This is a genomic window from Streptomyces sp. A18, assembly GCF_059026065.1.
In genome coordinates this window covers 1-85947 of sequence record NZ_JBWLKL010000029.1, presented here as the reverse complement: position 1 = coordinate 85947, position 85947 = coordinate 1, and the positions used below count along the sequence as shown (strand labels likewise).

Genomic DNA, 85947 nt, shown 5'->3' with positions numbered 1-85947 from the left:
GCGTTCGGCGTTCGGCGTTCGGCGTTCGGCGTTCGGCGTTCGGCGTTCGGCGTTCGGCGTTCGGCGTTCGGCGTTCGATGTAAGTGTCTCTAGCGACTCGCGCACATTACGATTCCGCGGCCCGAAAGTGCCAGTGAATTAGCAGATTCCGTCAACTGTCCGGGCTGCGGGCGGACGCGCGGCGCACCCGGGGGTTCGATTACGCTCAGGGGCATGGCCGACGCACCGTACAAGCTGATCCTCCTCCGCCACGGCGAGAGCGAGTGGAACGAGAAGAACCTGTTCACCGGCTGGGTGGACGTCAACCTCACCGCGAAGGGCGAGAAGGAGGCGACGCGCGGCGGCGAGCTGCTCAAGGACGCCGGCCTGCTCCCCGACGTGGTCCACACGTCCCTCCAGAAGCGCGCGATCCGCACCGCGCAGCTCTCCCTGGAGTCCGCCGACCGCCTCTGGATCCCGGTCCACCGCAGCTGGCGCCTGAACGAGCGGCACTACGGCGCGCTGCAGGGCAAGGACAAGGCGCAGACGCTCGCCGAGTTCGGCGAGGAGCAGTTCATGCTCTGGCGCCGCTCGTACGACACCCCGCCGCCGCCGCTCGACCGCGAGGCGGAGTACTCGCAGTTCTCCGACCCGCGCTACGCGACGCTCCCGCCGGAGCTGCGCCCGCAGACGGAGTGCCTCAAGGACGTCGTCGTCCGCATGCTCCCGTACTGGTTCGACGGCATCGTCCCCGACCTCCTGACGGGCAGGACGGTCCTGGTCGCGGCCCACGGCAACTCGCTGCGCGCCCTGGTCAAGCACCTGGACGGCGTCTCGGACGAGGACATCGCGGGCCTGAACATCCCGACGGGCATCCCGCTGTCGTACGAACTGGACGCGGAGTTCAAGCCGCTGAAGGCCGGCGGCACGTACCTCGACCCCGACGCGGCGAAGGCCGCGATCGAGGCGGTCAAGAACCAGGGCAAGAAGAAGTAGCTTCCGCGATCATGCCCCTGGCCCGCACATACCGTGCGGGCCAGGGGCATTCGTCTGCCGGCCGCGGCCCCTGGAGCCGGCCGGCCCGGCCCTGGCCTCAGTCCGCACGTCTGCGGGCGACGTACACGGTGTTGGACGCGGTCCCGCCCTGGAGCGGGTTGGCGAAATCGACCACGTGCGCGGCGGTCTCCGTGAAGACCTCCGCGAGTACCGAGCCGAACTCCTCGTCCGGTGGGTCGTTCGACCACAGCGCGAACACGCCCCCGGGGTGGAGCAGTTCGGCCAGGGCGGCCAGACCCGCCGGGCGGTAGAGCGCGGCATGGCCGGAGTGCAGCACGTGGCGGGGTGAGTGGTCGACGTCCAGCAGGATCGCGTGGAGTCGGCGGCCAGGAGTCTCGGGGTCGAGGCCACCGGGGCCCGCGTCGTCCGCCGGCACCGGTCCACCCGCCGCCGCACTCCCCGCGACCATCGCGAAGAAGTCCCCGCGCACCAGCCGGCACCGGGGGTCCGACGCGAGGCCCGCACCCAGCGGTACGAGCCCGCGCCGGTGCCAGTCGATCACCTCTGCCAGAGCGTCGACGACGATCAGCGACCGCACGCGCGGATCGTCGAGCGCGGCCTTGGCCGTGTATCCGAGGCCGAGCCCGCCCACGGCGACATCGAGCGGGCCCTCGGGCAGCTCCGCGAGGCCGAGCCGGGTCAGTTCGATCTCCCCGGCGGTGAAGAGGCTGGACATCAGGTACTCGTCGTCGAGCTTCACCTCGTAGACGTCCTCCCCCGATGCCGGGTCCCGCCGGCGCCGCAGGCTGATCTCGCCCATGGGAGTCGCCCGCCAGTCGATCTCTTCGAAACGTGCGCTCATCCGGTGTTCTTCTCCGCGTTCCTGTCGGCTGCCGCGGGCGGATTGTTGCGCGCCGCGGGGAAGCACCGTACTGGCCGGGGCGGGGCCCGGGGCCCGGGGCTCATAGGCTGCCCGCGTCCGAGATGCCTGCGCGAGTTCACCCACGGTGCCCAGGATCCAGTGGCCGAAGGCGGTCGGAACGATGAAGCACACCGAAGACCAGGACGACGGCCATGGTCATTCCCGTGTCCAGCCGAGTCCGCGGCTTCACCCGTCTGCGCCACAACAAGAAGACGACGACAGCCAGCAGAACCGCGAGATCAAGCGTCAGCACCACGTGGCCGGTCCTCCCGTCAGGCAACACCCCTCTGCGCCTCATACAGATTCCGTGGCCGCACCGCAGCCGTCGTCCCGTAGAGCTCGATCCGTGAGTGGAGGTCTCCGGAGAAGTCCGGTACGTCGATCTGGTCGAACTCGCGTACCTCGTTGATGCCGACCGTCGCGCTGTACGGGGCCAGGCCGTCGATCTTCATCAGGCCCGCCCGCTCGTTGGTGACGCGGATGTTCCAGTGGGTGAAGCGGGCGCCGAAGAGGGGGCCCGCGCTGGCGTCTCCGCCGTGGCGGCCGTTGTTGTTGACCGTGATGTCCGTGCGGACGTTCGCGAAGGGCATGCCCCGGTGGCTGTCGAAGGTGCCCATCTCCATGTCGCCGCGCGACCAGACGTTGTAGGAGGACAGGCCTTCTACGTTGATGCCGTGGAGTTGAGTGCCCGACGGGGCCGGGGTCGTGCGCCGAGCTATGCGGAAGTCCTCGATCAAGTTGTCGTGCGAGCCCTCACGGCAGAAGTACGGATGGTGCGAGCCCCTGCCCGTCACGCGCGTGCGGCGCAGCGTGCAGGCCGAAGCCGCCACCAGGCCGAAGCCGTTGTCCACGTGCCGGACCTCGATGTCGTCCGCCCAGCAGTCGTACGCGCACTGGAACGTCACCCCGTTGTAGCCCTTGTCCAGGAGGTGCGGGGATTGCGGGGTCTCCACCGCCTCCAGGGTCAGGGCCTCGACCCCCGCCCCCGTCAGCGCCTTCGCGTGCGTCGTCAGGCGCGGGTCCCACTCCTCGCGTACGTCCAGGGGGAGCGGGCGTTCCAGGGTGACCGTGTCCTTCCGCACGGACGTGACTCTCACCGGCCACTCGTACGGGACGTACGACGTGAGCTTCGTCTTGTCGCCCCAGGTGTACGCCTGTGGCCCCTCTCCCCCGCCCGCCATGTGCTGCAGGAGCGTGTGGTCCGCGTCGTCCGCAAGGCGGAGCAGCACCAGGTCGCCCTTGTGGATGCCTGAGGCGTCCGTGACCTTCAGGGTGCGGTCGCCCCGCTGTGCGGGGGCCGTCGTCGTGAGCGTCTCCCATTCGTCGCGCTTGTTGCCCGTCCAGCCCTCGAAGGGCCAGGCCTTCGCCTTGACGGCCGCCGTCAGCGACTCCCAACGGGCCTGCGGACAGAGCCAGATGAGACCGCCCGCCCAGGACCAGCTCGACTTGTCCCCGCCGTAGCGGGAGCCGTAGGGGCCGATCAGCTCCGTGAGGTTCTTCGTCGCGTGCAGTGTGGTGCGTCCGCTGCCCGCGCCTCTCAGGACCACGTTGTCGTGGGCTATGCGGATGATGTCGTCGATGCGGTACTTGCCGGGCGGGATGACCACCGTGCCGCCGCCCCGCGCCCCCGCTTCGGCCAGTGCGCGGTTGATCGCGGGGGCCGAGTCCGTCTCGCCGTCCGGGCTCGCTCCGTAGTCCCTCACGTTCGCGACCACCTTGGGGCGCGGGAGACGGCGGGTTCCCGAGCGGGCGCCCGCTCGGGCTATGTAGGGGATTTGGGGGTGCGTGTAGGGGGTCTTCGTGAACTCCCGCCAGAGGGTGGGGGTTTCGCCCGCTCCACCCGTCCCCGTTCCCGCGCTCGCCGTCCCCCTCCCCACGCTCGCGCTCGCCGTCCCGCCCGTCACGGCGACCGCCGCCACGGCGATCGCACCGCCGAGTACGCCCCTTCTCGTGGGGTGCTCCTTGCCCGTACCCATCCCCATGCCCGCCGCCACCTTCCATGGATGTGAACGCCATTCATGTTTGCGATGGGCGCGAGCATGCCACGGGTGCCCTCTACGGGGAAGATGTCCTACGGGGCCTCTTGGCGAGGGGAGTTCAGTCCTGCGGCTGGGTCAAGTGAGTGAACGCGTCCAGGTTCCGCGTGGACTCGCCGCGCGACACCCGCCACGCGTACTCCTTGCGGATCGCCGAGGCGAAACCCAGCTCCAGGAGCGTGTTGAAGGAGCCGTCCGCGTTCTCCAGGACCGAGCCGAGCAGGCGGTCGAGCTCGTCCGGGGTGACCGCCGAGAGCGGGAGCTTGCCGGTGAGGTAGATGTCGCCGAGGGAGTCGATCGCGTAACTCACGCCGTACAGGCGCAGGTTCCGCTCCAGGAGCCAGCGGTGGACCGCTGAGTCGTTCTCGTCGGGGTGCCTGATCACGAACGCCGTCAGAGACAGGGCGTGCTTGCCGATCCTGAGTGAGAGCGTCGTCGACAACTTGCGGGTGCCCGGCAGCTTCACCACGTAGGAGCCGCTCTCCGGGCTCTCCCACTCCAGCTCCGCCTCGTCCAGCGTCCGCTCGATGATCGCGGTCGCCGCTCCGTCAGCCTGATCAGCCATGATGCGAGGGTACGCGACGCCTGTGCTCATGCACGGCTGCCGTGTACACGTCCGCCGTGGCGGACGCGGCCGTGTCCCAGCCGAAGGATTCGGCGTGCTGTGCGGCCGCGTCGCCCATGCGGTCCACCAGGTGGGGGTTCTCGGCGAAATCGCGCAGCACGCGCGCGTAGTGGGCCGGTTCGTGGCCGTCGATCAAGAAGCCCGTCACTCCGTCGCGCACGGCGACCGGCAGGCCGCCCACCGAGGCGGCGAGGACCGGGGTGCCGGCGGCCTGCGCCTCTATGGCGACCAGGCCGAAGGACTCGCTGTACGAAGGCATCACCAGGACCGAGGCCGCCCTGAACCAGTCCGCGAGCTGCTCCTGACCCACCGGCGGCTGGAAGCGGACGACGTCCGCGATGCCCAGCCGCGCGGCCAGCTTCTGCAGTCCCTCCGGCTTCGCCAGGCCGCTGCCGCTGGGGCCGCCCACCACGGGTACGACGATGTTCGAGCGGAGCTCGGGGCGCTGGTCCAGGAGGACGGCGACCGCGCGGAGCAGGACGTCCGGTGCCTTCAGGGGCTGGATGCGGCCCGCGAAGAGCGGGACGAGCGCGTCCTGCGGGAGGCCGAGGCGGTGCCGGGCCGCCGCACGGCCGTCGGCGGGGCGGAAGCGGTCGAGGTTCACGCCGGGGTGGACCACGGCGACCTTGCCCGCCTCGGCTTCGTAGTGGCGTACGAGCTCGTCGGCCTCTTCGTCGGTGTTGGCGATCAGGCGGTCGGCCGCGCGCACGATCTGCGTCTCGCCGATCACGCGTGCCGTCGGCTCCGGGGTGTCGCCCTCCGCGAGGGCGGCGTTCTTGACCTTCGCCATCGTGTGCATGGCGTGCACGAGGGGCACGCCCCAGCGCTCTGCGGCCAGCCAGCCGACGTGGCCGCTGAGCCAGTAGTGGGAGTGGACCAGGTCGTAGTAGCCGGGGCGGTGGCCCGCCCATGCCTGCATCACGCCGTGGGTGAAGGCGCAGAGCTGGGCGGGCAGCTCCTCCTTCGCCAGGCCTTCGTACGGTCCCGCGTCCACGTGGCGCACGAGGACGCCCGGTGCGAGTTCGACGGCGGGCGGCAGTGCGCCCGTCGTCGAGCGCGTGAAGATCTCGACCTCGATGTTGATCGCGGCGAGGCGCTTGGCCAGCTCCACGATGTAGACGTTCATGCCGCCCGCGTCGCCCGTGCCGGGCTGATGCAGCGGGGACGTGTGCACGCTGAGCATGGCCACTCGGCGCGGGCGCCGGTGTGTGCCGGGGAGCCGGAGCCTGCTGGGCGCCGCTGTCGAGCGACGACTGAGCCTGGACACGTACTGGCTCACGTGGCAGTCCTCCTTGTGCGCGCACGGGCATGGCTTAAGGGAGGGCGTGCACGGTCCTCCAGAGGGTGAACACCGGAAGGTCCTACTCCATTTCCTCTTTGCCGAATCATTGCCGTTTACGTCTCAACCAATGGCCTCGCCGGGCGACGCGTACCCCTGCCGCCGCGGCGCATACCCTTTGTCCCATGGCCTCCCGCACCCCTCCCCGCCCCGTGGGAACGGTGACGCGCGGGACCACCAACCCCAACCGCCTGCGCCGCATGGACCGCTGGATCGCCGCTGCTCACGGCGGTGAGCTGCGGCGTTCCGCCGACCCCGTCGCGGTCGACCTCGGGTACGGAGCGGCCCCCTGGACGGCCGTCGAACTGCTCCTGCGGCTGCGGACCGCCGCGCCGCACGCGCGCGTGGTCGGCGTCGAGATCGATCCGGCGCGGGTCGCCGCGGCGAAGCCGTACGAGAGGGAAGGGCTCTCCTTCCGGCACGGCGGCTTCGAGGTCCCGCTGCCGGGCAGGCCCGCCCTGATCCGGGCCGCGAACGTGCTCCGGCAGTACGACGAGGACCAGGTCGCCGCCGTGTGGGAACGGCTCCGCGGGCGGCTCGCGCCCGGCGGTCTGCTCGTCGAGGGGACGTGCGACGAGATCGGGCGCCGGCACGTCTGGGTCGCGCTCGGCCCGGAGGGGCCGCGCACGGTGACCTTCGCGACCCGCCTCGGCTCGCTCGACCGTCCGTCCGACCTCGCCGAGCGCCTGCCCAAGGCGCTGATCCACCGGAACGTGCCGGGCGAGCCGGTGCACGCGTTCCTGCGCGACTTCGACCGGGCCTGGGCGGCGGCGGCGCCCTACGCCTCGTACGGCGCCCGGCAGCGCTGGATCAGAACGGTGCGGGCCCTGGCCGCGGACTGGCCGGTGGCGGACCGCCCCGCGCGGTGGCGGCAGGGGGAAGTGACGGTGCGGTGGGGAGCGTTGGCGCCGCGTCAGGGGTGAGCGCACCGGTCCCCGGGAGTGAACGCGCGGGGTGCCCCAGGGTGAATTCGCCGGGCGACGGCGGGTGAACTCCGCGTGCGGCGCGCCGCGGGGGGAACGATCTCCGGGTGCCGTTCGTCACATGGGACGGCTGGGGTTCGGAAGTGCCGTCGCGCTCTGTCGAATTGCGCGTCGGCATGGCACCATCCCCGGGGCAACCGTAAGTTACTGACGGTAAATCAGCTTTGGGGGAGGCGGACGTGACCGGCAAGCGGAGTTCGACTGTGGCTGGCCTGGCGCTGATCTGCGCGACAGCGGTGCTCGGCGCCCCGGGCGCGGCCCACGCGAGTCCGGCGAAGCCAACGCCCGGCAAGACCAAGTCCCTTGAGGACCTGCGCAAGGAGATCGAGAAGCTCTACCACGACGCGGGCGTCGCCACGGACGCGTACAACGCGGCGGAGGAGAAGAGCGAGAAGCAGTCCAAGCAGATCGTGAAGCTCGCCCGGTCCATCACCAAGGGCCAGCAGAAGCTGGACAAGCTCAAGTCCCGCGCGGGCGCCGCCGCCCGCGCCCAGTACCGCAGCGGCGGGGTGTCGTCCGAGGCCCAGTTGATGCTGAGCGACGACCCCCAGGAGTTCCTGGACGGCGCCGGGCGGATGCGGCAGGGCCAGAAGGCCACCAAGGGCATGCTGACCGAGATGGAGCGGACACAGGAAGACCTGCGGATCTACGCCAAGGACGCCACCGCCCAGTGGAAGAAGCTCGAGACCAACCGCAAGGCGAAGGCCGAGTCGAAGAAGAAGGTCAAGAAGAAGATCGCGGCCGCCGAGGAGATGGAGTCGAAGCTCGAGAAGAAGGAGCTGGAGCGGCTCCGGAAGCTCGAGGAGGAGGCCCAGCTCAAGAAGCAGTCCGCGTGGGTGAGTTCGGGTGTCCTGAAGGACATCAAGGGCAAGGCGACCGGTCCGGGCGAGAAGGCCATCGAGTTCGCCACCGCGCAGATCGGCAAGCCGTACGTGTGGGGCGCGGAAGGCCCCTCCTCGTACGACTGCTCCGGACTGACCTCCAAGGCCTGGGCCGCCGCCGGCAAGGGAATTCCGCGTACGTCACAGGAGCAGTGGAAGCAGCTGCCGCGCATCGACATCAAGAACATGCGCCCCGGTGACCTGATCATTTATCACGCGGACGCCAGCCATGTCGGGATGTATGTGGGCGACGGCGCGATCGTGCACGCGCCGCGGCCGGGGCGCGATGTGACCGTCGCGGGCGCGGGCTCGATGAAGATCCTCGGGGTCGTGCGGCCCGACAAGTAGCCCCTGTGCCGTACGTCATGTGACCCACCGCACCCACGGGTCCGCCGCTCAACCCTCCGGGCGTGATGTTCGTCATCCCGGTGGGGACCTGTCGTGCCCAATTGCGGTCCTTGATGCGGCATATGACGGTGGCTGTTTGCCGTGCGCCATTCCAATCGGGCCTCGGCTAACGCTATGGTCCCCGTCGGTGGAGCGTTCGACCGTCGATCCACCGTGCCCTCGGGGGGAGGGAAGGAAACCCAAGCGATGCCCGTACCCATACCGCGGCAGAGAGCGATCCCGGCCGCGGAAGGCGGTCAGGCTCACGCTCTGCCGACGCCGACGTCCGCACCCGTGCCGGCGCCCGAACCCGTACCCGTGGAGCACCTCCACACGCCCAGGGACATGGACATGGACCGGCAGTCGAGCGGCCCCGGCCTCAGCCTCCTGGTCATCGAGGACGACCCGGTGGGCTCCCTGAGCGTCCCGCAGATGCTCGACTCCGCGGGCAAGCCCATCAGGGTCCGTACCGCCCGCAACCTCACCGAGGCCGAGCGGCTGCTCACCGACGACGTCCACTGCATCCTGCTCGACCTGACCCTGGCGGGCCCCGTCACCGCGCCCGAGGAGGACGAGGACGAGCTCGCCACGCTCAAGCACGTCCTGCGCCTCGCGCCCCGGCACGCCGTCCTCGCGCTCACCGCGAGCGGCGACACCGAGGGCGGCGCGGAGGCCGTGCGGGTCGGCGCCCAGGACTATCTCTTCCGTGACGAGCTGGACGGGCGGCTCCTGAGCCGCGCCATCCGGTACGCCGTGGAGCGCAAGCGCGCGGACGCCGCCCAGCGCCAGCTGACGGAGTCGCGGCTGCGGGCCCAGGAGAACGCACGCCTGGAGCGCGGCCTGCTGCCGACGCCGCTCCTCGACGGCTCCCCGCTGCGGTTCGCCGCGCGCTACCGCCCGGGGCGTTCGCGGGCGCTGCTCGGCGGCGACTTCTACGACACGGTGCGCACGCCCGACGGCTCCGTGCACGTCATGATCGGCGACGTCTGCGGCCACGGCCCGGACGAGGCCGCGCTCGGGGTCGAGCTGCGGATCGCCTGGCGGACGCTGACCTTCGCGGGCCTGTGCGGCGACGAGCTGCTCAGCACGATGCAGAAGGTCCTGGAGCACGAGCGCGCGGACGACGAGATCTTCGCGACGCTCTGCACGGTCGACATCTCCCCTGACGGCCGCCGGGCCGGACTCTGCCTGGCAGGGCACCCGTCTCCGCTGATCGCCCGCGACGGCCGCCTCGCCGAGCTGCTGCCGTACGACAACAACGGCCCCGCGCTCGGACTCCTGCCCCATGCGCGCTGGCCGCGCCGCCAGGTGGAGCTCGGCGGCAAGTGGAGCCTCATGCTCTACACGGACGGCCTGATCGAGGGCCGGATCGGCGAGGGCAACCAGCGTCTGGGGCAGGACGGCATGGTGGAGATGGTGCGCCGCCAGATCGCCGCGGGCCTGCGGGGCGACGAGCTGCTCGAGGCGGCGGTGAATGAGGTGCGGGAGCTGAACGGCGGCGACCTGACCGACGACGTGGCGGTCCTGCTGCTCGACCGTGATCGCTAGCCCGAGCCCGTCAGGGGCGCGGGGAACTGCGCGACCAGCCCTCACCGGCCAGCGGGTTCACCACCCGGCCCGCGGGTTCACCACCGAGCTTGCGACAGCGGCGAGCGGCTAGCGGCCGCCGTTGTACGGCCCGTACGGACCATCACTGCTGGAGCCTCCGCGGCCGCGGCCCCCGCCCCCACCCGTGATCTGCCGCAGCGCGGGCCGTACGTCGACCATGTACACGATGGTCGCGATGAGGCCGATGATCGGCAGGAACGACATGACGTTGAAGATCAGGTTCACGATGAACGCGAGCCCGAGGATGATCAGCCAGAACGGCTTGGTCTTCTTGTCCGCCGCGGGGTAGGCGTCCTGCCGCCGGACGGCCGCGTCGATGAGCGCGAAGCCGCTGAAGGCGATCAGGGCCAACGACAGCAGCCACATGAAGTTTGCGAACCCCTGCATCAGCACAACGTCCACCACCGGTCTCGGCTCTTGAGGCTCTTGAGTACGCGGACACCGTACCCGCTACCCGGAGAACGGGCCGGGCACTCAGGGAGTGCCCGGCCCCTCCCCCTGGGTTACTTCGCGGGCGGCGTGGTCTTCTTCGACGCCGGCTTGCGGGCGGCCGGGGCCTTCTTGGCGGCGGGCTTCTTCGCCGGGGCGGCGGCCTTCGGCTCGGTGGACTGCGACGTCCCCGAGTCGGCGGGCGCCGACTTCTCCACGGCGTCCGGCTCGACGGCCACGGCGAGCTCGTTGATCTCCTCGGCGGCCTCACCGCGCCACGTCTTCACGGCCTGCTCGCCGTGCTCGGCGACCTCTTCGTACTTCTCGCGCGCCTTCACGGCGTACTCGGCGGCGACGCCGACCGAGCTGAGGGCGAAGCCCTGCGCGCTCTCGCCCAGCTTCTTCAGGTCGGTGTCGAGCGTGCCGAGCAGCTCGGTGACCCTGGTCTGGAGGGTCACCTGCGCCTCCTTGGCGCGGGCGACGGCCTTGTCCTGGACGGCCTTGGTGTCGGTGTTGCGCACGGCGTCGATACGGGCCGGCGCCTCGGCGATCAGCTGCTCGATGGCGCCCGGCACCTTCCTGGCCTGCTGGAACGCCAGGTCGGCGGTGCCGACGACGAAGTAGGCGGGGGTGGTGTCGGTGAGGGTGTTGCGCAGGTCGTCCTTGATGGCCATGGTGATGGTCCTCCCGGATTCGCGTCAGCTTGAAGGGTGGTCCTTGGGGCTGGCATCACTGCCGTCGGCCGTGCGGGGGCCGTCAGCGGTGGCGTCCTCATCGGCCGCGTACGTGGCCTCATCGGCGTACGACGCGTCGTCCCCGTACTCCGAGACCTCGAAGCCGTTCTCTTTTCGGAACGACTCGTAGATCTGCAACAGGACCTGCTTCTGCCGCTCGTTGATGGAGGGGTCGGCGAGGATGACGGCGCGCGTCTCCAGCTCGTCCCGCTCCTTCTCGTCGAGGATCCCGGCCCGGACATACAGCGTCTCGGCGGAGATCCGCAGCGCCTTGGCCACCTGTTGCAGCACGTCGGCGCTCGGCTTGCGCAGGCCGCGCTCGATCTGGCTCAGATACGGATTGGACACCCCGGCGGCGTCGGCGAGCTGCCTGAGCGAGAGCTGCGCGTTGCGCCGCTGCTCACGCAGATACTCACCGAGATTGCCGACGTTGAGTGATGCCATGCGTCGATAGTGCCTGCCCCTTGCTAACTATTGCAAGCACCTGCTTGCAAAAGTGCGCTACACCACTGTGCCGGGGTTCTGTGACTCGCAGCGACAACTGTCACTAGTTGCACTGCCCGGGGACGTTGATCAATCGCGTGAAGGGACCGGCGGGCCAGGGATGTGTTCAGGGTTCGAGCAGGAGCCCGAGGACGTGAGCGAACTCCGCCGGCTCGGCGCTTGCGCCGAGGTGGTTGCCGGGCATGTCGATCAGAGGTAGCTCCAGAAGTTCAGCGAGTGCTTGGGTCGCCCGGCGCGCCATCTGGTGATGGCTCAGCGAGCCGGCGCACAGCGTCACCGAAACGCGACGGATGGCCTCGATGTCGGGGACGTAGAAGACTGTGGGGCCAGCCATCCGTCCCAGGAAGTAGCGGTTCTTGTCGAGTTCCTCGACCGGTAGTTCGGATAGCGCCATATGGGCGGGAGGCGTCTGATCTGGTCCTGTGTGGTGGGCAGCGCCGCTGAGGTCAAAGAACTCCTGCACTGCCCGCTGAGGATCAGCCTCTGCCGCTCTGAACGCTGCTGCGGCTCGGCCGGCCAGGTCTTCGTCATCCAAGAGGGACACAAGGGGCGGCTCATGCAGGACGGCCCGGCCGACCACGTCAGGATGCTGCTTGCCCAGCTCCAGCAGCGTCACGGCACCACCACTGGTACCGACGAACAGAGCGGGCCCTCCGGTGAACCTGTCGACAAGTGCAGCAAGGTCCTCGGCAAGGACCTCGGGCGTGGGCGCGGCCATCCCTGGGGCCGCACGGCTGGCACCGACACCACGCGGATCGTGGGTGACGACGGTAAACCGGCCTGCAAGCTCATGCGCCAGCGCCGCGAAACCGGCCCGCCCAGCCGGCGCCCCGACGAGGAACAGCAGTGGCCCCTCACCCTGGACACCGAAGGCAATCGTGCAGTCCGGTCGGTCGAGAAGGTCCACCGAACTCGTGATCCGATCACTGAAGTCCGCGATCTTCCGAGTGATCACGTCGAGCGCACGGTCCAGCTCCACGCGCCTATCGCGGACGCGACGGCGATGAGCCGTCAGCAACTCCACTCGGAGCCTGGCCGGATCAGCCACCTTGTCGTCAGCGCCTGTGAACTGCGCGATATCGGCCAGTGGCATCCCCGTCTCACGGAGATGAACCAGCATGCGGATCAGCTCGACATCGGCCGTCGTGTATTGGCGACGCCCCGCACTGTCGCGCCGCGGAGACGGTACAACCCCCTGACGTTCGAAGTATCGCAACGTGTCGGGCTCCAGACCGATCCACGCCGCGACCTCCGCGATACCAAACAGCTCATCTGCCTCACTCATGCCGCAAGCCTCGCCCCTGAACCTTGGTACAGGTCAAGCGATCGTCAGCCGACCGCGGCTTCGACAAACTCGATCAACCTGCCCGGTCAGCACAACTAGTCGCCAAGCGGCGCAGGTCGCCACTCGCGGCGGTGTGACCACACCGCCCCCGACTCCGGGGCCGCCGTAGGCAACAGTCCGTACTCATCGGCCATGCCTTCAAGCAGACGCCCACCACGGCTCCCGCACCAGCACGCTTCGAAATCGGTGACAACCCGACTGCGAACACGAACCTTGTGACAACCAGCCCGAGCAACCGGTGACAACTACCGCTGCGAACTCGACCGAGAGGACCAGGTCAGCCCCCCCTCGGTGACAGATGTCGCTGCGAGTCACAGTTCCTTCGGGCCGGGGACCGCCGGCGGAGAACCTCACACGCCCCGCCCCGCGTCCCCACCAGGAACAGCCCCGGGGACCCCCGGGACCCCGGGACACCCCCTGAACAACAGAAGGCTCGCCCCATGACGCGCAAGACGCAGCACGACCGCACGCCGCCGGCAGGCGCGGACGCGGACCGGCAACGGGGCGTCGCCGCCACGGCGTTCGCCGTCCTGCGGCGGCATCGGGGGGCTCTGGCGGGTGCGACGGGACGTGTCGTCGGCCTTGCCGGGCTCGTCGGGCTGCTGCTGACGGCCGCGATATTCGCGCTGTCCTGGCCCTTGTTCACCCACATGCGGAACCAGGTTTTCTGGTACCGCCATGCCGAGGACCCCTACCTGCACGACCACACCGACCTCGCGCTGGTCGCCCTGTGGACGCTCCCGCTCTTCCTGCTCCTGCTCGGCATCGGCAGCGCGGCCCTCCAGAGCGTGTTCTCCCGAGCCGTCGCGGCGGGGACTCCGGCGCCCACCGAGGGCGACCGGCTGCGGCCGGTGCTCACCGTGTACGCGCTGCGCGGCCTGATCGTCTGGCCCCTGCCGGTGCTCGTCGCCCTCGTGGCGGACAGCCTCACGGGCCTGCATCTCGACACCGAGGACCAGATCCTGGAACGCGGATCGTGGGCCCACACGCTCGTCGAGGCCTCCCCGCTGGTGGCCGTGCTCGCCGCCGTGCTGCTGCGCCTCGGGCTCGCCCTCGCCCCGGCCGCCGCGGCAGCCGGGGCAGGACCCGGCGAGGCCCTGCGCCGCTCCTGGTCCCTGGTGTGGACGCGCGCCGGAGCGATCCGCGTCCTCGCCCTCGCGCTGCCGCTTGCCGCGCTCAGCGCCGGGGTGCTCCGCCTCGTGGTGCAGGTGGCCCTCCCGCTGCGCCCCGCCGTACGGGACGTGCTCGAACAGGCCACGGGGAACTTCTTCGCCGCGTACTACGCCGGGATCCTCGCCCCCGTCGTCGTCGGCATCCTGGTCACCGCGGCCCTGGCACTCCCCGTCAGCTGCACGGCCTTCGCCGTCCTGCACGAGCGCCTGCCGGGACGTACGGGACAGGGCACTCGGCCCACCTCATCCGCGATCGGTCGGTAACGTTCCTCGTGTGTCTGTGTCTCTCGACGACCTCGTCCGACTGCGCCAGGCCCGTGACCGCATGGACCGCGACTACGCGGAGCCCCTGGACGTCCCGGCCCTGGCCAAGGCCGCCCTCATGTCGCCGGGGCACTTCTCGCGCAGCTTCCGCGCCGCCTATGGAGAGACGCCGTACAGCTATCTCATGACCCGCCGCATCGAGCGGGCCAAGGCGCTGCTGCGGCGCGGGGACCTGTCGGTGACCGATGTCTGCATGGCGGTGGGCTGTACGTCGCTCGGCTCCTTCAGCTCACGGTTCACCGAACTGGTCGGCGAGAGCCCGAGCGCGTACCGGGCCCGCGACCATGCGCACAGCGCCGTCATCCCTGCCTGCGTCGCCAAGATCCGCACCCGTCCGATCAGGAACGGAGAAGCGAAACCCGGCTCCGGTACGTAGCGTCGTAGGCATGGAAATCAACCTTGCAAGCTGCTTCATCGCCGTCGACGACCACGACAAGGCGCTCGCCTTCTACCGCGACGCGCTCGGCCTCGAAGTGCGCAATGACGTCGGTTTCGAGGGGATGCGCTGGGTGACCCTCGGCTCCCCGACGCAACCGGACGTCGAGATCGTCATCGAGCCTCCGCTCGCCGACCCGAACGCCTCGGACGCCGACCGGCAGGCCGTTGCCGAGCTGATGGCCAAGGGCCTGCTGCGCGGCGTGATCTTCCGGACCGATGACGTCGACGCCGCCTTCGAGCGGATCCGCGCCGCGGGCGGCGAGGTGCTGCAGGAGCCGATGGACCAGCCGTACGGCGTCCGCGACTGCGCCTTCCGTGACCCGGCGGGGAACATGCTGCGGTTCAACCAGCCGCAGAAGAAGTAGGGCGCGCGGCTACACCACCCACTCCCCCTCGCGCATCAGGACCCTGCCGCCGAGCTCCTGCTCGCCGCGCCAGGCGCGCACCATGAGCGGCGTCACGCGCAGATACAGGAAGGGCCCTTCCTCCTGGCGCGGGTCCCAGCCGAACTTGGCGGCGAAGCCGTCCGCGGCGTCCTCCGGGACGTCGCGGGCCGGGAAGCACTCCGCCTCGCCCTGGACGAGCACCACGTCGGCGGTGTCCGGCAGCGCGAGGCGTACGCGTGGCTCCGCGCGCGCGTTGCGGGCGGTCGCGGACGTCTCGCCGGTGCACATCCACAGCGCCTGTCCGTCCCAGCGGAACCACAGGGGCACTTGGTGCGGACCGTGCTCGGGATGAGCAGTCGACAGCCATATGTCCCTCTCCCGGTCGAGGCGCTCCAGCGTCTCGCGCCTGCGCTCCGGGCCCTCACGACGAACGATCTCCGTGTTCCGCATGAGCGCTGAGCTTACGGCCGGCTCCCGCGCCGATGCCCGCCGGTAGTCCGCTGGTGACACCTCACGACGTACGGTCGAAGTGTTCCGCCCGGAGCGGTGCCCCAGGGCCCGAGTGTGACCATTCGGCAACAACTGGGCGGAGAACCGTGATCCCTGACGCATGATGAAACGTCATTACGTCCTGGTGTCACGGGTCTTGGGGGACCGGATGAACAAGCCGCTGCGCCACATAGCCGTCTTCTGCGGGGTGCTCACGCTGGCCCTGCTGCTGCGCGCGACCTGGGTGCAGTTCGCCGAGGGCGAGTCGCTGGCCAAGCACGACAAGAACCGGCGCGTCCAGATCGAGGCCTTCTCGCACCCCCGCGGCGACATCATCGTCGGCGGCAAACCGATCACCGGCTCGAAGGAAGTCAGCGGCACCGACTTCAAGTACCAGCGGGTCTTCAAGGAAGGCCCCATGTACGCGCCGGTCACCGGTTACTTCTCGCAGGCCCAGGGCGCGACCTTCCTGGAGGGCGTCGAGAACGACGTGCTCAGCGGCGACGACGACCGCCTCTTCATCCGCCGCACCCTGGACATGCTGACCGGCGAGAAGCGCCAGGGCGGTGACGTCGTCACGACCATCGACCCCAAGGCCCAACGGGCCGCCTACAAGGGCCTGGTGGACCTGAACGCCCGGGGCGCGGTCGTCGCGCTCGACCCGCGCTCCGGGAAGGTCCTCGCGATGGCGAGCACCCCCTCGTACGACCCCTCCGTCTTCGCGGGGATCTCCGAGAAGGAGGGCAAGGAGTTCACGCGGCTGAGCAAGAACAAGGACAAGCCGCTCTCCAACCGGGCGCTCCGCGAGATCTACCCGCCCGGATCCACCTTCAAGATCCTCACCGCGGCGGCGGCCCTGGAGCACGGCGTGATCGACGACATCGACGAGAAGACCGGCGCCAAGGCCCCCTACAAACTGCCGCTCAGCTCCACCACGATCGGTAACGACGTGCCCGGCGCCCCCTGCGACAAGGCCTCCCTGAAGGTCGGCATGCAGTGGTCGTGCAACAACGTCTTCCTCGACACGGCGCTCAAGGTCGGCGACGACGACATGCGCGAGACGGCGGAGAAGTTCGGCTTCAACGAGCAGCAGTTCATTCCTGTACGCGCCTCCGCGAGCAGCTACCCGGACGACCTCGACAAGCCGCAGACCGCGCTGACCGGCATGGGCCAGGGCAGCCTGACCAGCACGCCGCTACAGATGGCGATGGTCGCGTCGGGGCTCGCCAACGACGGCAAGCTGATGAAGCCGTACATGGTCGAGGAACTGCGCGGCCCCGACCTCTCGACGATCGAGAAGGGCAAGCCGCAGGTCCTGAACCAGGCCGTCTCCGAAGACACCGCGGGCAAGGTGCAGGAGATGATGGAGCACACCGTCGAGGAGGGCACGGCGAACAAGGCGCGGATCGACGGGGTCACGGTCGGCGGCAAGACCGGCACCGCCCAGCACGGCTCGGACGTCAACGACGAGCGGCCGTACGCCTGGTTCGTCTCCTACGCCAAGCAGGACGACGGCTCGTCGCCGGTAGCGGTCGCGGTGTTCGTCGACCCGAAGGACATGGACATCCCGCGCTCGGAGATCGCCGGCGGCAAGCTGGGGGCGCCGATCGCGAAGGCGGTGATGGAGGCGGTCCTGGCGGACTAGTAGGGGGTCACCCCTCCAAGAGCTGCCCGGCCAACCGCTCGATGCGCGCGTGCCAGGCGGCGAGCGCCTCATCGGCGGCTGCCGCACCGTCGAAGGGCCCGGTCTGCGTGAGGACGAGCCGGGTGCCGTAGCCGGTGCCCTCGCCGAACTCCCAACGCACCTCGCCCTTGGGATGCACGGCGTACGTGATCGAGGCCGGGGCCCGCAGCGAGGTGACAGGCCCCGCGGAAACGCCGTCGGCCAGGAACCCGTCGGGCGCCGTATCGCCCTCCAACGGCACTTCCCCCGCACACAGTTCGGCCCACACCGCATCGGCGGACCGCACCAACTGCCGCTCGAAGCGGATACCGCCGTCGGTCACGGCCCCCTGCCCCAGGTCGAACTGCTCCAGATACGCCTCGTGCAACTCGCCCGCGTCCTGGCTCACCTCGGCCTGCCCGCCGTCGAGGAACTGGCCGAGCGCGGAAATGCACAGGTGCCAGCCCGCCGCGAAGCTCGGGGCGCCGAAGCGGTCGCCGAAGGTGTGCACGAGCGTGAGCAGCGAGCCCCGCCCGTCGGGCCCGTCCGGGGCGATCTCCCAGCGCAGGTGGTCGTCGCCCCAGCTGAAGGCGAACAGGCGGGGTTCTTCGGCGTCGGTGACCTCGCCGGTCATGCCGGGCCCCTCGTCGCCGGGGAAATGGAAGCCCATGGCGCCGCCGGGCCGCAGCTCGACGGTCACCTCGGAGGGGAACCACTGGGCGAGGTGCTCGGGCCGGGTGATCGCGGCCCAGACCTGGGCGGGCGGGTGCGCGAGGCGCCGCTCCATCCGCAGGACGTTCCGGCCGTCGTCGCCGGTGAGGGTGTCGGAGTGCGGGTTCATGAGGAGTCACCGTCCATGACATCGAGGTGCCGTTCGAGAGCGTCGAGCCTGCCGGACCAGAGGTGCCGGTAGTGCGCGAGCCACGCGTCGAGTTCAGCAAGGGGCTCGGGCCGCAGCTCGTACCAGCGCCGCTGCGCGTCCTGCCGCACCCGCACGAGCCCCGCGTCGCGCAGGACCCGCAGGTGCTTGGACGTGCCGGGCTGACTCAGGCCGAGCCGCTCGGTGAGCTCACCGACCAGATGAGGGCGCTCGAGCAGCAGATCGAGGATCTTCCGGCGGCTCGGCTCGGCGAGGACATCGAACGGTATGGGCATACCCAGAACATACCTACCCGGCTATATAACCGCAACGGTATGTAAGCCTTCACTCCTCCCAGGGCAAGGGCCGACTGTGGAGCACATCGAGCCGGGACACGGCCCTGGTCAGCACCACGTACAGCCGACTCGCCCCACGGCGCTCAGCCTCCGCGATGGCGGCGGGCTCGACGGCGACGACATGGTCGTACTCCAGCCCCTTGGCCACGGAAGCGGGCAGCACGGTCACCCGCGCACCCAGGTCATCAGGCCCCGCACTGTCGATACCTGCCCCTTCGAGGGCCTCACGCAGACGACCGACGACGGCATCGACGGCGATGACACCCACGGACCCCTCCCGGGACAGCGCGGCACGCACGGCGTCAACGGTGGCGGCAACCACATCCCCTACCTCCCGAATCCTCAACTCGCCGTCCGTACGCAGGGACCGAGCGGGCGGTACGTCGACGTCGAGCGAGGCGAGCACGCGATTGGCGAGCCCCACGACAGCCTTCGGAACGCGGAACCCGACGGTCAAAGGCGTAACAGAGGCGTCGGGCTTGCCGAGATGACCAAGGAGTTCGGGCCACCTCCGAGCGGCCCACGGGGTAGTGCCCTGGGCGAGATCACCGAGAACGGTGAGGGAGCCGAAGCCGGCGCGGCGGGCGATGACCCGGGCCTCCATCGGCGAGAGATCCTGGGCCTCGTCGACGACGATGTGGCCGTAGCCGTCGGGCCGTTCGAGCAGCCCGGCGACTTCATCGAGCAGAACGAGATCGGCGGCGGACCACTTGGCGGACTTATAGGAGCGCGGGGGCTTGGCCCAACAGACGGCCCGCTGCTCCGCACGCCCAAGAATCCCGTCGGCAGCAAGGGCGAGCGTCCCCTCATCGGCGAACAGGGCCGCAAGCACCTCCTCGGGCGTGACCTTGGGCCAGGCCTCGTCGACGAAGGCGGAGACGGAGCGGGCGCGGGAGATCTTCTGCAGCCAGGTGTTGTTCACCGCACCGGCACGACGCTCGGCCTGCTCCTGGATGTGCCGGACGGCACGGGTGCGCACGCGCTCGCGCCCAACGGCGTACGGCGGCTCCTCGGCGCGCACATCCGCGATGATCCGCTCCAGCTGGTCGAGCGAGACCCGCCAGGTGTACGAACCGTCGGGCACCGCGACGGACTTGGTGGGCGCGGCGACCCGCGAGTAGAGCGCACGGCGCAGGACGGCGGCCATCCGGACATCGTGCTTGACGCTCGCCGCGGCTTCGTCGTCCTCGGCCCGCACGGGTGCGGTGCTCCTGGCGATCTCATCCGCGACGGTGGACTGCCGGACACCGGTCTCGCCAAGGGATGGAAGCACTTCCGCGATGTAGCGCAGGAAGGTGCGGTTGGGTCCCAGAATCAGCAGCCCGGTGCGCCGCACGCGCTGAGGATGGGTGTAGAGCAGATAGGCGGCGCGATGCAGACCGACGGCGGTCTTGCCGGTGCCGGGGGCGCCCTGAACACAGACAGAGGCGGCGAGTTCACCGCGGACGAGGTCGTCCTGCTCGGGCTGGATGGTGGCGGCGATGTCACGCATGGGCCCGACGCGGGGCCGCTCGATCTCTCCGGCGAGGATGCGGCTGGTCGGCGCAGCCACGGAACGGCCGCCGACCAGCGGCTCATCCTCCAGCCCCGTGAGATCGGCGGATTCCCCCTTGCTGCCGGGCGCCCAGCCGAAGCGGCGGCGGACGGCGACGCCCTGGGGGGAGCGGGCTCCTGCCTGGTAGAAGGCGCGGGACACGGGGGCACGCCAGTCGACGACGAGGGGCGGGGCGGAGGGGTGTTCGGTGATGCGGAGACGGCCGATGTGATAACTCTGCCCGCGATGATCACCGGCTTCATCGCCCGCGGCAAAGTCGAGACGACCAAAGAAGAGAGGCGCTTCGGGGAGCTCGCGCAGGGCTTTGGCGTGACTGCGGAACTGATACCCGAGGACTTCGGCATCGGCACCGGAGGCGGAAACGTCCGCTCCACTGACGACTCGCACCTGCGCACCGTCAACCATTCCGGCGAGGGCGGCGCGACAGGCGTCGTGGAAGCGACGTTCTTCGGTCAGGGCTTCATCGAGAGGCATACGGCCAAGAATAATGTAACCGAGTTAAATTTGTTCCCGAGTAACACCACCACGCTAGACTCCCGCCATGACAGACGACGAGGCGGGCCTGCGCGAGCGCAAGCGGCAGCGCATGTACGAGACGGTCTCCGACGCGGCGATCGCGCTCTTCCTCCAGAAGGGCTTCGACAAAGTGCCGGTGGCAGAGATCGCGGCGGCAGCCGAGATCTCCAAGCCGACCCTGTTCCGGTACTTCCCGACCAAGGAGGACCTCGTACTCCACCGGTTCGCCGACCACGTGGACGAGGCGGCACGCGTAGTGACCACGCGCCCCGAAAAAAGGTCCCCCCTGGACGCCCTGCAGCGCCACTTCCTGGACGGCCTGGAACGCCAGGACCCGGTGACCGGCCTGTGCGACAACGTCCACGTACTCGCCTTCCACCGACTCCTCTACGGGACGCCGTCACTGGTGGCACGCCTGTACGCCTACCAGGAGCGGTCGGAGGGTGCACTGGGCGAGGCATTGAGCGGGGGCCCACAGGCAGGCCAAGACCTGGCCGCACGCCTGGCCGCCGGCCAGATCATCGCCGTACAACGCATCCTCGCCCTGGAGAACTGGCGCAGGATGGACGCGGGCGAGAGCGCGGAATCGGTCTGGCCGGACGCGACGGTGGCAGCGAACCGGGCGTTCGGCCAACTACGTTCGGGCCTGACGACGTACGCGTGAGGGGCGCCCGGTCGGCCCCACGCACCCGCAGCGACATGCACGGCAGGCCTCCTACCGCCACCCCGACGACGAGCACCGCAGGCCTCCTACCGCCACCCCGACGACGAGCACCGCAGGCCTCCTACCGCCACCCCGACGACGAGCGCCCCCTACCGATCCCCCACCATCACCGCAATCCCATCAAGCACGCGCCCGATCCCGAACTCGAACTCCGTGTCCTCGCCGTCCGCAGCGTCCATGACCCCGGCAGCAAGCGTTCGCCGCAGCGCCGGAAACCGCCCGGGTTCGGTCGAGGTCAGCGCGTCGACGGTGCGCGCGTACCGACGCATCGCCTCATCGGGCGACTGCCCCTTCGCCCTCATCGCCTGGTCCAGATCGGCCATGAGCGTGACCTCGTTCCGCACGAACCCACCCACCAGCATGAGCACGGAGAGCTTCCAGCCCTCGTCAAGACCACTGCCGTCCAACGCGGCGAGGCCCTGCTCCGCCCACTCCAGATAGTGGGGCGAGGCGGGCGGTGACGTGATGGGGATGCGTACGAGCCACAGATTGCGCCGGAAGACATCGCGCTGGGACCGCGCCCACCACTCCAGCCGCGCCCGCCACCCCGTGACCTCCGCGGGCATCTCGGGCGGAGAACCGGTGGCCGCGTCCTGCATCAGCACGTACAGCTCGTCTCTGGCGGAGACGTACCGATAGAGGGACATCGTCGAGACGCCGAGCGCCTTGGCGACCCGCCCCATGGAGACCGCGCCGATCCCCTCCGTGGCCGCGATGGCGATGCCCGCGTCGACGATGCGATCGAGGCTGAGACCGGGCTTGGGCCCCTTGGACGGCCGCTCACGCAACCCCCAGGCGGTCTCGAGGCTCACCGACAGCCCCGTACCGCCTCCACCCTCGCCACCTTCTGCGCCTTCTGCACCTTCTGCGCCCCGCGCACCCGCACCGCCTGCCGCCATGATCCGCCGACGCCTCCTCCTGAGCTGCTGTGCTTGACGGCCATCGTAGTTCTGCGTAACCCTTACCCAGTAATGCGTATGCCTTACACAGTAGCCCGGGAGAAGGCACCCCATGCCACCCACACCACGCACCGAACCCCCGGCCATCGAGGCCAAAGCCCTGACCAAGACGTACGGATCCGGCGGCCGAGCAGCCGTCCCCGTCCTGCGCGGAATCGACCTCACCGTCCCACCCGGCACCGTCTTCGCCCTCCTGGGCCCGAACGGCGCCGGCAAGACGACGGCCGTCCGCATCCTCACCACGCTCACCACGCCGGACGCGGGCACGGCACGGGTGGCGGGCCACGACATCCGTACGGGGCAACGCGAGGTCCGCCGCGCGATCAGCCTCACCGGACAGTTCGCGGCGGTCGACGAGACCCAGACGGGCGCGGAGAACCTCCGCATGATGGCGAGGCTCGCGGGCCTGCCCCGCCCGGCGGCCCGCGCCAAGGCGGCCGAACTCCTGGCCCGCTTCGGGCTCACGGAAGCGGGCGACCGCCTGGTCCGCACGTACTCGGGAGGCATGCGCCGCCGCGTCGACCTGGCGGCGGGCCTGGTGGGCGACCCGGAGGTCATCTTCCTGGACGAGCCGACGACGGGCCTGGACCCGCGCAGCCGCCAGGAGATGTGGGAGGTGGTGCGCGACCTCACGGCGCAAGGCACGACGGTCTTCCTGACGACCCAGTACCTGGAGGAGGCGGACCAACTCGCGCACCACATAGCGGTGTTGCACGAGGGAGTCATCGCGGCGGAGGGCTCACCCGCGACCCTGAAGTCCCTGGTACCGGGCCACCGCCTGGACGCGACGCTCACCACGCCAGAGGCCTACGCCCGCCTGACCGACCGGGCGACGCACCACGCCCCCGAAACCCTGACGCTCGGCTTCCCGACGGACGGCACGGCAAGCAACGTACGAGACCTGCTGGACACCCTGGACCCGACCCGCACCGACCTCGCGACGTTCACACTCCGCACGGCAACGCTGGACGACGTCTTCCTCACCCTGACGAACCCGAACCCGAACCCTTCGCAGCCAACGGGGCTGACCCATGCCTGAGGCCCTGATCATGACCGGCCGAGCGATCCGCATCAGCCGCCGCAATGTGGACGCCCTGATCACCTCCATGGCGCTCCCGGTGATGCTCCTCCTGATCTTCGTCTACTTCTTCGGCGGCGCGATCAAGACGGACACCCAGTCGTACGTCACGTACGTAGTACCCGGGGTACTCCTCCTCTGCGCCGGCTTCGGCTCGTCGAACACGGCGATGGCGGTCACGGAGGACCTGAAGGGCGGCATAATCGACCGCTTCCGTTCCCTGGACATCGGCGGCACCCAGATCCTGGCGGGCCACGTCTTCGCCTCGGTGGCACGCAACCTCATCGCCACGACCCTGGTCCTCGCCCTGGCCTTCGCGATCGGCTTCCGCCCGTCGGCGACCCCCGCGGGATGGCTGGCGGCAACAGGAATCCTCGTGGCGTTCATCCTGGCCCTCTCCTGGCTGTCGGCGACGGTGGGCCTCCTGGCCAAGTCCCCCGAAGCGGCAGGCGGCTTCACCTTCTTCGTGAGCTTCCTCCCCTACCCGAGCAGCGCCTTCGTGGAGACATCCACCATGCCCGACTGGCTCCGCCCCTTCACCGACAACCAGCCGGTGACCCAGGTGATCGACTCCCTACGCGGCCTGCTCCTGGACCAGCCGGTGGGATCCACCCCCTGGCTGGCCCTGGCATGGTGCGCGGGAATCCTGGCGGCTTCGGTGGCGGCATCGGGGGTCCTGTTCAAACGCCGGACGGCGTGAGCCGCAAGCCGCTGCTACGGCATCTCCCTCAACGCACCCTGCTGGCCGTGCGGAAGCGCGCGGGCAAGGTAAGGGTTGGCCGTTGGTCCCTGTCGGAGGCCGAGGGAGGCCGTCGCTGTCGCCAAGGTCATCGCGTACGAGTCCACGGCGCGCTGCACGTTCGGCGCGTCCAGGCCCGTGCCCGTGACCAGTCGGTCCAGGTCCACGTAGGCGGACCGGATCACCTCGACCCAGCGGTACACCGGCCAGTCCTCCTGCCATCCGGTCGTGCACTCCCGAGGAAGGCCCTGCTCCCAGCGGCTGAACATGCGCTGCCTGATCTCGGGGCGAGTCGGGGTGAGGTGCATGTGGCGGACCAGGTCGTACAGCGGGTCGCCGACCATCGCCATCTCCCAGTCGATGACGGTGAGCCCACCGCGAAGGTCGTGGCGTACGAGATTCCAGGGGTTGAGGTCTCCGTGCAAGAGGGACGGGCGGCGCCTCACCAACTGATGGCGGCCCAGCAGTTCCCGCAGACGAGCGCCGTCCGGCAGACCGAGTTCCCTGGCCAGCTTCTGCGATTCCTCGGGCAGACGCATGACCAGCCGCACCAGTTCATCGCAGAGCCAGTCGTAGAAGTCCGACTCACCAGCGGTGGGGTCCAGCTGTCCGCTGTCGATATCGGCCAACGCGACCATCTGGTCGACCAGATGGTCGGCTTCTCTGGGGCGCAGGCCGTCCACCGGGTGGTCCGGCGGCAGATCTCCGGCGCCCGGCCCCTCGTAGGAGTGGATCGCGAACCCATCCTCCGAATGGCTCGTGCCCAGGGCCAGTACCCGAGGGGCCCACACGGGCTCGCGGGACTTTTCGATGGCCCGCAGCACCGCGTGCTCACTGAGAATGCTGCGCTCGCGACGCGCGGCCGAGCTCAGTTTCCGCCGCACCACGACCGGGAATTCGATGCCCTCCACCCGGACCACGGTGTTCAGGTGGCCCGTCCCCTTGTAGACGCGGGAGGCCGGCGCCGCCCCCTCGGCGGCAAGTGCGTCGAGTACGGCCGCCTGGGGGAAGTCGGGATGCTCCGGCACGCGCTGGTCCGGCGCCCAGGAGATCGGGGTCACCTGCCGCCCGCCGGCGCGTCCGCCGGACCGGGCCGCGCGCCAGCGGATCAGCACCCGCTGGATCTCCGCCTCGCCGGGCACACCCCGCAGCCCGAGCGGACCAGCCGCGTGTTCAAGTGCCCGGCGCACCACACCAGTTGCCTCGTCGAGGCTCTTCTGATCGGGCGCGTCCCCCAGTGACTTGGCCGCGCGCATCACGTCCGGATAGACGGACTGGGCACGCTCGAAGGCGACGTAGTGCTTCAGGTCCCGTGACAGGCCGTTGACCGCCCTGGGTCTGAGCCGCCCCATCGCGTCCGCCCAGGCCTCGATCACCTCGTCCCACTGGTGCTCGGGGTAGCGCATGCGGACCAGGTGGGTGGCCAGGTCGTGCAGTGGATCGCCGTAGGTGGCGAGTTCCCAGTCCACGCAGATCAGCGGTGGGTCACCGGCGTAGGAGAAGATCACGTTGTCGCGGTGCAGGTCTGTGTGGAGGAGGCTGTAGGGACGGCGTGCCATGACGGGCACCCGATCCGCCAGCCTGAGCAGCGCATCCTCGGGAATGCCGAGCGCCGCGAACAGCCCACCGAACTCAGCCCAATTGGGCTGTCGGATCTGGCGCTCCGCGAGATGCGCGAGAGTCCGCAGGAACGACCGTCGGCCGTTGTTGATGCGGGGCCAGCCCTCCGGCAGCGGGGGCAGGCTCTCTCGACGGACCTGAGTCATCTGGGCGAGCAGTGTGGCCAGTGCCTTGATCAGCAGCGAGTCGACCGGTTTGCCGTTCTGGCAGATGCTGGAGAACGGCACGCCTTCCACGTAGCTGTGCACCGAGGAGTCGCCACGCTTGGCCAGGCACTCGGGCACGTGGGGCAGCACACCCTTGATCGCCCGCAGAATGGCCGACTCGTCCTCCCAGGTCCGGATGACGACCGGCAGCGCGTCCTTCCTCCGGAGCCGCAGGGTGACGGGCTCCCCGACATCGCGGCCGACCAGCTCCGCCATGGATGCCGTCAGCGGATGCACGTAGTTCTGGTTGTGGTGACCCCCGCTCATGTCCCCACGCAGCAGGGCGTACGCGACGAACTGGCGGTACGGATCTTCGGGGTCGTCGGCGTCGACGTCCTCCGCGCACGCCAGGGACGGGGAACTGGGCACAGGTGACACGCCCACGGGCCGCTCCTGAATAGTCACGCGAGGAAGGCGAAAGTGATGCACACCTTAGTGGCGCGTGAGAACACTGACGACGCGTGGGCGGTAAACGATGGGCTCAATGAGGTACGCGCCACTCCATGGAGGCGTGACGTTCGAGAAAGCTTCCGTTTCGTGCCCTGTCGCTCACGGGCTCAGGCCTGACCCCGCAACACCTTCAGCACCGGCTCCAGCGAACCCACCACACAATCCGCTCCCGCCTTCTTCAGCACCTTCGCCTTCCGCTCGTTACGCGCGTAGCCCAAGAAGTCCACTCCCGCGGCCTCGGCGGCCTGGAAGTCCGTGGGGGCGTCGCCGATCATCAGTGCCGCCGAGGGTTCCGCGCCCATCGCCCGGAGGGCGCGGTTGAGGCAGTACGGGTCCGGCTTCAGCTGGTGGAGGTTCTTCGTACGGCCGTAGATGTGCGGGGAAAAGCACTGCCCCAGGCGCCGACCCTCCAGGTAACGGATCACCGCCCGCGGGGAGTTGTTCGTGGTGATCGCCAGGCGGGGGCCCATGGCGTGCCACGTCATGATCAGGGGGTCCGCGTACTGCGTGGGCCACGCGGAGGAGACCGCTGTCAGTTCCTGCTGGCTGAGCCGTTCCTCCAGCTCGGCCACCAGGTCGCTGCCGGGGTGTCTCTTGTCCACCGCGCGCAGGACCGCGTGCGGGTCCGGCTCCGCGCGCTCCTCCTCGGTGAGTAGGCCGCGCAGCCCCCGTTCCTCCAGCCAGCGGACCTGATCCCTCGCGATCGCCTCGGCCGAGTGCCCGGCGAACAGCCGGCAGATGGGTCCGTCGAAGTCGAAGAGTACGAAACGGGCGCGTGTGATCAGTTCTCGCAAATTCCCGGTCTCTTCTGCCATCCACTCAGTCTGCGTCGTATCAGGAGTCACTAAGAGAGTGTCAGCTCCGTCGCGATGGTTGCCCAGAGCGCGTCGAACCATTTCTGGGACTCTTCCACGAACGCGGCGTCCCGCGGCGCCGTGCCCTTCTCGAAGGAGAAGAGCGGGGACCGCAGCCCCGAGACGTCGAAGGCCTCCACCTCCGCACTGTCGACGTCCAGCATGCTGCGCTCGATGGTGTAGTAGGCGAGCAGCGCCTCCCGCTGGTTCAGCAGGTACAGCTTCACCGGCGGCGTGAACGGCAGCGCGCGGAAGGACACGTCGACGTCGATGCCGTGCGAGGAGCGCAGCGCGCGCAAGTTGTGGCGCAGGACCTGCCCCTGCGTGTTGCGCAGCGCGAGCCAGCGCCCATGGACCTTGCCGCCCTCGTCCTGGCCGCTGGTCGGTCGGGGGAAGGCCAGGTCGATCTCGCTGCTGGGGAGCATGATCCGTACGTTGATCGACTCGGGGCGGATGAGGCCCTCGTGGATGTGGCGCACCGGCTCGCCCAGCGCGATCATCAGCGTCTCCGCCGTGTACGACACCACATCGATCCGCACCTGCGGCTCCGAGAAGGCCGCCGCGAGCCGTGGCGCGAGGCCGACCATCGACGCCTGCGGCTCCACGGCTCCCATGCCCGGCGACGTCGACTCGGGCGGCTCCGCCGCGATCCGTGGCGGGCTGCCCTTGCTCACGTTGGCAAGGAGTCCGTCACCCTGCAGCGTCTTCAGCGCCTGCCGCACCGTCCCCCGCTCCACGCCGAACTCCTCCGCGAGCACCGCTTGCGTGGGGAGGCGGTCACCAGGTTTGAGGTCGCCTGTGCGGATGCGGTCGCGGAGGGTGTCGGCGATGTCCTGGGGGGTGAGTTTTCTGTTGCCGTTCACTGCAACGTTCTCCTGGGTCACGACCAGACGATACAACTCCGCACCATCTCAGGGCAGTTGTCTTGAAGTTGTTTATGTTGCGGGACCAAGTGGGGACAACTCAAGTGAAGTTGGTTGCCAACTCACCCGAGATGGCAGAAGGGGGAACCATCATGGCCGTCCTCGCCCTCCTCGCCGCCGTGTTCGCCGTCACGATCGAGCAGTTCGTGCAGTGGCGGTACGGACCCACCGGCCTCATCGGACTTCTGCTCCTGAGCATCGGCATCAAGGCCAAGAACCCCACCTGCAGCTCCATCGGCGCCGTGGTCCTGGCGCTGATGATGACCGGTCCCGCCATCTAGCAGCGAACTGGCGGCGGACCAGCAGCGGACTAGCCGCGCGCCAGCTCCAGATCCTGACTGATCGTGCCCCACAGCGCGTTGAACCACAGATGGGACTGTTCCACGAATGTCGTGTCCCGCAACCCGTCCCCCTGGTGGAAGGGGAACAGCATCGACTGCGCGCCCTGGGCGTCGTACATCTCCAAGGGCTCGTGGTCGATCTGTTCGCTCTGCTTGGTCAGGGTGTAGTACGCGAAGAGTGCCTCGGAGCCGTTGAGGAGATACAGCTTCACCGGCGGCGTGAACGGCAGGGCGCGGAACGAGACGTCCACATCGATGCCGTGCGAGGTCCGCAGCGCCAGGAGGTTGTGCCGGAGCACCTGCCCCTGTGCGTTCCGCTGGTCCAGCCAGCGCCGGTGGACCTGCCCTCCCTCGTCGTCCCCGCTGTCCACCGCCGCCGGGAAGGCGAGGTCGATGCTGCGGCTCGGCAGGAGCACGCGGACGGTGACCTTGGCCGGTTTCCGCTGCCCGGCGTGAATCTGACGGAGCGGTTCCCCGATCGCCATCGTGAGCGAGATGGAGGTCAGGCAGAGCGCGTCGATCTCCACGTGCGGGGCCTCGAACGCGGCGGCGATGCGCGGGGCGAGGCCGACCATGGTGGGCTGCGGTTTGACGCCGCCGGGCCCGGCCAGCACCTGCTTCGAGGTCTCGGCGACCGTGGCGGGGCTCCCCTTGGACACGTTCGCCAGCAGGTTCTCGCCCTGCAGAATGCGCAGCGCCTCACGTATCGCGCCGCGCTCCACGCCGAACTCGTCGGCCAACTCGGCCTGCGTCGGCATGCGCTGACCCGGCCGCAGCGACCCGGACCTGATCCGGTCACGCAGCTCGTCGGCCACCTCTTGGTGAGACCTGTGCGGCCTCTTCATCCCATTGACGGGGGCAGGTTCCGGGCTCACAACCAAACAGTACAACTTCGCGCCATCTTTGGGGAGTTGCTCGGAAGGTGGTTATGAATCGAGCCAGCGCGGAGATAACTCAGGTGAAGTTGGTAGCCAACTTAGGCAACCTGGTGGGAACCCTCAGGGGTTGGCCGCCAGCAGTTGCCCACCGGACGGCTGCCGACCGGATGGGACGGAGCCCGCCGCCCCATCCCGAAAGGGGGAACGTCATGCCGCTCATCGCCATCGTCATCGCCGCCCTCGCCATCGGATTCGAGCAGCTCATCCAGTGGAAGTACGGACCGATGGGCATCGTCGCCTTCGTCCTGCTGACCGTGGGCATCAAGGCCAAGAGCACCAAAATCAGCGGCGTCGGGGCTGCGATCCTCGTCCTGCTGCTCGCCCAGTCGGGCTGACAGAGCTGGCTGACCGGGCTCCCATCCGGAGGGGAGCCGGGAGTCCGGTCAGCCACCGACCGAAGAGGCCGCGGGGCTCGGGGCCAAGGCTCAGAGAGCAGCCCCGCGGCCCGTGCGTTCAGACCCACCCGCCCGATCGCCCCGCAGGGAAACCCCTGCCCCACAGCGGAACCCCACAGCGGAACCCCGCAGGGAACCCCTAGAACGCCGCCCGGATCTCGCCCACCTCGGCCGCGCCGCCCAGCAGCGCCACACGCCCCACGCGGAGCAGGACATCCGCCTCCACGCCCGCCAGGCCCAGCGCTCGGGCCAGGATGGGACCAAGAGCCCGGAGCCCTCCGTCGTCCACCTTGAACGCCAGCGCACGGCCGTCCGGCAGCGCGAACGCCTGGACCGCCTCCGCGCCCATCTTGGACAGCGCCCCGGGGATCTCCCGCATGAGCCACGTATCGGGGCGTCGCGTGCCCGCGACGTACTCGGGGTGGGCCCGCATCGCGTCCGCGACCCGGCGCTCAGCGGTGTCCTCGGGGGCGAGGACGAAGTGACGGAAGGCACGGGCCAGGCCGGTCAGGGAGATCGCCATCAGGGGGGCGCCGCAGCCGTCCGTGCCGACGGCCGCCACCTTCTCCCCCGCCGCTTCCTCGACGACCTGGAGGATCAGCTGCTGGAGGGGGTGGCGCGGGTCCAGGTAGGAATCCGCGGGCCAGCCGTTCAGGTCGCACACCGCCAGCATCGCCGCGTGCTTGCCGGAGCAGTTCATCGTGACCCGGTCACGTACGGCACCGGCTGCCAAATATGTCTCGGCCTCGACCGCGTCCAGCGGGAGATCGGGCGGGCACTGCAGGTCAGCCGCCGTCAGGCCGTGCTCGGCCAGCATCTTCTGGACGAGGTCACGGTGGAAGGTCTCCCCGGAGTGGCTCGCGGCCGCGAGCGCGAGCCGCTCACCCGACAGGTCAAGGCCTGCCCGCAGCACCGCGGCCGCCTGCATCGGCTTGTTCGCCGACCTCGGGAAGACCGGGGCACTCACGTCCCCCATCGCCAGCTCCACACTGCCGTCCGCCGCGAGCAGCACCAGGCTGCCCCTGTGCCGGCCCTCGACGAAGCCTGAACGTACGACCTCAGCGAGGACCGGGGATATGACAGGGGTGGCGGTGGACTCGGCGGACGTCGAGGTCATCTTCGGCCTTCCGGGGCGGGAGGTGGCGTGGGGCCGCCCGCGGAGGCCGGGATCACCGGGTCACGCGAGCAGGTCGTCTACTTGTGCTTCGCCTTCACGGTACCTGCGGGCGATCTCCGCGCTGCAATCGTCCGCCGTGCGCTGCAGCTGATGGCGGCGCCGGGAAACCTGCTGTTCGTAGCGGATGAGCCGCCCCATGGCCGTGTGCAGCTCGTCGTCCGTGCGGGCGTCCAGGTCGGAGAGCTCGACCTCGGCGAGCATTTCGGTCGCCAGAAGGCCGTACTCCGCGCTGTGCGGCGTGCCCAGCGTCACATGCCGGGCCGACGAGCGGTGCCGGGTCGGACCGTCCGTGAGGATCTCCGAGAGCCGGTCCACGACCGGACCCTCCGGACCCAGCCGTCCCCCAGGCCCCGGCGCCGCCGGATCCCTGCGGCGCCCGACCTCGGCCCGCAGAATGTCGATCCGCCCCTGGAGGAGGCGCCGGACATAGCTCAGGTCCGCCTCGTTCTGCTGGGCGCTCCTGCGCAGCTCACGCAGTTCGCGCAGGAGCAGCGCGGCCAGGTCGTGCTCGGGCTGCTCGGAAAGGACCGCGCTGTCCGTGCGCTGCGTGGGCGGGCGCGGCACGTTCGTACGTCGCACTGCGCTCATGCGGGTCAGTGACACAGGTCCGGGCGGCTGTCCCGTACTTGGTGTGCTCATGTGGCTCTACCGTCCCCTCGACCGGCGCGGTACACCGCGTGTGAGCATGGTGCCACCCCGGGTGGCCGCTATGTGAGCGAGTGCCCCTAATCGGCCCCAGATGGGGGGTTCAGGCCCACCTCACGGGCGGCGCATCCGGCGCATCGCGGCCGTACGGAGCACGGCATGATGGGCCGTATGCGTGCAGTGGTGCAGAGGGTGGACGGAGCGTCCGTCGTCGTCGAGGGCGAGAACGGCCCCGAGACGGTCGGCGAGATCAGCGGCGAGGGGCTGTGCGTCCTGGTGGGCGTGACCCACGAGGACACCAAGGAGAAGGCGGCCCAACTGGCCCGCAAACTCTGGTCCGTTCGGATGCTGGCCGACGAGAAGTCCTGCTCGGACATCGACGCGCCGCTGCTGGTCATCAGCCAGTTCACGCTGTACGGCGACGCGCGCAAGGGCCGCAGGCCCACCTGGAACGCCGCCGCACCCGGCGACGTCGCCGAGCCCCTCGTGGACGAGGTGGTGGCCCAACTCCGGTCGCTGGGTGCGACGGTGGCGACGGGACGCTTTGGCGCGCAGATGCGGGTGGCTTTGACGAACGATGGCCCGTTCACGGTGCTGCTGGAGATGTGACGGGCGGGAAAGACACCGCTCCAGGCCGGCCGGCCGAGCTACGGCTCGACCACGACCTCCTGCGCCGCCGCCGTCGCACCCGCGACCAGCGCCGCGTCCAGCGGTACGTTGCGCTTGATCAGGGCCAGGGCGATCGGGCCCAGCTCGTGGTGGCGTACCGCCGTCGTGATGAAGCCCAGCTTCCGGCCCTCCTCGCCCTCGCTCGCGAGGTACAGCGGCGTGCCCTGCACCGGCAGGTGCACCTCGCTGCCGTCCAGGTGGAGGAAGACCAGGCGGCGCGGCGGCTTGCCCAGGTTCTGGACGCGGGCGACCGTTTCCTGGCCGCGGTAGCAGCCCTTCTGCAGGTGCACCGCCGTGCCGATCCAGCCCAGCTCGTGCGGGATCGTGCGGTGGTCCGTCTCGAAGCCGAGCCGCGGCCTGTGCTCCTCCACGCGCAGCGCCTCGTAGGCGAGGAGGCCGACCGCGGGGCCGCTCTCCTCGGCGTACGACTCAAGGGACGCGCGCGGCAGGAAGAGATCCCGGCCGTGCGGCGTCTCGCGTACGACGACACCGTCCGGGACCGCGGCGATCGAACCAGCCGGCAGATACACGACCGCGAACTCGTCCGTACGGTCGGCGACTTCTACCCGGTTGAAGAACTTCATGCTCTCCAGGTACGCGACCAGCGCGTCCTGCGTGCCGGGCTCGACGTGCGCCCATACCGTCTCGCCGTCGTCGACGAGATAGAGGGCGTGCTCGATGTGGCCGTGCGCGGAGAGGATCAGCGCCTCGGTGGCCTGGCCGACGGGCAGCTCCGTCACGTGTTGCGTGAGCAGCAGGTGCAGCCAGCTCAGCCGGTCGGGGCCCGAGACGGTGACGACGCCGCGGTGCGAGAGGTCGACGAAACCGGTGCCGTCGGCGAGGGCGCGCTGCTCACGGAACAGATCGCCGTAGTGGGCGGCGACGCCTTCGTCCACGCCCTCGGCGGGGACGGCGCCGGGCAGGGACAGGAGGGGGCTCTTCATGTTCACCCACACTACGACCCCCCGGTACGCGCACTTATTCCTTGCCGGAGCAGTTCTCGCAGCGCCCGAAGATCGCGAAGTGCTTCAGGTCGGTGTCGAAGCCGAACGTGTCCCGCAGCTTCGCGGTGAACTCGGCGGCCACCGAGACATCCGCCTCGATGACGTTCGTGCAGTCCCGGCACACCAGGTGGATGTGATGATGGCGGTCCGCGAGGTGGTACGTCGGCGCCCCGTGCCCCAGGTGCGCGTGGCTGACCAGGCCCAGCTCCTCCAGGAGCTCCAGGGTCCGGTAGACGGTGGAAATATTGACCCCCGACGCCGTCTTCCGCACTTCGCTGAGGATGTCGTCGGGGGTCGCGTGCTCAAGGGTGTCGACGGCTTCGAGGACAAGCTGGCGCTGCGGCGTCAGCCGGTAGCCGCGCTGTCGCAGGTCGCTTTTCCAGTCGGTGCTCACCACACTTCGGAGTGTAGGCCTACTTGAAGAAAGCGATGCCGTCGTCCGGCAGGTCGCCCAGGCCGCGGGCCATCTCGGCGACGTCCTCTGGCGAGACGACCTTCTTCAGCTGCGCCGACATGTACGGACGGAGCGGCACCTCGGGGGTCTGCTTCTCGCCGACCCACATCAGGTCGCCCTTCACGTACCCGTACAGACGCTTGCCGCCGGTGTACGGGCCGGAGGCCGCCGTGCGGGCGACCGCGTCCGTGACCAGGTCGATCTGCGGCTTCTGGTCGGCCAGCTCGCCGTACCAGACCTCGACGACGCCGTCGTCGCGCACCATCACGGTCTCGACCTTGCGGTCCTTGTCGATGCGCCAGAAGCCCGACTCGGACTCCAGCGGCTTGACCTTGTTGCCCTCGGCGTCGAGCACCCACGTGTGCGAGTGGTACTCGATGAAGTCCCGCCCGTCGTGGGAGAAGGACACCTCCTGGCCGAAATTCGCCTTCTCGGCGCCGGGAAAGTCGGTGACGCCCGCGCCGGCCCAGTTGCCGAGGAGCCAAACGAGGGGCACGAGGTCGGGGTGCAGGTCGGACGGAATCTCGATCATGGGATGCTCAGACGATCTCTAGGTGGCGTACGGGGCGTACGGGGCTCAGCGCTGACCCTGGTACAGCTTCTTCACGGTCAGTCCGGCGAACGCGAGAACGCCGACGCAGACCAGAACCAGCAGGGCGGAGAAGAAGGCCTCAAGCACGGGGTGCTCCTCGGTGAGCTATTGGGGCAGGTATCAGAGCCGCTCCCACTGTAGTCGTGCGCGCCTCACCTCTCTCTGCGAGGTGGCCTTACGATGCGGCCATGGCGAAGAAGCTCGTGATCAAAGTGACCGCAGGGGCCGACGCCCCCGAGCGCTGCTCGCAGGCGTTCACGGTGGCGGCGGTGGCCGTGGCAAGCGGCGTCGAGGTCTCCCTCTGGCTGACCGGTGAGTCCGCGTGGTTCGCGCTGCCGGGACGCGCGGCGGAGTTCGAACTCCCGCACGCGGCACCGCTGCCCGACCTGATCGACTCGATCGTGGCCGCCGGACGGATCACGCTCTGCACGCAGTGCGCGGCGCGTCGGGAGATCACCGAGAAGGACGTGCTCGAGGGCGTGCGGATCGCGGGCGCGCAGGTGTTCGTACAGGAAGCGATGTCGGACGACACACAGGCCCTCGTCTACTGACCACGGCGGCCCACTCAGCGGCCCACAGCCGACCACAGCGACCCATGCGGCTTTACGCTGGATGTATGTACGCGCGGAGGCGGCACGCCTACTTCGCCATGATGGGCACGTGCATCGCCCTGTTCGTCCTGGCGTGGGGCGTGGTGCGCCTGTGGTCCATTCCCGTCGCCGTCGGGATGTGCGTCGTGGCGATGGTGATCCCACCCGTGGCCGCCATGGTGGCGAACCGCCGGGGCCCGGACGACCGCTGGTGGGACGACCCGTCGGGAGACCCGAAGTCCGACGAGTGGTGGGACGAACTGGACGGCAAACGCCGCCGCTAGCCGACAGACACCGCCACTGGCCGGCGGACACCGCCGCTAGCCGCGGCGGACACCACCACAAGCCAAAGGACCGCACCCCGTTCCAGTGGCGTCCAACCCCCTGGGGTGCGGCCCTCCAGCCGTCAGTGATCCGCTGTCGTCGGACTCAGACGGCGATCGCGACCTCCGCGAGGCCGCCCGTCTGGGCCACGACCGTGCGGTCCGCCGTGCCGCCCGGGATCAGGGCGCGCAGAGTCCACGTGCCCTCGGCCGCGTAGAAGCGGAACTGGCCGGTCGCCGAGGTCGGGACCTCGGCGGTGAACTCGCCGGTCGAGTCGAGCAGCCGTACGTAGCCGCTGACGGGTTCGCCGTCGCGGGTCACCTGGCCCTGGATGGTGGTCTCGCCGGGCTTGATCGTCGAGGCGTCGGGTCCGCCGGCCTTCGCTCCACACATATGCGTTCGTCCTTAGCTGGTCACTGCGGGTTCGGGGAGGTGTTGTTACTTGTTGGCGCCGAGCTCGATCGGGACGCCGACGAGGGAGCCGTACTCGGTCCAGGAGCCGTCGTAGTTCTTGACGTTGGTCTGGCCGAGCAGCTCGTGCAGGACGAACCAGGTGAGCGCCGAGCGCTCACCGATGCGGCAGTACGCGATGGTGTCCTTGGCCAGGTCGACCTGCTCGTCCTCGTAGAGGGCCTTGAGCTCGTCGTCCGACTTGAAGGTGCCGTCGTCGTTGGCGTTCTTCGACCACGGGATGTTGCGCGCGGACGGGACGTGGCCCGGACGCTGCGACTGCTCCTGCGGCAGGTGCGCGGGGGCGAGCAGCTTGCCGCTGAACTCGTCGGGCGAGCGCACGTCGACCAGGTTCTGCGCGCCGATCGCGGCGACGACGTCGTCGCGGAAAGCGCGGATCGACGTGTCCTGGGGCTTGGCCTTGTACGAGGTGGCCGGGCGCTGCGGCACCTGGTCGCCGTCGACCAGGTCGCGGGAGTCGAGCTCCCACTTCTTGCGGCCGCCGTCGAGGAGCTTCACGTCCTGGTGGCCGTAGAGCTTGAAGTACCAGAAGGCGTAGGACGCGAACCAGTTGTTGTTGCCGCCATAGAGGACGACGGTGGTGTCGTTCGCGATGCCCTTGGCCGACAGGAGCTTCTCGAAGCCCTCCTGGTCGACGAAGTCACGGCGGACCGGGTCCTGGAGGTCGTCGGTCCAGTCGATGCGGATCGCGTTCTTGATGTGGTTCTTGTCGTACGCGGAGGTGTCTTCGTCGACCTCCACGATGGCGACCTTCGGGTCGTCGATGTGGGCCTCGACCCAGTCGGCGTCTACCAGGACGTCGCTGCGGCTCATACTTCTTCTCCTCCGGGGCAGTTGCGGCGGGGCTGCGGTGCTGTGCGAGGGGTGCCGGGTACGGGCTGTGATCGCGCGGTGGCGCGGCGTACGCGGCGGGGGGTGGCCCTGACGGTGTCAACGGGCCTGGGGGACGCGGAAGTCGGAGCTCCCGCTCAGAAGGTGCGACAGAGCATGGCGGCGACGCGGCACAGGTCTACTGCCCGCCGCTTCGTGAGGTCCGCCTGTCGCTGCATGCGTCCGATCGTAAGGACGCGAGGGCGGCCGTGTCACCGGGGTGTCGAATGATGAGACGCGATCATCCGTATTGTGGGATGGGGAGGGGATCGGCGGAACGGCGAAGCCGCCCGCGCGGGGGCGGGGGCCTGTTTGCGCCCCTGCCACATCCACCGCGCGGACGGCTTCGTCTCGTACTGCGGAACGGCGGCTCTACGCGGCCGCCATCAGGCCCGTTCCGGGCCTCAGCCCGCGAGCTTCACGTTCGTACCCTTGACCGAGATGTCCACGCCGTCCTCGGCCGGCGTCACCTCGTCGATCTTGATGCCGCCCGGCAGGCCGCTGACCTTCTCCTCGAAGTCGGTCACATCGCGGACCAGGCCCTCGGGGAGGGGGATCGAGACGCCGAGGACCTCGAACTTCTTCGGGATCTCGTCGGCGTTCACCTTGATCGTGTCGTCCTCGACGCGGACCGAGCTCAGCACGTGCACCGGCTTCGGCAGCTTCGTGCCGCCCTTGCTCACCTCGACCTCGACCTTGATCTTGCCGTCGCCGCCGTCCGAGAGCCCGACCACCTTGCCGGTGGCGCCCAGCGGCAGCTTGACCGGCGGCTCGCCCTGCGCCTCCTTGAGCAGCTCGTCGTACGAGATCCGGGCCGTGCCGGTGGCCTCGGCCGCGGTGGCGGAGCTGTAGTCGCCGGAGAACTCGACGCCCTGCATCCGGGCGTTCAGATCGGCGATGCGGATCTTGTCGGAGCCGGAGCTGGCGTCGTAGTTCTGGATGCCGATCTCGACGTCGTCGAGCGTGCCGCCCGCGACCTGGGTCAGGAAGGGGAAGCCCTTGATGGAGACGTCCGGCGTCTCGCTGAGCCCCTCGCTGGTACGCAGCTTCTGAGCCGCCTCGTCCTCCGCGAAGCCCACCGCGAGGCGGTCGGCACCCACGAAAAGGCCCCCCAGGATCACGACGACGGTCAGAAGTATTCGTACGGCGCGCTTGCTCATGTCCGGTGTTCCCCCACCTTGTGCCCCCGACTCAACTGTCGTTTGCCGCGAGCCTAAAGGACAGGTCCCCGGCGGGAGAGCCCGACCGGGGACCTGTCGATCACCTGTGACGATCAGCCTGTGCCGGTGGTCAGCCGATGGCACGACCGAGCACGTAGACGGCCGGGGCCGCCGCGGCGAGCGGCAGGGCGACGCCCGCCGTCATGTGCACGAAGCGGGACGGGTAGTCGTAACTGGCCACCCGGTGGCCGATCAGCGCGCAGACACCGGCGCCGAGGCCGAGCAGCGCGCCCTTGCCGCCGAAGTCCGTCATGCCGCCGACGGCGATACCCGCACCCGTGGCCGCGAGCAGCGCGACGACGACGGAGGCGGGCGTCGACAGCGGCAGCGCGCGGGCGATCACGGCGACCGCGACGGCGATGCCGCCGACCGTCACCGCGTCGTCGGACGCGGCGAGGTACCCGGTCGCGATGATCGCGAGCGCGGCGGACGCGACGGTCGCCATCAGACCGGCCATCCGCTCATCGGCGGAGGCACGGCTGCGCAGTTGCAGCACGAGGACGAGCAGCACCCACACGCCGAGGGTGCCGAGGATCGCCGCGGGCGCGTTCTCCTTGCCGGTGGCGAGCAGCACGATGTCGGCGACGACACCGCCCATGAAGGCGAGCGCGATGCCCTGCCGGGCGGGCCACATCCCGTTGAGCCGGAACCATCCGGCGGCGGTGACGGCTTGCAGCAGGATCAGCGGTACGAGGAGTGCGTACTGCGAGATGGCCGCGGTCCCGGCGAGCAGCAGCCCGAGGACGGCGGTCAGCGCGGCGGGCTGGATCCCCGGCTCTATGACAGGCGACCGCCCCTCGGCGCGGGCGCGCTGGGCGTCGGTGATGCGGGGGTTGCCGGTGGTGGTGGCGGGCCCGTAGGTGGTGGGGTCTCCCGCTTCCGGCTCCGGCTCTGCCATGGGCAGGCGTTCCGCAGGGCGATGGGGGTCTCCCCTGCTCGAACGAAGTTGAGAGCTCGGGGAAGGGTGGGCGTGGCCGCCGAAGCTGCCGGGTTCCGTGTAACCAGGCGATGGCTGCGGCTGCGGCTCCCCGTAAGACTGCGGGGGCAGATAAGCGGTGTCCGTCACGTCCGCCACAGGTGAGGGCTGGATCTGGGTGTCCCAGGTCTGTCCCTCCCACTGCTGGGTGTACGAGGCGTCCTGGGGGTACGGCTGCTGCGGGTACGGATACTGGTACTGCTGCTGGGCGTACTGCTGGTCAGAGGGGGAGGGGTACGCCTGCGGCTCGGCAGGCGGATAGTCCCCCCGGTAGGGGTCGTACTCCCCGTACCCCTGATATCGCGGATCGCTCATATCGCTGCTCACCCTCCTGCGAACGGCGGGAGCACCTCGACCGTGCCGCCCTCGGCCAGCCGTACCGTCTCATGCCCGCGGGTACCCACGGGGTCGCCGTCGATGAGGAACGAGCATCGCCGCAGTACACGGACCAGTTCACCGGGGTGTCGCTCGCGCGCCGCGTCCAACGCCTCGGCCAGCGTCGTCGCGGCGTACGGCTCCTCCGCGACGCCTGCGGCTGCTTTGGCCGCGGCCCAGTAACGAATGGTGCCGTTCACCATGGCAGCTCCTCTCCTTCGGCGGATGCCGGTCCTTCGGCGGATGCCGGTCCTTCGGCGGTTGCCGACGTCCATGATGCCGTGACCCACTCGGCGATCCGACCGAGCAGGGCGTCGTCCGCCGCGTTCTCCGCGTGCCCCATCCCCGCCTCGAGCCACAGCTCGGCCCCGCCCGCAGCGGCGGCGGCCAGCATCCGGGGGTGGTCCACGGGGAAGTACGGGTCCCGGTCACCGTGCACGATCAGCAGCGGCGTCGGCGCGATGAGAGGGACGGATTCCACCGGCGAGAGCGGTACGGGGTCCCACTCGTGCGGGTGGATTCTCGTGCGCAGACCCCACCGGCCCACCACGCGCCCCGCGGGCCGCGTCACCACCCAGTGCAGCCGCCGCATCGGCGCCGTCCCCCGGTAGAACCAACGGGCCGGAGCACTCACGGCGACCACCGCGTCAACCCGCGCTTCCGTGCGCCCCCCATGCGCTGCTCCCGCGAGCGCCGCGTGCCGGAGCACCACGGAACCGCCCATCGAGAAACCCACGGTCACCACGCGCGCATGGCCGAGGGACCGCGCCCACTCCACCGCGGCCGCCAGATCGAGCACCTCGCGGTCGCCGACCGTGGAGAGCCCGCCGGACGCCCCATGGCCCCGGAAAGAGAAGGTGATCACGGCCGCGGCCTTGCCGAAGACGCCGGCGGCGCGCCGCACGTGCGGCCGGTCCAGGTCTCCGGTGAAGCCGTGCGCGAGCACGATCGCGAGGTCCGTGTCCGGGTCGGGACCGGGCTCGTACGCAGCGTCGATCGCCACACCGTCCCGTGTACGGAGCGTTGCGCGCCGCTGAACGTGAGTGATCGGCCGCACAGAAGATCGTGCGAATTGACCTGCCGGTCCGGAACTCATGTGGGCTATTCTCCTTGGCAGAGGATCCGGGCAGCGAAGCCCCCGGGTCCTTTCGTGCTTTCAGACGCGTTGTGGACACAGAGCGCGCAGGAGCCCAGGGCGCGGGCTCCGGAACCACGGCAGTACGCAGTACGCAGTACGAAGCAGTGCCGTAAACGTCCTCGCAGGGACCGAGGAGGAACCGACGTTATGGGCGAGCGAACCGTGCACAACCGTAAGACGACCCAGGCAGGTGGGCGGCGATGAGTTCTCTGCTGCTCCTCACCAATGCCCTTCAGCCGTCGACGGAGGTGCTTCCCGCCCTCGGCCTGCTGCTGCACAACGTGCGGGTGGCCCCCGCCGAAGGCCCGGCCCTCGTCGACACCCCTGGTGCCGACGTCATCCTGATCGACGGCCGCCGTGACCTGCCGCAGGTCCGCAGCCTCTGCCAGCTCCTCCGCTCCACGGGACCCGGCTGTCCGCTCGTCCTCGTCGTCACGGAGGGCGGCCTCGCGGCCGTCACCGCCGACTGGGGCATCGACGACGTACTGCTCGACACCGCGGGTCCGGCCGAGGTCGAGGCGCGGCTGCGGCTCGCGATGGGCCGCCAGTCGATCACCGCGGACGACTCCCCCATGGAGATCCGCAACGGCGATCTCTCCGTGGACGAGGCGACGTACAGCGCCAAGCTGAAGGGCCGGGTCCTCGACCTGACCTTCAAGGAGTTCGAGCTGCTCAAGTACCTGGCGCAGCACCCCGGGCGCGTGTTCACGCGGGCCCAGCTGCTCCAGGAGGTCTGGGGCTACGACTACTTCGGCGGCACGCGGACGGTCGACGTCCACGTACGACGGCTGCGCGCGAAGCTCGGTGTCGAGCACGAGTCGCTGATCGGAACCGTCCGGAATGTCGGCTATCGCTTCGTGACGCCGGAGAAGGTCGAACGTGCGGCCGACGAAAAGAAGGCGAAGGAGGCGCGGCCGCCGGCCGAGGGTGAGCACAGGGAGATCCCGACGCGCGAGGCGGCACCTGCCGCGTCCCCGCCGAAGGAAGCTGTCGTACGCCCTGCCCAGCGGTAGTTCCATCCGCGTAGACTCCGCGCGTGGCCAAGGTGACTCGGGATGACGTGGCGCGACTTGCGGGTACTTCCACCGCCGTCGTCAGCTACGTCATCAACAACGGACCTAGGCCGGTTGCCCCGGCCACGCGCGAGCGTGTACTCGCCGCGATCAAAGAGCTGGGGTATCGGCCCGACCGGGTCGCCCAGGCCATGGCGTCGCGGCGTACCGACCTCATAGGCATGATCGTGCCGGACGCGCGGCAGCCGTTCTTCGCGGAGATGACGCACGCCGTGGAGCAGGCGGCCTCCGAGCGCGGAAAAATGGTGCTCGTCGGCAACACGGACTACGTGGACGAGCGCGAGGCCCACTATCTGCGGGCCTTCCTCGGCATGCGGGTCTCCGGCCTCATCCTCGTCAGCCACGGCCTGACCGATTCGGCCGCCGCCGAGATCGACGCGTGGGACGCGCGGGTCGTGCTCCTTCACGAGCGGCCCGAGGCGATCGACGACGTGGCGGTGGTGACGGACGACCTGGGCGGCGCCCAGCTCGCCACCCGGCACCTCCTCGAGCACGGTCACGAGTACGTGGCCTGCGTCGGCGGCACGGCCGAGACGCCGACGGTGGGTGACCCCGTCTCCGACCACGTCGAGGGGTGGCGGCGGGCCATGCGGGAGGCCGGGCGTTCGGTGGAGGGGCGGCTCTTCGAGGCTCCGTACAACCGCTATGACGCGTATCAGATGGCGCTGGAGCTGCTTGCCCGGCCGAATCGGCCGACGGCGATCTTCTGCTCCACGGACGACCAGGCGATCGGCATTCTCCGGGCTGCGCGGGAGCTGCGGATCGACGTGCCGGGTGAGCTTGCCGTCGCCGGCTTCGACGACGTGAAGGAGGCGGGTCTGACGGACCCGCCCCTGACGACGGTGGCGTCGGACCGGCCCGCGATGGCTCGCGCCGCGGTCGACCTGGTCCTGGACGACGGGCTTCGGGTGGCGGGCTCCCGCCGGGAACGCCTGAAGCTGTTCCCCTCACGGCTGGTGGTCCGCCAGTCCTGCGGCTGCAACTGACCGCGCTCCCGGCGGTTTCCCCCTGGGCGACGCAACCTTTCCCGCCCACCCGCGCGGGAGCTCGCAGCCGCAGCTTTATATCGGGCATACGAGGTTCTACCGGTGTTCTCAGGGCGCACTCAGCTGCCTCTCATGAACACCCCGCAGCCTGGATTCCATGACAAACAGCGGCGAGTACCCCCAGCAGCAGCAGTCGTCAGCGCCTGTTCATCAGGGCGGTACGCAGGGCGCGTACCCGCCCCCGCCCGCTTTCGCGCCGGAAGCGCCGGCACCGGAAGAGCCGCCCAAGCACCGGCGCCGCGCCAGGGGCCCCCTGGCCCTCCTCGCCGCCGTCGCCATCGCCGCCGCAGCGGTAGGCGGCGGCACCGCCTACGCCTTCCAGGAGCTGACCGGCAAGGACGGCTCGTCGAGCAGCGCCACCAACACGAACGTCGTGCCCACCAGCCAGAAGGGCACCGTCTCCGGCGTCGCCGAGGCGGTCAGCCCCAGCATCGTGGAGATCAGCGCGAAGTCCAGCTCGGGCGAGGCCACCGGGTCGGGTGTGATCATCACGGACGACGGCGAGATCATCACCAACAACCACGTCGTCTCCGGCGCCTCGTCGGTCAAGGTGAAGACGAACGACGGCAAGTCGTACGACGCCGAGGTCGTCGGCACCGACAGCAAGAAGGACCTGGCCCTGATCAAGGTCCAGGGCGCATCGGACCTCAAGCCCGCGAGTCTCGGCGACTCCGACAACGTCAAGATCGGTGACGACGTCGTGGCGATCGGCTCCCCCGAGGGCCTGACCGGCACCGTCACCAGCGGCATCATCTCCGCCCTCGACCGCGACGTCACCGTATCGACGGACGAGGACCAGGGACAGCAGCGGCAACAGCAGGGCGGTGGCTGGCCGTTCGAGTACGGCGGCGAGCAGTTCAACGGCGACACCGGGTCGTCGAAGACCACGTACAAGGCCCTGCAGACCGATGCCTCGCTCAACCCGGGCAACTCCGGCGGCGCCCTCATCGACATGAACGGCAACATCATCGGCATCAACTCCGCGATGTACTCGCCCAGTTCGTCCTCGCAGAGCGGCGCGCAGTCGGGCTCGGGCAGCGTCGGCCTCGGTTTCGCCATCCCGATCAACACGGTCAAGGCCGACCTCGACACCCTGCGGTCCGGCGCCACCGACTGACCCCCGACCGCGCCACGCCACTCCCCCTGGAGGCCCTCATGTCCGGACGACCGACCATCACCGTCAACCGCGCCCGGCACGCCCTCGCCGTCACCGTCGACTGGGGCCGCCCGGACACCGATCCGGCGGGCCTCGGCCTCCCCCTCTCCGTGGCCGGGGAGCTGCACGGCGCCTCCGCGGTCCGCGCCCCGGAGGTGGCCACCACCACCCCCTCGCGCCCCGCCGCACGCCGCAAGCCCCGCGCGCGCGTGCGAGGCTGATACCGGCCCCGTCCACCACCCCGTACCCGAGGAAGTACCAAGCCGATGAGCCCCGCCGAAGGCGACCGCGAACAGCTGCGCATCCTGATCGTCGACGACGAGCCCGCCGTGCGGGAGGCGCTGCAGCGCAGTCTCGCCTTCGAGGGGTACGGCACGGAGGTCGCCGTCGACGGCGCCGACGCGCTGGAGAAGGCCGCGGCCTACCGCCCCGACCTCGTCGTGCTCGACATCCAGATGCCCCGCATGGACGGCCTCACCGCCGCGCGGCGGCTGCGCGCCACGGGGTCCCTGACGCCCATCCTCATGCTCACCGCGCGTGACACGGTCGGCGACCGCGTCACGGGGCTCGACGCGGGGGCCGACGACTATCTGGTCAAGCCGTTCGAGCTGGACGAGCTCTTCGCCCGGATCCGGGCGCTCCTGCGCCGCAGTTCGTACGCGGCTGCCGCTGGCCAGGCCGAGGAGGGTGACACGCTCGCCTTCGCCGACCTGCGGATGGACCTCGCGACGCGTGAGGTGACCCGCGGGGCACGCACGGTGGAGCTGACCCGTACGGAGTTCACCCTGCTCGAGATGTTCCTCGCGCATCCGCGCCAGGTACTCACGCGGGAGCAGATCCTCAAGGCGGTCTGGGGCTTCGACTTCGAGCCCTCCTCCAACTCCCTCGACGTGTACGTGATGTACCTGCGCCGCAAGACGGAGGCGGGGGGCGAGCCTCGTCTCGTCCACACGGTGCGGGGTGTGGGGTACGTGCTGCGTCCGGGTTCCGGCGGCCCCGAGTGAACAGGCTCTCCCACCGGTACCGCGCGATGCCGTTGCGTTCGCGGCTCGCGTTGCTGGTGACGTGCGCGGTGGCACTGGCGGTGGCGGCCGTCGCGGTGTCGTGCTGGCTCCTGACCCGGGCGCAGCTGCGGGACCAGATGGACGACTCGCTGCGGAGCCTCAACGTCCAGGGCCCCTACCTCGCGGACACGATGGCCGCCTGCCGTGACACGGGCAGCTCGCCCAACTCCGAGACGGGGCCCGGCACCACGACGGTCTTCGTGCAGGTCGTCGAGGCGGACGGCACGCGGTGCGTGGGACGCGGCTCCACGGCCGTACTGGTGCAGGAGTCCGATCTGGGGGTGGCCCAGGGCGTGCGGGAGGACTCCCTGCACGACGGCAGGACCGACGACGGTGAGTCGGTGCGCGTCCTGACGCAGCGGCAGAACGGCATCACGGTCTCCCTGTCCCGCCCGCTCTCCGAGATCGACACTCCCCTGAACAAGCTCGCCCTGCTGCTCGCCGCCGTGGCGGGGATCGGCGTCATCGGCGCGGGCGCCGCCGGCCTCTGGGTGGCCCGTACCGGCCTTCGGCCGGTCGACGAGCTCACCGGGGCCGTCGAGCACGTGGCCCGCACGGAAGATCTGAACCTCCGCATCCCCGTCGAGGGCGACGACGAGATCGCCCGTCTGTCCCGCTCCTTCAACTCCATGACCGGCTCCCTCGCGTCATCCCGCGACCTGCAGCAGCAGCTCATCGCGGACGCCGGTCACGAGCTGCGCACCCCCCTCACCTCGCTCCGTACGAACATCGAGCTGCTCGCCCGCAGCGAGGAGACCGGCCGGGCCATCCCGCCCGACGACCGCAAGGCGTTGCTCGCCTCCGTGACGGCGCAGATGACCGAACTCGCCGCGCTGATCGGTGACTTGCAGGAGCTGTCGCGCACCGACAGCGGGCAGGGCGGCAAGGTACAGGTCATCGCCCTGCACGAGGTGGTGGAGACCGCTCTGGAGCGGGCGCGGCTGCGCGGGCCCGAGCTGACGTTCACCGCGGACCTCGCCCCCTGGTACGTACGCGCGGAGCCCGTGGCCCTGGAGCGGGCCGTCGTGAACATTCTGGACAACGCGGTGAAGTTCGGGCCTTCGGGCTCCACCGTCGAGGTGGCCCTGAAGGGCGGCGCGCTGACCGTCCGCGATCACGGCCCCGGCATCCCCACCGACGAGCTCCCGCACGTCTTCGACCGGTTCTGGCGCTCCCCGTCGGCCCGCAGCCTCCCCGGATCGGGCCTCGGCCTGTCCATCGTGGCCCGGACCGTCCACCAGTCCGGCGGCGATGTGGCGCTGCGGCCCGCCGAGGACGGGGGCGGCGGGACGGTGGCGACGGTCCGCCTGCCGGGGGCCCCGACCCCGCCCCCCTCCACGTAAGGCCGGGCGAAAACCGGGCGAAGGCCCCCGGGGGGAGTCCTACTTGCCGATGGAGAGCCCTGTCCCCGTGAGCCGCACCCTGATCCCGTCCTTCTGTACGTTCACGTCCTGCAGCCACACGTTCCCGTCGCCCGGCAGCTTCGGCAGCTGGAAGGCGAGCGTGAGGCGGTCGGCGAGTACGGGGCGGGTGAGCTCGGAGAGGCCCTTGAGGAGCGCCGGGTCGAGGCCGAGCTTCTTCAGGAGCTCGGGGTGGCCCATCGCGACGTCGATGAGGTTGAGGCCCATCACGTCGTTCACGAAGCGCGGGGAGCCCACGAGCTCGTTCAGCTTGGTGTCGCTCTTCAGCGCGCCGCTGACCACCGAGTCCGGGACGCCGAGCCGCTTGACGATCGACGGGACGGAGAGCAGCGCCTTCGCCTTGGCGGTCTCCTTGGCGAGGCGGTCCGTGGAGGCCTTGCTGAGGTGCAGGCCCTCGGACTCGCGGGTGCCGGGCCGGTAGGTCGCCAGGTCGCCGATCTGCAGGCTCATCCTGCCGATGTCGGTGGAGATGCCGCGGTCGCCGTTGCGCTGGATGCGGGCGTCGGCGCGCAGCTTCAGGTCGTGGCCCGCGACGGGCAGCGTGCCGCGGGCGAGCACCTGGTCGTGGCCATGGCCGGTGAACGTGACCTGGGACGCGCCCAGTTCACGGTTCAGGTCGTCGAAGGAGAGCAGGACCTCGCCCTTCATCTCGCGGATGAGGGCGCCCTTGATGTCGGTGGGCCCGTCGCCGGTGATCGTCACGTCCTCGGCGCTGGCGGAGACCTGGGCGAGCGAGATGCGGTCGGCGGCGACGTCCGGGACGGTCACCTTGACCTTGTCGACACGCTGGTCGAAGACCTGGGTCAGGAAGGGGAAGCCCTCGATCTCGACCTCGGGCGCCGCGCTCAGGTGCATGGAGTCCTTGAGCTTGTCCGCGGCCTCGTGCTCGGCGTAGAGCAGGGCCCAGCGGTCACCGAGCGCGAGGAAGGCGGCCAGGACGACGAGCGCGACGACGGCCTTCGCGGCGAGCGGGAGCCCGGCGAACCGGTTGCGGCGGCGGCTGCCGCGGCGGTGGTTCGGGGGCTGCCACGGGGCGTCGGACCTGTCGGCCTCGTCGTCGTCCGACTCGTGGAGGAACTCCTCCAGCGGGTTCGGCGACGCGAGGGCGCCGAGCTCGTCGTACGGATTCAGCGGGGCAGTGGTCTCTACCGCCTCGCGGGTTGCTTCTGGGGGAACCGATTCGGCGTGCCAACCATCAGACGGATGAGCCTGGTTGTGATCGGGCGGAAGCGTGGCTATGCGGTGGGGGGAACGCATCAGCTGATTTCACCATACGTTCACACCCCACCCCAAGCCTTACGCCCAGTAACCACCGATTTGGACCGGCTTCTGAGCGCTCCTGTTAACGCGTCGTTCACTTCACGACGGTGATCCTGTCCGCCTTGGGCGGTGCGATCGGCTTGTCCGCCGAGGAGTTGGCGGTCAGGTAGTCGTTGAACGCCTTCAGGTCATCGCTGCCGACCAGCGGCTTCGTGCCCTTGCCGAGCTCGGCGAAGCCGTCGCCGCCGCCCGCGAGGAAGGAGTTCATCGCCACACGATAGGTGGTGGCCGGATCGATCGCCTTGCCGCCCAGCTTGATCGAGTCGGTGACGACGCGGTCGGCGCCGGACTTCGTCATGTCGAGCGTGTACGTGAGGCCGTCCGAGACCTGCAGGATCTTCGGGGAAGCCTCGTTCGCCCCGCTCACCTGCTGCTTCAGCCCGGTGATCAACTGCGCTCCGGTGAGGTCGACGAGATTGACCGTGTTGCTGAACGGCTGGACCGTGAAGCCCTCGCCGTACGTCACGACCCCGTCACCCTCGCTCCCGCTCGCCTTGAAGACGAGGTCGGAGCGGATGCCGCCGGGGTTCATCAGCGCCAGATCCGTCTGAGGGTCCAGCGACTTGCCGTGCGCGAGCTGCGCGTCCGCGATCAGGTCGCCGAGCGGCGCCTCGGGGACTCCGGCGCCACGGCCGGGGATGTCGCCGGAGATGAAGCCGACCGGCTTGTTGGCGACGGGCTCGGCCAGCGTGTTCCAGCGCTCGATGAGCGAGGTCATGTCCTTGGCCTTGGCCTGCTCACGGCTGACGACGTGGTTCGCCGACTTCACGGACGTACGGACGATGTCCTTCGTCTTGCGGTCGTACGTGAGCGTCGTGTCCGTGTAGAGCTTCCCGTAGGACGAGGCGGACGTGACCATGCGGGGCTTGCCCGACGGGTCCGGGATGGTGCAGACGTACGCGGAGTGGGTGTGCCCGGTGACCAGGGCGTCGACCTTGGGCGTGATGCCCTTGGCGATGTCGGTGATCGGTCCCGAGATGCCGTCGCCCGCGCCGGGCGCGTCACAGTTGTAGTTGTACGCCTGGCTCGCGGGGGCACCGCCCTCGTGGATGAGCGTGACGATCGACTTCACGCCCTGCTTGTCGAGGATCTTGGCGTACTTGTTGACCGTCTCGATCTCGTCGTGGAACTCGAGCCCCTTGACGCCGTCGGCCGAGACGATGTCCGGCGTGCCCTCAAGGGTCACGCCGATGAAGCCGACCTTGACGCCCTTGTTCTTCCACACCCAGTACGGCTTGAGGATGGGTTTGTCCGTCTTCTCGTCGGTCACGTTGGCCGCGAGGTAGGGGTAGTCGGCCCCCTCGAACTTCTTGCCCTTCTCGAAGCAGCCGTCCTTGGGGTGGCAGCCGCCGTTCTGCATGCGGGCCAGCTCCTTGGCCCCCTCGTCGAACTCGTGGTTGCCGACGCTGGTGACGTCCAGGTCGAGCTTGTTCATCGCCTCGATCGTCGGCTCGTCGTGGAACAGGCCGGACAGGAGCGGGCTCGCGCCGATCAGGTCACCGGCCGCGGCCGTGACGCTGTAGGGGTTGCCCTTGCGGGCCGTACGAAGAGACGTGGCGAGGTACTCGGCACCGCCCGCGTCGATCTTCTTCTCGGTCCCGTCGGGCTGCTTCTCCGTCACCTGGCCCGAAGACCCGGCAGGCGGCTGCAGATTGCCGTGGAAGTCGTTGAAGGACAACAGCTGCACGTCGACGGTGCGCTTCTTGCCCGCCGCGCCCGCCTGCTCCTGCCCGGCGCTCGCGGGCAGCGCGGCGGCCAGCGCGCCGAGCGTGGCGAGACCGGCCGCGGCGGCGAGCACACGGGTGGCGCGGCGTCTGGGCCGACGTGGCTGAGGTGTGCCTTGCACGTTTCCCCCTGGGAGAGGTCTGGGACTGCTGAGGGTGTGAAACTCCCGCGCAGCCTAAAGTCAACGCGCGTAGCGCGACAGGGGGTTACGGGTCACGAGGTGATTGCCGTCGGGGGCGTTGCGGACACTTGGGGCATAGCGACTGCGGGCCGATGCGGCATCGCGTATGTCCGTGATCTGCTCCTCGACCGGCCGCCGCCGTACCCTCGACTCCATGACTGACGAGCAGCAGCCTCCCGCCAACCTGCGGCAGATCGACACCGTCGCCGCCCTCACATCCGACCAGGCCGACGCCGTGCTCGGACTCGTCGCGGAAGCGGCCCGCGCGGACGGCCAGCAGGCCGTGTCCGAGCAGGGGCGGCTGCAGCTGCGGGGAGGTGCGCGGACGGGGGTGCGGCATCTGCTGCTCGGCGTCGGCGACGAGCTCGTGGGGTACGCGCAGCTGGAGGACACCGACCCCATCGAGGCGCCCGCCGCCGAGCTCGTCGTGCACCCCGCGCACCGCGGCCGGGGGCACGGCCGCGCGCTCGGCACCGCGCTGCTTGCCGAGTCGGGCCGGCGGCTGCGGATCTGGGCGCACGGCGGACACTCGGCCGCGCGGCACCTCGCGCAGGTGCTCGGGCTCACCCTCTTCCGTGAACTGCGGCAGATGCGCCGCTCGTTGGGCGATCTGGACCTGCCCGATCCGGTGCTCCCCGACGGCGTCTCCGTACGCGCCTTCGTCCCCGGCGCGGACGACGCGGCCTGGCTCGCGGTGAACGCCGACGCGTTCGCCCACCACCCCGAGCAGGGCTCCCTCACCCAGCGCGACCTGGACGACCGCAAGGCCGAGCCGTGGTTCGACCCGGCGGGCTTCTTCCTCGCGGAGAAGGACGGCGATCTTGTGGGCTTCCACTGGACCAAGGTGCACGCGGACGAGGGCCTCGGTGAGGTGTACGTCCTCGGGGTGCGCTCGGGCGCGCAGGGCGGCGGCCTCGGCAAGGCGCTGACGACGATCGGCCTGAACCACCTGGCGGGGGCGGGCCTTCCGACGGCGATGCTGTACGTGGACGCGGACAACAAGGCGGCGGTGAGCGTCTACGAACGACTGGGGTTCGTCACGCACGAGACGGATCTGATGTACCGGACGGAGTCCTGAGCTCCTCGCATGACGAAGGGCGCGGTGTTCCCCTGGGGAACACCGCGCCCTTCGTCATGCGTGCCCGGCTACTGCCCGGCTACTGCCCGGCTACTTCGACTCCACCGGCTCCAGACACATCTCGAACTGCACCCTGCCGCGCCGCGTCTCCTGGTACTGGGACTGCCCCGGCTTGCACTCGGCCTCGAACTTGCTCGCCACCTTGTACTCCGCCTTGGCGTTCGAGCAGTCGATGACCTCCATGTCGGGGCTGCCGTCGGACCCCTTGTTCTGTACGCAGTCGCCGACTTCGGCGACCGCCGGCGCCTTGGCGGCCTCGCTGTCGGGGCCCGTGGTGTTGCCCCTGCTGCTGTACCACCAGACCCCCGCGACGACCGCGGCGACGAGCAGGGTCACCGCCTTCATCACGGGTGACAGGCGGCTGAAGGATGAATTGGACAAGGTAAGTCCCCCGACTTTCCATGCGTGTTCACGTCAAATGCTGAGCCGCAGACGTTACAAGATCACCTGCCCCTTGACGTAACCGGCCGCTTGCACCACGCTTTCACTACTCAATTAGTGAAAGGGTGGTGCAAGGGCATGGGCATGGTCGAGTTCCGTATCGACCGGCGCAGCGGCGTCGCCACCTACCTCCAGATCGTCCAGCAGACCCAACAGGCCCTGCGCCTTGGCCTGTTGGAACCGGGCGACAAGCTGCCCACGGCCCGTGAGGTCGTCGAGGCGACGGCCATCAACCCGAACACGGTCCTGAAGGCCTACCGCGAACTGGAACGCGAGGGCCTGGTCGAGGCCCGCCGTGGGCTCGGCACCTTCGTACGGAAGTCGCTGGGCTCCACGCCCACCGACTCCCCGCTGCGCGGCGAGCTGAGCCAGTGGGCCGCACGTGCCCGCGCATCCGGTCTGGAGAGGGACGACGTCGCGGCGCTGTTCAGCGCCGTACTCGAAGAGCAGTTCACGCAGTCAGAGCACGCAGAGCACTCATCTCGCTCGGAGCACTCGGAGCACTCGGAGCAGCATGTGACCAAGGGGGACCCCGCATGACCGACACCGCCATAGAGGCGGCCGCGCTCGCCAAGAGTTACGGGCGGCGGGGCCACGCCCTGCGCGACTGCTCCTTCCGGCTGCCCGCCGGACGGATCTGCGCGGTCGTGGGGCCCAACGGCGCAGGCAAGTCGACGCTGCTCACCCTCGCGGCCGGGCTGATGCGGCCCTCCGACGGCACGCTCACCGTGCTCGGCACCGACCCGGCCGCCGCACGCGAACGCATCGCGTACGTCGCCCAGGACAAGCCGCTCTATCCGCAGCTCAGCATCGCCGACACCCTGCGGCTCGGCGCCGAGCTGAACGCCGGGCGCTGGGACACCGCCGTCGCCGAACGAGTCGTACGCGAAGGAGGGTTGGACCCGAAGCTGCGCGTGCGCACGCTCTCCGGCGGTCAGCGCACCCGCGTCGCGCTCGCCATCGCGCTCGGCAAGCGGGCCGAACTCCTGCTCCTCGACGAGCCGATGGCCGACCTCGACCCGCTCGCCCGCCACCAGCTGATGGGGACGCTGATGGCGCAGGCCGCCGAGCACGGCACCACCGTGGTCATGTCCTCGCACATCGTGGGCGAACTGGCCGACGTCTGCGACCACTTGCTCCTGGTCTCCGGCGGCCGGGTCAGGCTCGGCGGCGGCATCGACGACCTCGTCTCCGCGCACGCCCTGGTCACCGGGCGCCACCCGGTCGAGGACCTGGCCCCGCACACCGTCGTCGAATCCCGCGCCACCGGCCGCGGCCTGTCCGCGCTGATCCGGCCGGACGGCCCGGTCGGCGCCGGCTGGGACGTCGAAGAGCCGTCCCTGGAGGAACTGTTGCTGGCCCATCTGCGCTCCCCCGAGGCGCCGACACTGCTGACGCCGAGCACGGCGCCCGCCGCTGACCGCGAGGTGACGGTATGAGCTCGCCTCTTCTTCGCGGTCAGCGCTGGGCGGATGTCCGGCTGCACCGCACCGCCCTGCGGACGGCGGGCGGCCTCGTCGTCCTGGCGGCGGTGGTGACGGGTTACCTGCGGTGGGCGGCCTCGGCCTACCCGGTGCCGACCGCCGACTGCTACGGCCCCTGCGAAGACACCTTCCTCGGGTTCGCCAGCGCCATGGACCTGCTCTCCAGCGCCATGGAAAAGGGGGCCGTGGCCCTGCTGCTCCTGCCCCTACTGGTCGGCGCCTTCGTCGCGGGCCCGTTGATCGGCCGCGAGATGGAGTCCGGGGCGTACAAGCTGGCCTGGACCCAGTCGGTCTCCCCCGCCCGCTGGCTCGCGTCGAAGCTGACGACGGCCGCCGTACTGACCTTGGCCGGCGCGCTCGTGCTCATGGCCGTCTTCCAGCTCGGCGCCTGGAACCTCCTGGGCCGCTGGAACCTCTCCTGGACCGACCGCGGCGTGTACGAAGCGATCGGTCCCGCCCTCATCGCGTACTGCCTGCTCGCCGTAGCCGTCGGCGCGCTCGCCGGACTGCTCCTGCGGCGCACGCTGCTCGCCATGTCCGTCACCGGCGTCGTCACCGGCGGCGTTCTCCTCGCCCTGGGCAGTGTGCGCTGGCACCTGTTCCCGGTGACCACGGTCTCGGGGCCCGCCTCGGGCACGGACTCGGACTACACGATGCACGACGTCCCCGTGGACTCCCTCATCATGGACATGGGGGTCCACAACGCCGCCGGTGAACGGTTCGTGGCCGGACAGTGCTCCCCCGAGCAGATGGCCGACTTCCCCTGCCCGTCCGACACCCGCATCACCGGCTGGTACGCCGACGTCCACCCCCATTCCCACTTCTGGTACGTCCAGTTCATCGAGACCGGCATCATCCTGGCCCTCACCGCGGCGGCCGCGTACGCCGCGTTCCGGGTGCTGCGGCGCCGGACCGCCTGATTCCGCAGGGCCCCCGGGCGTGTAGACGTCCGGGGGCCTCCGGTACATGTCCCGCACGTCATGTCGCCGTAACCAGTGATTCAGACTGGCTTGCGACCCTCACTCAATGCAGCCCGCCGTGCCCGACCCTCCCCCCATGAACGGGAAGCTCGTCCTCACCCCGGCACTCTCCGACGCGCCCATCGGTGTCCCCGCGCGGAAGAATGGGGCCATGAGCCAGCCCAGCACGCAAGGTGTCCAGCACGCCCAGCCCTCCGTCGGCTCCATCGCCGCGCACCGCCCGCACACGCTGTCAGCGGCGGTGTCGGACCTCGACCCCGACATCGACGCCGATCTCGACGCGTACGACGAGGACGGTCAGGTAGGACACGACGGCCAGGAGCTTCCGCAGGGCCGTTTCCTGGACCGGGAGCGCAGCTGGCTGGCCTTCAACGAACGTGTTCTTGAGCTGGCCGAGGACCCGAACACGCCACTACTCGAACGGGCTAATTTCCTGGCGATCTTCGCCTCGAACCTGGACGAGTTCTTCATGGTCCGCGTGGCCGGTCTCAAGCGCCGCATCGCGACCGGCGTCGCCACCCGTTCGGCCTCGGGCCTGCAGCCCCGCGAGGTCCTCGAGCTGATCTGGAACCGCTCCCGCGAACTCATGGCGCGGCACGCCGCCTGCTACCAGGAGGACGTCGCCTCCGGCCTCGCCGACGAGGGCATCCACCTGGTCCGCTGGAACGAGCTGACGGAGAAGGAGCAGTCCCGCCTCTTCACGCTCTTCCGGCAGCAGATCTTCCCCGTCCTCACCCCGCTGGCCGTGGACCCCGCGCACCCCTTCCCGTACATCTCGGGGCTCTCGCTCAACCTCGCCGTGGTCGTGCGCAACCCGGTGTCCGGCCACACTCACTTTGCGCGCGTGAAGGTACCGCCGCTACTCTCCCGCTTCCTTGAGGCATCGCCCCAGCGGTACGTCCCCATCGAGGACGTCATCGCCGCGCCCGCGCACCTCGCGGAGCTGTTCCCGGGCATGGAGATCCAGGAGCACCACATGTTCCGGCTCACCCGGAACGAGGACCTGGAGGTCGAGGAGGACGACGCCGAGAACCTTCTCCAGGCCCTGGAGAAGGAGCTCATGCGGCGCCGCTTCGGGCCGCCGGTGCGCCTCGAGGTCGAGGAGTCCATCGACAGGAACGTCCTCGACCTCCTCGTGCGCGAGCTGAAGATCAGCGAGGCCGAGGTCTATCCGCTGCCTGGCCCGCTCGACCTGACCGGGCTGTTCGGCATCGCGGCCCTGGACCGGCCCGAGCTGAAGTACCCGAAGTTCATCGCGGGCACGCACCGCGACCTCGCCGAGGTGGAGTCGGCGTCCGCACCGGACATCTTCGCCGCCCTTCGCGAACGCGACGTACTCCTGCACCACCCGTACGACTCGTTCTCCACGTCCGTGCAGGCCTTCCTGGAACAGGCCGCCGCCGACCCGGACGTCCTCGCGATCAAGCAGACGCTGTACCGGACGTCGGGCGACTCCCCCATAGTCGACGCGCTGATCGACGCCGCCGAGTCGGGCAAGCAGGTGCTCGTCCTGGTCGAGATCAAGGCGCGCTTCGACGAGCAGGCGAACATCAAGTGGGCGCGGAAGCTGGAGGAGGCGGGCTGCCATGTCGTCTACGGCCTGGTCGGCCTGAAGACGCACTGCAAGCTCTCGCTCGTCGTCCGCCAGGAGGGCGAGACCCTGGTCCGCTACTCGCACGTGGGCACCGGCAACTACCACCCCAAGACGGCCCGTCTCTACGAGGACCTGGGTCTGCTCACCGCCAAACAGGAGGTGGGCGCGGACCTGTCCGACCTCTTCAACCGGCTCTCGGGCTACTCGCGCCGCGAGACCTACCGCCGTCTGCTCGTGGCCCCCAAGTCCCTGCGTGACGGCCTCATTTCACGCATCGACAAGGAGATCCAGCACCACCGCGCGGGCCGCCCGGCGTACGTACGCATCAAGGTCAACTCGATGGTCGACGAGGCGGTCGTGGACGCGCTCTACCGTGCGTCGCAGGCGGGTGTGCCGGTGGACGTGTGGGTGCGCGGGATCTGCGCGGTGCGGCCCGGCGTGACCGGGCTCTCGGAGACGATCCGGGTACGTTCCGTACTGGGCCGCTTCCTTGAGCACTCCCGCGTCTTCGCCTTCGGCAACGCGGGCGAGCCCGAGGTGTGGATCGGCAGCGCCGACATGATGCACCGCAACCTCGACCGCCGTATCGAGGCACTGGTCAGGGTCACCGACCCGGCACACCGGGCGGCGCTGAGCCGGCTGCTGGAGACCGGCATGTCGGACACCACCGCCTCCTGGCACCTGGGCGCTGACGGCAACTGGACCCGGCACGCGCTGGATCCGGAGGGCCAGCCCCTGCGGAACGTACAGGAGATGCTCATAGACGCCCGGAGGCGCCGGCGTGGCACAGCTAAACCATGAGACGACGACAGGCGACGTCCTGTCGGCCTATCTGCAGGGCCAGGCCACGGAGTTCCTGCGCTCGCTGCGGCTGCACCGCGAGTCGACGACGGACGCGCAGGGCGCGGAGGAGTCCCTGGAGGCGGCCCGAGCCCTGCGCCACGCGGCGCGCCGCATCGGCGGCACGCTGCACACGTTCCGCCCGCTCCTGGACCAGGAGTGGGCGTCGGCCCTGCGCCCCGAACTGGCGTGGCTGTCAGGCACGTTGGCCCGCGAGCATGCGTACGCGACCCGCTTGGAACGGCTGCTGGACGCACTGCACCGCCTTTCGGGTACGCCGGGGGTTCCGGCTCCAGTGGGTCATGACGTCCCCGCTGTGGGCAGGCGTCCCGCAGGGCGATGGGGGTCCCCCCGCTCGAGCGCGGCCGAGAGTGGGGGAGGGTGGGCACAGCCCACACCGCCGGGTGCCGATGAACAGGGCGGCGGGGCTCCACGCGGCCTGACGGTAGGCGCGGCCAAGGCAGCAGCGCTGCTGGAACGGCAGCTCACCCTCGCCCGCACGCGGGCCCACTCAGCCGCCCTCCAGGCCTTCGGCTCCTCCCGCTTCCACGCGGTGGCGGACAACGTCGCCGTACTGGCCAGCGAAGTCCCACTGACCCGAGCCGTGGAGGACCTGAAACCGCTGGCGGCAAAAGCCGAGGAGAACCTCGCGGAAGCCGTCGCCGCGCTCCCCCTGGGCCAGGCAGGCCACCCGTACAACGCGGAAGCGCTGACGCACGGCCTCGCCGCGGGTGAGGCCCCCGAAGCCCAGGACGCCCCTTGGCTGAAGACCCGCGCCCTCCTGCGCCTGCACAGGTACGCCCAGGAAGTCCTCACCGGAAGCCCCGGCGGAGACCTGCGCCTCGCGGACGCGGGGCACGCCCTCGACCGCCACCGCGAGGCCGCGGACGCCGCGTCGGCCGCGGCATCGGCCGCCCGCACCCCCCGCATCGCCCCGGCGACGGCCTACGCCCTGGGCGTCCTGCACGCCGACCAGCGCCACGAGGTGGAAGCCGCCCGGTTCGCCTTCCACCAGGCATGGCTCCGCGAGACGGAGGCGGTGAGCACCCGGTGACGCGCCCGGCGGGCGATGTCGTCCGCGCCGCGGGCTGTGTCCTGTGGCGCCACTCGCCCTACGACGGCCGCCTGGAGATATGCCTGGTCCACAGGCCGAAGTACGACGACTGGTCGCACCCGAAGGGCAAGCTGAAGCGGTCCGAGGACCCGCTCGCCGGCGCCCTGCGCGAGGTCGAGGAGGAGACCGGCCACCGCTGCGTCCCCGGCGCCCGGCTCCCCACGGTCCGCTATCTGGCCCAGGGCCGCCCCAAAGAGGTCAGCTACTGGGCGGCGGAGGTGGCCGAGGGCCGCTTCGTGCCGGGCGACGAGGTCGACCGCATCGTCTGGCTCTCGCCGGCCGCGGCCCGCAACCGCCTCACGCAACCCCGCGACCAGCACCTTGTCGACGCCCTGCTCGGCGTCCTCAACCCGGCGTAACGAATCCGCTACGTTCCGTAGCACGTCGCCTAACCAGGCCGACCGCCGAGGTTCACCCTCCGTTCACTCATGCCCTTTGGCCACTTCACCTGCCCTGCCTAATTTCAGCCTTACAACACAACGTAGGACCGCAGCACCGCAGCACCGCAGAACCCGCAACGACGAAGACCTCGCACGCCGCCAGCAAAGGGCCGGCGGCTCCCGGAAGGAAGACCCGAAAGTGAAGCTTCAGCGCAAGAACCGGCTCCGCGCCCTCTCCCTCGGCGCCATCGCCGTCTCCGGCGCCCTGGCCCTCACGGCGTGCGGCTCCGACGACACGAGCGGCGGCAGCGGCGGCACCAAGGAGACCAACGCCAACGCCAACATCAAGTGCGATGACGCCAAGGGCCAGCTCGCGGCCTCCGGTTCGTCCGCGCAGAAGAACGCGATCGACGCCTGGCGCAAGGTCTACTCGACCGCCTGCAAGGACGTTCAGCTGAACTACAACCCGACGGGTTCCGGCGCCGGCATCACCGCGTTCATGCAGGGCCAGACCGCGTTCGCGGGCTCCGACTCGGCGCTCAAGCCCGAGGAGATCGCGGCGTCGAAGAAGGTCTGCAAGGACAGCCAGGCCATCGACCTGCCGATGGTCGGCGGCCCGATCGCCGTCGGTTACAACGTGCCCGGCGTGGACAACCTCGTCCTGGACGCCGAGACCCTCGCCAAGATCTTCGACGACAAGATCAAGACGTGGGACGACAAGGCGATCGCGAAGCTGAACCCCGACGCCAAGCTGCCCAAGACCAAGATCCAGGCGTTCCACCGCTCGGACGAGTCCGGCACCACGGACAACTTCACCAAGTACCTCAAGGGCGCCGCTCCCGACGCCTGGTCGTACGAGCCCGGCAAGTCCTGGGAGGCCAAGGGCGGCCAGTCCGCCAACGGCTCCTCCGGTGTCGCGGGCCAGGTCAAGCAGACCCCCGGTGCCATCTCTTACTTCGAGCTCTCCTACGCCTCGGACGGCATCAGCACGGTCGACCTGCAGACCGACGCCAAGGAGCCGGTGAAGGCCACCGTCGACAACGCCTCCAAGGCGATCTCCGAGGCCAAGGTCGTCGGCAAGGGCAACGACCTCGCCCTGGAGCTGAACTACAAGCCCACCGCCGAGGGCGCCTACCCGATCACCCTGGTGACGTACGAGGTCCTCTGCGAGAAGGGCAACAAGGCCGAGACCCTGGCCGCGACCAAGTCCTTCCTGACCTACATCGCGAGCGAGGACGGCCAGAACGTCCTCAAGGAGAACGACTACGCGCCGATCCCGGCCGAGATCATCTCCAAGGTCCGCAAGACCGTCGCGGGCCTGAGCTAGCTGAACCGAGTGCGGCCGGCCCCGTGAGCCAGGGCCGGCCGCACCGTCCGGTGCACCGCCGCCAGGAGCAACTCCCGCTGGAACAGCGGTGATTGGCTCCGCAGACCGGAGAATCTTATGGATATACCAAGCAGTACGACAGCACCCCCACCCCTCGACAACGGCGTACAGCCCTCGGGCATCACGCCCAAGCGCCCCCGCCGCAGCGCGACCCGCCCCGGCGACCGGATCTTCCTCGGCCTCTCTCGTGGCTCCGGGATCACGCTGCTCGTGATCATGGCCGCCATCGCGGCCTTCCTGACCTACCGAGCGGCCATCGCCCTCTCGGACAACACGGGCAACTTCCTCACCACCTTCGAGTGGGACCCGGCCGGCATCGCCACCGAAGGCAAGCCGTACTTCGGCATCGCGGTCCTGGTCTTCGGCACCGTGGTGAGTTCGGTGATCGCCCTCGTGATCGCCGTCCCCGTGGCCATCGGCATCGCGCTGTTCATCTCGCACTACGCGCCGCGTGCCCTGGCCACCCCCATCGCCTTCGTGATCGACCTTCTGGCGGCCGTGCCGTCGATCGTCTACGGCCTCTGGGGCGCCCTCGTGGTCGCGCCCAACCTGACCGGCCTCTACAGCTGGCTCGACGACTACCTGGGCTGGACCGGCGTCTTCGAGTACCAGGGCGGCGCCCCGCGCTCCCTGATGACGGTCGGCATCCTGCTCGCCATCATGATCCTGCCGATCATCACGAACGTCAGCCGTGAGGTCTTCCTCCAGGTCCCGAAGATGCACGAGGAGGCCGCGCTCGCGCTCGGCGCCACGCGCTGGGAGACCATCCGCATGTCGGTGCTCCCCTTCGCCCGCTCGGGCGTGATCTCCGCCTCGATGCTGGGCCTGGGCCGTGCGCTCGGCGAGACGATCGCCGTCGCCACCGTGCTCTCCCCGACCTTCCTCATCAGCGCGTCCGTGCTCGACCCCGGCGGCGGCACCTTCGCGCAGAACATCGCCAGCAAGTTCAACGAAGCCAGCGAGTACGGCCGTGACGCGCTCATCGCATCCGGCCTGGTCCTCTTCGTCATCACGCTGCTGGTCAACGGCGCGGCCCGCCTGATCATCGCGCGCCGCAAGGAGTACTCGGGGGCCAACGCATGACCACCACCATCGTCAAGCCCACGAGCCTCCAGGGCGCCCGTCTCCCGCGCTGGACGCCGATCGTCGTCGCGCTCGGCTCCGCCGCTGCCGCCATCGGCATCGGTGCGGGGGCCGGCCTGGACAGTCGTATCCAGTGGGGCCTGATCGCGGCCATCCTCTTCCTCGTCACCTCGTACGTCCTCGCGGTCACCGTCGAGGGCGGACGCCAGGCCAAGGACCACCTCGCCACCTCGCTGGTGTGGGTCATGTTCCTGCTGGCCGTCGTCCCGCTCGCCTCGCTGATCTACGAGACCGTGGAGCGCGGCACCAAGGTCTTCAACGGCTACTTCCTGACCCACTCCATGGGCGTGGTCGCGGACGACGAGCCCGGCGGCGGCATCTACCACGCGATCATCGGCACCCTGGAGCAGGTGCTCCTGGCCTCCGTGATCGCCGTGCCGATCGGCCTGCTCACCGCGATCTACCTCGTCGAGTACGGGCGCGGGAAGCTCTCCAAGGTCGTCACGTTCTTCGTGGACGTCATGACCGGCATCCCGTCGATCGTCGCGGGCCTGTTCGTCCTCAGCTTCTGGATCCTGATCCTGGGCTTCGACTTCTCCGGCTGGGCCGGCGCCATGGCGCTCGCCATCCTGATGATGCCGGTGATCGTGCGCTCCACCGAGGAGATGCTCAAGCTCGTCCCGAACGAGCTGCGGGAGGCGTCACTCGCCCTCGGCATCCCGAAGTGGCGGACCATCCTCAAGGTGGTCCTGCCCACCGCGATCGGCGGCATCACGACCGGCGTCATGCTCGCGGTCGCCCGTATCGCGGGCGAGACCGCACCGGTCCTGCTCCTGGTCTGGGTAAACCCCATGATCAACATGAACCCGTTCGAAGGCTCGCAGGCCTCGCTGCCGCTGTACATCTACCAGCAGTACGGGGCCGGCAACCAGGCGGGCTACGACCGCGCCTGGGCCGCCGCGCTCGCCCTCATCGGCTTCATCATGATCCTCAACCTGGCGGCCCGCGGCGTAGCCCGCTGGAAGGCCCCCAAGACGGGCCGCTGACGCGGCCACTCAGCGACCCTCTCGTACCCCCCTTAAGGCAGTGATCCACATGGCCAAGCGAATCGACGTATCGGGCCTTACCGCTTACTACAGCGCCCACAAGGCCATCGAGGACATCTCGATGACCGTGGAGCCCCGCTCCGTGACGGCCTTCATCGGCCCCTCCGGCTGCGGCAAGTCGACCTTCCTGCGCACCCTCAACCGCATGCACGAGGTCACCACCGGTGGCCGTGTCGAGGGCAAGGTGCTCCTGGACGACGAGGACCTCTACGGTCCCGGTGTCGACCCGGTCGCCGTGCGCCGCACGATCGGCATGGTGTTCCAGCGCCCCAACCCGTTCCCGACGATGTCGATCTTCGACAACGTGGCGGCGGGCCTGCGGCTCAACGGCTCGTACAAGAAGAGCGAGCTGAACGCCGTAGTCGAGAAGTCCCTCAAGGGCGCCAACCTCTGGAACGAGGTCAAGGACCGCCTGAACAAGCCCGGCTCCGGCCTCTCCGGCGGTCAGCAGCAGCGTCTGTGCATCGCGCGGGCCATCGCGGTCGAGCCGCAGGTCCTGCTCATGGACGAGCCCTGCTCGGCCCTGGACCCGATCTCGACCCTCGCCATCGAGGACCTGATCGGCGAGCTCAAGGAGCGCTTCACGATCGTCATCGTGACGCACAACATGCAGCAGGCGGCGCGCGTCTCGGACCGTACGGCCTTCTTCAACCTCGCGGCGGTCGGCCAGCCCGGCAAGCTCGTCGAGATCGACGAGACGGAGCGGATCTTCTCCAACCCGTCCGTGCAGGCCACCGAGGACTACATCTCGGGCCGCTTCGGATAATTCCGGAAGAGCGCAGACTCCCCGCGGTGCTGCATGGCGGTGCCACCGCAGGGGCAACAAGAAAGGCCCGCCCCCTGGCTCCCGGGGGGCGGGCCTTTCCGTTGTCGCTTTCCCGTGCTGCTACAGGAAGGCGAGATTCACGATCCAGAAACTGACGGCGGCCACAATGGCAGCTGCAGGCATCGTGATGAACCAGCCCAGAATGATGTTCTTGGCAACACCCCAGCGCACGGCATTGACACGCTTCGTCGCACCCACACCCATGATCGCGGAAGTGATCACGTGCGTGGTGGAGATCGGCGCGTGGAACATGAACGCGGTGGTGAACATGATGCCCGCGCCGGTGGTCTCGGCGGCGAATCCCTGCGGCGGGTCCAGCTCGATGATCTTGCGCCCGAGCGTACGCATGATGCGCCAACCGCCCGCGTACGTACCGGCGGAGAGCATCAGTGCACAGGCGATCTTGACCCAGATCGGAATGGGCGCGTCGGCGCTCTGCACATCGGAGATGACCAGGGCCATCACCACGATGCCCATCGTCTTCTGCGCGTCCTGCAGGCCGTGTCCGAGCGCCATTCCGGCCGCGGAGACCGTCTGCGCGATGCGGAATCCGCGCTTGGCCTTGTGCGGGTTGGACTTCCGGAACATCCACATGATCGCGCACATCACCAGATAGCCGGCGACGAGGCCGACGAGGGGCGAGATGAACATGGGAATGACGACCTTGTCGAGCACTCCGGACCAGATCACCCCGATCCCACCGGCGAGCGCGGCTCCGACCATTCCACCGAAAAGGGCGTGGGATGAGGAAGAAGGCAGTCCGAAATACCAGGTGATGAGGTTCCAGACAATGGCGCCCACCAGGGCGGCAAAGAGGATCCACATTCCCTTGTTGCCCTCGGGCGTCTCGATCAGGCCCTTGCTGACCGTCTTGGCGACCCCGCTGCCCATGAAGGCGCCCGCGAGGTTCATGACGGCGGCCATCGCGAGTGCCGCGCGAGGCGTCAGCGCACGGGTGGAGACGGAAGTGGCAATGGCATTCGCAGAGTCGTGAAAGCCATTCGTGTACGTAAATCCGAGCGCGACGCCGATGGTCACGACCAAAGCAAAGGTGTCCATGGAGAGGCCTCAGGACTCCTTGACCGCGATGGTCTCCACCGTGTTCGCGACGTGCTCGAACGCGTCGGCCGCCTCTTCAAGCACGTCGACGATCTGCTTGAGCTTCAGGACCTCTATGGCGTCGTACTTGCCGTTGAAGAGCTGCGCGAGGAGCTTGCGGTGAATCTGGTCGGCCTGGTTCTCCAGACGGTTGACCTCGATCCAGTACTCGGTGAGGTTGTCCATCGTCCGCAGATTCGGCATGGCCTCGGCCGTGAGCTCGGCGGCCCGCGACAAGACCTCGATCTGCTGCTCGACTCCCTTGGGGAGTTCCTCGACCTGGTAAAGGACGACCAGGTCGACGGCCTCCTCCATGAAGTCCATGATGTCGTCCAGGTTGGACGCCAGCTTGTAGATGTCCTCGCGGTCGAAGGGCGTGATGAAGGAGGAGTTCAGCTGGTGGAAGATCGCGTGTGTCGCGTCATCTCCAGCGTGCTCCGCGGCCCGCATACGCTCTGCGATCTCGACTCGGGCGGAGGCGTCAGCCCCGAGCAGTTCCATCAGGAGCTTCGAGCCCGTGACAATGTTGTCCGCGGATGCGGCGAACATGTCGTAGAAGCTCGTCTCCCTGGGGGTCAGACGAAAGCGCACGTGGGGTCCTCGGGGTGCTTTGGATTCGGTCAGGCTGATGCTAGGCGCATCATCCGGCCACGGCTAACCGGCCAGACCCCAGTGTCGCCCATCAGGCACAGTGATCAGCACGCCCCCCGAGCAATCGAGTATTCTATACCCACTAGGGGTATAGGAAGCCAGTTGAGCCAGCGGCTTTTCTATGACTGCCCAGCAGAGTGACTGTCCAAGCAGGAGGACTCGATGACGACCACCGATGCGGCCGGTGTGGCCATGAACACCGAAGCGCCCTCCGAGCCCGGCGGCCACGATCAGGGTGTCCACGGCTACCACAAGCAGAAGGACGAGCACCTCAAGCGCCTGCGGCGCATCGAGGGGCAGGTCCGGGGCCTGCAGCGGATGGTCGAGGAAGACGTCTACTGCATCGACATACTCACCCAGGTCTCGGCGGGCACGAAGGCCCTGCAGTCCTTCGCCCTCCAACTCCTGGAAGAACACCTGCGCCACTGCGTCGCCGACGCGGCGGTCAAGGGCGGGGCAGAGATCGACGCGAAGGTCGAGGAGGCCACGAAGGCAATCGCGCGCATGATGCGCACGTAAGGCTCCCGCGTCGGGCAACGGTGCTCGAGGCCGCCGCTTCGCGGCAGATTGTTCCCGCGCACCCGCCCGATTGCCCTGCGGGGTACGGGTGGGGGGCGGGGAAGATCCGCCGCGAAGCGGCGGCCTTGGAGTTGAAGGAGGCGGGCGGGGCCCGGGCCACGCCCCCGCATCAGGCCCAGGGGCCCGGACTAGCTCCTGCCCTCGCCCAGCCGCTCCACGTCAGTGGAGACGTTCAGGACCTCGTCGATGCGGTCAGAACTCAGCCGCTCCTCGCCGGAGGCGGACGCCGCGATGATGAGTTCGCCGCACAGCTCGATCTCGGCAAGGGCAACGTGGTCCTGAACAGTCGTACCGAGCACCAGAGCCACGTCCATCACCTCTTCCTGACCTTGCTTCCTGCCGGTACCGACTTCCTAGAGTAGGGAGCGGCCTACACACCGCGCATGGCACGGACGGACCATTTCCACACCCCCGGTCGCGACTAGCCAGGCCCCCCTACTTCTCGGCGATCTTCCCCGCGAAGATGTCCTCACTCGCCGGCAACCGCACGTCCACGGGCGCCCCGAAGTCGTACAACAAGGTGGTCGACGCCACTTCGGCGTTCGCGACACTGAAGTGCTGGCGCAGCTTCCGCAGCCGCCCCTGCTCGTCGAGGTACGCGTCGAACGGCACCCCGCTCTTGCTGAACCCTTTCGCCGCCGCGGCCAGCGCCCGCCGCTGCCCCTCGGAAGCGGACTTCGCGGCGGCGGGAAGGTCCGCGGTCCCGCGGTAGTGCCGCACCCCGACGCCCGCCACCGCCGTCTCCCCGACGTACGAGGCCTTGCGCACGCCCCGCAGCAGCTCCGCCGCGGCGAGCGGATCGGTGGCACCCCCCGTGACCAGGTTGCCGTCCGAGAGCGAGGCCGTTTCGATCCGCACCCACTTGTCGGCGGGCACCCCGGCCCCGCGGTTCTTCATGTAGAGCGCGCCGCTCGCCATCAGCTCGGTGATGGGACGGTGCTCCTCGGCCCCGGCGGGATCCTTCGGAAGGACCACCACGAACCGCCCCACCTGCCGCCTGAAGTCGTACGCGCCCTGCCCGCGGATCGTCACGCGGGTCCCGCCACTGGCCATCTCCATGGACGTACGCGCCTTGGAACTCCCCGCGCGGACAAGGGCGTCGGGGGAGCCCCGCACCACGTCGACGGCGTCCTCGGCGGCGTGGCGCCCGTCGTCGGCGGCGGCGCCGCCCCCCGAACACCCCGTGGCGACGGCCATGAGACCCACCGCCGCGGCCGTGGCGACCGCCCCGCTTGTGCGCCTGTGCTGCTGACCCATCGCCCGACTACCCCCAAGCCTTCCCGCGAGGTGCTGTGGCCCCCTGTCGTTCCGTGTAACGACCGGTACGTTGACCCGTCACGCGGAAGAGCGTTCACCCGGCGTGGGTACGGTGGAGTCGTGGCCGAGGAGCAGCAGGACGTACCCCACCGCACGACGACGGTCGAGCAGGGCCGATTCTGCGCTGCCAGGTGCAGCTGTGGCTGGCGCGGTCCGGCCCGCAGGGCGCGCAGCAGGGCCAGGACGGACGCGGAATCCCACATGTCGGACGCCTAACCCCCGGACGTCCACGCGCAACTCCCTTGCCGTTCACCGGAACCCATGGGTCTCGCAGGCCGTCTCGTACTCCGGGAAGCAACGGGAGGCGGGGCCATGGAGCGACGTACGTTCATCAGCACGACGGCGGCGGCGACGGCGGCCTTCGCGGCGGCGGGCTGCACCGGCTCCGACGGCGGCAGCAGCGGCAAGGGCGGCGGGACCTCCCGGAGCGCGAGCGGCCCGCGCTCCAGCGGTTCGAGCACCCCCATCCGCACGGCGAGCGCCGCCGCGTCCGCAGCGGCGAACCTCACCGCCCTCGCCAAGGACCTGGACGGCACCCTGGTCAAGCCGGGAGAGGCGAAGTGGGCGGCGGCCCGCCAGCTCTACAACACGCGCTACGACAGCCTGAAGCCGACGGCGGTCGCGTACGTGGCGAACCCGGACGACATCCGCACGACCCTGACCTACGCCCGCGCCCACGACGTCCCGGTCTCCATACGCAACGGCGGCCATTCCTACGGGGGTTGGTCGTCCGGCACGGGCCGCCTGGTCATCGACGTGTCGAAGCTGAACAAGACGCGCGCCAGTGGTTCGACGGCGACGGTCGGCGCGGGCGCGAAGCTGATCGACGTCTACCGCGCGCTCGCGGCGAAGGGCGTGACGATCCCGGCGGGCTCCTGCCCGACGGTGGGCATCTCCGGCCTCACGCTGGGCGGCGGCCATGGCGTGGTGTCACGGGCGTACGGCCTGACCTGCGACAGCCTGACGTCGGCGACGCTGATCACGGCGGACGGCAAGCAGCTGACGGCGAGCAAGAGCGAGAACAAGGACCTGTTCTGGGCGCTGCGTGGCGCGGGAAGCGGGAACTTCGGCGTGGTGACGGAGCTCCGCTTCCGCACGCACGCGGCCCCGCAGGGGGTCTCGGCGTACATGACCTGGCCCTGGTCGAAGGCGGCGGCGGTCATCAAGGCATGGCAGGAGTGGGGCCCCGACCAGCCGGACGAGATCTGGTCGTCGGCGCACCTGGCGAACTCGCCGGGCGGTACGCCCACGGTGTCGGTCGCGTGCTTCTCGCTCGGGACGTACGGGGAACTCCAGAACGCGGTGGACCGCCTCGCGGACAAGATCGGCACCCCGGCGCGCAGCGTCTCCCTCAAGCGGCGCTCGTACGAGGAGTCGATGGAGGTGTACGCGGGCTGCGCGTCCTTCTCGTCGGACGCCCAGTGCCACTTGCCCGGCGCGACGCCGGGGCGGAGCCCGCAGGGGGCGCTCAACCGCGAGACGTACGCCGCGAGTTCGGACTTCTTCGACCGCTCGCTGTCGGCGGCGGGGATCCGCGCGCTGCTCTCCCAGGTGGTGAACGTGACGGGCGCGAGCGCGGGCTCCATCGCACTGACCGCACTGGGGGGCGCGATCAACCGCGTCGACCCGACAGCCACGGCCTTCGTGCACCGCCGCTCGCGGATGCTGGCGCAGTACATCGCGGCGTGGCGGCCGGGTACGTCGGGGAAACCGGCACAGGCGTGGCTGAAAACGGCGCACGGGGCGATGGCTCGGTACGCATCGGGTGCGGCGTACCAGAACTACGCGGACCCGACGCTGTCGAACTGGCGTGAGGCTTACTACGGTTCGGCGGCGGGGCGGCTGAGGACCCTGAAGAAGCAGTACGACCCGGACCGCTTCTTCGACTTTCCCCAGGCTCTCTGACTTTCCCCCAGGCTCTCTGACTTTCCCCGGCGCTCCAGTGGCCCCGGGGCCCGCGGGCCTCTGGCTGGGTTCCGTCCCCCGGACGGCCGCCCCCGCAACCCGAACAGCCCACCCGCCACGCCCTCGGGTGGCCCACCCCCCAGGACAAGACTCCCCTGGGGATATGACCCCCCGAATAGCCAAAGCCGCAGCCGCCACAGCCACCCTCCTCGCCCTGGCCACCCCCACGGCCCACGCCGCCGCCTCAGAGGCAGAGCACCCCGAGGCGGGCCCCATGGCCATCGCCTCCGCGGGAGTCACCGCCGCCGCGGCGGCCACCGGCTGGTGGCTGCTGAAGCGGCGCCGCGAGGACGCTAAGCCGCCAGATCCCGCTCATCCGGACCAGAGGACGACGCCGACGCCGGCGCCGAAGGCGAAGCCGGCGTCGAGGACCGAGGCAGCTCCGCCACCGCCTCCTCCTCCCGCGGACCGGCCCACACCAGCGACCGGCCCCGCCCAGTCCGCCCGACAGCCCTGGCCACAGGCGTGAGCACAGCCATCGCCAGCGGCGAGAGCAGCAGCGCGACAGCCGTCCCGAGCGCGAATCCGCCCACGACGTCCGTCGGATAGTGCACGCCCATAAAGACCCGGCAGAAGCCTTCGAGCAAGGCGAGGGCGATGCCGACGAGACCGAACTTCCGGTTGGCCACGAAAAGGCCGACGCCCAGAGCCATCGCGAGCGTCGCGTGATCGCTCACGAAGGAGAAATCGGTCTTTCCGTGTACGAGGACCTCCAGGCCGTCGTGGTCCTTGAAAGGCCGCCGCCTCTCCACGAATCCACGGATCGGCACATTCACCAGGACGGCGAGCCCGGCCGCCAATGGCGCCCACACGACAGAGGCGACAGAAGAAGCGGCGTCATCCAGCGTCCCGCGCTTTCTCTGGCCCCACCAGCACCAGATGACCAGCAGAACGAGCGCGAGCAGCAGTCCGTACTCGCCGACGAATGCCATCGACTTTGTCAGCCAGTCCGGGGATTCCTCAGCCAGACCGTTGATGTCGTAGAGCAGGCTGACGTCGGGGTTCGACCCAGTTGTGTCGAGTCCAGCCATGGTGCTGCGGCCCCTTGTCTTCTCGCCTCGGACGCACCTTGCCGTGCGCCCTTCCACCAACCCCCGTGGTCAGTACTGCCGTCACAGCCAAGGGAACGTGTGGTCCCCTCCACTACGTTCCACCCTCCACCGAATGATCACTGAGACGTTACCGAAGAGAGACTCATCACCGCAGCTCAGAGAAGTGTACTGACGGAGAGTTCAAGCCACATCACCCCCCGCGCACGGGGCTCGCGCGCGGATCGCACGCGGCTCGCGGGGTGTGACTCGCAGCCGCTGTCAGGCCGCCGAAAGCTTGTCGGGCACGGCATTCGCCCCGTCCTCGGTGACGCGAGTCGCGCCAAAATAATCCGGCGTATCGATCGGGTCGAACCGGATCACCGCACCGGCCCGCGGGGCATTGATCATGTAGCCCCCACCCACATAGATCCCGACATGCCGGATGGCGCGGGAATTGGTGAGGTCGTCCGAGAAGAACACCAGGTCACCCGGGAGCAGTTCATCCCGTTTCGGATGTGGCCCGGCGTTGTACTGGTCGTTCGCGACGCGCGGCAGATCGATGTCCACGCTGCGATAGGCGGCGAGAGTGAGACCGGAGCAGTCGAAGCGGCCGCCCTGTTCGGGGGTTCCATTGCCGCCCCACAGATACAGCGTGCCGAGCTTCTTCTGCGCGTAGTAGATGGCTCCTGCCGCCTGCTGCGACGGCTGCACCCTGCCGGTGGGCTTGGCGAAGCTCTTCTCCAGGTCCGTGATGGTCTTCACGTAATTCTGGGTCTCGCGATAAGGCGGTACGCCGCCGTACTTGATGACGGCGTAGGCGCCCGCGTTGTACGCGGCGAGCATGTTCTTCGTCGGGCTTCCGGGGGCGTCCTTCACATAACCGGCGAGTTTGCAGTCGTACGAGGCGGCGGACGGGATGGCGTCCTTCGGATCCCACACGTCGCGATCGCCGTCGCCGTCACCGTCGAGCCCGTGCGTGGCCCAGGTCCCCGGGATGAATTGCGCTATCCCCTGCGCCTTGGCCGGGCTCTTCGCGTTCGGATTGAACCCGCTCTCCTGATACAGCTGCGCGGCGAGCAGGGCAGGGTTGATCGCCTTGCAGAGGTTTCCCCACTTCTGTACGAGGGGCTGATAGGTGGCGGGCACGGCGCCTTTCGCGAGCCCGACGTTCCCCTGCCCGGCGCCGCCCGCGATGCTCCCGGCGGCCATGAACGTCCCCACGACGAGCAGCGCGATGAAACTCATCGCCCCACCGATGCCGACGGCCGCGAGCAGCCACGCCTTACGCACCGTCAACCACCCCTCACCGCGCGGGAGTCCACCGCGCACTCAGTGTAGATGCGGCACCTGCGCCTTCGGGGGAGGCGGGCATACGGTTGTCGGAGGCATGGAAGCCTCCGTCCCCGGTGGGAAGCACCGACCCCACCCGCACGCCCCCCAAGGACCCGCACCGTGACTGACTCCACCCCCGCGCCCACTCCCCCGCCCACGCCCACGCCCGCACCTGAGGTCCCCACGGACCTCGACTGGATCCGTGCCGCCCCCGAGGGGGAGGAGGGGCCGGGCCCTTGGATCGAGATCGCGTACGGCCCGGCGGACGCCGTGTACCTCCGGGAGACCAGCGACCCCGAGAACGTGGTCACCACGACCCGGAAGAAGTGGGACGCCTTCGTACTGGGCGTACAGGCGGGCGAGTTCGACCACTTCGTGGAGGACGTGGACCCCCGCTGACCTCGCCCGCGCTGCCCGCCGCCATCCCACCCGACCGTCCCAGGCAAGGAACGTTCCCGCAGGTCAGACCCCTGGAATCGTTCCAGCGTCCCGGATGATCCGACGCTCCTTGCCCCCGCCGGGCCCCTCCCCTTTAGCTGTGATCACCACTGAACAGCAGCACCACTACGGGGGATCCCATGAAGCACACCCGCAAGGCCGTCGCCGCAGTCATCGGCCTCGTCGCCGCCCTCTCGCTCACCGCCTGCAACGGCGACGACAACGCGGCGGCGGACAGCAAGACCACCGCACCCGCCACGTCGCAGGACGAGGGCGGCAGCAACGGAGACGGCAGCAACGGGGGCTCCGGCACCGGAGAGGCGTCCGGCGGGAGCGAGGGTTCCGGCAGCGGGAAGACTTCGGGCGGCAGCGGATCCGCCGAGGGGACGGCCGCGGGCACCGGCGACAACAGCGACGGCAAGGTCGACATCTGCCGTACGGACGAGCTCGAAGTGAACGCCACGGACAACACCACGGACAAGACGGAAGGCGTCGTCACCGTCGTCTTCAAGAACGGCGGCGGCCGGGACTGCACCATCAAGGGCTACGCGGGCGTCGACCTGACGGCGTCCACCGGCGACACCCTCTCCGTGGAACGCAACGGCGAGCAGGCCGTGCCGGGGGTCCTGAAGGACGGCGAGTCCGCCGCCTTCAACATCACGTTCCCGTACAACAACACGGGCGGCTCCGGCGTCGGCATCACCAGCCTCGTCGTCACGCCCCCGAACGAGACCAAGCACGTCACCCTCGACTGGCCCGCGGGCACGCTCCCGGTCTCCGACGGCGAGAGCGCGGTCAAGCTGGAGATCAACCCGGTCGGAATCGTCAGCGACTCCCCGGCCGGCTGACACCCCGCGACTCCGCCACCTGCCACGACGGCCTTCCTGCCCGGGTGCGGTCCTGATGCCTCCCAGATCCCACTGGGAGGCATCAGTCGTTCCCAGATCACTGAGCAGCCGCGGGCGGCCTGTCCTGCCTGACACATGGAGGTTCGGCCTTCTATGACGCAAACGTCGCACCAGCGAAACCGCGTGACGTGACCGATCCGTCGAGCAACTTCATGAAATTCTCGAGTTACGCCTGCGAGGACTTCCAGGAGGACTGGAAGTACGGTGCGGAGCAGATCGCCGAGAACGTCAGCTTCGAGAACCCTCTGCTCGAGGCCGAAGCGATCACCCGCGCGACGGCTGGGCAGGGCTGAAGATCTTGGCCAGGTGGTAGTCGAGCGTGCCGCGTACGTCGTCCAGGGTGCGGCGCCCGTGCAGCACGTCCCCGCCGAGCCCCACCGCCGCGGCCACCAGTAGGTCCGCCTCGCGCTGGGCGTCCAGGCCCGGGGCCGTCTGGCCGCTCTCCTGGGCGGAGGCGATGAACCCGGCGACGAGTTCCTCCAGGGGGTGTTCGTCGCTCAGGAAGACCGCCGCGATGGCGGGGTCGGTGAGGCTGCGGGCGTAGTACGCGGAGAACACCCGCAACGCCATGGCCCGTTGGGCGTCCAGCGGCAGGAACTCGTCGAGCATCGCGCTCAGTACGCCGCGCAGGTTCGCGGGGTCGTAGTGGACGCGGGTCCTTGCCAGGCGTTCGTTCTCGCGGTGCAGCATGTGCAGGGCGGCGACCAGGAGTTGGTGCTTGCTGCCGAAGTGGTACTGCACCACCCTCAGCGACACCTCCGCCTCGGCCGCGATCTCCCGCATGCTCGCCGCGTCAAGGCCTCGCTCGGCCGCGATGCGCCACACCGCCTCGGCGATCTGGCGCCGCCTGCGCTGCCGGGCGTCGGACGTGGGCGCGGGGATCGCGACCGCCGGGACGGGCGGCCTCTTCCGCCGCCGGTAGGCCCTCGCCTGGCAGCTGCGGGAGCAGTAGAGAGCGGGGCGGCCACGCTTGCCCGCAGCGCCGATTCCGGCACGGCAGACCGTGCAGCGGCCATTCTTTTCGTCACGCACGCCTCCCACTATAGGACCTGGAATGTGTGACGTAATATAAGGAAATTCCCTTGCAGTGGCGGTTATTCTAAAACGCCGCTGATACGTTCGTAACGTGAAGTACGACACCCTGCAGATCCTCGGCGCGGTCCTCATGTGTTTCTCCGCGCAAGGCCTCATCCGACTGCTCATCGACCACGACGACACCGGCCTCCTCGGCCGGCTCCCCGGTGGCTTCGCGGTCCTCCTGACCGCCTACGTCGTGACGGTCGCCGCCGGCGTGCTCCTGACCGGCTGGTCCCACACCCGCGCGAAGGCGCTCGGCCGCCGCGACTAAGGGGTGCGCGGGCCCGTCGAAGGCTGCGCGCGCTGTTGACGGGTGTCCAACTTTCCCCGATCGTTGGGGAATTGGGCGCAAATCAAAGCGCTGCGTTGTGACGGCTGGGGGGAGCCGAACATGCAACCTGGGGACGAGCAGGTGCCTGGCCGGGGGCCCAACGAGGAATTCGGCCCGGGGCCACGCGACGCGGCATCTGGCCCGGAACCCAGCGACGCCATTCCTGGCCGGGGGCCCGACGACGCGATTGCTGGCCCAGGGCCCAACGACGCAGCTCGGAGCCAGAGGGCCAACGACGCGACACCTGGCCGGGTAGGCGAAGGGCACAACGCGGGGCCAGGTGAAGCGCCGCGCCCGACGCCAGGTGCCGCCCCGCCCGCCCGGGACCCGGGCGAGAGTCAGAGCCCCGGCCCCACGCCGGGCGCAGTCCCGGGCGCAGCCCCAGCCACTGCCCGGCCCGAGGTGCCCCCCGGCGGCCAGTTCGGGCCGCCGCCCCCGATGGTGCCGCCACCCTCGACACCGCAGCCACCCTCGACACCGCCGCCGCCCTCCGCAGCACCGGCGTCTCCGCCTGTGCCCCCCTCATCGCCCCCGCCACCCACAGCCCCGCCGCCCGCCTACGGCCCACCCGCAGGCCCACCCCCGGGCCCGCCCGCGCCTCCGCCCGCCCCCGACGCCCTGCGTGCCCTCTCCGCCGGGCTGCTCAACCTCACCGGTCTCGGCCTCGGTTACGTCCTCCTGAAGCGCTGGCTCCTGGCCGCCCTCTGCTGGGCCGCGACCGCCGCGCTCCTCTTCGTGGCGTTTCCCGCCGAGGTCGACGGCGTACCCGGCGGCGTACTCATCGGGTTCATCGCCTTCCTCGTCCTCGCCGCGGCCGACGGGGCCCGCCGCGCCCTCCGTACCCACCAGAGCTGGCCCCTGCGCGCGCCGCTCGCCGTCGGACTCGGGCTCGTCCTGCTCGCCGTCCCGGCCGGCGGCGTCATCGCGTACGACGTCGCGCGTGACGAAGCCGTCGAGGAGATGCTGCTCGCCCGGCTCGACGAGGCCGACAAGATCGTCACGGCCGCCGACGGCCGCACCTTCGACGCCGCCGAGGACGACTACCGCTCCGCCCTCGCCATCTACCGCGACCTCGGCGACGACCACCCGGGTTCCAAGGCCGCCAAGCGCGTGCCGGACAGCCTCACCGCGTACTACAAGTCCGTCGCCGCCCCTTACGACGAGCGCAAGTACTGCGACGCCCTCGAACCCCTGAAGTACCTCAGGACCCTCCCCGACTCCCTCGGCAAGGACCGCGTCGGCACCCTCGCCACCTGGCCCGACGACCGCCTCGCCACCTCCCTCTACGAATGCGGCAACCAAGGGCTCGGCAACAGCGGAACCGGCGGCGGGACCGGCGGCGGCGAGTTCGGCGAGCTCCTGCGGACCTTCCCCGACTCCGACCAGGCCGGGAAGGTCGAGCCCGCCATCCGCGACGCCATCGACGCGCGCTCCACGGACCTGAAGGGCTCCGACCCCTGCAAGGCCACCGACGAGCTCCGCAGCATCGGCTCCACCGCCGAGGCCCTTCCGGACGACGCGGGCGGCGGCCTCTCCGGCGACGCCGCGAGCGCGGTGGAGTCCGGGGTGTACGCGTGCGGCGTGGACGAGTTCAAGGACGGCAGGTTCGGGGACGCGGCCAAGACCCTCAACGACTTCACCCGGACCTACAAGAGCAACGGCAAGCGCGACCGCGCCAAGGACATCGCCATCGCCGCCGAGATCGCCGCGGCCCGCCCGTCCGCGGGCAGCAGCCTGCCGCCGACCAAGTCGCCTGGCGGCGCGAGGCTCACGTACGTCGTCGAGAACGGCGGCCCCGGCCCCCTCGAAGTCCTCTACACCGGCCCCACCACCGGCAGCCTCAAGCTCGCCTCGTGCGGCGGCTGCAAGACGTACACCAGCAAGGCCCAGGGCAAGAAGGCCTGCCTGGCGGGCAAGGGCCACCCCCAGAAGACGCTCCGCCTGCCCCCGGGCGACTACCACTTCCTCTACAAGCGCGGCGCCGGCGGCGTGGGGAGCGTCCGCAACAACGCCGAGGGCAGCAAGGTCCAGCCGGGCTACCGCTACACCGACTGCTCGTACGTCGTGACGGGCGGCGGCCTCGGGGACCTGGACGGCCTGGAAGGTCTGGACGGCCTCGAAGGTCTGGATGGCCTCGACGGCCTTACATGACCCATGATGTGAGTCTCCGTCACCGGACGAGGTCAGAATGAGACCTGGTCAGAGGGCACGCCGGGCCGTCATTGCCCGGCGTCACTCACCGTGATACACAGAGTGACCATACGTTTCAGCCAACGAATGACGCCAAGTCGACATGCACTGGCCCATTTGTCGGCGAGAATGAGCTGTCCTCTGCACTGCGGTAGGCAGAGGTGACAGAACAACCCACTAGGGGCGGTGAGTTACACATGCTTATGGCAGCCGAAAAGGGCGACATCACCACCATCATCGGCGGGATCGCCCCCGACTGGGGTCCCTTCGGGAGCCTGGGCAACGAGGCACGGGTGATGATCGAGGTCGTGATGGCGATCGCCATCCTCCTCTGCCTCGGCATTGCGATCTGGGGCGCGGCGAAGCAGCGCATCGGCGCGACGGCGCTGCGCGACACGTTCAGCGCCGAGCAGGGCAAGGGCCTGATCATCGCGGGCCTGACCGGCGTCTTCATCATCGGCTCGCTCGGCACGGTCTTCACCATCGTGTACGGCATGGCGGTCTAACCCCCGCCACCCACTTACGTCCCCGTTTCCCCTCCCCCTGTCCCCCTTCGACCCACCCATCCGTCGCGCCCACCGGCTGAGGTTGCAACTCCCTGATGTCGAGTCACCACACCGCGCCCGCGCGGGAACCAGCACGGCTACCGTCGTACGTGGCGGTTCACCGAGAGGTTGAGGGGGCGTACGCGGCATGAGTCTTGGCGACGAGCGGAACGACGGCCTCTACGGCGGCTCGGGCGAGACCCGGACGCGGCTCCCGGAGGGCGAGGGGGGCGGCCAGGACGGGTACGGCGGACCGCGCAGATCCGGCCGTTCTTCGTCACGGAGCCTCGTGACGGTGGTCGGTGTGGTGGTCCTCCTCATCGCGGCCATCGCGTTCGCCAACCGCGGCGGCGATGACTCCTCCGGAGGGGGTGGCGGGGACGGCGCGAAGCCGGGGGCGGATCCGACCGCCGCGACGGGCGAGAAGCCGGTCGACGGCAAGACCGGAGGGATTCCTTCCGGATACTCGAAGACCGAGCAGGGCGTACAGAGTGCGGCGTCCAACTACGCGGTGGCGCTGGTTTCGGCCGACATCCTCAAGCCTGCCCGCAGGTCCGAGATCGTGCGTCAGATCTTCGTCCCCGACAGAGTGGACGCGCTGGAGCAGCAGTTCAGCAAGACGTACTCCAAGACGTTTCTGGACAAGGTCGGCCTGGACGCCAATGGCAACCCCGCCCCCGGCGAGACCTACGTCTCGCGCACGCTGCCCGTCGGCACCAAGACAACGGCGTACGCGGACAGCTCGGCGACCGTGCAGGTCTGGTGCACCGGTGCCTTCGGCACGGCCGGGCAGAAGACGACGAACCCCGTCAGCAACGACTGGTTCACCATGACGTTCAAGCTCCGGTGGTCCGGCGGGGACTGGAAGGTCGAGCAGTACTCCTCGAAGGACGGCCCGGCGCCCGTGAACGGCGACAACAAGGTCTCCACGGCCGACGAGATCGCCAAGGCCGTGCAGGAGTACGGAGGGTTCACGTATGCCCGGTAGCCGACGTGCCCTGAAGATCACGGCCGCGGCTGCGGCCGTGCAGTCCGCGGCGATCCTGCTGGCCTCGCGTGCCTACGCGGCGCCCGAACCGGACGAGGACAACTGCGACCTCATCGTCGGGCCCGCCAAGAAGTACTGCGAAAAGGGCGAGGGCGGCGGAGGCGGCGGAAGCGACAGCAAGTACCCCACCGAGTCCCCCCTGGACTCCACCCTCGACCCCCTCTCCTCCCTGGCAAAGGGCTGCGCCGACGCCGCGTCCTGGACCGTCGACAAGCTCTCCGAAGCCGTGAAGAAGACCGCCGAGGTCGACTTCACGAACCCCAGCTTCCTCAAGCAGTACGCGGTCGTCTTCGCCGCGTCCACCATCCTCACCCTGCTCCTGTGGCTCCTCGCCGTCGCCAAGCGCGCAGTGCGCGGCGTCCCCCTCACCACGGCGCTGACCGAGGCCATCGGGTTCCTGTGGCTGACGGTCCTCGCCTCCGCCTTCACGCCGCTGATCCTCTACACGGTCGTCTCGGCGACGGACGGCGTCACGGACGTGATCGCGAAGGCGACGGGCGGTCAGACGGACACGTTCTTCGGGACGTTCTCCGGAGCGCTGAAGAAGGGCGAGGACATCGGCGGCGGGCCGATCATGCTGATCGTCGTCTCGCTCGTCTCGATCCTCGCCGCCGGCATCCTCTGGCTCGAACTCGTCATCCGGGCCGCCCTGCTCTACGTGGGCGCGCTGCTCGGCACCGTCGTATACGCGGGTCTCGTCGACAAGAACCTGTGGACGCACGTCCGCCGCTGGGCGGGGATCATGATCGCGGTGATCCTGGTGAAACCCATCATCGTGATCGTGCTCGGTCTCGCAGGAGCGCTCTCCGCCGATGACGGGCCCGACGCCTTCTCGGCGGTCGTCTCCGGTCTCTCGATCATCCTGCTCGCCATCTTCGCGAGCGCCATGATCTACCGCTTCGTCCCCGGCTTCGGCGACGAGATCGCGGGCTCCCGGAACAACCGCATCTCCCAGGGCGCCGAGAACCGCGCCGCGGCCGTCATCACCTCCCCCGCGTCCCTCGTCTCCCAGGGCATCAAGACCCACAGCTCCCGTGGAGGCGGCGGAGGAGGCGGCAACAACCAGTCGCGGCCCTCCAACCCGGCCAGCGGCGGCGTCGCCGCCCACAGCAGCCGCCCCAGCGGAGGCGGCGGCTCATCCAACGGCGGCGGATCTGTCCCCTCCGCCGCACCCCCGCCCCGGGGCAGCGCGACCAGCACTCCGCACGCGCGCAACCGCGGCGGCGCAGGAAACGGTTCCACTGGCAGTACCAAACGCACGGGAGGTGAAGGGCGTTGACGACCCAGTCCCACGTGTCGCATCCGGTCGCGCCCCGCCGCACATATCTGATCGGCCGCGCCCGGCCGAACGCGATCGTCGGCAAGAACCGGGAGACCGGTGAGATCGCGCTGATCATCGCCGGCGCCTTCGTCGGGATGATGTGCGGGCTCCTCGTCCCTGTCCTCTCCCTGCGCATCGTGCTGCTCATGGGCTTCCCGATGCTGGCGATCGCCGCGGTCTACGTCCCCTACAAGGGCCGCACGTTCTTCAAGTGGTTCGAGATCAACCGCAGCTACAAGCGCTCCCTGAAGCGCGGCACCGCCTACCGCTCCGCCACCCCCGAAGCGGGCATCCGCTTCGACGGCAAGGAGGTCGAGGTCGGCCCGCCCCCGGGCATCGGGCGCATCAGCTGGCTCGCCGCGCCCTTCGGTCCGGACGAGATCGCCGTGCTCCTGCACGCCGACCGGCGGACCGTCACCGCCGCCATCGAGATCGAGGGACCGGGCGTCGGCCTGCGCGACTCCGAGGACCAGGAGGCCCTCGTCGACCGGTTCGGGACACTGCTCAAGCATGTCGCCAACGGCGACGGCTTCGTGACGCGCCTTCAGATCCTCGCGCGCACCCTCCCCGCCGACCCGGACGCCCACGCCAAGGACGTCAGCGTGCGGGGCGACGACCGGGCGCTGCCCTGGCTGCAGCAGTCGTACGAACAGCTCCAGTCGATGGTCTCCACCAGCAGCGAGCAGCACCGCGCCTATCTCGTGGCGTGCATGCACTACTCGCGCGACCTGGCCGCCGAGGCCCAGGCGATGGCACGCGCGAGCCGCCCGCACGGCGGGCGCAGGCTCGACAAGGACGCCGGTCTCGCGGTCGTCATGGCGCGCGAACTGACCGACATCTGCTCGCGGCTCCAGGAAGCCGACATTCGAGTGCGCCAGCCTCTCGGCCAGGGCCGTCTCTCCTCCCTCGTGCACTCCATGTACGACCCGGACCACCCCATCGACCACATCCAGGCGATGACCAAGCGCAACGCCTGGCCCGCCGAGCTCGACGCGATGGAGCCCACCTACCTCCAGGCCAAGACCCGCGAGTCCTCCACCCGCGCCCCCTGGTGCCACGCCACGGCCTGGGTGAAGGAGTGGCCGATGACCCCGGTCGGCGTCAACTTCCTCGCCCCGCTGCTCGTCCACACCCCGGACGTGATCCGCACGGTCGCGGTGACCATGGACCTCGAACCCACCGAGGTCGCCATCGAGCGCATGCTGACGGAGAAGACGAACGACGAGGCGGAGGCCAGCCGCCAGGCCAAGATGAACCGCACGGTCGACCCCCGTGACATCGCGTCGAACTCCCGTCTGGACCAGCGCGGCGAGGACCTGGCGAGCGGCGCGGCCGGCGTCAACCTCGTCGGCTACATCACCGTCTCGTCCCGTTCCCCCGAAGCCCTCGCGCGCGACAAGCGCACCATCCGGGCCTCGGCCGGGAAGTCGTATCTGAAGCTGGAGTGGTGCGACCGCGAGCACCACAGGGCCTTCGTCAATACGCTGCCGTTCGCGACCGGCATCCGACGCTAGAGGCGAGGGCTGCCAACATGCGGGATCCGCTGACCATCCTCACGGACGCCTTCACGTCCTTCCTGTTCGGGAAGGTGGAGACGACCCGACTCCCGGTGCGTACGTCGACGGGCCAGGCCCAGGCGGTCTACCTGCCGACGGCCGCCCCCGGCCTCGGCGACTCGGGCGTGATCATCGGGCGCGAGGTGTACTCCGGCAAGGGATACATCTACGACCCGTTCCAGCTCTACGGCCAGCAGCTCCCCGCCCCGCACTGGCTGGTGCTCGGCGAGTCGGGCAACGGCAAGTCGGCCCTGGAGAAGACGTACGTCCTGCGGCAGTTGAGGTTCAAGGACCGACAGGTCGTCGTCCTGGACGCGCAGGGCGAGGACGGCGTGGGCGAATGGAACCTCATCGCCCAGGAGCTGGGCATAACTCCCATCCGGCTCGACCCGACGGCCGCCCTGGACATGGGGATCCGCCTCAACCCGCTGGACCCCTCGATCACGACGACGGGTCAGCTCGCGCTCCTGAGGACCATCATCGAGGTCGCGATGGGGCACGGCCTCGACGAACGCTCGGGCTTCGCGCTCAAGGTCGCCCACGCATACGTGAACGAGACGATCGTGGAGCGGCAGCCGGTCCTGACGGACATCGTGGAGCAGCTGCGGCACCCGGAGCCGGAGTCCGCGGAAGCGATGAACGTCGCCATAGACGACGTACGGGCGTGGGGGCTGGACGTGGCCCTGGTCCTTGACCGCCTGGTCGACGGTGACCTGCGGGGCATGTTCGACGGGCCGACGACGGTGGGCATCGACCTGGACGCCCCGCTGATCGTCTTCGACCTCTCGCACATCGACCGGAACTCGATCGCGATGCCGATCCTGATGGCGATCGTGGGCGTCTGGCTGGAGCACACCTGGATCCGCCCGGACCGCAAGAAGCGCATCTTCCTGGTGGAGGAAGCGTGGCACATCATCAACTCCCCGTTCGTGGCACAGCTGTTCCAGCGGCTGTTGAAGTTCGGGCGGCGGCTCGGTCTGTCGTTCGTGGCGGTGGTGCACCACTTGAGCGACGTGGTGGACGGCGCGGCGGCCAAGGAAGCCGCCGCGATCCTGAAGATGGCGTCGACGAGGACGATCTACGCCCAGAAAGCGGACGAGGCGAGAGCGACGGGCCGGGTCCTCGGCCTGCCACGCTGGGCGGTGGAGATCATCCCCACCCTCACGCCCGGCATCGCGGTGTGGGACGTGAACGGCAATGTCCAGGTGGTCAAACACCTGATCACGGAGACCGAACGGCCCCTGGTCTTCACCGACCGCGCCATGACCGAATCGTCGGTGGAGGCGGCGGACCACCTGCTCGGCGACGACGCGCTACAGGCGGCGGAGCTGGAGGCGGAGGAACGGGCGGCGTACATGGAGCAGCAGATGAACGGTCCCTCGTCGTCGCGTTCCGGGGTGGCGTGAGGGATGGGTTACCGGGAGCCTGAGCCCGAGTACCGCGACCGGGGCGGACGGCGCGAGTCACGGGAGCGGGGCGTTCCCGACGGCCTCCTGGTGGGCGGCCTCGCCTTCGTGCTCGGCCTGACGGTCCTCGTCTGGTCGGCGACGGGCCTCGCGGGCCTGTTCTCGCACGGCTCCTGGCCCAAGAACGTCACCTTCGGCAATACGCCGGTGGCGATGCGGCACCTGGTACAGCAGCCGCACGACATCCCGGGCGCCTGGCCGGCCACCCCGGCAGCCGAACTCACGGGCTACGGCCTGGTCTGGGGCCTGGTGATCGGCCAGCTGATGGTGCTTGTGGTCCTGACGATCTTCGTGATGGGGACGGTCACGCGGTGGCGGGCGGTACGAAGGGCGAGGCGCGAGGCGCGCCTCACCCCGACTCCGGAGACCCACACTCCGGTCGAGGCGGCTCCCGCCGAGGGCGCCCGCCCCGTCGCTCCCGCAGCCGTCGTCCCGGCCGCGGGCAATCGTTCCGCAGGGCAATGGGGGTCCCCCCGCCCGAGCGCTGCCGAGAGTGGGGGAGGGTGGGCACAGCCCACACCGCCGAGCACCGATGAACAGGGCGTCAGGGCCGCCGAGGGTCCCCGCACCGAGACTCCGAGCACAGAGAAGCTGACGGTCCCCACCCCTCGTACGCCCCTGGTGCTGGGCCCCCAGGAAACCCGCAGACCCCTCGCAGCGGAGGCAATCCGGGACGCGGAGGGCGCAGCCCTGGTCCTCACCTCGGACCCCACCCTGTGGGAAGAGACCAAGGACGCCAGAGCGAAGCTCGGCCCCGTCCTGGTCTACGACCCGAGCCACCTCTGCGACACCCCGGCCCGCATGCACTGGTCCCCCACCACCAACTGCGAGGACAAAGCGGTGGCCGCCCAGCGAGCCACCGCCCTGCTGGCCGCCATAAGGCCCAGCGCCAAGCTGGACAGCACCGTCGCCGACACCGCCGAAACTCTCCTCCGCAGCTTCCTCCACGCGGCAGCGGTGGACGGCCGCCCCGTCAAACACGTACACCGCTGGGCCCAAGGGACCGGCGTCCAGGACGCGGTCCGCATCCTCCGCACGCACCAGAAGGCCGCCTCAGGGGCCGCAGGCGAGCTGGAGGCGGCGCTCACGGCGTACCCGGAACGCAGGGACATGGCCCAGGAGTTGACGGCACGCGCACTCTCCGCCCTTTTCACCCTGAACGTACGGGAATCGTGCACCCCAAACCGAACCGATGCCCTCACCCTGGATTCCTTCATCGATGAAGGGGGCACGCTTTTCGTGGTGGGTGAAGCCATCGAGGACCCCAAATCGCCCAAGGGGCCGGGCGCGATGCCCCTCCTCACGGCCCTCGCCTCAAGCGTGGTCGAGCACGGCCGGCGCATGGCCGAACGGTCATCCTCCGGTCGGCTCGACCCACCAATGACACTGGTCCTCGACGACGTGGCCGCCGTGGCCCCGCTCCCCCAGCTCCCGGAGCTCCTGTCCACCGGCGCGGACCGGGGCCTGCCCACCCTGGCCCTCCTCCGCTCCCGCGAACAGGCCCGCACGCGCTGGCCCCACGCGGAACTCCCCGGGTAGACCCCCTGCTCCAGAGGGACCCTCAGGGTTCCCGTCCTACCGCGGTACTATCCCCGCCGCCCACGTCCCGCCCCCGGTCCGACGCCCAGCGCCTCCGCGAGCGCCAACATCAGAAGCATGATTCGGGCATACGAACTCACCAAGCGCTACGGCGACAAGACCGTCGTGGAGGACCTGAGCTTCACCGTCCACCCCGGCACCGTCACCGGCTTCCTCGGGCCCAACGGCGCGGGCAAGTCGACCACCATGCGGATGCTCCTCGGCCTGGACGCCCCGACCCGGGGCCGTTCCACCGTCGGCGACCGGGCGTACGCGACGCACACCGCGCCCCTGCACGAGGTGGGCGCGCTGCTCGAGGCCAGGTCCGTCCATCCCGGCCGCACCGCCTTCCACCACCTGATGGCCCTGGCGCACACGCACGGCATCCCGCGCCGCCGCGTCGAGGAGGTCCTGGACCTGGTGGGCATCCACGAGGTCGCCCGCAAGCGTGTGAAGGGCTTCTCGCTCGGCATGGGCCAGCGCCTGGGCATCGCGGCAGCCCTGCTCGGCGACCCGGCCGTGATCATCCTCGACGAGCCGGTCAACGGACTCGACCCCGAGGGCGTCCTGTGGATCCGCAACCTCCTCAAGTCCCTTGCCGAAGAAGGCCGTACGGTCCTCGTCTCCTCGCACCTCATGAGCGAGATGGCGCTGACCGCCGAGCACCTGATCATCATCGGGCGCGGCAGGCTCCTCGCGGACACGACGGTCGAGACGTTCGTACGCGAGTCGGGCACCGGCTCCGTCAAGGTCGTCACCCCCGATGCGGGCCAGCTGGGCAAGCTGCTCGCCGCGCCCGGCGTACAGATCACGAGTGACGCCCCGGGCGTCCTCGACGTACGCGGCACGGACGGCGAGCACATCGGCCGCACGGCGGCACAGCACGGCATCCCCCTCTTCGAACTCACCCCGCAGACCGCCTCGTTGGAGCAGGCGTTCATGGACCTGACGCGGGACTCGGTCGAGTACGTCGCGTCGGTGTCCCCCGGCGTACCGGAAGGAGCAACGGCATGAGCACCGCGACGGAAACCACCCCCACGGCGACCACCTCCAGGGCAACCGCCCCCTATCACCTGACCTCCCGCGGAATCCTCCGCTCCGAGTGGCACAAGCTGTGGACGCTCCGCTCGACCTGGATCATGCTCGCCCTCGCGAGCGTCTTCACCGTCGCCCTCGGCATGATCGTCGCCGCCACCTACACGGCCAACCCCGGCGACCAGATCGACCCGGTCACCTACGCCCTGCTCGGCACCCAGGTCGGCCAGGTCGCGATCGCGGTACTCGGCATCCTCATCACCGCGGGCGAGTACTCGACGGGCATGGTGCGCGCCACGATGACGGCGGTGCCGCGCCGCCTGCCCGTGCTCCGGGCGAAGACCGCCGTGTTCGGCACGGTCGCGCTCGGGACGCTGCTCGTCACCGACTTCCTCACGTTCCCGCTGGCCCAGATGTTCCTCGGCGGCACGGACCTGGAGGCGTCGCTCGGCGACCCCGGCATCGCACGCGCCGTGGCGGGATCCGCAGCGGGAACCGCCCTCATCGGCGTCATCGTGCTCGGCCTCGGCTCCGCCCTGCGCAGCGTCCCGGGTGCGATCGGCGCGTACGTCGGCGGCCTGATCCTCCTGCCGCAGCTCGCCACGATGATCCCGAACGACACGGTGCAGGACCTCCTGAACTACTTCCCCCTGCCGGCCGCCGAGTCCCTTGCGGCGGTGCAGACCTCGTCCGGCGACCTCTCGCCCGGCGCGGGTCTGCTGACGCTGTGCGTGTGGGCGGTGGCGTCCCTGGCAGCGGCGGCGCATCTCCTGAAGCGCCGGGACGTATGAGCGGCTCTCGTACGAGGATGAGGCCGTGACCCCACCGCCGAGCCCCCTGAACCAGGGTGCCCCGGACCCCGACTGGTCCGCGGGCGCCCAGCCGCTGACCCGGTACGTCGAGCGAAGCGTCCAGTGGTTGCGCGCCTTCGACCGTCGGCACCCGCTGCCCTGGGACCTCCACCTGGCCGGCTTCTTCGTGTTCGCCGCGTTCATCGATCTTGTCGGCGGCGGCTGGCGGAACATCGCTCAGAACCCGGAGGTCCCTGCCTGGCTCCTGTACGCGATCACGCTGGCCGTCACGGTGCCGCTCCTGTGGCGCCGCACCCATCCGCTCGCGGTCTACACCGTCATGCTTCTGGCGTCCCTGGCCAACAACTGGACGGGCGCCGTCCTTCAGGCCGAACTCACCCTGCTCATCGTCGTCTTCAACATCGCGGTACGGCTACCGCTGCGCACCCTCGTCTGGTCGTACGCGCTGCTCGTGCTACCGCCCGTGATCGGCCACCTCCGCCATCCGGACGGCGGCTGGGACCAGCAGGTGGTCCCGACGATGATGAGCTTCGCGATCGTCGCCCTGATGGGCATCGCGGTCCGCACCCGTCAGGAGTACACGGCATCGCTGGTGCAGCGTGCCAAGCAGCTCGAAGTCGAACGCGACCAGCAGGCACAACTCGCCACGAACGCCGAACGCACGCGTATCGCCCGCGAGATGCACGACATCATCGGCCACAACCTCTCGGTCATCACGACCCTCGCGGACGGCGGTTCGTACGCGGCCGCCAAGTCCCCGGAGCGCGCTGCCCAGGCCCTGACGGCCATCGGCACCACAAGCCGCCAGGCCCTGACGGAGCTGCGCCGCCTCCTGGACGTACTGCGCGAAGACCTCCCCGGGGACCCCCGTGAGGGCGCCGCTCTCGCTCCCCAGCCCGCTCTGACCGACCTGGACCAACTCATCGAGGGAGTACGGGCCGCGGGCCTTCCGGTACGCAGCACGGTGAGCGGCCGACCGGACCCACTACCGGCGGGCCGACAACTCGCGGTCTACCGCGTGGTGCAGGAGGCCCTCACCAACACCCTCAAGCACGGGGGTCCGGAGGCGACGGCCCGCGTGGAGGTCGTGTACGGCGATGACGGGGTGCGGGCGACCGTGACGGACACGGGTGTGGGCGGCGAAACGCCGTCGGTGGACTCCGGCGGCAGAGGTCTCACGGGAATGCGCGAGCGAACGGCCCTCTACGACGGGACACTTGAGGCAGGCCCGCTGCCGAGCCCGCCGGGCGGCTGGCACGTCGTACTCCATCTCCCCAAGGAATCCGCCCAGTGACGACCGTGCTCATCGTGGACGACCAGCCGATGCAACGCTTCGGCTTCCGCATGCTCCTGGAGAGCCAGGACGACATGAGGGTGGTGGGAGAGGCCGGCAACGGCAGCGAGGCCGTCCGTATGACGGCCGAACTCCACCCGGACGTCGCACTGATGGACATCCGCATGCCGGGCCTCGACGGCATCGAGGCCACGCGCCGCATCGTGGCAGCGGGCGACCGCACCCGCGTCCTGATCCTCACCACGTTCGACCTCGACGAGTACGCGTACGCGGGCCTGCGTGCGGGAGCCTCCGGCTTCCTCATCAAGGACGCCCTGCCGGAGGAGCTCCTCTCCGGCATCCGCGCGGTAGCCACGGGAGACGCGGTCGTGGCCCCCAGCCTGACCCGCCGCCTCCTCGACGCATACGCCGATCACTTGCCGACGCGGGCCGGCGAGGACGCCGACCCGTCCCGGGACGCGCGCCTGGCTGCGCTGACGGAAAGGGAGCGCGAGATCCTGACGGTCATCGGGCAGGGCTGGACGAATGCGGAGATCGCGGGGCGGCTGCATCTCGCGGAGTCGACCGTGAAGACGCATGTGGGACGCATTCTCGCCAAGACGGGGGCGAGGGATCGGGTGCAGGCGGTGATTCTGGCGTACGACACGAAATTGGTGAGGCCGACGTGAACGATGGAATCACCCCTAAACGCAGAAAACCCCCGCACCCAGAGGGTGCGGGGGTTTCCCGTCAATAATAGTTCGGCGGCGTCCTACTCT

At 69.6% G+C, this 85947-nt stretch carries 89 protein-coding genes; 50 read left to right on the top strand and 39 right to left on the bottom strand.

Annotated features, from left to right (window positions below):
• Positions 1 to 213: 213 nt before the first annotated feature.
• Positions 214 to 975 (top strand): phosphoglyceromutase, encoded by a 762-nt coding sequence (locus AC5P1C_RS32350; protein ID WP_493869508.1) that lies wholly within the window; start codon positions 214 to 216, stop codon positions 973 to 975.
• Positions 976 to 1072: 97 nt separating this feature from the next.
• Here AC5P1C_RS32350 and AC5P1C_RS32345 read toward each other — a convergent pair whose 3' ends face one another.
• From AC5P1C_RS32345 to mshA, 4 genes are all read right to left on the bottom strand, one after another.
• Entirely contained in the window at positions 1073 to 1837 is a 765-nt protein-coding gene (locus tag AC5P1C_RS32345; RefSeq protein ID WP_493869507.1) for a spermidine synthase, read from the bottom strand.
• Between the two features lie 332 nt (positions 1838 to 2169).
• Complete coding sequence (locus AC5P1C_RS32340) at positions 2170 to 3879, bottom strand: glycoside hydrolase family 55 protein (protein WP_493869506.1); 1710 nt, start codon at positions 3877 to 3879, stop codon at positions 2170 to 2172.
• Between the two features lie 115 nt (positions 3880 to 3994).
• Complete coding sequence (locus tag AC5P1C_RS32335; protein ID WP_493869505.1) at positions 3995 to 4498, bottom strand: type III secretion system chaperone family protein; 504 nt, start codon at positions 4496 to 4498, stop codon at positions 3995 to 3997.
• Positions 4491 to 5837, bottom strand: coding sequence for a D-inositol-3-phosphate glycosyltransferase (mshA, locus tag AC5P1C_RS32330; RefSeq protein ID WP_493869504.1), 1347 nt, complete (start codon positions 5835 to 5837; stop codon positions 4491 to 4493). Before mshA ends, AC5P1C_RS32335 begins: the two co-directional genes overlap by 8 nt.
• A gap of 185 nt (positions 5838 to 6022) precedes the next feature.
• Here mshA and AC5P1C_RS32325 point away from each other — a divergent pair, with 185 nt between their 5' ends.
• The 3 genes from AC5P1C_RS32325 to AC5P1C_RS32315 all read left to right on the top strand — a co-directional run bounded on the left by AC5P1C_RS32325 (position 6023) and on the right by AC5P1C_RS32315 (position 9696).
• Positions 6023 to 6820 carry a class I SAM-dependent methyltransferase gene (locus AC5P1C_RS32325; RefSeq protein WP_493869503.1) on the top strand — a complete coding sequence of 266 codons (798 nt, stop codon included), beginning with the start codon at positions 6023 to 6025 and terminating at the stop codon, positions 6818 to 6820.
• A 239-nt stretch (positions 6821 to 7059) separates the two neighbouring features.
• Positions 7060 to 8109, top strand: a complete 1050-nt coding sequence (locus AC5P1C_RS32320; protein WP_493869502.1) for a C40 family peptidase — start codon at positions 7060 to 7062, stop codon at positions 8107 to 8109.
• Between the two features lie 246 nt (positions 8110 to 8355).
• Positions 8356 to 9696 (top strand): PP2C family protein-serine/threonine phosphatase, encoded by a 1341-nt coding sequence (locus tag AC5P1C_RS32315; RefSeq protein WP_493869501.1) that lies wholly within the window; start codon positions 8356 to 8358, stop codon positions 9694 to 9696.
• Between the two features lie 108 nt (positions 9697 to 9804).
• On the opposite strand, the gene AC5P1C_RS32310 is transcribed toward AC5P1C_RS32315, so the two are convergent.
• The 4 genes from AC5P1C_RS32310 to AC5P1C_RS32295 all read right to left on the bottom strand — a co-directional run bounded on the left by AC5P1C_RS32310 (position 9805) and on the right by AC5P1C_RS32295 (position 12708).
• Positions 9805 to 10143 carry a DUF2516 family protein gene (locus AC5P1C_RS32310; protein ID WP_493869500.1) on the bottom strand — a complete coding sequence of 113 codons (339 nt, stop codon included), beginning with the start codon at positions 10141 to 10143 and terminating at the stop codon, positions 9805 to 9807.
• Positions 10144 to 10259: 116 nt separating this feature from the next.
• On the bottom strand, positions 10260 to 10859 hold the full coding sequence (locus tag AC5P1C_RS32305; protein WP_493869499.1) for a hypothetical protein: 600 nt from the start codon (positions 10857 to 10859) through the stop codon (positions 10260 to 10262).
• Positions 10860 to 10883: 24 nt separating this feature from the next.
• Positions 10884 to 11363: a helix-turn-helix domain-containing protein gene (locus AC5P1C_RS32300; protein WP_493869498.1), complete on the bottom strand. Its 480-nt coding sequence runs from the start codon at positions 11361 to 11363 to the stop codon at positions 10884 to 10886.
• 166 nt (positions 11364 to 11529) lie between these two features.
• Positions 11530 to 12708: an alpha/beta fold hydrolase gene (locus AC5P1C_RS32295; RefSeq protein WP_493869497.1), complete on the bottom strand. Its 1179-nt coding sequence runs from the start codon at positions 12706 to 12708 to the stop codon at positions 11530 to 11532.
• Between the two features lie 500 nt (positions 12709 to 13208).
• On the opposite strand from AC5P1C_RS32295, the gene AC5P1C_RS32290 reads away from it, so the two are divergent.
• The 3 genes from AC5P1C_RS32290 to AC5P1C_RS32280 are packed head-to-tail and all read left to right on the top strand — an operon-like array spanning position 13209 to position 15067.
• Positions 13209 to 14204, top strand: a complete 996-nt coding sequence (locus tag AC5P1C_RS32290; protein ID WP_493869496.1) for a hypothetical protein — start codon at positions 13209 to 13211, stop codon at positions 14202 to 14204.
• 16 nt (positions 14205 to 14220) lie between these two features.
• The gene (locus tag AC5P1C_RS32285) at positions 14221 to 14640 is read left to right on the top strand and encodes a helix-turn-helix transcriptional regulator (protein ID WP_493869526.1); all 420 of its coding nucleotides are present in this window, start codon (positions 14221 to 14223) and stop codon (positions 14638 to 14640) included.
• A gap of 10 nt (positions 14641 to 14650) precedes the next feature.
• The gene (locus tag AC5P1C_RS32280) at positions 14651 to 15067 is read left to right on the top strand and encodes a VOC family protein (protein ID WP_493869495.1); all 417 of its coding nucleotides are present in this window, start codon (positions 14651 to 14653) and stop codon (positions 15065 to 15067) included.
• Between the two features lie 9 nt (positions 15068 to 15076).
• Here AC5P1C_RS32280 and AC5P1C_RS32275 read toward each other — a convergent pair whose 3' ends face one another.
• Positions 15077 to 15538, bottom strand: coding sequence for a pyridoxamine 5'-phosphate oxidase family protein (locus tag AC5P1C_RS32275; RefSeq protein WP_493869494.1), 462 nt, complete (start codon positions 15536 to 15538; stop codon positions 15077 to 15079).
• A gap of 208 nt (positions 15539 to 15746) precedes the next feature.
• On the opposite strand from AC5P1C_RS32275, the gene AC5P1C_RS32270 reads away from it, so the two are divergent.
• Positions 15747 to 17222, top strand: a complete 1476-nt coding sequence (locus AC5P1C_RS32270; protein ID WP_493869525.1) for a peptidoglycan D,D-transpeptidase FtsI family protein — start codon at positions 15747 to 15749, stop codon at positions 17220 to 17222.
• 7 nt (positions 17223 to 17229) lie between these two features.
• On the opposite strand, the gene AC5P1C_RS32265 is transcribed toward AC5P1C_RS32270, so the two are convergent.
• Genes AC5P1C_RS32265 through AC5P1C_RS32255 form a run of 3 tightly spaced genes read right to left on the bottom strand, consistent with a single transcriptional unit; the run spans position 17230 to position 20484 of the window.
• The gene (locus tag AC5P1C_RS32265; protein WP_493869493.1) at positions 17230 to 18081 is read right to left on the bottom strand and encodes an SRPBCC family protein; all 852 of its coding nucleotides are present in this window, start codon (positions 18079 to 18081) and stop codon (positions 17230 to 17232) included.
• On the bottom strand, positions 18078 to 18395 hold the full coding sequence (locus AC5P1C_RS32260) for an ArsR/SmtB family transcription factor (protein WP_365860249.1): 318 nt from the start codon (positions 18393 to 18395) through the stop codon (positions 18078 to 18080). The genes AC5P1C_RS32265 and AC5P1C_RS32260 overlap by 4 nt, the downstream gene beginning before the upstream one ends.
• A 49-nt stretch (positions 18396 to 18444) precedes the next feature.
• A complete protein-coding gene (locus AC5P1C_RS32255; RefSeq protein WP_493869492.1) occupies positions 18445 to 20484 on the bottom strand; it encodes a HelD family protein in 2040 nt (679 codons plus the stop codon).
• 67 nt (positions 20485 to 20551) lie between these two features.
• Between AC5P1C_RS32255 and AC5P1C_RS32250 the strand changes: the two genes are divergently transcribed.
• Complete coding sequence (locus AC5P1C_RS32250; protein ID WP_493869491.1) at positions 20552 to 21190, top strand: TetR/AcrR family transcriptional regulator; 639 nt, start codon at positions 20552 to 20554, stop codon at positions 21188 to 21190.
• Between the two features lie 149 nt (positions 21191 to 21339).
• Here the strand turns inward: AC5P1C_RS32250 and AC5P1C_RS32245 are convergent, their stop codons facing one another.
• Positions 21340 to 22149, bottom strand: coding sequence for a TetR/AcrR family transcriptional regulator (locus tag AC5P1C_RS32245; RefSeq protein ID WP_493869490.1), 810 nt, complete (start codon positions 22147 to 22149; stop codon positions 21340 to 21342).
• Between the two features lie 112 nt (positions 22150 to 22261).
• Between AC5P1C_RS32245 and AC5P1C_RS32240 the strand changes: the two genes are divergently transcribed.
• Both AC5P1C_RS32240 and AC5P1C_RS32235 read left to right on the top strand, forming a co-directional pair.
• Positions 22262 to 23248, top strand: coding sequence for an ABC transporter ATP-binding protein (locus tag AC5P1C_RS32240; RefSeq protein WP_493869489.1), 987 nt, complete (start codon positions 22262 to 22264; stop codon positions 23246 to 23248).
• Positions 23241 to 23987, top strand: a complete 747-nt coding sequence (locus AC5P1C_RS32235) for an ABC transporter permease (protein ID WP_493869488.1) — start codon at positions 23241 to 23243, stop codon at positions 23985 to 23987. Before AC5P1C_RS32240 ends, AC5P1C_RS32235 begins: the two co-directional genes overlap by 8 nt.
• A 14-nt stretch (positions 23988 to 24001) precedes the next feature.
• On the opposite strand, the gene AC5P1C_RS32230 is transcribed toward AC5P1C_RS32235, so the two are convergent.
• The 3 genes from AC5P1C_RS32230 to AC5P1C_RS32220 all read right to left on the bottom strand — a co-directional run bounded on the left by AC5P1C_RS32230 (position 24002) and on the right by AC5P1C_RS32220 (position 28046).
• A complete protein-coding gene (locus AC5P1C_RS32230; RefSeq protein WP_493869524.1) occupies positions 24002 to 26119 on the bottom strand; it encodes a phosphotransferase family protein in 2118 nt (705 codons plus the stop codon).
• 290 nt (positions 26120 to 26409) lie between these two features.
• On the bottom strand, positions 26410 to 27198 hold the full coding sequence (locus AC5P1C_RS32225) for an HAD family hydrolase (RefSeq protein WP_493869487.1): 789 nt from the start codon (positions 27196 to 27198) through the stop codon (positions 26410 to 26412).
• On the bottom strand, positions 27147 to 28046 hold the full coding sequence (locus AC5P1C_RS32220) for a GntR family transcriptional regulator (protein WP_493869523.1): 900 nt from the start codon (positions 28044 to 28046) through the stop codon (positions 27147 to 27149). The genes AC5P1C_RS32225 and AC5P1C_RS32220 overlap by 52 nt, the downstream gene beginning before the upstream one ends.
• A 125-nt stretch (positions 28047 to 28171) precedes the next feature.
• On the opposite strand from AC5P1C_RS32220, the gene AC5P1C_RS32215 reads away from it, so the two are divergent.
• Complete coding sequence (locus AC5P1C_RS32215; RefSeq protein ID WP_493869486.1) at positions 28172 to 28360, top strand: hypothetical protein; 189 nt, start codon at positions 28172 to 28174, stop codon at positions 28358 to 28360.
• Between the two features lie 29 nt (positions 28361 to 28389).
• On the opposite strand, the gene AC5P1C_RS32210 is transcribed toward AC5P1C_RS32215, so the two are convergent.
• The gene (locus AC5P1C_RS32210) at positions 28390 to 29265 is read right to left on the bottom strand and encodes a FadR/GntR family transcriptional regulator (protein ID WP_493869485.1); all 876 of its coding nucleotides are present in this window, start codon (positions 29263 to 29265) and stop codon (positions 28390 to 28392) included.
• A 242-nt stretch (positions 29266 to 29507) separates the two neighbouring features.
• On the opposite strand from AC5P1C_RS32210, the gene AC5P1C_RS32205 reads away from it, so the two are divergent.
• Positions 29508 to 29693, top strand: coding sequence for a hypothetical protein (locus tag AC5P1C_RS32205; RefSeq protein WP_493869484.1), 186 nt, complete (start codon positions 29508 to 29510; stop codon positions 29691 to 29693).
• Between the two features lie 199 nt (positions 29694 to 29892).
• Here AC5P1C_RS32205 and AC5P1C_RS32200 read toward each other — a convergent pair whose 3' ends face one another.
• Together AC5P1C_RS32200 and AC5P1C_RS32195 are read right to left on the bottom strand one after the other, a co-directional pair.
• Entirely contained in the window at positions 29893 to 30870 is a 978-nt protein-coding gene (locus AC5P1C_RS32200) for an asparaginase (protein ID WP_493869483.1), read from the bottom strand.
• A gap of 60 nt (positions 30871 to 30930) precedes the next feature.
• Complete coding sequence (locus tag AC5P1C_RS32195) at positions 30931 to 31569, bottom strand: RsiG family protein (RefSeq protein WP_493869482.1); 639 nt, start codon at positions 31567 to 31569, stop codon at positions 30931 to 30933.
• Between the two features lie 177 nt (positions 31570 to 31746).
• Between AC5P1C_RS32195 and dtd the strand changes: the two genes are divergently transcribed.
• A complete protein-coding gene (gene dtd / locus AC5P1C_RS32190; RefSeq protein ID WP_493869481.1) occupies positions 31747 to 32184 on the top strand; it encodes a D-aminoacyl-tRNA deacylase in 438 nt (145 codons plus the stop codon).
• 38 nt (positions 32185 to 32222) lie between these two features.
• On the opposite strand, the gene ygfZ is transcribed toward dtd, so the two are convergent.
• Genes ygfZ through AC5P1C_RS32175 form a run of 3 tightly spaced genes read right to left on the bottom strand, consistent with a single transcriptional unit; the run spans position 32223 to position 34234 of the window.
• Positions 32223 to 33188: a CAF17-like 4Fe-4S cluster assembly/insertion protein YgfZ gene (ygfZ, locus tag AC5P1C_RS32185; protein ID WP_493869480.1), complete on the bottom strand. Its 966-nt coding sequence runs from the start codon at positions 33186 to 33188 to the stop codon at positions 32223 to 32225.
• 34 nt (positions 33189 to 33222) lie between these two features.
• The gene (locus AC5P1C_RS32180; protein ID WP_493869479.1) at positions 33223 to 33645 is read right to left on the bottom strand and encodes a Fur family transcriptional regulator; all 423 of its coding nucleotides are present in this window, start codon (positions 33643 to 33645) and stop codon (positions 33223 to 33225) included.
• A gap of 16 nt (positions 33646 to 33661) precedes the next feature.
• Positions 33662 to 34234, bottom strand: a complete 573-nt coding sequence (locus tag AC5P1C_RS32175) for a heme-binding beta-barrel domain-containing protein (RefSeq protein ID WP_249589121.1) — start codon at positions 34232 to 34234, stop codon at positions 33662 to 33664.
• 248 nt (positions 34235 to 34482) lie between these two features.
• Between AC5P1C_RS32175 and AC5P1C_RS32170 the strand changes: the two genes are divergently transcribed.
• Positions 34483 to 34845 (top strand): DsrE family protein, encoded by a 363-nt coding sequence (locus AC5P1C_RS32170; protein WP_493869478.1) that lies wholly within the window; start codon positions 34483 to 34485, stop codon positions 34843 to 34845.
• A gap of 65 nt (positions 34846 to 34910) precedes the next feature.
• Positions 34911 to 35168, top strand: coding sequence for a DUF3099 domain-containing protein (locus tag AC5P1C_RS32165; protein ID WP_493869477.1), 258 nt, complete (start codon positions 34911 to 34913; stop codon positions 35166 to 35168).
• Positions 35169 to 35313: 145 nt separating this feature from the next.
• On the opposite strand, the gene AC5P1C_RS32160 is transcribed toward AC5P1C_RS32165, so the two are convergent.
• From AC5P1C_RS32160 to AC5P1C_RS32130, 7 genes are all read right to left on the bottom strand, one after another.
• The gene (locus AC5P1C_RS32160) at positions 35314 to 35601 is read right to left on the bottom strand and encodes a DUF1416 domain-containing protein (RefSeq protein WP_160505842.1); all 288 of its coding nucleotides are present in this window, start codon (positions 35599 to 35601) and stop codon (positions 35314 to 35316) included.
• A 45-nt stretch (positions 35602 to 35646) separates the two neighbouring features.
• On the bottom strand, positions 35647 to 36492 hold the full coding sequence (locus AC5P1C_RS32155; protein WP_409058452.1) for a sulfurtransferase: 846 nt from the start codon (positions 36490 to 36492) through the stop codon (positions 35647 to 35649).
• Positions 36493 to 36647: 155 nt separating this feature from the next.
• Positions 36648 to 36728 (bottom strand): putative leader peptide, encoded by an 81-nt coding sequence (locus AC5P1C_RS32150; RefSeq protein ID WP_351007875.1) that lies wholly within the window; start codon positions 36726 to 36728, stop codon positions 36648 to 36650.
• 225 nt (positions 36729 to 36953) lie between these two features.
• Positions 36954 to 37709, bottom strand: a complete 756-nt coding sequence (locus tag AC5P1C_RS32145) for an LmeA family phospholipid-binding protein (protein WP_493869476.1) — start codon at positions 37707 to 37709, stop codon at positions 36954 to 36956.
• Between the two features lie 130 nt (positions 37710 to 37839).
• Positions 37840 to 39060 carry a hypothetical protein gene (locus tag AC5P1C_RS32140; protein WP_493869475.1) on the bottom strand — a complete coding sequence of 407 codons (1221 nt, stop codon included), beginning with the start codon at positions 39058 to 39060 and terminating at the stop codon, positions 37840 to 37842.
• A gap of 8 nt (positions 39061 to 39068) precedes the next feature.
• Positions 39069 to 39323 (bottom strand): MoaD/ThiS family protein, encoded by a 255-nt coding sequence (locus AC5P1C_RS32135; RefSeq protein ID WP_160505846.1) that lies wholly within the window; start codon positions 39321 to 39323, stop codon positions 39069 to 39071.
• On the bottom strand, positions 39317 to 40216 hold the full coding sequence (locus tag AC5P1C_RS32130; RefSeq protein WP_493869474.1) for an alpha/beta hydrolase: 900 nt from the start codon (positions 40214 to 40216) through the stop codon (positions 39317 to 39319). The genes AC5P1C_RS32135 and AC5P1C_RS32130 overlap by 7 nt, the downstream gene beginning before the upstream one ends.
• 242 nt (positions 40217 to 40458) lie before the next feature.
• Between AC5P1C_RS32130 and AC5P1C_RS32125 the strand changes: the two genes are divergently transcribed.
• The 6 genes from AC5P1C_RS32125 to AC5P1C_RS32100 all read left to right on the top strand — a co-directional run bounded on the left by AC5P1C_RS32125 (position 40459) and on the right by AC5P1C_RS32100 (position 45940).
• Positions 40459 to 41271, top strand: coding sequence for a winged helix-turn-helix transcriptional regulator (locus tag AC5P1C_RS32125; protein WP_493869473.1), 813 nt, complete (start codon positions 40459 to 40461; stop codon positions 41269 to 41271).
• A gap of 23 nt (positions 41272 to 41294) precedes the next feature.
• A complete protein-coding gene (locus tag AC5P1C_RS32120) occupies positions 41295 to 42317 on the top strand; it encodes a LacI family DNA-binding transcriptional regulator (RefSeq protein ID WP_493869472.1) in 1023 nt (340 codons plus the stop codon).
• Positions 42318 to 42474: 157 nt separating this feature from the next.
• Positions 42475 to 43494, top strand: a complete 1020-nt coding sequence (locus tag AC5P1C_RS32115) for a S1C family serine protease (protein WP_493869471.1) — start codon at positions 42475 to 42477, stop codon at positions 43492 to 43494.
• A 38-nt stretch (positions 43495 to 43532) separates the two neighbouring features.
• Complete coding sequence (locus AC5P1C_RS32110; protein ID WP_493869470.1) at positions 43533 to 43754, top strand: hypothetical protein; 222 nt, start codon at positions 43533 to 43535, stop codon at positions 43752 to 43754.
• 45 nt (positions 43755 to 43799) lie between these two features.
• Positions 43800 to 44537 carry a response regulator transcription factor gene (locus tag AC5P1C_RS32105; protein ID WP_493869469.1) on the top strand — a complete coding sequence of 246 codons (738 nt, stop codon included), beginning with the start codon at positions 43800 to 43802 and terminating at the stop codon, positions 44535 to 44537.
• Between the two features lie 26 nt (positions 44538 to 44563).
• Positions 44564 to 45940, top strand: a complete 1377-nt coding sequence (locus tag AC5P1C_RS32100) for a sensor histidine kinase (RefSeq protein ID WP_493869468.1) — start codon at positions 44564 to 44566, stop codon at positions 45938 to 45940.
• A gap of 39 nt (positions 45941 to 45979) precedes the next feature.
• On the opposite strand, the gene AC5P1C_RS32095 is transcribed toward AC5P1C_RS32100, so the two are convergent.
• Entirely contained in the window at positions 45980 to 47275 is a 1296-nt protein-coding gene (locus AC5P1C_RS32095; protein ID WP_493869467.1) for an LmeA family phospholipid-binding protein, read from the bottom strand.
• Positions 47276 to 47372: 97 nt separating this feature from the next.
• The gene (locus AC5P1C_RS32090; RefSeq protein WP_493869466.1) at positions 47373 to 49184 is read right to left on the bottom strand and encodes a bifunctional metallophosphatase/5'-nucleotidase; all 1812 of its coding nucleotides are present in this window, start codon (positions 49182 to 49184) and stop codon (positions 47373 to 47375) included.
• 214 nt (positions 49185 to 49398) lie between these two features.
• Between AC5P1C_RS32090 and mshD the strand changes: the two genes are divergently transcribed.
• Complete coding sequence (gene mshD, locus AC5P1C_RS32085; RefSeq protein ID WP_493869465.1) at positions 49399 to 50322, top strand: mycothiol synthase; 924 nt, start codon at positions 49399 to 49401, stop codon at positions 50320 to 50322.
• Between the two features lie 90 nt (positions 50323 to 50412).
• Here the strand turns inward: mshD and AC5P1C_RS32080 are convergent, their stop codons facing one another.
• Entirely contained in the window at positions 50413 to 50763 is a 351-nt protein-coding gene (locus AC5P1C_RS32080) for an LppU/SCO3897 family protein (protein WP_493869464.1), read from the bottom strand.
• 144 nt (positions 50764 to 50907) lie between these two features.
• On the opposite strand from AC5P1C_RS32080, the gene AC5P1C_RS32075 reads away from it, so the two are divergent.
• From AC5P1C_RS32075 to pstB, 10 genes are all read left to right on the top strand, one after another.
• Positions 50908 to 51363: a GntR family transcriptional regulator gene (locus AC5P1C_RS32075; protein WP_493869522.1), complete on the top strand. Its 456-nt coding sequence runs from the start codon at positions 50908 to 50910 to the stop codon at positions 51361 to 51363.
• Positions 51360 to 52262, top strand: coding sequence for an ABC transporter ATP-binding protein (locus AC5P1C_RS32070; protein ID WP_493869463.1), 903 nt, complete (start codon positions 51360 to 51362; stop codon positions 52260 to 52262). Before AC5P1C_RS32075 ends, AC5P1C_RS32070 begins: the two co-directional genes overlap by 4 nt.
• Complete coding sequence (locus AC5P1C_RS32065; protein ID WP_493869462.1) at positions 52259 to 53227, top strand: ABC-2 membrane transporter-related protein; 969 nt, start codon at positions 52259 to 52261, stop codon at positions 53225 to 53227. The genes AC5P1C_RS32070 and AC5P1C_RS32065 overlap by 4 nt, the downstream gene beginning before the upstream one ends.
• A gap of 136 nt (positions 53228 to 53363) precedes the next feature.
• Positions 53364 to 55682, top strand: coding sequence for an RNA degradosome polyphosphate kinase (locus tag AC5P1C_RS32060; protein WP_493869461.1), 2319 nt, complete (start codon positions 53364 to 53366; stop codon positions 55680 to 55682).
• The gene (locus AC5P1C_RS32055; protein WP_493869460.1) at positions 55663 to 56775 is read left to right on the top strand and encodes a CHAD domain-containing protein; all 1113 of its coding nucleotides are present in this window, start codon (positions 55663 to 55665) and stop codon (positions 56773 to 56775) included. The genes AC5P1C_RS32060 and AC5P1C_RS32055 overlap by 20 nt, the downstream gene beginning before the upstream one ends.
• Entirely contained in the window at positions 56739 to 57194 is a 456-nt protein-coding gene (locus tag AC5P1C_RS32050) for an NUDIX hydrolase (protein ID WP_493869459.1), read from the top strand. The genes AC5P1C_RS32055 and AC5P1C_RS32050 overlap by 37 nt, the downstream gene beginning before the upstream one ends.
• A 220-nt stretch (positions 57195 to 57414) precedes the next feature.
• Positions 57415 to 58542 (top strand): phosphate ABC transporter substrate-binding protein PstS, encoded by a 1128-nt coding sequence (gene pstS / locus AC5P1C_RS32045; RefSeq protein WP_493869458.1) that lies wholly within the window; start codon positions 57415 to 57417, stop codon positions 58540 to 58542.
• A 117-nt stretch (positions 58543 to 58659) separates the two neighbouring features.
• Positions 58660 to 59685, top strand: coding sequence for a phosphate ABC transporter permease subunit PstC (gene pstC, locus AC5P1C_RS32040; RefSeq protein WP_493869457.1), 1026 nt, complete (start codon positions 58660 to 58662; stop codon positions 59683 to 59685).
• Entirely contained in the window at positions 59682 to 60731 is a 1050-nt protein-coding gene (pstA, locus tag AC5P1C_RS32035; protein ID WP_493869456.1) for a phosphate ABC transporter permease PstA, read from the top strand. The genes pstC and pstA overlap by 4 nt, the downstream gene beginning before the upstream one ends.
• A 49-nt stretch (positions 60732 to 60780) precedes the next feature.
• Positions 60781 to 61557: a phosphate ABC transporter ATP-binding protein PstB gene (gene pstB, locus AC5P1C_RS32030; RefSeq protein ID WP_493869455.1), complete on the top strand. Its 777-nt coding sequence runs from the start codon at positions 60781 to 60783 to the stop codon at positions 61555 to 61557.
• Between the two features lie 120 nt (positions 61558 to 61677).
• On the opposite strand, the gene AC5P1C_RS32025 is transcribed toward pstB, so the two are convergent.
• Both AC5P1C_RS32025 and AC5P1C_RS32020 read right to left on the bottom strand, forming a co-directional pair.
• Positions 61678 to 62676 (bottom strand): inorganic phosphate transporter, encoded by a 999-nt coding sequence (locus AC5P1C_RS32025; RefSeq protein ID WP_190083687.1) that lies wholly within the window; start codon positions 62674 to 62676, stop codon positions 61678 to 61680.
• 9 nt (positions 62677 to 62685) lie between these two features.
• A complete protein-coding gene (locus AC5P1C_RS32020) occupies positions 62686 to 63306 on the bottom strand; it encodes a DUF47 domain-containing protein (RefSeq protein WP_493869454.1) in 621 nt (206 codons plus the stop codon).
• 222 nt (positions 63307 to 63528) lie between these two features.
• Between AC5P1C_RS32020 and AC5P1C_RS32015 the strand changes: the two genes are divergently transcribed.
• Positions 63529 to 63885 carry a metal-sensitive transcriptional regulator gene (locus AC5P1C_RS32015; RefSeq protein ID WP_493869453.1) on the top strand — a complete coding sequence of 119 codons (357 nt, stop codon included), beginning with the start codon at positions 63529 to 63531 and terminating at the stop codon, positions 63883 to 63885.
• Positions 63886 to 64073: 188 nt separating this feature from the next.
• On the opposite strand, the gene AC5P1C_RS32010 is transcribed toward AC5P1C_RS32015, so the two are convergent.
• Both AC5P1C_RS32010 and AC5P1C_RS32005 read right to left on the bottom strand, forming a co-directional pair.
• On the bottom strand, positions 64074 to 64259 hold the full coding sequence (locus tag AC5P1C_RS32010) for a hypothetical protein (protein ID WP_493869452.1): 186 nt from the start codon (positions 64257 to 64259) through the stop codon (positions 64074 to 64076).
• 121 nt (positions 64260 to 64380) lie between these two features.
• Positions 64381 to 65202: an SCO4651 family lipoprotein gene (locus tag AC5P1C_RS32005; protein WP_493869451.1), complete on the bottom strand. Its 822-nt coding sequence runs from the start codon at positions 65200 to 65202 to the stop codon at positions 64381 to 64383.
• A gap of 372 nt (positions 65203 to 65574) precedes the next feature.
• Between AC5P1C_RS32005 and AC5P1C_RS32000 the strand changes: the two genes are divergently transcribed.
• Positions 65575 to 67167 carry an FAD-binding oxidoreductase gene (locus tag AC5P1C_RS32000; RefSeq protein WP_493869450.1) on the top strand — a complete coding sequence of 531 codons (1593 nt, stop codon included), beginning with the start codon at positions 65575 to 65577 and terminating at the stop codon, positions 67165 to 67167.
• Between the two features lie 353 nt (positions 67168 to 67520).
• On the opposite strand, the gene AC5P1C_RS31995 is transcribed toward AC5P1C_RS32000, so the two are convergent.
• Complete coding sequence (locus tag AC5P1C_RS31995; RefSeq protein WP_493869449.1) at positions 67521 to 68258, bottom strand: phosphatase PAP2 family protein; 738 nt, start codon at positions 68256 to 68258, stop codon at positions 67521 to 67523.
• Between the two features lie 279 nt (positions 68259 to 68537).
• On the bottom strand, positions 68538 to 69548 hold the full coding sequence (locus AC5P1C_RS31990) for a C40 family peptidase (RefSeq protein WP_493869448.1): 1011 nt from the start codon (positions 69546 to 69548) through the stop codon (positions 68538 to 68540).
• Between the two features lie 162 nt (positions 69549 to 69710).
• Between AC5P1C_RS31990 and AC5P1C_RS31985 the strand changes: the two genes are divergently transcribed.
• The 3 genes from AC5P1C_RS31985 to AC5P1C_RS31975 all read left to right on the top strand — a co-directional run bounded on the left by AC5P1C_RS31985 (position 69711) and on the right by AC5P1C_RS31975 (position 71229).
• A complete protein-coding gene (locus AC5P1C_RS31985; RefSeq protein WP_493869447.1) occupies positions 69711 to 69989 on the top strand; it encodes a DUF397 domain-containing protein in 279 nt (92 codons plus the stop codon).
• Positions 69990 to 70168: 179 nt separating this feature from the next.
• Positions 70169 to 70876, top strand: a complete 708-nt coding sequence (locus AC5P1C_RS31980) for a DUF4232 domain-containing protein (protein WP_493869446.1) — start codon at positions 70169 to 70171, stop codon at positions 70874 to 70876.
• Between the two features lie 212 nt (positions 70877 to 71088).
• On the top strand, positions 71089 to 71229 hold the full coding sequence (locus AC5P1C_RS31975) for a hypothetical protein (RefSeq protein ID WP_493869445.1): 141 nt from the start codon (positions 71089 to 71091) through the stop codon (positions 71227 to 71229).
• Here AC5P1C_RS31975 and AC5P1C_RS31970 read toward each other — a convergent pair.
• Positions 71201 to 71968, bottom strand: coding sequence for a TetR/AcrR family transcriptional regulator (locus AC5P1C_RS31970; protein WP_493869444.1), 768 nt, complete (start codon positions 71966 to 71968; stop codon positions 71201 to 71203). The genes AC5P1C_RS31975 and AC5P1C_RS31970 overlap by 29 nt on opposite strands.
• Positions 71969 to 72062: 94 nt before the next feature.
• On the opposite strand from AC5P1C_RS31970, the gene AC5P1C_RS31965 reads away from it, so the two are divergent.
• The 12 genes from AC5P1C_RS31965 (at position 72063) to AC5P1C_RS31910 (ending at position 85857) form a co-directional block, all read left to right on the top strand.
• Complete coding sequence (locus AC5P1C_RS31965; RefSeq protein ID WP_493869443.1) at positions 72063 to 72284, top strand: hypothetical protein; 222 nt, start codon at positions 72063 to 72065, stop codon at positions 72282 to 72284.
• 573 nt (positions 72285 to 72857) lie between these two features.
• A complete protein-coding gene (locus AC5P1C_RS31960; protein ID WP_493869442.1) occupies positions 72858 to 74495 on the top strand; it encodes a hypothetical protein in 1638 nt (545 codons plus the stop codon).
• Positions 74496 to 74731: 236 nt separating this feature from the next.
• On the top strand, positions 74732 to 75040 hold the full coding sequence (locus AC5P1C_RS31955; RefSeq protein ID WP_160505898.1) for a DUF8827 family protein: 309 nt from the start codon (positions 74732 to 74734) through the stop codon (positions 75038 to 75040).
• Positions 75041 to 75227: 187 nt separating this feature from the next.
• Positions 75228 to 76067, top strand: a complete 840-nt coding sequence (locus AC5P1C_RS31950) for a DUF8175 domain-containg protein (RefSeq protein WP_493869441.1) — start codon at positions 75228 to 75230, stop codon at positions 76065 to 76067.
• The gene (locus AC5P1C_RS31945; RefSeq protein ID WP_493869440.1) at positions 76057 to 77406 is read left to right on the top strand and encodes a hypothetical protein; all 1350 of its coding nucleotides are present in this window, start codon (positions 76057 to 76059) and stop codon (positions 77404 to 77406) included. The genes AC5P1C_RS31950 and AC5P1C_RS31945 overlap by 11 nt, the downstream gene beginning before the upstream one ends.
• Positions 77403 to 78962, top strand: coding sequence for an SCO6880 family protein (locus tag AC5P1C_RS31940; protein WP_493869439.1), 1560 nt, complete (start codon positions 77403 to 77405; stop codon positions 78960 to 78962). Before AC5P1C_RS31945 ends, AC5P1C_RS31940 begins: the two co-directional genes overlap by 4 nt.
• A 17-nt stretch (positions 78963 to 78979) precedes the next feature.
• On the top strand, positions 78980 to 80410 hold the full coding sequence (locus AC5P1C_RS31935) for an ATP-binding protein (RefSeq protein WP_493869438.1): 1431 nt from the start codon (positions 78980 to 78982) through the stop codon (positions 80408 to 80410).
• Positions 80411 to 80413: 3 nt separating this feature from the next.
• Positions 80414 to 82009: a type IV secretory system conjugative DNA transfer family protein gene (locus AC5P1C_RS31930; protein ID WP_493869437.1), complete on the top strand. Its 1596-nt coding sequence runs from the start codon at positions 80414 to 80416 to the stop codon at positions 82007 to 82009.
• A 117-nt stretch (positions 82010 to 82126) separates the two neighbouring features.
• Entirely contained in the window at positions 82127 to 83062 is a 936-nt protein-coding gene (locus tag AC5P1C_RS31925) for an ABC transporter ATP-binding protein (RefSeq protein ID WP_493869436.1), read from the top strand.
• Entirely contained in the window at positions 83059 to 83874 is an 816-nt protein-coding gene (locus AC5P1C_RS31920) for an ABC transporter permease (protein ID WP_493869435.1), read from the top strand. The genes AC5P1C_RS31925 and AC5P1C_RS31920 overlap by 4 nt, the downstream gene beginning before the upstream one ends.
• Before the next feature lie 25 nt (positions 83875 to 83899).
• Positions 83900 to 85189: a sensor histidine kinase gene (locus AC5P1C_RS31915; protein ID WP_493869434.1), complete on the top strand. Its 1290-nt coding sequence runs from the start codon at positions 83900 to 83902 to the stop codon at positions 85187 to 85189.
• Complete coding sequence (locus AC5P1C_RS31910) at positions 85186 to 85857, top strand: response regulator (protein WP_493869433.1); 672 nt, start codon at positions 85186 to 85188, stop codon at positions 85855 to 85857. Before AC5P1C_RS31915 ends, AC5P1C_RS31910 begins: the two co-directional genes overlap by 4 nt.
• The last annotated feature ends 90 nt before the right edge of the window (positions 85858 to 85947 follow it).

Excerpts from the sequence above, each read along its gene's own strand:
- AC5P1C_RS32350 (WP_493869508.1), top strand. The coding sequence starts at position 214 with ATGGCCGACGCACCGTACAAGCTGATCCTCCTCCGCCACGGCGAGAGC.
- AC5P1C_RS32345 (WP_493869507.1), bottom strand. The coding sequence starts at position 1,837 with ATGAGCGCACGTTTCGAAGAGATCGACTGGCGGGCGACTCCCATGGGC.
- AC5P1C_RS32340 (WP_493869506.1), bottom strand. The coding sequence starts at position 3,879 with ATGGGGATGGGTACGGGCAAGGAGCACCCCACGAGAAGGGGCGTACTC.
- AC5P1C_RS32335 (WP_493869505.1), bottom strand. The coding sequence starts at position 4,498 with ATGGCTGATCAGGCTGACGGAGCGGCGACCGCGATCATCGAGCGGACG.
- AC5P1C_RS32325 (WP_493869503.1), top strand. The coding sequence starts at position 6,023 with ATGGCCTCCCGCACCCCTCCCCGCCCCGTGGGAACGGTGACGCGCGGG.
- AC5P1C_RS32315 (WP_493869501.1), top strand. The coding sequence starts at position 8,356 with ATGCCCGTACCCATACCGCGGCAGAGAGCGATCCCGGCCGCGGAAGGC.
- AC5P1C_RS32310 (WP_493869500.1), bottom strand. The coding sequence starts at position 10,143 with ATGCAGGGGTTCGCAAACTTCATGTGGCTGCTGTCGTTGGCCCTGATC.
- AC5P1C_RS32305 (WP_493869499.1), bottom strand. The coding sequence starts at position 10,859 with ATGGCCATCAAGGACGACCTGCGCAACACCCTCACCGACACCACCCCC.
- AC5P1C_RS32300 (WP_493869498.1), bottom strand. The coding sequence starts at position 11,363 with ATGGCATCACTCAACGTCGGCAATCTCGGTGAGTATCTGCGTGAGCAG.
- AC5P1C_RS32295 (WP_493869497.1), bottom strand. The coding sequence starts at position 12,708 with ATGAGTGAGGCAGATGAGCTGTTTGGTATCGCGGAGGTCGCGGCGTGG.
- AC5P1C_RS32290 (WP_493869496.1), top strand. The coding sequence starts at position 13,209 with ATGACGCGCAAGACGCAGCACGACCGCACGCCGCCGGCAGGCGCGGAC.
- AC5P1C_RS32280 (WP_493869495.1), top strand. The coding sequence starts at position 14,651 with ATGGAAATCAACCTTGCAAGCTGCTTCATCGCCGTCGACGACCACGAC.
- AC5P1C_RS32275 (WP_493869494.1), bottom strand. The coding sequence starts at position 15,538 with ATGCGGAACACGGAGATCGTTCGTCGTGAGGGCCCGGAGCGCAGGCGC.
- AC5P1C_RS32270 (WP_493869525.1), top strand. The coding sequence starts at position 15,747 with ATGAACAAGCCGCTGCGCCACATAGCCGTCTTCTGCGGGGTGCTCACG.
- AC5P1C_RS32265 (WP_493869493.1), bottom strand. The coding sequence starts at position 18,081 with ATGAACCCGCACTCCGACACCCTCACCGGCGACGACGGCCGGAACGTC.
- AC5P1C_RS32260 (WP_365860249.1), bottom strand. The coding sequence starts at position 18,395 with ATGCCCATACCGTTCGATGTCCTCGCCGAGCCGAGCCGCCGGAAGATC.
- AC5P1C_RS32255 (WP_493869492.1), bottom strand. The coding sequence starts at position 20,484 with ATGCCTCTCGATGAAGCCCTGACCGAAGAACGTCGCTTCCACGACGCC.
- AC5P1C_RS32250 (WP_493869491.1), top strand. The coding sequence starts at position 20,552 with ATGACAGACGACGAGGCGGGCCTGCGCGAGCGCAAGCGGCAGCGCATG.
- AC5P1C_RS32245 (WP_493869490.1), bottom strand. The coding sequence starts at position 22,149 with ATGGCGGCAGGCGGTGCGGGTGCGCGGGGCGCAGAAGGTGCAGAAGGC.
- AC5P1C_RS32240 (WP_493869489.1), top strand. The coding sequence starts at position 22,262 with ATGCCACCCACACCACGCACCGAACCCCCGGCCATCGAGGCCAAAGCC.
- AC5P1C_RS32235 (WP_493869488.1), top strand. The coding sequence starts at position 23,241 with ATGCCTGAGGCCCTGATCATGACCGGCCGAGCGATCCGCATCAGCCGC.
- AC5P1C_RS32230 (WP_493869524.1), bottom strand. The coding sequence starts at position 26,119 with ATGAGCGGGGGTCACCACAACCAGAACTACGTGCATCCGCTGACGGCA.
- AC5P1C_RS32225 (WP_493869487.1), bottom strand. The coding sequence starts at position 27,198 with ATGGTTCGACGCGCTCTGGGCAACCATCGCGACGGAGCTGACACTCTC.
- AC5P1C_RS32215 (WP_493869486.1), top strand. The coding sequence starts at position 28,172 with ATGGCCGTCCTCGCCCTCCTCGCCGCCGTGTTCGCCGTCACGATCGAG.
- AC5P1C_RS32210 (WP_493869485.1), bottom strand. The coding sequence starts at position 29,265 with ATGAAGAGGCCGCACAGGTCTCACCAAGAGGTGGCCGACGAGCTGCGT.
- AC5P1C_RS32205 (WP_493869484.1), top strand. The coding sequence starts at position 29,508 with ATGCCGCTCATCGCCATCGTCATCGCCGCCCTCGCCATCGGATTCGAG.
- AC5P1C_RS32200 (WP_493869483.1), bottom strand. The coding sequence starts at position 30,870 with ATGACCTCGACGTCCGCCGAGTCCACCGCCACCCCTGTCATATCCCCG.
- AC5P1C_RS32195 (WP_493869482.1), bottom strand. The coding sequence starts at position 31,569 with ATGAGCACACCAAGTACGGGACAGCCGCCCGGACCTGTGTCACTGACC.
- dtd (WP_493869481.1), top strand. The coding sequence starts at position 31,747 with ATGCGTGCAGTGGTGCAGAGGGTGGACGGAGCGTCCGTCGTCGTCGAG.
- ygfZ (WP_493869480.1), bottom strand. The coding sequence starts at position 33,188 with ATGAAGAGCCCCCTCCTGTCCCTGCCCGGCGCCGTCCCCGCCGAGGGC.
- AC5P1C_RS32175 (WP_249589121.1), bottom strand. The coding sequence starts at position 34,234 with ATGATCGAGATTCCGTCCGACCTGCACCCCGACCTCGTGCCCCTCGTT.
- AC5P1C_RS32170 (WP_493869478.1), top strand. The coding sequence starts at position 34,483 with ATGGCGAAGAAGCTCGTGATCAAAGTGACCGCAGGGGCCGACGCCCCC.
- AC5P1C_RS32165 (WP_493869477.1), top strand. The coding sequence starts at position 34,911 with ATGTACGCGCGGAGGCGGCACGCCTACTTCGCCATGATGGGCACGTGC.
- AC5P1C_RS32160 (WP_160505842.1), bottom strand. The coding sequence starts at position 35,601 with ATGTGTGGAGCGAAGGCCGGCGGACCCGACGCCTCGACGATCAAGCCC.
- AC5P1C_RS32155 (WP_409058452.1), bottom strand. The coding sequence starts at position 36,492 with ATGAGCCGCAGCGACGTCCTGGTAGACGCCGACTGGGTCGAGGCCCAC.
- AC5P1C_RS32150 (WP_351007875.1), bottom strand. The coding sequence starts at position 36,728 with ATGCAGCGACAGGCGGACCTCACGAAGCGGCGGGCAGTAGACCTGTGC.
- AC5P1C_RS32145 (WP_493869476.1), bottom strand. The coding sequence starts at position 37,709 with ATGAGCAAGCGCGCCGTACGAATACTTCTGACCGTCGTCGTGATCCTG.
- AC5P1C_RS32140 (WP_493869475.1), bottom strand. The coding sequence starts at position 39,060 with ATGAGCGATCCGCGATATCAGGGGTACGGGGAGTACGACCCCTACCGG.
- AC5P1C_RS32135 (WP_160505846.1), bottom strand. The coding sequence starts at position 39,323 with ATGGTGAACGGCACCATTCGTTACTGGGCCGCGGCCAAAGCAGCCGCA.
- AC5P1C_RS32130 (WP_493869474.1), bottom strand. The coding sequence starts at position 40,216 with ATGAGTTCCGGACCGGCAGGTCAATTCGCACGATCTTCTGTGCGGCCG.
- AC5P1C_RS32125 (WP_493869473.1), top strand. The coding sequence starts at position 40,459 with ATGAGTTCTCTGCTGCTCCTCACCAATGCCCTTCAGCCGTCGACGGAG.
- AC5P1C_RS32115 (WP_493869471.1), top strand. The coding sequence starts at position 42,475 with ATGACAAACAGCGGCGAGTACCCCCAGCAGCAGCAGTCGTCAGCGCCT.
- AC5P1C_RS32110 (WP_493869470.1), top strand. The coding sequence starts at position 43,533 with ATGTCCGGACGACCGACCATCACCGTCAACCGCGCCCGGCACGCCCTC.
- AC5P1C_RS32105 (WP_493869469.1), top strand. The coding sequence starts at position 43,800 with ATGAGCCCCGCCGAAGGCGACCGCGAACAGCTGCGCATCCTGATCGTC.
- AC5P1C_RS32100 (WP_493869468.1), top strand. The coding sequence starts at position 44,564 with ATGCCGTTGCGTTCGCGGCTCGCGTTGCTGGTGACGTGCGCGGTGGCA.
- AC5P1C_RS32095 (WP_493869467.1), bottom strand. The coding sequence starts at position 47,275 with ATGCGTTCCCCCCACCGCATAGCCACGCTTCCGCCCGATCACAACCAG.
- mshD (WP_493869465.1), top strand. The coding sequence starts at position 49,399 with ATGACTGACGAGCAGCAGCCTCCCGCCAACCTGCGGCAGATCGACACC.
- AC5P1C_RS32075 (WP_493869522.1), top strand. The coding sequence starts at position 50,908 with ATGGTCGAGTTCCGTATCGACCGGCGCAGCGGCGTCGCCACCTACCTC.
- AC5P1C_RS32070 (WP_493869463.1), top strand. The coding sequence starts at position 51,360 with ATGACCGACACCGCCATAGAGGCGGCCGCGCTCGCCAAGAGTTACGGG.
- AC5P1C_RS32065 (WP_493869462.1), top strand. The coding sequence starts at position 52,259 with ATGAGCTCGCCTCTTCTTCGCGGTCAGCGCTGGGCGGATGTCCGGCTG.
- AC5P1C_RS32060 (WP_493869461.1), top strand. The coding sequence starts at position 53,364 with ATGAACGGGAAGCTCGTCCTCACCCCGGCACTCTCCGACGCGCCCATC.
- AC5P1C_RS32050 (WP_493869459.1), top strand. The coding sequence starts at position 56,739 with ATGGCTCCGCGAGACGGAGGCGGTGAGCACCCGGTGACGCGCCCGGCG.
- pstC (WP_493869457.1), top strand. The coding sequence starts at position 58,660 with ATGGATATACCAAGCAGTACGACAGCACCCCCACCCCTCGACAACGGC.
- pstA (WP_493869456.1), top strand. The coding sequence starts at position 59,682 with ATGACCACCACCATCGTCAAGCCCACGAGCCTCCAGGGCGCCCGTCTC.
- pstB (WP_493869455.1), top strand. The coding sequence starts at position 60,781 with ATGGCCAAGCGAATCGACGTATCGGGCCTTACCGCTTACTACAGCGCC.
- AC5P1C_RS32025 (WP_190083687.1), bottom strand. The coding sequence starts at position 62,676 with ATGGACACCTTTGCTTTGGTCGTGACCATCGGCGTCGCGCTCGGATTT.
- AC5P1C_RS32015 (WP_493869453.1), top strand. The coding sequence starts at position 63,529 with ATGACGACCACCGATGCGGCCGGTGTGGCCATGAACACCGAAGCGCCC.
- AC5P1C_RS32010 (WP_493869452.1), bottom strand. The coding sequence starts at position 64,259 with ATGGACGTGGCTCTGGTGCTCGGTACGACTGTTCAGGACCACGTTGCC.
- AC5P1C_RS32005 (WP_493869451.1), bottom strand. The coding sequence starts at position 65,202 with ATGGGTCAGCAGCACAGGCGCACAAGCGGGGCGGTCGCCACGGCCGCG.
- AC5P1C_RS32000 (WP_493869450.1), top strand. The coding sequence starts at position 65,575 with ATGGAGCGACGTACGTTCATCAGCACGACGGCGGCGGCGACGGCGGCC.
- AC5P1C_RS31995 (WP_493869449.1), bottom strand. The coding sequence starts at position 68,258 with ATGGCTGGACTCGACACAACTGGGTCGAACCCCGACGTCAGCCTGCTC.
- AC5P1C_RS31980 (WP_493869446.1), top strand. The coding sequence starts at position 70,169 with ATGAAGCACACCCGCAAGGCCGTCGCCGCAGTCATCGGCCTCGTCGCC.
- AC5P1C_RS31975 (WP_493869445.1), top strand. The coding sequence starts at position 71,089 with ATGAAATTCTCGAGTTACGCCTGCGAGGACTTCCAGGAGGACTGGAAG.
- AC5P1C_RS31955 (WP_160505898.1), top strand. The coding sequence starts at position 74,732 with ATGCTTATGGCAGCCGAAAAGGGCGACATCACCACCATCATCGGCGGG.
- AC5P1C_RS31950 (WP_493869441.1), top strand. The coding sequence starts at position 75,228 with ATGAGTCTTGGCGACGAGCGGAACGACGGCCTCTACGGCGGCTCGGGC.
- AC5P1C_RS31945 (WP_493869440.1), top strand. The coding sequence starts at position 76,057 with ATGCCCGGTAGCCGACGTGCCCTGAAGATCACGGCCGCGGCTGCGGCC.
- AC5P1C_RS31935 (WP_493869438.1), top strand. The coding sequence starts at position 78,980 with ATGCGGGATCCGCTGACCATCCTCACGGACGCCTTCACGTCCTTCCTG.
- AC5P1C_RS31930 (WP_493869437.1), top strand. The coding sequence starts at position 80,414 with ATGGGTTACCGGGAGCCTGAGCCCGAGTACCGCGACCGGGGCGGACGG.
- AC5P1C_RS31925 (WP_493869436.1), top strand. The coding sequence starts at position 82,127 with ATGATTCGGGCATACGAACTCACCAAGCGCTACGGCGACAAGACCGTC.
- AC5P1C_RS31920 (WP_493869435.1), top strand. The coding sequence starts at position 83,059 with ATGAGCACCGCGACGGAAACCACCCCCACGGCGACCACCTCCAGGGCA.